Raw genomic sequence first — 112,995 nt, 5'->3', positions numbered from 1 at the left:
GCGGACGGCGGTGCCCGGCGAGACCCGTTTGGAGAGGTTCTCTGGCGCGAACGTCGCGGCGGTCATGCGGACGCCCCTTCCTTCTTGTCGGCGTCGGCGAGTTCGCCTGCCTCGGCGTCGATGTCGTCGGTGTGGTGGCCGGTGAGGGCGAAGAAGACCTCGTCCAGGCTGGACTTGCGCAGGGACAGCTCGCCCACGGTGACGCCCGCGTCGTCGAGGCGGCGGACGACGGCGGGCATGAGCTGCGGGTCGGTGATCGGCGCGCTGACGAGCCCGTCGCGGACCTCGGGGACGGCCTCGGCCAGTTCGCCGACGATCCGCGAGACGGTGTCGAGGTCGGCGGCGCTGACCGGGGTGACCTCCAGAACCTGCCCGCCGACCTGCGCCTTCAGCACGTCGGACGTGCCGTGCGCGATGATCTGGCCGCGGTCGATGACGACGATGTCGTCGGCGAGCTGGTCGGCCTCCTCCAGGTACTGCGTGGTGAGGAGGACGGTGACGCCGTCGTCGGTGAGGCCGCGGACGATGTCCCACAGGCCGTTGCGGCTGCGCGGGTCGAGGCCGGTGGTCGGCTCGTCCAGGAAGAGGATCTGCGGGCGGCCGACCAGGCTCGCCGCGAGGTCGAGGCGGCGGCGCATCCCGCCGGAGTAGGTCTTGGCGGCGCGTTCGGCGGCCTCGGTGAGCTGGAACCGCTCCAGCAGCTCGGCGGCCCGCGCCTTGGCGTCCTTCCGCGAGATCCCGAGGAGGCGTCCGATGAGGACGAGGTTCTCGGTGCCGGTGAGCATCTCGTCGACCCCGGCGTACTGCCCGGTCAGCCCGATGAGCTGGCGCACCTTGTGGGCGTCCTTCACCACGTCGAACCCGCCGACCTCGGCGCTGCCCGCGGTCGGCTCGATCAGCGTGGCGAGGATGCGGGTCATGGTGGTCTTCCCGGCGCCGTTCGGCCCGAGCACGCCGAGGACCGTTCCGGCGTCGGCGGTGAGCGAGACGCCGGCCAGCGCCTGGGTCTCACCGAACCGCTTCTCCAGACCCTCGGCCTGGATGGCGTAAGTCATGTGATCTCCTAGGTGGGTCGTTCGCCGGACGTCTCCCCCTCGGGGGAGGGAGCCAGTCAAAATATGCGGTGTCCGGGATGGTGCGCATCCGGTTTTCCCGCCGCCTCGGACGCGGTTCCGTCAGCGGCGTTCAAACGCCCTCCCAACATCGCATGCGCCACTGACAGAACGCTGACACGCCCGCCGCGATGCCTCAGGCCCGGCGATTTCGCGCCTGGCGTGAGAACGGGAGGCCGCCTCCGGCGTTCTAGACTCGCTGTGTGACGTCGGTGCGGTGCGGTCACGACCTGGACGGTGAGGACGACGAGAACGGCGGGGGCGGCGGGGGAGCGCGCCCGCCGCGGCTGAGGCCGCCCGAGAACCGGGTGTCGCCGCGCGCCGTCGCGCACTGGGCGATCGAGTACCTGCTGCTCTGGGGCCTGGCGTTCGGCCTCGCGCTGGGCGTCGCGGCCTGGGTCGGCGACTCCGGATGGGACGGCGTGCCCGGCTGGCTGACCGGGCGCGTCGGCTGGCTGCCCTACATCATCGGCGCGGCGGGCCTGCTCATGGTGACGGTCGCGCCCGTGTGGCGCTACCGCGTCCACCGGTGGGAGGTCAGCGCGGACGTCGTCTACACCAGGACGGGGTGGTTCAGCCGTGAATGGCTGCTGGTCCCCGTGAGCCGCATCCAGACCGTCGACACCGAGCAGGGCTGGATCGAGCGGATGCTGGGGCTCGCGACCATCGAGGTCAACACCGCCTCGCACACCGGGTCGTCGGAGGTCTCCGGCCTTCCCGTGGACGTGGCGACCCGCCTGGCCGAGGACCTCGCCCACCGCGCCCACGACCTCCGCGACGACGCCACGTGAACCTGCGAGACGGCGACCCCGTCCCCGTGGGCGTGCCCGGTCGCACGTTCGACGTCGGGGACGCGCAGCGGCTGCACCCGTTCACGTTCGTCGTCGGCGCCGTCCGGGAGCTGGTCGCGCTGATCGCCGCCGGGGCGACGGGGCTGCTGGTCGGGGGCCTGTCCACGGCGTTCTACTTCACGCTCGTCGGGCTCGCGTTCGGGCTCGCCTTCCACGTCGCCGACTGGGTGACGTTCACCTACGTCCTGTACGGCGACCGCATCGAGCTGCGCCGCGCGCTCATCGGACGGTCGGTCAAGAGCATCCCGCGCGACCGCATCCGCGGCGTGGACATCAGCGCGTCCCTGCCGCACCGCCTCCTCGGCCTGGCGGTCGTCGACATCGACGCGGGCGCGGACGGCGGCGAGGGCACGCTGAACGCGGTGTCCCGGCACGAGGCGGACCGGCTGCGGCGCGTCCTGCTGGCCCGTGACGCGCCCGCGCCGCCGCGCCGCGTCCTGGCCCGGATGCGGCGCCGCTGGTACGTGTACGCCCCGCTCAGCGGCGCGTACCTGTTCACGCCGTTCGCGCTGGCCGGGAGCCTGCTCGGCACCCTCTACAACCTGGGCGACGACCTCGGGCTCATCACGCGGGAACGGGTGGAGGGCGTGGGCCACGACGTGGTCGGCCTGCCCACGGCGCTCGTCGTGGCGCTCGCCATCCTCGTGCTGATCGCGATGCCGGTCATGTCGGTGATCGTCTTCACGTTGTTCAACTGGGACTTCACCGTCCACGAGCGGGACGGGTCGCTCGTCGCCGAGCGCGGCCTGCTCACCCGCCGCAGCGTGTCGCTGGAGCGGCGCAGGCTGCGCGGCGTCGAGCTGGCCGACAACCCCTTCGAGCGCGCGGCCGGGGTGACCAGGCTCGGGGCCCTGATCACCGGCCTCGGGGACGCCGCGCACCGCGGGCGGCTGCTGCCCGCCGCGCCGCGCCCGGTGGCGGAGGCGCTGGCGGCGCGGGTCGTCGGGAACGTCCCCGGCCCGCTGACCATGCACCCGCCCGCCGCGCGGGGACGCCGCGTGGCGCGGGCGGTGGCGCTCCCGCTGGGCCTCGCCGCGCTGGCCCTGGCCGCCGGGCAGCCGTGGGTCGCGGCCGTGTTCGCCGCGTCCGCCGGGCCCGCCGTCCTGCTCGGGCTCGACCGGTACCGGCAGCTCGGGCACGTCACGGACGGGGAGCGCCTCAGCGTCCGGTCGGGCTCGCTGCGGCGGCGGCAGGTGGTCGTCGAGCACGGCGCGGTCGTCGGCTGGCGGATCCGCCGCACGCTCTTCCAGCGCAGGCTGGGCCTCGCGACGCTGTTCGCGGCGGTCGGCGCGGGCGACGGCGGCTACTCCGCCGCGGACATGTCCGAGGCGGACGCCGTGTCCCTCGCCGCGGGGATCACCCCGGCGTGGGTGACCCCGTTCCTGGAACCGCCGCCGGACCGCTAGTCGGGACGCCGCGCGCCGAACATGATCTCGTCCCACGACGGGACGGACGCGCGCTTGCCCTTGGCCTTGCGGCGCCGCGCCGGGCGCTGCGCGGCGGCCGAGTCGCCGCCGCTCGCCGCCGCCGCGGCGGCGGGCGACCCGGTGGCGGGCTTGTCCTGCGCGGCGGGCATGGCGGGACGCGCGGCGGGCTTCTTCTTCGCGGGCGCCCTGGCCGGCTGCCGCTGCGCCGGACGCTGCGCCGCCGCGGGCTTCTTCTCCGGCGCGGGCTCGTCCTGCTCCCGCTCCGGCTCCGGCGCGGGTTCCGGCCTCGCCGCGACGGGCTCGGCCTCCGGGGCCTTCGCGGCGGCGGGCTCCGGCTCGGCGACGTCCGCCTCCTCGGGCTCGGCGACCGCCTCCGGCTCGGGCTCCGGCTCCGGTTCGTCGGCTGGGCGCTCCTCGTCGGCTCCGCTCGACTCGTCCGCTTCGCCGGTGTCGGAGGTCTCCTCCGCGACGGGCTCGGCGTGCTGCTCCGCCTCGTCGGTCTCGGGTTCCTCGGTCGCTTGTTCGGTGGCGTCCGCGCGCTCGTCGGCGACGGCTTCGGGGCGCTCGTCCGTCTCGGCGGCGGGCTCGTCGTCCGGCGGCGCGGCCTCCCGGACGGCCTCCCGGACGGCCTCGGGCGGCGTCGCGGGCTCCTCGGCGACGCGCGGACGGAGCGGCGCGGGCGCGGGCGCGGCGCTCGGGCGCGCGGCGGGCTCGGCCCGCTCGTCCGCCTCGCGGGGCCGGGCGGCCTCGTGCAGCGCGGCGGCCTCGCCGGGCTCGCGGACGGACGGGCGCGGCTCGACCATCCGCCCGCGCTCGATGGCGTACTCGCGGGGCTCGGCGGCGCGGAGCGGCTCGGGCCTGCCGGACGGCGCGGGCCGCGCGGCCGGACGGGCCTGCGCGGGCTCGGCGGGCACCTCCGCCGGGAACTCGGCGGGCAGCCCGCGCGGCGCCGGGTCGCGCTCGCGCCCCCGGTCGAGGTCGAGGTCGCGGTCAAGGTCACGATCGCGGTCGTTGGACACGACCTTCATGGCGGGACGGCGCGGCACGAGCGGCGTCACCGTGTCGGACAGCGCCTCGTCGTCCCACTCGACGGCGGTGAGGCGGGCGGCGACCTCGTCCAGCGGGGAGACGTGCCGGCGGCGCGGGTCGAACGTCCACTCGGCGGCGTGCGGGCGGCCGTTGTCGAAGAACGACAGCCGGACGCGCCAGGTGTTGTCCTCGCACTTCCAGGAGTCCCATTCGGCCTCTTCGAGGTCGACGCCGCCGCGGCCGAGGCGTTCCTCGACGGTCTCGCCGAGCGGCGGGCCGGGGGCCGACTCGCCGGGTCGGCGCACCGCCACGCGCTGCGCCTGCTGGGCCATGTACTCGCGTTCCTGCAGGACCGGGCCCTCGAACCAGCGGACGCGTTCGACCGGGATTCCCGCCGACTCGGCGATCTCCTCCGCGGTCTCGCCGGACCGGATGCGGGCCTGGATCTCCTTGGGGCGCAAGGGACTCTCCACTTCGATCTCGAACTGGCCGAGGCGGGAGAAGTGCCCACGGACCGCGGCGCGGAGCCGGTCGTCGACGGGCAGGGTGAACCGGGTGCCTCGGCCCGCGGTGGCCAGGACGAGGTACGTACCGTCCTCGCTGACCGCGACGAGGCGCAGCTCCTGCATGCGTGTCCTTCCTGCCCTGTCCTTACGGCACGGAGGACGCCGGTGCGGCGGACCGTGCTCGACGGTCGGCCGCCCGATGCCCACCGAGGGCGCATGCGTGCCCTTCCCCCGGGTTCCCGAGTCTCTCTTTCGGACACACCTGCTGCCAGCACCGTACCCGGCATGTCCGAACATCGCCGCTCTCGAAGCCCCCTTCACGAGGTCGAAGAGGGCACCTGACCAAGCTTGCCGTCGCCGAGTACGGCGGGGGTCCGTCCCGCTCGATTCTTGTCCATCTTTTTCCTCACCGTGCCTGACCGGCGGGTGCGGCGCCACCGGTTCGGAGTTGCGAGCGTCACGTCCGCGGCAGGAACACCGACTTGTCCCGGTTAGTTTCTTTTCGGGGGTTTTGACGTCAACGGAACAGGGGTGAGCCGGGGCATGCCGCGCAAGCTGCCGGACCTGAGCACGACGCAGTTGATCGCGAGTGCGGCGGCGACGGGAGTGGCCGCGCTCGGGGCGTCCTACCTGGGCGTCTACGGGACGATCATCGGCGCGGCGCTGATGAGCGTGATCTCGACGGCCGGGTCGGCCATCGGGAAGCACTACCTCGACCAGGGCCGGGAGCAGCTCAAGGAACTGTCGCACGTCCAGGTGGCGGTCCGGCGGCGGGACGCGGCGGACCACGCCGCCGAGGCCGCCACCAGCGCGGACCCGACGCGCACCGTCGCCTGGCCGCACGGCGCCGCCGGTCTCGGCGTCCAGGGCGGCGGAGACCCCAACGCGACCCGGCGGGCGTTCCAAGGCGGTGACCCCAACGCGACCCGCCTTGACCCGTCGTTCGGCGGCGGAGACCCTAACGCGACCCGGCTCGACCCCATGTTCGGCGGCGGCGACCCCAACGCCACCAGGCTGGACCCGGTGGCCGCCGTGGCCGGATCGCTCGCCGAGGAGGCCGGAGAGGACGCGGTCCGCGAGGTCGTCCGGCGGTCGGCGTGGCAGAGCACCGCCGAGTGGGCCAAGGCGCACTGGGTCAAGCTCGTGGTGTCCTCCGCCGTGGTGTTCGCGATCGTCATCGGCGGGATCACGCTCTACGAGGCGACCACCGGGAAGCCCATCGGCAAGAGCGACAAGGGCCTGACCGTGACCAACGTGCTGGGCGGCGACGGCGGTGGGAAGCAGGACGACACCCCGGCGCCGACCCGGACGGACGACACGACGGAGCCCAGCGGGACGCCGACCGGGACGCCGACCGGGGAGGCCCCGTCCACGCAGCAGACCGCGCCGGGCGGGCAGCAGCCGACCGGTCCGACCGAGACGCCGACGCAGCAGGAGCCGACCGGCCGTCCGACGACGCCCACGCCGACGGCGCCGAGCACCCCGGCGCCCACCGAGAACCCGCAGGACGGCGGCAAGCCGCCGGGCGGAGCCGAGCAGCAGCGCTCCACCCCGGGCAACTGAGGCCCTCTTTCGACGTCTACTCGCCGAAGACCTGGTTCGTGTACGGGTTGGCGAAGCGGCGCTCTGGGTCGAGTTCGTCGCGCAGGGCGCGGAAGTCCCTGAACCGGGGATAGACCTTCTCCAAGTACGCGGCGTCGCGTGTGTGGAGTTTGCCCCAGTGCGGACGGCCGTTCAGGGACGTCATCAGGTCTTCGACCCCCTTGAAGTAGTCCTCGTGGGGGTCGCGGTGGTAGACGTGCACGGCGATGAACGCGCTCCGCCGTCCGTGGGCCATGGACAGCCAGGCGTCCTCCTCGGGGAGCAGCCGCACCTCGATGGGGAAGCTGATCCGCCAGTCCTTCCTGGCGAAAAGGGAACGGAGTTCGCGCAGGGCGGGGACGAGCTCCTCGCGCGGGATCGCGTACTCCTGCTCCTTGAACCGGACGGTCCGCGGGCTGGTGAAGACCTTGTACGAGGTGTCGCTGTAGGTGCGGGCCCCGAGGGCCTTGGCGGAAATGCCGTTCACGAAGGTCGTCGTAGAGGGCACCCGGTGCGTGAGCCTGTTGACGGCCCCGAACACGGTGTTGGACAGGAACTCGTCGTCCAGCCAGTACTTGACCTTGGACAGCGGCTCCGCCGGGCCCTCCACGCGGTTGTTGCGCTTGGTCAGGCACCCCTCGGTGTGCGGGAACCAGTAGAACTCGAAGTGCTCGTTGGCCGCGTCGAACTCGTCTATGCGCGCGAGCACCTCGTCCCACTTCATGGGCTGCTCCTGTGCGCGCAGCAGGAAGGCCGGGACGGTCTGCCAGGTGATGGCGGTGACGATGCCGAGCGCGCCCAGGCCCGCCCGTGCCGCGTCGAACAGCTCCGGCCGTTCCTCCCGCGAACAGGTGACGACGCTGCCGTCCGCCAGGACGAGTTCGAGTGCGGCGACCTGGGAGGCGAGGCCCGCGCTGTCGCGTCCCGTGCCGTGGGTGGCGGTCTGGAGGGCTCCGGCGACGGTCTGCTCCTGGATGTCCCCCATGTTGGCCAGCGCGAGACCGTGCTCGTCGAGGACGCGGTTGAACGTGTGCAGCGGAAGACCCGCCTCGACGGTGACGAGCCCGGTCGCCGTATCCACGGACCGGACCGCCCTCAGCGCGTCGGGCCGCAGCAGCACGCCCTCCGCGACGGCGGCACCGGTGAACGAGTGCCCGGAGCCCGCCATGCGGACCGTGAGCCCGTCGTCGGCGGCCGTCCGGACCGCCTCGGCGACCTCGGCGCCGGTGCCCGGCGCCACGACGCGCAGGGGCGCGGCCTGCTGGTTTCCGGCCCAGTTCTGCCAGGCGCGGTCGTTCGCGGGGGACTTCACGGGGGACATGGCGTGACTCTACTCGGCGATTGTTCGCGAGAAAAGTTCACATTTCTGTCCGGTCTGAGGCGATACGATCCGATCCGTCCCTCGGGACCGGACGCCGGTCGGCACCGGTTCGGCCGCCGCCGACCTCATGATCCTCATGATCCCGTTCCGTGGGGGAAAGAAGCGAACGCCGGGTAACCGTCAGTAGCGACTCTCGTTGGGGAATGTTGTGGCTCCTCCTTCAGCACCGCACGGGTCAGCACCGCACGGGTCCATGGGCGACGCCGCCGCCGAGGAGGCCGGTCCCGGCGGGAACGGGACGTCCGCCACACGCCCGCGCGGCCCGCAGCCGGTGACGAGGCGCTCCGCCCCTCCCCGGCGCCCGCGCGGCCGGGCCCTGCCGATCACGGTCGCCGCGATCGCCCTCCTCGCCCTCGCCACCGGATCCGGCGGCGTGTTCGCCGCGCTGACCGCCGACGACGCCGAGCCGGCCGCGGCGCGGGACGAGCAGCCGCCGAGCGCGCCGCCGGGCGACCCGGTGAACGTGGTCAGCGGCGGGCAGGTCGCGCCGCTGCGCCGGGTCGTCCCGCCGGACGTGCTGGCCGTCGGCGGCGGGTCGATCCCCGCCGCGCGGATCAGGAAGGTCGCGAAGCTCGGCAAGGTCAGGGACGTCGTCGCCGTCGACGGCGGCGCCGTCCAGCTCCAGGGGCGCCAGGTCAACGCGTTCGCCGTCGACCCGTCGTCCTTCCGGTCCTGGACGCCGCCCGGGACGGCCAAGCGCACCGACCTGTGGGAGGCCCTCGCCGCCGACCACTTCGTCGTCTCCCCGGCCGCCGCCGAGCAGCTCAGGCTCAACCGCGGCATGCGCTACCCGGTGGTCGGACGGACGATGCCGAACCTCACCATGGGCGGCTCCGGCGCGTTCGGCCTGCCCGGCATCGACATGCTCGTGAGCCGGTCGTCCGGCGGACGGATGGGCCTCGTCCCGAACATCGCGCTGCTCGTCAACGCGCCGGGGGTGAGCCCGGCGAAGGTCGTCCAGGCGGTCGCGAAGGCGCTCGGGCCGGGCGCGAACGTCGTGAACCTGCACGAGCGGCGGTTCCAGACGCCCGGCGAGAGCGGTCGCCCCGGCGGCTACCTCGACCTCTACAAGCAGGCGGCGCGGTCGTGCCCTGGCCTGTCCTGGACGGTCCTCGCCGCGATCGGCCAGGTCGAGAGCGACCACGGGCGCAACGCGGGCCCGTCCAGTGCGGGCGCGCTCGGCCCGATGCAGTTCATGCCCGCCACCTGGCGGACCTACGGCGTGGACGGCGACCGCGACGGCAAGGCCGACATCATGAATCCTTACGACGCCGTCCCCGCCGCCGCGAAGTACCTGTGCGCGAGCGGCGCGGGACGGGGCGGGCAGCAGCTCTACCGGGCGGTGTGGCAGTACAACCACGCGGACTGGTACGTCCAGAAGGTCCTCAACCTGGCCAAGGCGTACCAGGCGCGGTTCGACTGACCCGGCCCGCGACCCGGCCCGCGACCCGGCCCGCGACCCGGCCCGTGAGACGGCCCGCACGGGGCACGCGCGATGGCCTGGTTGGATGGAGACATGACGTCGTCGTACGACGCGTTGCTCCTGCTGTCCTTCGGCGGCCCCGAAGGACCGGACGACGTGATCCCCTTCCTGGAGAACGTGACCCGCGGGCGCGACATCCCCCGCGAACGGCTGGAGGCGGTGGGCGAGCACTACTTCCTGTTCGGCGGGGTCAGCCCCATCAACCAGCTCTGCCGCGACCTCAAGAGCGCCATCGAGGCTGACTTCGCCTCCCACGGCGTGGACCTCCCCGTCTACTGGGGCAACCGGAACTGGACGCCCTACCTGGCCGACACCGTCCGGCAGATGAAGGCGGACGGCGTCCGGCGCGCGGCGGCGTTCGTCACGTCCGCCTACAGCGGCTACTCGACGAACGACCAGTACCTCGCCGACATCGCCCGCGCACGCGAGGAGGTCGAGGACGCGCCGGTCATCGACAAGCTCCCCGTCTACTGCGACCGGCCCGGCTTCATCGACCCGTTCGTGGACGCGACCAAGGACGCGCTGAGCGGCCTCCCGGCCGACGCCCGCCTGATCTTCACCGCGCACAGCGTCCCGCTCTCCCAGCCCAACCGCGAGCTGTACGTGGACGAGTTGGAGGCCGCCTCCCGGACGGTCGCCGAGAAGGCGGCCCCCGGCACGCCCTGGGACCTCGTCTACCAGAGCCGCAGCGGGCCGCCGACGCAGCCGTGGCTCGAACCGCAGATCACCGACCACCTGGAGAAACTGCACGGCGAGGGCGTCCGCGCGGTCGCGGTCGTGCCGATCGGGTTCGTCTCCGACCACATGGAGGTCAAGTACGACCTCGACGTGGAGGCCGCCGGGCGCGCGGAGGAACTCGGCATCGCGTTCGCCCGCGCCGCCACCCCCGGCGCCGACCCCCGCTTCGCCGCCCTGCCCCGCCTCCTCCTGGACGAGGCCCGATGACCGCGGCGAAGCGGGGATCATCGGGCCTCCGGCCCGGGGGCCTGGGGGTCGCCCCCCAGAAAGGAGAAGCGCGATGAGCCTGCCCGAAGACCTGCTGGAACTGGCCGCCGAGACCGCGCGGGAGGCCGGGCGGATGCTGGTCGACAAGCGCCCGGCGGACGGCCCGGACGTCGTGCAGACCAAGTCGTCCCCGACCGACGTCGTCACCCAGATGGACCGGGCGGCCGAGCAGCTCATCGTCGAGCGGATCCGCGCGGCCCGTCCGGACGACGCCTTCCTCGGCGAGGAGGGCGGGACCCAGGCGGGCGGCAGCGGCGTCCGCTGGGTGATCGACCCGATCGACGGCACCGTCAACTACCTCTACGACCTGCCCGACTGGGCGGTCAGCATCGCCGCCGAGGTGGACGGCACGGCCGTCGCCGGGGCCGTGGAGATGCCGCGCCGCGGCGAGTCCTGCACGGCCGTGCGCGGCGGGGGAGCGCTGCTGCACACCTCGTCCGGCTCACGTGAACTTCGCGTGAACTCTCATGTCCCACTCGACCGCGCCCTGGTCGCCACGGGCTTCGGATACTCGGCGGAACGGCGCGCCGGGCAGGCCCGCGTCCTCACCGGGGTGCTGCCGAACGTCCGCGACATCCGCCGGGGCGGCTCCTGCTGCGTCGACCTGTGCTCGCTGGCCGCCGGACGGGTCGACGCCTACTACGAGCGGGGCGTCCAGGCGTGGGACGTCGCGGCCGGGGCGCTGATCGTCCAGGAGGCGGGCGGACGGGTCGGGGGCCTGCACGGCGCGCCCGCGGGCCCCGAGCTGACCGTCGCCGCCGGGCCGGGCACGTTCGAGGCCCTGCACGCGCTCCTCGCGCCGCTGGACCCGCTCACCGACTGAGGGACCCCGTCCTACGGGGACGGGGAGCCCGGGACCGGCGGCGGTCCCGGGCTCCCCGTCTCGGTTCGCGTGTCCTCAGTCGCAGCGGGGTGGCTCAACTCCGATGTCGTTGTTCGCTGCGATCCGGCGCAGGTCGTTGATCTCCTCCTGGCGGATGTCCGCCAGGTAGGTGTCTCCCTCTGCGTGGGCGCTCCGCAGCGACGCGTACGCGTCGTCTAGCCGCTGCTGGATCATGCGTGACAACTCGCCCATTGGCCTCCTCCCGGATCGTGCCCATGCGTACCCAGACCTAGGCTGGAGGTAAACCTGTACGCCAATGCAATTTTCGCGGATTGTTGCGTCCGGCGAATCACGGCCGGTCGGGCGATCGCGTGAACAGGTGCTTACGGGCTTCTTACGGCCCGCGTGGGATATCTGGAACCCGGGGCGCCCCGCGCCCCGGCCATGGAGGGGGAACCGTGCGTGTTCTAGTCGTCGAGGACGAGCGGGTGCTCGCCGACGCCATCGCCACCGGTCTGCGCAGGGAGACGCTGGCCGTGGACGTGGCCTACGACGGCGCGGGCGCGCTGGAGCGGGCGGGCGTCAACGAGTACGACGTCATCGTCCTCGACCGCGACCTCCCGAAGGTCCACGGCGACGACGTCTGCAAGCAGCTCGTCGCGCAGCGCTACCCGGCGCGGATCATCATGCTGACCGCGGCGGGCGAGCTCGGCGACCGGGTCGAGGGCCTGTCCATCGGCGCCGACGACTACCTCGCCAAGCCGTTCGCGTTCGCCGAGCTGATCGCGCGGGTGCGGGCGCTCGGGCGGCGCGCCGCCGCGCCGCTGCCGCCCGTCCTGGAGCGCGCCGGGATCAGCCTCGACCCGGCCCGCCGCGAGGTCGCGAGGGACGGCCGCCCGGTCGAGCTGACCCGCAAGGAGTTCGCCGTCCTGGAGGTCCTGCTCAGCGCGGACGGCGCCGTCGTCAGCTCCGAGCAGCTCCTGGAGAAGGCGTGGGACGAGCACATCGACCCGTTCACGAACGTGGTCCGCGTGACGATGATGACGCTGCGCAAGAAGCTCGGTGAACCTCCGGTGATCGAGACCGTCCCGGGAGTGGGATACCGACTGTGACCGCCGATCCCGCACCCCGAACCGGCTCCGAGGAGCCCCGTCCGGACGCCCTGCCCGGCGCGACCGCCGCGTCCGCCCAGCCCGGCGGCGGCGGGACGTACTACGAGGACGCCACGGCCCAGGGCGGGCGGCGCGGCGGACGGTGGCGCCGCCCCGGCCCGCAGCAGGTCCCCGAGCCGCCCCCGGCGCCGAAGGGCATGTGGCGCGGCGAGAACGCCGGGTCGTTCGCCGAGCTGAAGGCGCTGCCCGGCCGGATGAGCGTCCGGCTGCGCCTCACCCTCCTCTACGGGCTGCTGTTCTTCCTGGCCGGGGCCCTGCTGCTGTTCGTCATGTCGGTGCTGATGGCCGACATCCTCGGCAACGTGAAGGTGCTCGGCTACGGCATCACCACCGACGAGCAGGCCGCCGCGCTGCAGCGCCAGTTCGTCGACCAGACGATGAAGCAGCTCGTCGGACGGTCCCTGCTCGCGCTCGGCGGCGTCGGGATCATCACGCTGGTGCTCGGCTGGTTCGTCGCCGACCGGGCGCTCAGCCCGCTGCAGCGGGTCACCACCACGGCCCGCCGCCTGTCCGAGAGCACCCTGCACGAGCGCATCGCGCTGGAGGGCCCGGACGACGAGATCAAGGAGCTTGCCGACACGTTCGACGCGATGCTGGAGCGGCTCGGCCACGCGTTCGACTCGCAGCGCCGGTTCGTCGCGAACGCCTCGCACGAGCTGCGCACCCCGCTCGCGATCAACCGGACGCTGCTGGAGGTCGCGCTCGGCGACCCGGACGTGTCCGACGACCTGCGCGCCGTCGGCCGGACGCTGCTCGCGACCAACGCCCGGCACGAGCGCCTGATCGAGGGCCTGCTGCTGCTCGCCCGCAGCGAGCGGGAGCTGACCACCCGCACCCCCGTCGACCTCGCGGAGGTCGCGGCGACGGTGCTGGAGCACTCGGCGCGCCGCGACCACGACAACGACGTGTCCGTCCACCCGGAGCTGACGTCGGGGAAGGCGCTCGGCGACCCGGTGCTGCTGGAGCACCTCGTGTCCAACCTCGTCGAGAACGCGATCAAGCACAACGAGGAGGCGGGCGGCGAGCTGTGGATCCGCACCGGCCTGCTGGACGGCTACGCCACCGTGCAGGTCGAGAACACCGGGCCCGCCGTCCCCGCCTACGAGGTGGAGCGGCTGTTCGAGCCGTTCCGGCGGCTGAACGCCGACCGGGTCGAGTCGTCCAAGGGCGCCGGGCTCGGGCTGTCGATCGTGCGGTCGGTGGTGCTGGCGCACCGCGGCGCGGTGTACGCGGCGCCGCGTCCCGGCGGCGGGCTGATCGTCACCGTCCGGCTGCCGTCCGGCTGAGCGCCCCCCGCGTGTCCCGCGCTACTTGAGCCTGGCGGCCACGAGGACCGGGTCGCCGTCGTAGTCGAGGCTCAGATCCGTGACCTTCGTCTTGCGGACGAGCGCCGCCCGGCGGCCGGACGTCAGCGGGATGAGCGCCAGGTCGTCCAGCGCGATCTTCTCGGCCTCCTTGTAGAGGGACGTGCGGGTCTCGGCGGAGGTGCTGCGCAGCGCCCTGGACACCAGCTCGTCGAACTTCGCGTTGCTCCAGCCGTTGTAGTTGGCGTACCCGTTGCTCTCGGTGGCGGCGGCCGTGCTTCCGAGCAGCGGCCACAGGACCGTGTACGGCGTGGGGTAGTCGGGTCCCCACGAGGACAGCGCGAGGCCGGAGGCGTCCTTCCCCGCGAGGGTCTTGCGGAGGTCGACGAACTCGGTCGGACGAAGCTCGACCTGCCATCCGAGCGCGGAACTGAGCTGCTGGGACACCGTGTCCGCGATAGGCCGGTAGGTCTGGACGTTCGGGTGGTAGAGCCGGATCTTCGTGCCGGGCCCGAGCTTCGCCCGCGTCGCCAGCTCCTTGGCCTTCGCCACGTCGGGCGTGTCGCAGGACGGGCAGGGGCCGGGCCGTCCGAAGCCGCCGGGCACCGCCGCCGGGACGATGCCGTGCGCCGCCTCGTAGAACCCCGGCGCCGCCGCGGCGATCCTCGTCCGGTCCAGCGCGTAGGAGACCGCGAGCCGCGCGTCCCGGCTCTTCAGCGGGCCGCGCCGGGTCAGCGGGACGACCATCCGCGTGAACGGCGTCGGACGCGCCACCCCGTCCGAGCCGAGGGCCTGCGTGGGCCCCGTACTGGACCCGAGCATGGCCAGGTCGACCTCGCCCCCGGTGAACGCGGCGCGCCCGACCGCCGAGTCGGACGTGAGCCGGATGTTCACCCTGTCGAGCTGGGTCTTGCCGAACGCCCACTTGTCGTTGCGGACGAGCACGGCGCTGCGGTTCCCGGTGAAGCTCTCCAGCTTGAACGGCCCGTTCCCGACCGGACGGGTGTTGTAGGTCGAGTTGTTCGCGTCGCCCGCCGCCTTGGGGACGGGCGCGAACACGGGGTTGGCGAGGCGCGTCGGGAACTCGCAGTTGGGGGAGGTCAGCCTGACGCTGAGGTCGGCCGGACCCGCCACCTTGACGCCGGACAGCCCGCCCGGCGATCCCGTGGACGCCCCCTGGAACCCGTCGATGTCGTTCATCAGGTACGACGCGGACCCGCCGCTGACGGCGGCGGCGCGCGCCCAGCCGCGGGCGAACGCCTCCGCGTCGACCGGCTCGCCGTCGCTGAACGTCGTCCCCTGCCGGACGATGATCCGCCAGGTCTGGCAGGACGCGTCCGGCGTGATCGTCGTGGCGAGCCGGTTCTGCGCCACGCCCTCCCCGTCCAGCGCGGTCAGCCCGGTGAACAGCTGCTTGGCGAGGAACTGCTGGGTGCTGCTGGAGGCGTGCCCCGGGTCGAGCAGCCCGTCGCTGGTCGTGTCGTCGGACAGCATCTCCAGCGTGCCGCCGAGCCGTACGGCGGTCGTCGTGGACTTGTCATGGTCGCGGTTCGCGATCAGCGCGGCGACCGCCGTCCCGGCGAGGATCAGCGCGACCAGCGCGGCGCCGCCCACGCCCGCCAGCACGCCGATCCCGCGCTTGCGGCCGCCGGGCGGCTGCGGGCCGGCGCCCACCTGCCCGGCGGACGGCCAGGTGGTGAACCCCTGCGCGTCCGGCGGCGGGGGAGGCGGCGGCCACGTCGCGCCGGGCAGTTGCGGCGGTCCTGTCGTCGGGGGCGGCGCCGTGGCGTGCAGCCGGGCCGACTCGGTCGCCGCCGTCGCCGCGCCCTGGGTGAGCATCACGGCGGCCTCGCCGTTGCCCGTGTCGCGCGGCGCGCCCGCCTGCGGCAGGCTCCCCGCCAGGTCGAGCAGGTGCGCCAGGACGTGCTGCGACGCGGGCCGCAGCGACGGGTCCTTGCTGAGGCAGTCCGCGACGATCTGGCGCAGCGGCTCGTGCAGGTCGCCGAGGTCGGGCGCCAGGTTGAGGATGCGGTGCATGACCGCCGGGATGGAGTCCTGCCCGAAGGCGGGCCGCCCGTTCGCCGCGTACGCCATCGTCGCGCCCCAGGCGAACACGTCCGCCTCCGGACCGACCCGCGCCCCCGAGATCTGCTCGGGGGCCATGTACGCGGGCGTCCCGACGGCCGTGCTGGACATCGTGCCGGTGGCGTCCAGCGCCCGCGCGATGCCGAAGTCGATCACTCGCGGACCGTCCGGGGCGAGCAGGACGTTCGCGGGCTTGAAGTCGCGGTGGACGACACCCGCCTGGTGGATGGCGGCGAGCGCGGTCATCGTCCCGATCGCGAGCCGGTCCAGCGCCGCGCCGCGGCGCGGGCCCTCCGCCGCCAGCACCTCCGACAGCGACGGGCCGTCGATGTACTCCGAGACGATGTACGGCCGGTCGCCCTCGACGTCGGAGTCGAGGACGCGGGCCGTGCAGAACGCCGAGACCCGCTTCGCCACCGCCACCTCGGCCGCGAACCGCGACCTGGCCTTCGGGTCGCCGCTGAACCGCGCGTGCAGCAGCTTCACGGCGACCCGGTGGCCCGGCTCGTCCTCGCCGAGGTAGACGGTGCCCTGGCCGCCCTCCCCGAGCAGCCCGGACAGCCGGTAGGCGCCCAGCCGGGCCGGATCACCCGCGCGGAGCGGGGCGACCTCCCTGGTCACCCCGACTCCGCCGGCGTCGCCTGGACCCCGCCGCCCCCGGGCCGGGCCGTCACTTGGAGACGGTTCCGTAGGCGGCGGCCGTCGGATCGCTCCGGTTCTGCCGCCACTCCCACCTCAGGGTGCTCCCGCCCGAGGACGGGATGAACGTGATGTACCCGGAGGCGCACTCCTTCGGGTCCATCCCCGCCATCGGGGTCTCCTGGTACTCGACCTTCTCGCTGCTCTGGTCGCCCGACAGCAGCGACAGCCGCGTGTAGCAGTTGTCCTGCGAACCGGACGGGTAGGTGTAGCGCGCCGTGCCGCTCGTGTACAGCAGCGCGAACCGGACCTGGAAGGTCGTGTGGCCCGAGCCCGCGGCGGGCTGGTTGCCGTCGCCGTCGAACACGCCGAGCAGCCCGCCGGACGTCACCCGCGACGACGGCGTCTCGCTCGGCGTGTACGTGCTCGGTGGCAGGTACGTGGGCGTCGGGTCGGGGTCGTCCTTGTTCGCCGCGACCACCGCGATCGCCACGATCGCGATGATCACGATCAGCGCGAGCGCGCCGCAGCCGATCGCGATGATCGGCCCGGCCGAGCTGGACTGCTTCGGCGGCGCGAACCCCGGCCCCGGCGGGACGGGGTGCCGCATCGGCCCGCCCGGCGACGTCGGCGGCGGCGGGGGCGGCATCCCCCCGCCCTGGTACATCGGCATGGGCGGCGGGGTGATCGGCTGCGGCGGCGGCGTGTGCGGCCCCTGCATCCCGCCGCCCTGCATCCCCGCCTGCGGGCCGCCCGGCATGCCGCCCTGCGGAAGCCCGGCCTGGTGCATCGGCATCGGCGGCGGCGTGATCTGGTGCTGCGGCTGCGGCGGCTGCGGCGGCTGGGGACGCGGCGCGGGCGGCACCGGGGGCGGCGGCGCGAGCTGCGACGCGATCCGGGTGCCCTGGTTGAGCAGGTCCTCCTGGTCGCCGCCCTGGCCGGCCGGCGCGGCGCCGACGTGCCCGAGCAGGTTCAGCAGGAGCTGCGGCGCGGGCGGACGCAGCCCGGCGTCCTTGGACAGGCAGCGTCCGATCAGGTCGCGCACCGGCCCGGCGGGCAGCGCGGACAGGTCCGGCTCCTCGTTCAGGATCCGGTTGATGATCACGGGCAGCGTGTCGGCCTCGAACGGCGACTGGCCGGTCGCGGCGAACACCATCGTCGCGCCCCAGGCGAAGATGTCGACGGCCGGGGTGAGCGGCGCGCCGGTGAGCTGCTCGGGCGCCAGGTAGCCGGGGGTGCCGACGACCATGCCGGTGGCGGTGACCGCGCTCTCCTGCGAGTTGACCGTCCGCGCGATGCCGAAGTCGACGACGCGCGGGCCGTCGGCGGCCAGCATGACGTTGTTCGGCTTGAAGTCGCGGTGCACGATCCCGGCCTCGTGGATCGCGGCGAGGGCGGTGACCGTCCCGATCGCGAGCCGTTCCAGCTCGGCGGCGCTCCGCGGGCCGTCGTGCGCGACCACGTCGTGCAGCGAGGGACCGTCGATGAACTCGCTGACGACGTAGGGCTGGTCGCCGTGGACGTCGGCCTCGAGCACGCGGGCGGTGCAGAAGGGCTCCACCTTCTGCGCGGCGCTCACCTCGCGCGTGAACCGGGCCCGCGCCGCCGGATCGTTCGCCATCTGCGCGTGCAGCAGCTTGACCGCGACGTACTCGCCTCCCGGCGCCCGGCCGAGGAAGACGGCGCCCTGCCCCCCGGCGCCGAGCCGTCCGACGACCTCGTACTGTCCCAGTGCCCTAGGATCGCCTGGCTCCAGCGGAGCGGCATCCGGCATCTGACCCTCCAGTGACCCGCAGTGATGTCCCGCGATAGCGTGCGCCGGACCCCGCAGCGGGGCCTTCGGCCGGCGAATGCCGGACGGACCCCGCAGGGGACCCGCCCCCAACCTCAGGCGGGCACGATATCGCGTTAGTTCAGACGTTTCACCGAAGTGTGCGGTTCGATGGACGACCAGGCCGATCGGGCCGATCCGCCACGCCGGGGAGGTCGGCGCGCGGAACGCCGCCGGGACCGATATGATCCCCGCCGCCGCGGGATACCCCGGCGGGGCGCCCCGGTCCCGGACCAGACCGTGGCCGCCGCCGGGCGTGTGACGGAAGACACATCGCGAGGAAGAGAACCGGGTGATGGGTGTCACTCGTGGGAACGGTCGCGCCTCGTGTGTCGCAGGTCACCAACCGTGACAGAATTTCCCGCCCGGATCGGGCACAAGAACGGCCCCCCGTGCGTTAGTTCCGCGCGACGGGGCGCATAAAGCACTGAGGGGGATGGAGATAGAAGATGGCGACCGACTACGACAGCCCACGCAAGACCGACGACGATCTCAGCGAGGACAGCCTCCAGGAGCTCCAGGCCCGGCGCGCCGACAAGGCCGCCAGCATCATCGATGAGGACCTGGACGCCGGCGAGGTCGCCGAGCTGCCCGGCGCCGACCTGTCCAACGAGGAGCTCACCTTCCGGGTGGTTCCGCGGCAGGCCGACGAGTTCACCTGCACGCGCTGCTTCCTGGTGCACCACCGCAGCCAGCTGGCCACCGAGAAGAACGGCCAGCCGATCTGCCGCGAGTGCGCCGCCTGACCGGGAGTGGCCGCGGGTGACGGGAGAGATCGAACGACGCCGGGACGACCTGGAGCCGCCGCCCGGCGACGGCTCCGCCGAGGTCGGTGAGCTGATAGGGCGGCTCACCGGCGACGAGGACATGGACCGCGAGACCCGCGGACGGCTGCTCGGGCGGCTGGCCGCGCTTCTCGGCCAGAGCGCCCGGAGGGCGGGCGCCGCGGGTCTCGCGCGCGGACGGTGGTTGGGCGACCTGCTGGTCGAGGTGGGTCCCCACATTCCGATCCGCGACATCGGGACGCTGCAGGCGCACCACCGCGGGCTGATGGGCGAGGAGCTCGCCGACCGGCTGGTGAAGACGGCGGGGAACGCGACCACCGCCGTCGGCGCGGCCGGCGGCGCGCTCGCCGCGGTGCAGTTCGCCGCCCCGCCGCTGCTGCTCACCGCGCCCGCGCAGCTCGCCGCCGAGACGCTGGTCGTCGCGGCGATCGAGGTCAAGATGATCGCCGAGCTGCACGAGGTGTACGGCGTCCAGGTGCACGGCACCGGGACGGCGCGCGGAGCGGCGTTCGTCACGTCCTGGGCGCGGCAGCGCGGCATCAACCCCCTGGAGGCCGGCTCCCTCACCAGCGCGCTCGGCACGGCCGCCAAGACGGCCCTGCGCAAACGCATGCTCCGCACGTTCGGCCGCACCATGGGCACGATGGGCCCGCTGCTCACCGGCGCGGCGGCGGGCGCCGCCCTCAACCGCTCGGCGACGCGGGCGCTCGGCACCAAGATCCGCAACGACCTGCGCGCGAGCACCGGCGGCCCGCCGCCGCTGCCGCGCGGCTGACCCCGAGGGCCCCGGGCTCATACCTCGATCTTGAGGTGGGAAGGCAGCTCGCCGGTGCCCTTGGCCCACTGCCGGGCGGCGACCCGGGTGGCGAGGAGGCGGGCGAGCTCCATCCCCACGCCCATCACCACCGCCCAGCCGATCGCCTCGGCCAGCGCCACGTCCGGGGACTCGGGGTTCGTCGGCGGCTCCTTGCCGGTGCTCTTCTTCCAGGCCAGCGTGATCGCCTTCTTCGCGACGAAGCCGCCCACGAAGGCCGCGCCGCCGGCGACGACCCGCCAGCCGATGTCGCCCTTGTCCGCCATGTTCGTCCTTTCAGTCGTCCTGTGGTCTCCGACGCTACCGGAACGGCCCGCCGGTGATCGCCGCGTCCGGGCCGATAACCGGAGTGCGATCGGCGCGGATGTCAATACCATTGGCGCATGACAGAGCAGCCGCGTATTCCGCACGTCCCCGCCAAGCCCTCCCTGGACGGCCTGGAGGAGAAGTGGGTACGCGTCTGGGACGACGAGGGCCTCTACCGCTTCGACCGCACGAGGCCGCGCGGCGAGGTCTTCTCGATCGACACCCCGCCGCCCACCGTGAGCGGTTCCCTGCACGTCGGCCACGTCTTCTCCTACACCCACACCGACACCGTCGCCCGATACCACCGGATGCGCGGTCGCGCGGTCTTCTACCCGATGGGCTGGGACGATAACGGCCTGCCCACCGAGCGCCGCGTCCAGAACCATTTCGGCGTGCGATGCGACCCGTCGCTGCCCTACGACCCCGACTTCGAGCCGCCCGCCAAGCCGGACGCCAAACGGCAGATCCCCGTTTCGCGCCGCAATTTCATCGAATTGTGCGAACGGCTGACCGAGGTGGACGAGAAGGCGTTCGAGGACATCTGGCGCCGCGTCGGCCTCTCGGTCGACTGGAGCAGCCTCTACACGACGATCGGCGCCGTCTCCCGGACGGCGTCGCAGCGCGCGTTCCTGCGCAACCTGGCGCGCGGCGAGGCGTACGTGTCGGAGGCGCCGACGCTCTGGGACGTCACGTTCCGCACCGCCGTCGCCCAGGCCGAACTGGAGGACCGCGACCAGCCCGGCGCGTTCCACCGGATCCGTTTCCACGGCGACGAGCGCCCGGTCTACATCGAGACGACACGTCCCGAACTGCTGCCCGCGTGCGTGGCGCTGGTCGCGCACCCGGACGACGAGCGTTACCAGGAGCTGTTCGGACGGACCGTCCGGACGCCCCTGTTCGGCGTCGAGGTCCCGGTCGTGGCGCACCGCCTCGCCGAGCCCGACAAGGGCTCCGGCATCGCGATGGTCTGCACGTTCGGCGACGTCACCGACGTCGTCTGGTGGCGCGAGCTGAACCTGCCCACCCGCGCGGTCGTCGGCTGGGACGGGCGGCTCGCCGCCGACCCGCCGCCCGGCGTCCCCGCGCGGCCCTACGACGAGCTTGCGGGCAAGACGGTCTTCTCCGCGAAGGAGCGGGTGGTCGAGTTGCTCCGCGCGTCCGGCGACCTGGACGGCGAGCCCCGCCGGATCACGCGGCCGGTGAAGTTCTACGAGAAGGGGTCGAAGCCGCTGGAGATCGTCACGACCCGGCAGTGGTACATCCGCAACGGCGGGCGCGACGAGGGCGTCCGGGCGGAGCTCCTCGCCCGCGGGCGCGAGCTGGCCTGGCATCCGGCCTACATGCGCGCCCGCTACGAGAACTGGGTCGAGGGGCTGTCCGGTGACTGGCTGATCTCGCGGCAGCGGTTCTTCGGCGTCCCGATCCCGGTCTGGTACCCGCTGGACGACGCGGGCGAGCCGCGCTACGACGAGCCGATCGTCCCGCCGGAGAGCGCGCTGCCCGTCGACCCGTCCTCGGACGTCCCGCCCGGGTACGCCGAGGAGCAGCGCGGCGCGCCCGGCGGCTTCGCGGGCGACCCCGACGTGATGGACACGTGGGCCACGTCGTCGCTCACGCCGCAGATCGCGGGCGGCTGGGAGCGCGACGCCGACCTGTTCGGCCGCGTCTTCCCGTACGACCTGCGTCCGCAGGCGCACGACATCATCCGGACGTGGCTGTTCTCCACGGTCGTCCGCGCGCATCTGGAGCACGGGTCGCTGCCGTGGAAGGGGACGGCGCTGTCCGGCTGGATCCTCGACCCGGACCGCAAGAAGATGTCCAAGTCGAAGGGCAACGTCGTCACGCCGATCGACCTGCTGGTCCAGTACGGGTCGGACGCCGTCCGGTACTGGGCGGCCGGGGGGCGGCCGGGCACCGACACCGCGTTCGACACCGGGCAGATCAAGGTCGGGCGGCGCCTCGCGATCAAGATCCTCAACGCCTCGAAGTTCGTGCTCGGGCTCGGCGAGGTCGAGCCGGACGCGCCGGTGACCGAGCCGCTCGACCGGGCGATGCTGGCCGCGCTGTCGGCCGTCGTCGAGGACGCGACGGCCGCGTTCGACGGCTACGACTACGCGCGGGCCCTGGAGCGGACCGAGCGGTTCTTCTGGGAGTTCTGCGACGACTACCTGGAGCTGGTCAAGACCCGCGCGTACGGGGAGGGCGCGGAGGCGCGGTCGGCGCGGGCCGCGCTGCGCACCGCGCTGTCGGTCCTGCTGCGCCTGTTCGCGCCCGTCCTGCCGTTCGTGACGGAGGAGGTCTGGTCGTGGTGGCGCGACGGGTCGGTGCACACCGCGTCCTGGCCGTCGCCCGCCGAGCTGCCGCCGGGCGGCGACCCGGCCGTCCTCGCGGCGACGGGGGAGGCGCTGCGGCAGGTCCGCAAGGCGAAGTCGGAGGCGAAGGCGTCGATGCGGGCGGACGTGTCCCGCGCGGTCGTGCGCGGCGCGGAGGCGGCCCGGATCGCGCGGCCGGACCTGGCCGCGGCCGGGCGCATCGCCGAGCTGACGCTGGAGGACGCGCCCGCCGACCTCACCGTGGACGTCGTCCTCGCGCCCGTCACCTAGATCACCCCGGGCGGCCGCGCGGACGTGAGCGCGGTCAGAGGTGAGCGCGGCCGGGGTCAGCTTGGTCAGAATTCGCAGGGCAGGTGCTTGATGCCGTTGATGAAGTTCGAATAGAGCATCCGCGGCTCGCCGGTCGCGCGGATGTCCGGGAGGTGGGTGAGTAGTTCCCGGAACATCACCGTGATCTCCCGCCGGGCCAGGTTCGCGCCGAGGCAGAAATGCGGGCCGGGGCCGCCGAACCCGACATGCGGATTGGGGGAGCGGGTGATGTCGAAGGCGTCCGGGTCCTCGAACACGGCGGCGTCGCGATTGGCGGAGTTGTAGAACAGCAGGACCTTGTCGCCTCGCTGGTATCGCTGGCCGTTCATCTCGTATTCGCGGGTGACGGTCCGGCGGAACTGGATGACCGGCGTCGCCATCCGGACGATCTCCTCCACCGCGCCCGGCGCGCGGGCGTCGAAGTCCTCCATCAGCAGGGCGCGCTGCTCGGGATTGTCGGTGAGCAGTTTGAGGCCGTGCGACATGGCGTTCCGGGTCGTCTCGTTCCCGGCGACGACGAGCAGGATGAAGAACGAGCCGATCTCCTGGTCGGTCAGGTACTCGCCGTCCACGTTGGCGGACACGAGCCGCGACACCAGGTCGTCGCCCGGGTGCCTGCGCCGCCGCCGGGCGAGCTTCATCGCCAGGTGGTTCAGCTCGTACCCGGCCGTCATGGCCTTGAGTAGCCCGTACAGGACGCCGATCCGGGTGATGCCGTCGCGGTTGAAGTCCTTGCCGCCGGTGTACTCGGGGTCGCCGAGGCCGAGGATGGTGTTCGTCCGGTCGTAGACCATCGGGCGCAGCCGGTGCGGGATGCCCGTCATGTCGCAGATGACCTGGAGGGGGAGCCGGGCGGCGACCTCGGTGACGAAGTCGGCCGAGCCCCGGCCGCGCAGGTCGTCCACGATCCGCGTCGCGGTCGCCTGGAGGTCGGCCTCCAGCTTGGCGAGGACGCGCGGGGTGAACGCCCGCGACACGATCCGGCGGATCTTGGCGTGCCGCGGGTCGTCCATGTTGATCATCGAGCCGAAGTAGCGGGCCATGTACCGGGGCAGGTCGGCGACGCTGTTGGAGCACGGCTCGCTGCTGAACACCTCGGGCGTCCGGCTGGCCTCGACGACGTCGGCGTGCCTGGTTAGCGCGTAGTAGCCGGGGCCGGTCCGGATGAACGGCAGCTTCAGCTCGGGGAAGAACGCGGGACGCTCCCGCTCCCGCAGCCGCGCGAACGCGGCGAGCCGCCGCTCCGGCGGCAGCGACCAGAACGCGAGGTCGGAGAGGTCGATCCCGCCGATGTCCCGTACCGTCGCCGCCACCGCGCACCGCCCGTCCCGAGTCAGAACGTCATTCGGTTTCCATCGAACCGACCGCCCGGACCTCCGTCAAGCCCCCGCGAGGACGGCCCCGCGCCGCAGCACCGCGCGCTCCGCCGCCGTCCACGCCCCGGACGTCAGCAGGTACAGCCCCGCCGCCGGCGGGACGAACGCCGCGACGACGATCGTCCCGAACGGCGGCGCCCGCGCCACGAGGCCCATGGGCCCTTCGGCGGTGACGCGCCGGGACGTCTGCACGGCCACCGCGCCCAGCAGGGCGAACAGCCCGAGGAAGACCAGCGACGGCGGCGCGAGCAGCCCGCCGCCCACGACGCCGATCCAGTTCTGGCCGAGCGGCGCGGCGAGCAGCGCCAGCCGCACCAGGGACGTGAACAGGACGATCGCCAGCGCGGTGGCGAGTTCGCCGACGGTCGGCGCAGGACGTCGGCCAGCCCGCCGACGAGGACGGCCGCGATCGAAACGGGAACGTCGAAAATGCCGAACATGGGAAACCTTCCGGAACAAGGGGAGATCGGTGGCGTTTCCGGCCGCGCTCAGGCGGCCGCGATCCCCGTTCCGGGTGCGCGCGGACGTGGGCGTCCCGCCGCGTCCGGGTCCCGCTGCGGCAGGAAGGCGGTGCGCAGGGTGCGTTCGCGCAGCGTCGTCCGGACCGTGGCCAGGGCGACCCGGTGCCCGCGGCGCGCGGCACTGAGGCGCACGGCCGCCAGCACCAGCAGCCCGGCCACGGTCAGCGTGCCCATCAGCACGAGCAGCGACTGGCCTGGGCCCGTCCACTCGGCCATGGCGAAGCCCCGCAGCACCACGGAGATCACCAGCGACCAGAGCACGGACACGACCCCTCCTCTTCCGTGATCAACTCTGCCACCTCAGGCGAGCAGCAGGAGAGCGAGTGCCGTGAGCGCGGTCAGCGCGGTGGCGTTCCGCACCGGAGGCATCCGCGCGGCGATGGCGGCGTCGCGACGCGCGTCCCGGGACAGGTAGGTGAGGGCGGCGCTCAGTGCGCGTCCCGCGCCGAACGCGGCGCCCGTCAGAAGGGCGGTGCGAAGCGGGCCGTGGCTGAGGAAAAGCGCCAAGGCCAGCACATAGGGCGCGCTGGACGAGACATAAGTGCGGACCCCGGTGCCCAACTCGAAGCCGAATTGCAAGGCGCCCCGGCGCAAATGGGCTTGCAGGACGTCCGGCGGGATCTGGCGCGCGTTCTGGGGGAGCGGAAGGCGCACCAAGCCCATTTCCCGAGCCGCGCCGAGAACGGCCACGGCAAGGATCGCGCCCACCCGGACGGACGGCGGCAACGGCGCCGAAAGGCCGGAGAGCAGCCAGATCACCGCCGCGCTGAGCGTCCCTCCGAGCAGGAGCCCGAAGGCGAAGACGGCCAGGACCTCGTCCTGCCGTACGGGGGCCCGCCAACCTGGCGAGAACAGCACGGATTCGCTGTTCCGCGTTCAAACGCTCCCGGAAAGGGAGAACCCGGCGAGCGCGCCGACCGAGGCCCAGCAGAGGACGGCGGCGTCCAATGCGGCGGCGGAAAGCGCGATCAAAGTGAGGGCGGCGACGGGCAGAAGGGGATCGGTCAGACCGCGCCGGGTTCGTCCGGCGGTCAGTTCTTGCACGCCGTCGCCTTGCGGCAGATGGTCTTGTACCAGACGCCTTTCTGGGACTTCTTCCACCCGTCGTGGCAGCGCCAGGTGACGCCCTTCTTGCAGGACCCGCAGCTTTTCGCGTAGGCCCAGATCCACCCGTCGTAACCGCCGCCGTAGCACTGGTTCGGACGCAGCTTGTACCAGCCGGGATTCGACGCCCCGGATTTGTGGAAGCCCTTGTACTTGCCGCTCGTCCGGCAGCACCAGCTGCACACGTAGCTCGGCCCGCAGCCGGGCGAGCAGTTGTGGTCCGACGCGTACGAGGGGCAGCGCGGATAGATGTCGTAGTAGCCGACCAGCTGGAACCCGGACTCCAGCGCCTCCCGCGCGGGCGGGAACACGCCGAGCGCCTTGAGGCCCGCCGTGGCCCCGGCCGCCGCGAGCCCCGCGAGGACGCTGCGCCGCGCCGGGCGCAGCCGCGGCGCGTCCGCCGGGACGGGCCGCCGCCTGACCCGCTGCGCGCCCGCCGGACGCGGCCCGCGCAGCGGCGGGATGTCCTCCAGTTCGATCATCGTGTCCCGCCCATCCGCGCGTCCTCCAAGGTCAGCTCGTGGAGGGCCGCCGGGGAGCCCACGGGCTCGGCGGCCCGCACCCGCCCGTCCGGGTCGACGACGACGGCGAACGGCGTGGCCGGGACGCGGTAGTCGGCGAACAGGCCGTCCCGCTCGTTCGCCAGCACGGTCAGCCCCGGACGGGCCGCCGCCTCGTCCGCCGCCTCCCCGGCGAAGACCGCGTGCAGCGGCCGGTCCGACCCGCCCGCCGCGGCGAGCACGTCGGCGCAGACGCCGCAGTCGCGGTCCAGGAACAGCAGCAGTCCGGGCCCGAGCCGGTCGAACGCGGGCGCGGGACGTCCCGGCGGCAGTCCCAGCTCGGCGGGGCGGGGCGCGCCGCGCGACAGCGCGTGCACCTGCCGGACGAGACCGGCGACCACCAGGGCGAGCAGCAGGATCGCCGCCCACGACAGCAGCAGGGCGCTGGCTTGGAAGCTCATCCGGCCGACCTCCTCTCGATCATTGCGTGCGGGAGCATCCAGAGGATCACCGCGAACCCCAGCCCCGCCGTCCCGGCGACGGACGCTTCGTACGCGGACAGGCCGGTGGGCAGGCCGCGCAGGGCCCCGGCGAGCGCGAGCGCGGCGAGGGCGGCGGCGCGCCCGGCGACCCAGCCGGTCATCGGCGTGTCCGCGCCCGCGCACCCGCACGGGACGCCGCGCCGCGTCCGTGACACGTGCGCCGCGTACACCGCGTACAGGCCGAGCAGCACGGCGGCGGCGCCGGACGCCGCGCGCATCGCCCCGTCCAGCCCGAGGACGAGCGCCGCCGCGCCGGCGAGGCCGGCGGCGGCCTCCGCCGCGATCGCGGCCGCGGCCGCCGGTCCGGCGAGCGCACGGGGCACGACGCCCTGCGCCCGCACCGCCGACACCAGCACGCCGGGCCGTCTGACCTGCCCGAACACCGAACCCAGAAGGACGAGCGGGAGCGCGACCGCCGCGATCCCCGCGAGCAGGGCCGTCACCGGACCGCCTCGACCGCCAGCCCGGCGAGCCGCCGGGGGACGTCCCGCACCCGGTCCTCCTCCGGCAGCACGGTCACCAGCAGTGCCTTCAGCGCGAGCAGGAAGTAGGGCCCCTGGCCCTCGACCGTGTCCCGGAACAGCTCGCCGCCCGCGACGGACGCGCCGCGCCACGGCGGCAGCCGGCGCCGCGTCCCCGTCGTCAGCGCGGTGATCTCCAGGAGGCCGAGCCCGGGGACCTCCTTCACCAGCTCCGCCGGGTCGGGACGGCGGGCCCGCCCGCGCGGCACGGCGACGATCCCGTCGTCGTGCTCGGTGAGTCGGAGCGTTCCGAAGAACGCCACGGCGTCGGCCGGGCGGGCGTGGTAGAGGTGCGTGAACACGGCGTGGCGGCGGCCCTCCCACACGGCGGCGAGGACGGGTTCGCGCTGCCCGGTGTCGGGGTCGCGGGTCTCGGTCCGGCCGACGCGGAGCCGCCCGTCCTGGATGCGGAACTCCTCGTCGAACCGTTCGACGCCGATGTCGTCGGCCCAGGACAGCGCGTCCGCGCGCGTCCCGCTGGAGATCTCGTGGAGCCGCCCGCGGTCGGCGATCCGCGCCACCGACGTGCAGGGCCGGTCGAGGTCGTGCGGGCCGGCGAGCCGGACGCGCACGCCGTCCAGGGAGCGATGTGTGACGCGGTAGTCAGCGTCGCGTTCGGGTCTGCCCATGCCGTCCCCTTCCTGCGGGACGCATGTCCCACAGAAGCACCGCGGGTAACAGAGGTAACGCTACGGGTGATCCTTCGCTTAGGGGCCAAACCTTCCGGAAGTGGTCATCCGCGGGAGCGGGTAGGGTCAACTGCCGGACCCGCGCGGCGGCGGCGTTCCAGCCCCGGCGTTTCAGCCCCGGCCGCGCCCCGCGACCCGGATAGGGTCGTGTGGTTCTCCGGCAGGTGATCATGAGGTGAGACCGTGAGCAAGGTCGAGGTGCTGATCCGTCGGCTGGACCCCGAGCTGCCCCTCCCGCGCTACGCGCACGCGGGCGACGCGGGCGCCGATCTGGTCGCGGCCGTGGACGTCGAGCTGCCGCCCGGGGAGCGGGCCGTCGTCCCCACCGGGATGGCGATCGCGCTGCCCGACGGCTACGCCGCGTTCGTTCACCCGAGGTCCGGTTTGGGCGCTAGGTTGGGGGTGACCATTGTCAACGCACCCGGTACGGTCGACGCCGGCTATCGGGGTGAGATCCAGGTGACCCTGCTGAACACCGACCCGCGCGCCACCGTGACGCTGCGGCGCGGCGACCGCATCGCGCAACTGGTCGTGCAGCGGGTGGAGCACGCGGTGTTCCACGAGGTCGCCGAGCTGCCCGGGTCGGCGCGCGGAACCGACGGCTTCGGCTCCACCGGCGGATTCGGCTCCACGCGCGTTTTCGGGAACAATGAGCACAGTCGAGAAGGAGCGTGAGTCGTGGCTTTTGGACGTCGCCGGCAGGCCGAGGAGCCCGCTGAGGGTCCCGAGGTGACCGAGGAGCCGGCGGAGGACACCGAGGAGGAGGCTCCCGCCGTGGCGGAGCGGGCCGACAGCGCCGCGGGCGGGCCGTGGGACTCGGAGGACTCCTACCCCGATATCCAGCGGCTCGACTTCGGCTCCATGCTGGTCCCGGTCGCGCAGGGGCTCGGCTTCCAGGTGAACTTCGAGGCCACCCAGGTCGACGAGGAGGGCAACCCGCTCGACGGGCGCCCGGTCGCGGTCCTGGTGCAGTACGAGCAGAGCGTGATGCAGCTCCAGGCGTTCGCCGCGCCGAAGCGCTCCGGCATCTGGGACGACGTGCGCCGCGAGACCGCCAAGGACATCCAGGAAGAGGCGCAGGGCCAGATCCAGGAGGGCGAGGGGCCGTTCGGCACCGAGCTGCTCGCGATGATCCCGACGCCGCTCACCGAGGAGGTCCTCGCGGAGATGCCCGCGGAGGCCCGCGAGCAGATCCCGGCGGAGTTCGTCGAGCAGGGCTGGGCCCCGCAGATCATCCGCTTCCTCGGCGTGGACGGCCCCCGCTGGTTCCTCCAGGCCGTGGTGCAGGGCGCCGCGATCGAGGACGAGGAGCAGTGGCAGGTCCTCGAAGACGTCCTGAACGGCGTGGTCGTCGTCCGCGGCGACGCCCCGATGCCGCCGCGCGACCTGCTGGAGCTCCAGATCCCGAAGGAGTTCAGCGAGGGCGGCGAGGAGGAGGGCGAGGAGGCCGTCGAGACCTTCAACCCCTTCGAGCGCGGCCCCGAGATCACCGAGGTCCGCTGACCCGTCCGGGTCCGGCACCGCCCGAGTTCTCCGACCCGCCGGCCGCACGCCGTTTCGGACGTGCGGCACGGCGGGTTTTTCCGTGCGGCGCGCGGGCCGTCCCTTGCCAGGGACGCCCCCCGGGTGCTGAATCAGGACATGTCGAAGAAGACGCGCAAGCGACGGGCCCGTAAACGCGGCAAGTGCAACAAGGGAAAGCGGCCCAACGCCCGCCACTGACGGCGGGACCGGGACGGCGGGAACCGGGCCCGCTCAGGCGATCATCTCGAACGTCATCGCGTGCTCGACCCCGGCGGCGCGCCCGCCCTCCTCGGCGATGCCGGTGAGGAAGCCCGCCGCGTCGAAGTCCGCGCCGAGGTTCGAGAAGTACACGCGGTGCGCGAGCAGCGAGTCGATGCCCGCCTGGAGATGTCCGGTCACGTCCACGTAGTGCGCCGCCTCCGGCGACCCGCCGAGCAGCGCGAAGCGGACGCCCTGCCACGCTTCGAGGCCGAGGTCGCGGAACACCCAGCGGTTCGCGGCGTCCCTGATCGCGTCCACGGCGGCGAGGCCGAGCGCCCGGTGGTCGGCCATGTTGAACCCGCCGCCGGGGAAGCGCTCCCGGTGGCTCACCGACAGCACCACCTCGGGGCGGTGCCGCCGGATCGCCGCCGCGATCGCCTTCCGCAGCGGCAGGCCGTACTCCAGCACGCCGTCCGCGAAGTCGAGGAACTCGACGGTCTCGACCCCGACCCGGCGCGCCGCCTCGACCTGCTCCTCGGTGCGGACGCGGCGGACCTCGTCCGGGTCCATCGAGTCGATCCCGGCCTCGCCGCGGGTCGCGAGCACCTGCGTCACCGTCTTGCCCTGGGCGGTCCATTTGGCGACGGCGGTCGAGCCCCCGTACTCCAGGTCGTCGGGGTGCGCCACGACGGCGAGCGCGCGGTCCCAGTCCTCAGGTACCTCGTCCATCTCCTCATCCTGGCGCATCGCTACAGGTAGCGGAGCCACAGGTAGGGCGTGGCGAGCGCGACGGTGACGAAGGTGACGACGAGGCCGTGGCGGGTGAACCGCCAGAAGCTGATCGGCGTGCCGTTGCGGGCCGCGATCCCGAGGACGACGACGTTCGCGCTGGCGCCGATCGCGGTGGCGTTGCCGCCGAGGTCCGCGCCGAGCGCGAGCGACCACCACAGCACGTGGCCGTCCGTCCCCGGGTGCTGCCGGACGAGGTCCGACACGATCGGGCTCATCGTCGCCACGTAGGGGATGTTGTCCACGATCGCCGACAGCCCGGCGGACGCCCACAGCAGCAGCATGGACGCGGCGCCGAGCCGGTCGCCGGTCGCGTCGGCCGCCGCCCTGGAGACGTCGCCGATGACGCCGGTCTCGACCAGCCCGCCGACCATGACGAACAGCCCGGCGAAGAACACGAGGGTCGGCCACTCGACCTCGCTGAGCGCCTCCTCGGTGGTCACCTTCGTCGCGGCGACGAGCAGCCCTGCCCCGAGCAGCGCCACGACGGACGGCTCGTAGTGCAGGACGGGATGCAGCACGAACGCGACCACCACGATCCCGAGGACGGTCAGCCCCTGGAGCAGGAGGCCCCGGTCGGTGATGGCCTTGCGCTCGTCCAGCTCCATGACCTGGGCGGCGAGCGCCGGGTCGTGCTCGAACGCCGAGCGGAACAGCCACCGGCACAGCACGCAGAACACCGCGACCAGCAGGACGATCAGCGGGGCGAGGTGCACCAGGAAGTCGTTGAACGACAGCCCGCCGCGGCTCGCGATGATGATGTTGGGCGGGTCCCCGACGAGCGTGGCGGTGCCGCCGATGTTGGACGCCATCACCTCCGCGATCAGGTACGGCTCGGGCCGCAGCCCGAGCCGGTCGCAGACGAGGAACGTCACGGGCGCGATCAGCAGCACCGTGGTGACGTTGTCGAGCAGCGCCGACGCCGCCGCCGTGAGGACGACCAGCATCACCATCAGCCGGTAGGGCCGTCCCCGCGCGCGCTTGGCCGCCCAGATCGCCACGAACTCGAACACGCCGGTCCGCCGCAGCACCGAGACGATCACCATCATGCCGAGGAGCAGGAAGATGACGTTCCAGTCGATGCCGGACTCGGCGGAGAAGAACGCGGCGTCGCCGTCGGTGATGCGCAGGAGCAGCATCAGGCCCGCGCCGCCGAGCGCGACGGCCGTCCGATGGACCCGCTCCGACGCGATCAGGACGTAGGCGCCGATGAAGACGACGATCGCGGCGACGGCCAACAGTGACTCCCGATCGGCATGCGGACGACGGACCTGCCGACCAGACTTCCCGGCGCACCGCGTCCGACCCTAGTGGGAACGGGCCGCGCCGGGTCGGACCGGGGCCGGCCGGCGCCGGGCGATGGTGGGGTTTTGCCTACCCCGATCGGCGTGCTGGGCCCATCCTCCGGCGCGTCCGCCGTCCGTAGCTTCTTTCTCGGAGGCGCCCGGCGAGGGCGCCCGGGCTGGAGGTAAGGACGATGTTCGGACGCAAGGGACCGGACCCCGCGGGCCAGGCGACCGGTGAGGCGCTTCGGCTGGAGGGCGTCCGGAAGGTGTACGGGACGGACGGCAACCAGGTGGTCGCGCTCGACGGCGTGTCGCTGTCGCTGCCCGCCGGGTCGTTCACGGCGGTGATGGGCCCGTCCGGGTCGGGCAAGAGCACGCTGCTGCAGTGCGCGGCGGGGCTGGACAGCCCGACCGAGGGCCGGGTCCTGGTGGACGGCGCCGAGCTGACCGGCGAGAACGAGACGGAGCTGACGAAGTTCCGCCGGCAGCGGATCGGCTTCGTGTTCCAGCAGTTCAACCTGCTGCCCACGCTGAACGTGATGCAGAACGTGGTGCTCCCGCTCAAGCTCGCCGGACGCAAGGTCGACCGGGAGCTGGCGCGGGAGGTCCTCGGACGGGTCGGCCTGGCCGAGCGGCTCGGGCACCTGCCCGCGGAGCTGTCCGGCGGCCAGCAGCAGCGGGTGGCGATCGCCCGCGCGCTGGTCACCCGTCCGCACGTGCTGTTCGCGGACGAGCCGACCGGCGCGCTCGACACGCGCAGCGCCCGGGACGTGCTGGGCCTGCTGCAGGAGTCGGTGCACATGTCCGGGCAGACGGTGGTCATGGTCACCCACGACCCGGTCGCCGCGTCGTTCGCGAACGCGGTGCTGTACCTGGCCGACGGCCGGATCGTCGGCCACCAGAGCGCGCCGACCGCCGAGGCCGTCGCGGAGCGGATGACGCACCTGGCCGAAGAGGTCGAGCGTCAGCGGACGATGGCGGAGGCGTGACGATGTTCGGACTGGCCGTTCGCTCGCTGCGCCACCGCACCGGCGCGTTCGCGGCGAGCTTCCTCGCGATGTTCCTCGGCTCGGCGATCATCATGGCGTTCGCCTCGATGCTCGACACGGCGCGGGCCAGCGGCGCGACCGGGACGGCCCGGGAGACGCTGTCGATCATGGCGAACGTGGTCGGCGGCTGGGGGCTGCTGCTGTCGGTCTTCGCGGTCGCCTCGACGCTGACGCTGGCCGTCCGGCAGCGGGCCGCGGAGATCGCGCTGCTGAAGAGCGTCGGCGCGACCCCGGCGCAGCTCCGCCGGATGATCACCGGTGAGGCCGCGGGCCTCGCCGTGGTGGCGGCGCTGCTCGGGATCGTCCCGGCGATGCTGCTCGGCCGCGGCCTGCTCGGCCTGCTGCACGGCACCGACCAGGTCCCGTCCGACATCGGGTACAGCTTCGGCCCGGTCGCGCTGTCGATGGGGATCGGGATCACGCTCGTGTCCGCGGTCGCCGCCGCGATGATCACGGCGCGCCGGACCACCCGCGTCCGGGTGGCCGAGTCGATGACGGACGCCGCGATCGGCGACGGGCGGCTGAGCCGCAAGCGGATCGTGTTCGCGGTGCTGTTCCTCGCGGCCGCCGTCTGGGAGGGGCTCATCACCGTCACCGTGATGGACGGCAAGGGCAGCGACGCGATGGCGACGTCCGGCCAGGCCGACATCCTCGCCGCGATCGGGCTGGCGCTGCTCAGCCCGGTGATCATGCGCGGGGCGACGGCGGCGGCGGCCGGGCCGCTGCGGGCGTTCGGCTCGGCGGGCGAGCTCGCCGCGGCGACGATGCGCCGCCGGACGTCCGCGCTGGCGTCCGCGGTCACCCCGGTCATCCTGTTCGTCGGGACGGCCGTCGGCACCCTGTTCCTCCAGGCGACCGAGAACGCCGCGATGGACGACGCCGGGCTCGCCAAGACGGCCGAGCAGAAGAGCATCGAGACGCTGAACTTCGTCGTCATCGGCATGGTGGTCCTGTTCACCGCGATCATGCTGGTCAACACGCTGATCGCGGCGATCGCGCACCGGCGCCGCGAGTTCGGCCAGACCCGGCTCGCGGGCGCCACGCCCGGCCAGGTGCTCGCCGCGGTGGGCCTGGAGTCGGCGGTGCTGACGGTCACCGGCGTGCTGTGCGGGACGGTCGCGTCCGTCTTCACGATCGTCCCGTTCGGGCTGGCCCGGCGCGACTCGGCCACCCCGGACGGCAGCGTCTGGACCTACGTCGCGGTGGTCGCGCTCGCCGCCGTCCTCACCGGGGTCACGGCGCACGGCGCGGCGCGGCGCGCGGTGCGGGTCCCGGCGGTCGAGGCGGCGCTCCGCTGACCCGGACGGGCGGGCGGCCCGGTTTGTGCTCCGCGTGGGTGCTCATCCATACTGGGTGAGCACTCACTCATTTCGGGAGGGGACATGGCCGGTTCGGTGGACGCCCCACGCGGCCTGCCGGTGGCGGACGCGCTCCGCGGCCTGCGGTCGGCCTGGACCGGCGGACGCCGGGTCGAGCGCGCCGCCTACGTCGTCGGGGCCGCGCTCCTCCTCTCCGGCCTGCTGCACCTGGTCGTCTTCGCCGTGGACGGCGGCCCCTGGACGGGCCCCGTCTCCTGGCGCAAGCCCGTCACGTTCGGGCTCTCGTTCGGGCTGACGCTCGTCACGATCGCCTGGGTCGGATCCTTCGTCCGGCTCGGCGATCGGGCGCGCACCGTGCTGCTCGGGGTGTTCGCGGCCGACTGCGTCGTCGAGGTCGCGCTGATCACCGTGCAGGCGTGGCGGCGGGTGCCGTCCCACTTCAACATGGAGACGACGCTCGACACGGTGATCACGCGGATGCTGGCCGTCGGCGGCGGCGTCCTCATCGTGACGCTGGTGACGTTCACGGTCGCCGCGTTCAAGGCGAACCCAGAGACCGCGCCGAGCATGCGGCTCGCCGTGCGGTCCGGGTTCGCGGCGCTGATGCTCGCGCTGGCGTCCGGCGCCGCGATGATCGCGCGCGGGGTGGCGAAGGTCGAGTCGGGCGACCAGCAGGCGGCGTACCACGTCGTCGCGGCGCTGAAGCCCGCGCACTTCGTGACGATGCACGCGATCCTCGTCCTGCCGCTGCTGGCCTGGCTCCTCACGTTCACCGCGCTGCCCGAGCCGCGGCGCGTGCGGGTCGTCGCCGTGGCGGCGGGTGCGTACTGGGCCGTGGCGGGCGTAGTGATCGCCGTGTCCGCCGTCCGTTTCATGATCACCTGAAACCGCCCGCCGCGCGGGGCCCGCGGGCATACTGGCGCCCCTGGGGGTGGTGCCGATGACCGAGGGCGAGCCTGACACGGAGCCCGCGCCGCCGGACGGCGGGGCGGACGCGCGCGAGCCGGGCGCCGAGCGGGGCAGGGGACGTCCCCTCATGCCGGGGGTCTTCGACGAGGCGGAGCGCGCCGAGCCGCCCGGCGAGCCGGAGCCCGGCCTCGTCCCGGTCCGCGACCCGGACGGCGTCGGCGACCCCGGTCCCGCCGTCCGGCCCGGCTCCGAGGGCGCCGAGCTCGGCGGCGCCGGGCAGGCCGCGCCGCGGGGCGTCGCGCGCTCCAGCGCCGTCATGGCGATCGCGACGTTCTTCTCCCGCCTCACCGGGTTCATGCGCACGGTCGTGATCGGCGCGGCGCTCGGCACCGCGCTGCTCGGCGACGCCTACAAGGCCGCCGAGATGGTCCCCTACACCGTCTACGAGCTGCTCCTCGGCGGGCTGCTGGCCAGCGTGTTCGTCCCGTTCCTGGTCAGGCGGCGGCTCGCGGACGCCGACGGCGGCGCGGCCACCGAGCGGCGGCTGCTCGGCGTCGTGCTGCTCGCGCTCGCCGTGCTGACGGTCGTCGCCGTCCTCGCCGCGGGCCTGCTGGTCTCCCTCTACGCGGGCGCGTACACCGGGCGGCAGCGCGAGGTCACCGTCCTGCTCACCCGCCTGCTGCTGGTGCAGATCTTCTTCATCGGCGTCAGCGGGCTGGCGAGCACGATGCTGAACGTCCGGCAGCGGTTCGGCGCGCCGATGTGGGCGCCGGTCGTCAACAACGTGATCACGATGGGCGCGGGCCTGCTGTTCCTCTGGGTCGCCGGACGCGGCCGGACCCCCGCCACCGTCACCGACGCGCAGCTCACGCTCATGGGCCTCGGATCGGCGTTCGGGACGGTCGCGCAGAGCGCCGTCCTCGCCTGGACGCTGCGCCGCGCCGGGTTCCGCTGGCGGCCGCGCCTGGACCTGCGCGGGTCCGGCCTCGGCGAGGCGGCCCGCACCGCGATCTGGATGCTGGTCTACGTCGTGGTCGTGCAGGTCGGCGTCCTCATCACCGCGAACGTCGCGACCCGGGCCGGGCACCGGGCGCCGGGCGGCGGCAACGGCATCGCCACCTACTCGTTCGCGCTCGTCGTGTTCCAGCTCCCGTACGCGATCGTCGCGGTGTCGGTGATCACGGCGCTGCTGCCGCGGATGAGCGCGCACGTCGCCACGGGGCGGCGCGACCTCGTCCGCGACGACTTCTCGCGCGGGCTGCGGCTGGCGTGCGCGCTGCTCGTCCCGCTGTGGCTCGGCATGCTGGTGTTCGCCGTCCCCGGATCGGTGGTGCTGTTCGCGCACGGCAGCCTGTCCGAGGCCGGGGCGCACCGCATCGGGACCGTCCTCACGGTGTTCGCGTTCGTGGTGCTGCCGTTCACGCTGCACCAGCTCCTCATGCGCGTGTTCTACGCGCTCGGCGACACGCGGACGCCGGGGCTGATCGCCGTCCCCGGCGGGATCGCGCAGGCCGTCACCGCGCTCGCGCTGCTGGAGTTCCTCCCGGCCCGGCGGGTCGTCGTCTGGCTGCCCGCCGCGTACGGGCTGTTCTACGTGGTCGGCGGCGCCGGGGCCGTGCTGGTGCTGCGCCGCCGCCTCGGCGGGCTGGACGGGCGCCGGATCGGCCGCGCGCTCGTCCGGCTGCACGCGGCCGCGCTGCCCGCGCTCGCGTTCGCCGCCGCGGCCGTGTGGAGCTTCGGGCGGATGCCGGGCGGACGGCTGTCCGACCTGCTCGCGGTCGTCGTCGGCGGGCTCGGCGGCGGCGCGCTCTACGTGGTCACGGCGCGGGTGATGCGCGTCCCGGAGATCGGCTACTTCACCTCGATCGTGGCCGCCCGCCTGCGCCGCTGATCAGCGGAAACCGCGCGGGCCCGCCGCCCCGTGAGGGACGGCGGGCCCGCGCGGCAGGGAGAGGATCAGGAGGTCTCGCGGGCCCGGCGGGGGAGGAGGAACGCCACCGGGAACGCGACGGCGGTGAGGAGGAGCGTCAGCTCCGCGACCCGCTTCGCGGCGTCCAGCGCGGCGGCGGGGTCGAAGTGCCCGGCGACCGGGGCGCCGACCGCGCCGAAGAACACCGTGCCGAGGACGGCGATCCCGAGCGACGCGCCGAGCTGCTGGATCGACTCCAGCGCCGCCGACGCCGAACCGACCTCGTGGTCGGCGATGCCCGCGACGATGATGTCGAACAGCGGGACGAAGATCATGCCCATCCCGGCGCCGAAGACCAGCAGCGGGGCGGCGAGGTGCCAGCCGGTCAGGCCCGTCCCGGCCGTCTCGAACACCGCGTACAGCCCGCCGAGCCCGGCGGCCATCATGACCAGGCCGATGTGCAGGATCGTCCGGCCGAGCCGGGTCATCGTCATGCCGCTGAACGCCGACCCGGCGAACGCGCCGATCGCCCAGGACGACATCGCGAGGCTCGCGGACAGCGGCGTGTAGCCGAGGCCGAGCTGCAGGAACAGGCCGACGGCGAGGGAGAAGCCGGTGATCGTCCCGAAGAAGACGACGACGAACAGGACGCCGGAGGAGTAGGACCGGTTCGCGAACACCGACAGGCGGAGCAGCGGCGTCCCGCCGCGGCGGGAGCGGCGGAGCTGGTGCAGCGCGAACAGGGCGAGGACGGGAACCGAACCGGCGAGCACGGCGAGCGTCCAGGCGGGCCAGCCCAGCTCGCGTCCCTGGACGAGCGGGTACACGAGCATGCTCATGCCGAGCCCGCCGAGCAGCATGCCGGTGACGTCGATTCCGCCGGAGCGGTCGGCGGCGGCCGGGGCGGGCAGCACGCGGGCGCCGACGACCAGCGCGTACGCGCCGACCGGCATGTTGATGAGGAAGATCGCGCGCCAGCCGGAGCCGAGCAGGTCGGCGTCCACCAGCACCCCGGCGACCACCGGGCCGAGGATCGTGGCGAGCCCGATCACCGGGCCGAACAGCGCGAACGCCTTGCCCATGTCCTTCGCGCCGAACAGGTCGCGGATGAGCCCGAAGCACTGCGGCACCATCACCGCCGCGCACAGCCCCTGCGCGACCCGGGCGGCGATGAGGCTCTCCGGCGACCAGGCGAGCGCGCAGAGCGCCGAGGTGGCGAGGAACCCGGCCGCGCCGGCCAGCAGGACGGGCTTGCGGCCGAACATGTCGCCGAGCCGCCCACCGGTGAGCAGCGCGACGGCGAGCGCGAGCGTGTACCCGGCGGCCATCCACTGGAGCGCGGAGAAGGACCCGCCGAGGTCCGCGCGGATCGCGGGCGCGGCCACGTTCACCACGGTCGAGTCGAGGAGGTTCAGCAGGGTCGCGGCCAGGATCGCCGAGAGGCCGAGCCAGCGGCGCGGGTGCGGCCGCGGGCCGCTGTCCGGACGGGTCCCGGACGCGACGGCCGGGGTGTCGAGGGTGGCGGTCATGGCTCTTCCTTCCGTCTGGAGCGGAATGCTCTGTTCCGATAGTACCAGAACGGAATGCTCCATTCCAATACCTGACCGGGAAGCCATGCCGGGATGGCGGCAAGGGGGTCCGATTCGTCCGGTCATGCCATACGCTTCGAACCATGGACGAGGTTTCCGCCGGCACGCCCCAGGGCGCCGGGCCCGGACGGCGCGGCCGCGGCGGCCGGCCCCCGGCCAAGGGCGGCGGCCTGCGGCGGTTCCTGCGCCGCATGGCGTCGAGCACCGCCGAGCTGGAGGCCGAGGAGCTGCAGCGGACGTCCGGTGACGAGGGCGCGACCCCGATCACCGAGTGCGGCGAGCGCACGCGGCACTGCGTGGCCGGTACGCTGCGTACGGTGACGCTCCGGCCGCGGGGCGGCGCCCCGGCGCTGGAGGCCGAGCTGTACGACGGCACCGACGTGATCAGCCTGGTGTGGCTCGGCCGCCGCAAGATCGCCGGCATCGACCCCGGCCGCATGCTGCGCGCCGAGGGGCTGGTGAGCGTCCAGGACGGGCGCAAGGTGATGTTCAATCCGCGATACGAGCTGCGCGGCGGGTCCTGATGCCGCTGCCGGCGGCCGGGAGTGGCGACGTGAACGAAGTGGAGGCGGGCGCCGAGCCCGCGACGGACGGCCCGGAGCCCGCTCCGGAGGCCGGCCCGAAACCCGGCCCGGAGCCGGGCGGCGCCACGCCCGCTTCGGGGGCCGCGGCGCACGACACCGTCGAGGCGGCCGTCCGCGCCCAGTTGAACAAGGCGCTCGGCGGCGTCCGCGGCATGGTCGAGGCCGCCGTCCCGACGATCGCGTTCACCGCCACCTACGTCGCGGCCAAGGACATCAAGCTCGCCGTCGCCCTCGGGGTGGGCGCGGCGGTGGTGCTGCTGCTCGTCCGGATCGTCCAGCGCTCCAGCCCGCAGTTCGTGCTGAACAGCCTCGTCGGCATCGCGATCGCCGCGTTCTTCGCGCTGCGCTCCGGCAAGGCCGAGAATGCGTTCCTGCCCGGCATCATGCTGAACGCCGGGTACGCGGCCGCCATGATCTTCTCGATCGCGGTGCGCTGGCCGGTCGTCGGGTTCATCATCGGCTCGGTCACCGGCGACCCGACCGCCTGGCGCCGCGACCCCGGGATCGTGAAGCTGTGCTCCCGGCTGACCTGGCTGCTGGTGCTGCCGTGCGTCGCGCGGGTCGCCGTCCAGTACCCGATCTACCTCGCCGACGGCGACCAGAGCGGCCTGCTCGGCGCCGCCAAGATCGTCATGGGCTGGCCGCTGCAGGTGGCCGCGCTCGCCGCCATGGTCGGCCTCCTCGCCCGCGGCCGGACGCCGATCGACCGCGAGGGCCCCGCCTGACCGCCTTTGCTCGACCGTCCCGTCCACGGGACGCGAAGAACCCGCCGGGCCGACGTCGGCCCGGCGGGTTCCGCCGTCTTCGGGTCAGTGGCCGCCGAGGAGTTCCGCCAGCTCGTCCTCGACGTCCTGGCTGGCCACGAACATCAGCTCGTCGCCCGGCTCCAGGGTGTCGTCGGACGTCGGGACGAGCACCCGTCCCTCCCGCAGGATCGCCACCAGGGCCGTGTCGCGCGGCCAGCTCACCGAGCCGACCCGCTCCCCGCCGAGCGGCGCGTCGTCCGGCAGCGTCAGCTCGACGAGGTTCGCCTCGCCCTGCCGGAACGTCATCAGCCGGACGAGGTCGCCGACGCTGACGGCCTCCTCCACGAGCGCCGACAGCAGCCGCGGCGTGGACACGGCGACGTCCACCCCCCACGACTCGTTGAACAGCCACTCGTTGTTCGGGTGGTTGATCCGGGCCACCACGCGCGGCACCCCGTACTCGGTCTTGGCGAGCAGCGACACCACCAGGTTGACCTTGTCGTCCCCGGACGAGGCGACCACGACCTGGCAGCGCTCCAGCGCGGCGTCGTCCAGCGCGGAGATCTCGCAGGCGTCCGCGAGCAGCCACTCGGCGCGCGGGACCATCTCCACCTTGATGGCCTTCGGGCTCTTGTCGATCAGGAGCACCTCGTGCCCGTTCTCCAGCAGCTCCGCGGCGATGGACCGGCCCACCGCGCCCGCCCCGGCGATCGCGACCCGCATCAGGACTCCTCCCCGCTCCGCGCCGCGACGGCGGCGTTGACGCGCTCGAGGTCGTCGGCGCCCGCCATGATGTGGACGATGTCGCCGTCCTGGATGACCGTGTCCCGGTCGGGGACGAGGGCCTCACCCATCCGCGACAGGAATGCCACCCGCGTGCCCCCGTGCTCCTCCAGCGCGCCGACCTTCTCGCCCACCCACAGGTGCCCCGAGTCCAGCTCGGCGAGGACGACCGCGCCGGTCGGGTCGCGCCACAGCGGCTCGGCGCCCTCGGGAAGCAGGCGGCGCAGGATCTGGTCGGCGGTCCACCGGACGGTCGCGACCGTGGGGATGCCGAGGCGCTGGTACACCTCCGCCCGGCGCGGGTCGTAGATCCGGGCCACCACGTTGTCGACGCCGAACGTCTCGCGCGCCACCCGGGCCGAGATGATGTTCGAGTTGTCGCCGCTGCTGACCGCGACGAACGCGGACGCGCGCTCGATCCCGGCCTCGGCGATCACGTCGCGGTCGAATCCGAACCCGGTGATGCGGCGGCCCCGGAACCCGCTGCGCAGGCGCCGGAACGCCTCCGGGTTCTGGTCGATGATGGCCACGGAGTGACCCTTGTCCTCCAGTATGTGGGCGAGCGTCGAGCCGACCCGCCCGCATCCCATGATCACGATATGCACGGCCGTTCCCTCTATCCGTCCAGGGGGGACGTTCCCCCTGTACCCCCCGCGCCGTGCACGGCATTCATCGCCCACAGCCATGCCGTGCTGCACCCGAGGATCGTTTCCTGTGAATGATCCCTACCGGGCTGCAAACCTACACATCCCCCCAGGGGAGTACTACCCGGCGCTACGGGCACGGGGGCGGGGCTGAGGCGTCGTTTCCACGGGCTAGAGTCTCCTCTCGTGTCAAAGGTTCCGGACCTTGCGAAGCGGCTGCTGCTCGGACGCGCGCTCAGCAGCGCTCAGCAGCACGAACAGCTCCTGAAGAAGCGCATCGCGCTGCCGGTCTTCGCCAGCGACGCGCTGTCGTCGGTCGCCTACGCTCCGCAGGAGATCCTGCTCGCCCTCGGCGCGGGCGGCCTCGTCATGTACCACTACACGCCGTGGGTCGCGGCGGCGGTCGTGGTCATCCTGCTGACGGTCGTCGCCTCGTACCGGCAGAACGTCCGGGCCTACCAGAGCGGCGGCGGCGACTTCGAGGTCGCCACCGAGAACCTCGGGAGCAACTGGGGCGTCGTCGTCGCGAGCGCCCTGCTGGTCGACTACGTCCTCACGGTCGCGGTGTCGGTGTCGTCCGGCGTGGAGAACCTCGGCGCGCTGCTCAAGTTCATGCAGCCGCACGAGGTCATCGTCGCGATCGCTATCGTGATCCTGCTGACCATCGGCAACCTGCGGGGCATCAAGGAGGCCGGGGTCGCGTTCGCGGTCCCCACCTACCTGTTCATGTTCGCCGTGATGAGCATGCTGCTGTGGGGCGGCGTCCGGCTGATCGCGGGCACCGACCTGCAGGCCGAGACCGCGCACTACGAGGTCCGCGGCGACGAGGTCGACGTCGCCGGGTTCGCGCTCGTCTTCCTGCTGCTGCGGGCGTTCTCGTCCGGCTGCGCGGCGCTGACCGGCGTCGAGGCGATCAGCAACGGGGTGCCGGCGTTCCGCAAGCCGAAGGGCGAGAACGCCGCGAAGACCCTGCTCGCGCTCGGGATCGTCGCGATGACGATGTTCGGCGGCGTCACCGCGTTCGCCTACATCACCGACGCCAAGTTCGCCGAGCCCGACCAGGGCAGCCAGCTCGTCAACCCCGACACCGGGCGCGCGGTCGTGGACGCCGACCCCGTCATCGCCCAGGTCGCGCACACCGTGTTCAGCAACTTCGAGCTCGGGTTCGCGCTCGTCACCGCGATGACCGCGCTGATCCTGTTCCTCGCCGCCAACACCGCCTTCAACGGGTTCCCGGTGCTCGGCTCGGTGCTCGCGCAGAACCGGTTCCTGCCCCGGCAGCTCCACACGCGCGGCGACCGGCTTGCGTTCAGCAACGGCATCATCATCCTCGCCACCATGGCCGGGCTGCTGATCTACGCCTACGACGCCTCCGTCAGCAGGCTGATCCCGCTCTACACCGTCGGCGTGTTCGTGTCGTTCACGGTCAGCCAGGTCGGCATGGTCCGGCACTGGAACCGGCTGCTCGCCACCGAGACCGACGCGGCGCAGCGCCGCCGGATGAAGACCTCCCGGGGCATCAACGCCTTCGGCGCCACGCTCACCGGCATCGTCCTCGTCGTCGTGCTGATCACCAAGTTCGCGCTCGGCGCCTACATCGTGTGCATCGCGATGCCGGTGCTGTTCCTGCTGATGAAGGCGATCAGGCGGCACTACGACCGGATCGCGGCGGAGCTCGTCCCGTCCGGCGAGGACGTCGCGCTGCCCGCCCGCAACCACGGCATCGTGCTCGTCTCCAAGATCCACAAGCCGACGCTGCGGGCGCTGGCGTACGCGCGGGCGACCCGTCCGTCCACGCTGGAGGCGGTGACGGTCGCGGTCGACGCGGCGGAGTCGCAGCGCCTCCAGGACGAGTGGGACGCACTCGACATCCCCGTCCCGCTGAAGATCCTCGACTCGCCGTACCGGGAGATCACCCGGCCCGTCCTGTCGTACGTGAAGGGCATCCGGCGCAAGAGCCCGCGCGACGTCGTCACGGTGTTCATCCCCGAGTACGTCGTCGGGCACTGGTGGGAGCAGCTCCTCCACAACCAGAGCGCGCTGCGGCTCAAGGGGCGGCTGCTGTTCCAGCCGGGCGTCATGGTGACCAGCGTGGCGTGGCAGCTCCAGTCGTCCGACCGGCTCAAGGGACGGGTCGAGCCGCCCGGTCCCGGCGCCTCCCGGCGTCCGCCGCGGACCGGTTCGCGCCCCGGTGCCGGTAGTGTTTCAGAACGTGACTGATGTGGAGCCCGACGTCCTTGAACTGCAGGTCGGCAACGTCGCGAACGGTGGTTTCTGCGTCGCCCGGCACGAGGGACGGGTCGTCTTCGTCCGGCACGCGCTGCCCGGCGAGCGGGTCCGAGCCCGCGTCACCGAGAGCGCCCGGAACTTCCTCCGCGCCGACGCCGTGGAGATCCTCGAAGCGTCCCCCGACCGGGTCGAGCCGCCCTGCCCGTTCGCCGGTCCCGGCCGCTGCGGCGGCTGCGACTGGCAGCACGCCTCCCTCCCCGCGCAGCGCGCCCTGAAGGCCGCCGTCGTCGAGGAGCAGCTCCAGCGGCTCGCCGGGATCACCAGGACTGTCACCGTCGAGGAGGTCCCCTACCCGGTCGACGGCGACACGGTGCCGCCGCCCGGCCTCGGCTGGCGCACCCGCGTCCAGTTCGCCGTGTCGTCCGGGGCCGTCGGGCTGCGGCGGCACCGCTCGCACGACATCGAGCCGATCGACGAGTGCCTGATCGCGCACCCCGGCGTCGAGCTGATGGGCATCGAGCGCAAGCGCTGGCCGGGCGCGTCCGGCGTCGAGGGCATCGTGTCCGCGACGACCGGCGACCGCCTCGTGGTGCTGCGCGGCCGCGACCGCCGCAAGATCCGGGTGCCGCGGCTGGACGTGCCGGTCCGGCTCGTCCGCGGCAAGCCCGAGCCGGGCGCCGCGCTCCCGTACGTCCGCGAAGAAGTGGCCGGACGGCTCTACCAGGTCAGCGGCAGCGGCTTCTGGCAGGTCCACCCGGGCGCCGCACGCCTCCTGGCGGACGCCGTCCTCGACGCGCTCGAACCGAAGCCCGGCGACATCGCCCTCGACCTGTACTGCGGAGTCGGCCTGTTCGCGGGCGTCCTCGCCGACCGGGTCGGCCGCGACGGCCTCGTCGTCGGCGTCGAGTCCGACGGGCAGGCCGTCCGCGACGCCCGCTTCAACCTGCGCGACCTGCCGAACGTGTCAATTGAGCGCGGCCCGGTCGAGGAGGTCGTCGCCGACCTGGAGTTCGGCCGCGCGGACGGCACGTCGCGCTCGCAGAACAAGCGGACCGGTACCCACCACCGCGGCGAGCGCGTCCGCCGAGCGGACGTCGTCGTCCTGGACCCGCCCCGCGCGGGCGCCGGCCGCGAGGTCGTCGACCACATCACCCGCCTCGCCGGCCGCAAGATCGCCTACGTCTCCTGCGACCCCGCCACCCTGGCCCGCGACCTCTCCTACTTCAGCGACCGAGGCTGGACCCTGGAGACCCTCCGCGCCTTCGACGCCTTCCCCATGACCCAACACGTAGAACTCCTGGCAACCCTGATCAAAGGCTGACCACCACCCTGATTCGCGCATTCGTCGGCCTGCCATGGGCGCGGAGCCCTGACGGGTGAAGGCCCTGCGCCATAGCCTGGGAGTGTCGAGGTCCCAGGAGGTGCAGGGCCCGTGCGTGAGGACACCTCAGAAGGCGTTGGGCCCCGTCTCGCCCGCGCCCGGAAACTGCGCGGCCTGACGCAGCAGCAGCTCGCCGAGCGCGTCCCCTGCTCCAAGAGCCTCATCGCCCAGGTCGAGCGCGGGCACAAGCCCGCCTCGCAGGCCCTCATCGCGGGCGCGGCGAGGGCCCTGCGCGTGGAGGTCGGCGAGCTGACCGGGCAGCCCTACCACGACGGCACGCCCCGCGAGGACCTCGTGCACGCCGCGATCCCCGGCCTTCGGCGCGCCCTCCTCGGCTGGGACCTGCCGGACGAGGACGTGCGCCCCAGGCCGGTCGCCGCGCTGCGCGCAGACGTCGAGCGCGCGTCCAAGCTCGGCCGAGACGCCCACTACGGGCGGCTCGGTGAGATGCTGCCCGGCCTGCTGGAGGAGCTGACCACCGCCGTGTACGAGGCTCCGTCCGCGGACGCGGACCGGGCGGCGCTGTTCGCGCTGCTGTCCGAGGCGTACACGGGCGTGACCGCGCTCGCCTACACGCTCGGGTACTTCGACCTGCGAAGCTTGGCGATGGAGCGGGTGGAGTGGGCGGCGCGGCAGTCCGGCGATCCCCTGCGCGTGGCCCGCACGCAGTGGCAGCGTTCCACCCTGTTCCTGGTGAGCGCGTCGTACGAGCGTGGCGCGCGGCTGCTGAACCGGATCCGGCGTGACCTGGGTGAGGACGTCGGCCACATGGACCCGGCGACGCTGAGCGTGTACGGCGCGACGCACCTCCGCTCGGCGATCTTCGCGGCGCGGAAGCCGAACCCCGGAGAGGCGTGGGCGCACATCGACGAGGCCCGGGACGCGGCCCGCCTCCTCGACGCCGACGCCGACCATTACGGGCTGGAGTTCGGGCCGAGCAACGTCGCGATCCACGAAGTCGGAGTGGCCGTCGAGATGTACGACGGCACCGAGGCCGTGAAGCGCGCCGCGCGGACTCGGCTACCGCCGACCGTCGCGCCGGTCCGCGTCGGTCACTATTACATCGACCTCGCGCGCGGCTGGCTTTACCACGGCAACCGGGCCAGGGCACTGGAGACCCTGTACGCCGCGCGGCAGGCCGCGCCGCAGCAGACCCGCCATCACCCGCAGGTCCGGGAGACAGTGCGGATGCTGACCGACTTGGAGCGGCGACGACCGAAAAGCCTGAGCGGGTTCGCGTCGTGGCTGGGCATCCCCTGAATTTCCGGGTTTCACCGACCTGTGTAACTTCGGAGTGCGCTCGCCGCGGCACGCTGGGCACATGACTGCCACCACAGCGGGACACCCCGACGCGGAGACCGCCAAGGCTCAGCTCAAGGCCGAGTTCCCCGCCTGGTCCATCATCCGGACCGCCACCGGCACATGGTGGGCGACCCGTGGGCCTCTCACCCGGGAAGAGCTCAGCGGTGTCGCGGACGTCTCGGCTGACACGCCCGAGGGGCTCGCCGAGAAGATCCGGAAGGTCATCCGCAGTGACCGGTGACGCGGCGAGACCCGTCCTCGCGAGCACGCCAGACGGATACGAGGTCTACGGCGGGAAGTGCGACGGGGTGTACGTCATCGCCGAACGGGGCGGGCCGGTCGTGGGCGCTTTCTATTCTGTGCCCGGTTCGGCGGCATGGGCGCGGGCCCCGGCGTGGGCCCGGAGGTGATCGTCGTGACGGCTGGGTCGTGGGGCGGGTTTTCTTTAGGCGATGGTTGCCTATGTGTTTCGCCAATTGCGACTTGGTGGGGGCTGTGGTTTGCGGTGTCCTCGGTACGGTGCCTTGCGAGCTGCAAAATGTGGCTTTGGGGGTTTGGCCCCACAAAAGGATCGCAGTCGATGGTCCCGCGAAATGTGCGGAAGACAGCCCGGTGGCGGACGTCGGCTGCGGCGAGACCTTGGGGGAAGGTCGGTCATGCTTGGCGTCGACGTCGCGCTTCGTGAACGGGTCCGGACGCAGGTAAGGGCGGCGAATCAGCTTCCCCTGTGGCCGTTGTTGCTCGGCGCGGGCTGGCTTTCACAGGTGTTGTTGCGGGTGGCGCTCGGGAGCGGGCGGAACGTCCCGCTCTACGTTCCCGACGAGGTCGGATATCTGCTGGGCGGACGGTTGTTCGCCGGGGGAGCGGTCGGCGACCTGACTGGGCGGCCGCTGTACTACAGCGGTTATTCGCTGCTCCTGACCCCGGCGAGCTGGCTCAGCGACAATCCCACGACGGTGTATCACCTCGTCCTGGTGATAAACGCGTTGCTGAGTTCGGCGGTGCTGCCCCTGGCCTACCTCGCGCTCCGTCGGGTCGGAATGGCCCAGGTTCCCGCGTACGTCGCCGCGACGTTGGCCGCATTGGTGCCGTCGAACGTCCACTACAGCCAGTTCGCGCTGACCGATGCGGTATTGCCGGTGATCGTGCTGGCCTGGCTGCTGGCGGTGCATTCCTGGCTCACGTCCCAGAAGCAGACGCCCGGCGTGCTCGCCGGCGTGCTCGCCGCCTATCTTTCCTGGATCCACGTTCGCGGCTTCATCTTCGTCGTCGCGTTCGCGGGCCTGCTGGGCGTGGCGTGGTGGCGGCGCTGGGCCGACCGTCGCGGCGTCACCGTCATGGCGTGGCTGCTCGTCGCGACCACCATCGTGGGGATTCAGCTCAACGACTGGGTGCGCTCGCAGCTCTACCCCCGAGGCGCGTATGCGCTGGACGGTCTGCTGGTCGACCGGCTCACCAGCCTTTCCGGACTGGGATGGACGCTGTCGCTGACCGCCGGGAAATTGTGGTATCTGATCGTCTCGACCTGGGGCATCGCCGGATTGGGACTCGTCGCCCTGGTCATCGTCACGGTGCGCGACCACGCGCCTTTCGGCACCCGCGTCACGGCGGCGCTGACCCTCATCTGCACGGCCGGTCTCGCATTCGCCACTTCTGCCGCCACACCGGACGAGAACACCGTTTCCAATTTCGTCTACGGCCGGTATTTGACCTGCCTGGTGCCGATCCTCTTCATGGCCGCCGCCGTACTGGCGGTGCGCGCACCGGTCGTCACCGCGCTCCAGGCCGCGCCCATCACCACGGCGGTCACCCTGGCCGCCGGAGCCATCGTCTGGCTGAGCGCTGGGAGCCGCCTCACCCGTGGCTTCTTCCTTTCCACCGACTTCGCCGAGACCGGTTTCCTCACCTGGAAATGGGACGCATTCCGGCTGTGGCCCGCCACCATCGCCGCCTTGCTGCTCCTCGTCGGAGCGGCCGCGTTGATCGCCTACGGCGGCGGACGCGCCATCATGGCCACCGCGGGAATGATCGCCGCCCTCAACGTGGCCGCCGCGGTGGCCGCCACGAACCACATCGTGAACCCCTGGGACCACCGATACGCGGTCGCCGCCAGCCTGAAGGAGGAACTTCGGCCCGACGACAAGGTCGGGGTGAACTTCCCCGGGCTCGATTGGCGGATCTGGGTGTTGCAGGCGTTTCAGTCTCGTCATGGGCTCGTCCCGATCGACAGGACCGGCCGCTTCGTGCTTCCAAGGGACTTGACGCTCGTCGTCGTCCCGTGGGCGAGGGGCACGGCGATGACGCACAGTTGGCCCGCAGCTCCGCCGAACTGGCACGTCGTCTCGGCACGTCTGCCGGGCGCGGGCGGCTGGGTGGCGTGGCGCCGCACCAAGTGACCCGGCTTTGAGACGGCCGGACGGGACCTCCCCGGCCGCCCGCACAATTCGGTTGCCATCGTGAAATCAACGGCGAATGTGGTGGCGGATAACGGATGTTCCTCGCATCACCCCGCATTCCCCTGTTCGGGGATGAAGAAGGATGATGGCCGGATCTTCGACATGTCCCGTCCGATGCGGGTGTTGCAACGAAACACGTCCTAAGCAGGTAAATGCCAAATCCGTAACCGGCGGGTGCGGCCGATCGGGACGTTGCTGATCAAGCGGCCATCCATATCTACGGTCTTGATCATGTGCCCGCTTGGTTTTTAAATGCACTCCAATAAAACACGCAAACGCGCGGCAAAAGACGGCGCGCGCCCTCATGTGCGATCGGACCGAGGGAACGTCCGGCCCTAGTTCCGGCCTTTGCCGCATGCGGTAGGCGGCTCTTGCCTGGAGCGCTCATCGAACGGTGGGGCGCGCCGAAGACGTCATTAGGCGTGCCGGTGATCATGAGGGAGTCACCGCGTGTTGTGCTTGTTCCTGCAACGAAGGCGCATGGTCAAAAAAGCCTTGATCATGGGTGCCTTCGTCTCGGCCGCCATGGTGCAGCCGCTGGCGACCGGTCGCGCCTCCGCCTCGACGGCCGATGACCCGCGAAAACTCGTCAGCGACGAGAAGGCGCAAGACCGGCGGCTGACCACTGACGAGATCGCTTGTGGAAAGCACAAGAAGCAGTGCTGCCAAGAGGGCAAATGCTGCCACAAAGGCAAATGGTGCAAGCACGGTCCCACCGGCCCGACCGGCCCAACGGGCCCCACTGGCCCGGAGGGCGAGAACGGCGCCACGGGTCCGACGGGCCCGGCGGGGACCACCGGCCCGACCGGTCCAGCGGGCGCTAATGGCATGGACGGCGCGACGGGCCCGACAGGTCCGACAGGTATAGGGACGACTGGGCCGACCGGTCCGACAGGTGCCGAGGGCGCGACTGGCCCGACTGGCGCGGAAGGCGTGACGGGCCCAACGGGTCCGACCGGAGCCGGGACCACCGGTCCGACAGGGCCGACGGGTGTGGGTGTGACCGGCCCGACTGGTCCGACGGGCGCTGAGGGGGTGACCGGCCCAACCGGTCCCGCAGGCGCGGACGGCATGGACGGTGCGACAGGTCCGACAGGTCCGACCGGTGTAGGCGTAACAGGCCCGACCGGCCCGACGGGTGCCGAGGGTATGGAGGGCGCCACGGGTCCGACAGGCCCGGCTGGCTTGGAGGGCGCGACAGGTCCGACGGGTCCGGAAGGCGCGACCGGTCCGACCGGGTTCGGTGCCACTGGTCCTACGGGACCGGCTGGAGCCGAGGGTGCGACCGGCCCGACGGGCGCTGAGGGGCCGACAGGTCCGACTGGCCTGGAGGGCGCGCCCGGTCCGACCGGCGCGACGGGCCCGACAGGTGCCGACGGCCTGGACGGCGCCACCGGCCCGGAGGGCCCGACCGGCCCCACGGGCTTGGAAGGAGCCACCGGTCCGACTGGCCCGACCGGTGCCGAGGGTATCGGCGGTGCCACCGGCCCGACCGGCCCGACCGGAGTGGGCGTCACCGGTCCCACAGGTCCGACGGGCGCCGAGGGTATGGAGGGTCCGACGGGTCCAACCGGCCTAGAGGGCGCGACCGGTCCCACAGGTCCAGAAGGCGCGACCGGCCCGACTGGTCCGACCGGGTTGGGCGTCACCGGTCCCACGGGGCCGACGGGTGCCGAGGGCGCGACGGGTCCTGCGGGCGTTGAAGGAGCGACAGGTCCGACCGGCCCTGCGGGTACCGAAGGCGCGACTGGACCAACTGGGCCGACTGGGGTCGGTACCACTGGCCCGACGGGGCCGACCGGAGCCGAGGGCGCGACCGGTCCGACGGGCGCCGAGGGACCGACGGGCCCAACTGGCCTGGAGGGTGCCACCGGCCCGACGGGTGCTGAGGGCGCGACGGGTCCGACAGGAGTTGAAGGTGCCACGGGCCCGACGGGTGCCGAGGGTCCGACGGGCCCGACCGGAATTGGCGTGACTGGTCCGACAGGTCCGACTGGTGCTGAGGGCATTGGCGGTCCGACCGGCCCAACGGGTCCCAGCGGGTTGGGCGCCACCGGTCCCACGGGACCAACTGGCCCGACGGGCGCCGAGGGTCTGGAAGGTGCTACCGGTCCCGAGGGCCCGGCTGGCCCGACCGGCCCGACGGGCGCCGAGGGGTTGGCCGGGGCAACGGGGCCGACGGGTCCGGAGGGTGTGACTGGCCCGACGGGCGCTGAGGGCGCGACCGGTCCGACAGGAGCCGAAGGTGCCACGGGTCCGACGGGTGCCGAAGGTGCCACCGGCCCGACGGGTGCCGAAGGTGCCACCGGCCCGACGGGGGTTGAGGGTCCGACGGGTCCGACTGGGTTCGGTGCTACTGGTCCGACCGGCCCGACGGGACCTGCGGGTGTCGACGGTGCGACGGGTCCGACCGGTCCGGCCGGCCTGGAGGGCGCGACCGGTCCTACAGGTCCGGAGGGTGCCACGGGCCCGACGGGTGCCGAAGGCGCCACCGGCCCGACAGGCGTCGAGGGCGCGACCGGCCCGACGGGTGCGGAGGGCGGGACGGGGCCGACTGGCGTTGAGGGGGCGACTGGCCCGACGGGTCCTGCAGGTGTCGAAGGTGCGACGGGTCCGACGGGTCCGACTGGGCTGGAGGGCGCGACTGGTCCTACGGGTCCGGAGGGTGCGACGGGTCCGACGGGGGCGGAAGGTGCCACCGGTCCGACAGGCGCAGAGGGGGCGACGGGTCCGACAGGTGTTGAGGGCCCGACCGGTCCGACTGGGTTCGGTGCCACCGGTCCGACCGGTCCCACGGGGGTTGAGGGTCCGACGGGTCCGACTGGGTTCGGTGCGACCGGTTCGACTGGTCCCACGGGTCCGGAAGGTGTGACGGGTCCAACCGGTGCGGAGGGCGCGACTGGCCCGACGGGCGCTGAGGGTGCCACGGGTCCGACGGGGGCGGAAGGCGCGACTGGTCCGACAGGCGCAGAGGGGGCGACGGGTCCGACGGGGGTTGAGGGTCCGACGGGTCCGACTGGGTTCGGTGCCACTGGTCCCACTGGTCCGACGGGTGCCGAGGGTTTGGCCGGTGCGACGGGGCCGACCGGTCCGGCTGGCTTGGAGGGCGCGACTGGTCCCACGGGTCCGGAAGGTGCGACCGGTCCGACCGGCGCTGAAGGCGCGACTGGCCCGACGGGTGCTGAGGGTGCTACGGGTCCGACCGGCGCTGAAGGCGCCACCGGTCCGACAGGCGCAGAGGGTGCCACAGGGCCGACGGGGTTTGGCGCCACAGGTCCGACTGGTCCGACGGGTGTCGAAGGTGCGACCGGTCCTACTGGTCCGACTGGCCTGGAGGGTGCGACCGGTCCTACAGGTCCGGAGGGCGCGACCGGCCCGACGGGTGCCGAGGGGGCGACGGGTCCGACGGGGGTTGAGGGTCCGACCGGCCCGACTGGGTTTGGTGCCACAGGTCCTACCGGTCCGACGGGCGCCGAAGGTGCGACCGGTCCTGCGGGTGTCGAAGGTGCGACCGGTCCTACTGGTCCGACAGGTCTTGAGGGCGCGACCGGTCCGACAGGGCCGACCGGAGTCGGGGCGACGGGGCCGACTGGTCCGACTGGGTTTGGTGCCACTGGCCCGACCGGACCTACCGGCGCTGAAGGTACGACCGGTCCTACGGGTGCCGAGGGTCCGACGGGGCCGACTGGGTTCGGTGCGACCGGTCCGACCGGGCCGACCGGCGCTGAGGGTGCGACGGGTCCTGCGGGTGTCGAGGGTGCTACTGGTCCGACCGGTCCCACCGGGCTGGGAGCTACTGGGCCGACGGGACCTGCTGGAGTCGAGGGTGCGACCGGTCCTACGGGTGCCGAGGGCCCGACCGGCCCGACCGGGATTGGTGCCACGGGTCCGACGGGACCGACAGGTATCGCAGGGGCGACGGGGCCGACTGGGCTGGTTGGTGCGACCGGGCCCACAGGGCCCGAGGGCGTGACTGGTCCGACGGGCGTGGAAGGTGCGACCGGTCCCACCGGGGCCGCGGGGGCCACCGGTCCGACAGGCGTTGCGGGCGCGACGGGTCCGACGGGGCCCACCGGACTCGGGGCCACCGGGCCGACCGGTCCGACCGGAATCGGTGCGACCGGGCCGACCGGCCCCACCGGAATCGGGGCGACGGGGCCGACCGGGCCGACCGGGGTCGGGTCTACGGGGCCGACCGGACCGGCGGGTGCCGTGGGGGCGACCGGACCGACCGGGCCTACGGGTGTGGGCGCGACCGGGCCTACAGGTGCGGCCGGTGCCGCCGGGGCGACCGGGCCCGCGGGCGCCACCGGTCCGACGGGGCCGACCGGACTCGGGGCCACCGGGCCGACCGGACCGACCGGTACCGCCGGTGCGACCGGACCCGCCGGGGCGACCGGGCCCACGGGGGCGGGGTCCACCGGTCCGACCGGGCCCACGGGGCCCACTGGTCCCGCGAGTCAGGGAGTGACCCAGACCGTCCGCGTCTCGTCCCTGGTCAACATCCCCGCTGGGAACCTGGCGGTCCAGGGCACCGCCTACTGCCCGGCGGGCTACACCGTCACCGGGGGAGGGGCGACCATGGGGAACACCAACGACGGGACGCTCGCGTCCACCGAGCCGTTCCCCAACGTCCAGGCGTGGAACGCCTGGGGCCGGTCGACGTCCGCCACGACGATGACGGTTTACGCGATCTGCATGAGGATGACCTGATGGCCGCTTGAGAGCCCAGTACGGGCCGGTGCGGGGAGACGATCGCTCTTCGGTTCCGTCGGCGCCCATCGTCGGCGGAACCGGAGGGCGATCGTTCTCGTCCGACCTCCCACGCCGGAGACTCCGCCGATCTTGTGATGGCAGGATCGGGGGATCTGCGGCGGAAACGGGAGTGGCTGTGAGCGATCTGGTGGAGTTCCTGCGGGCCCGGCTCTTCGAGGACGAGGAGACCGCGCGGTGGGCGGCGGACTACCGGTCGCGTCCGAACGGGGGCGCCGACCTGTCCGGCGAGGAGCGGTGGCAGTGGGTCGACCCGAGGGACGGCGAACGCCTCAGGCTCGGCCGGCGTCCCATGGACCACCTGCAGAGACCGGTCGCGCTGCGGAGCGTCAACGAGTACCCATGGCAGAGCCGTCCGGGCTTCGGCCCGCACCATGTCCTGGACGTGCCGTTCGTCAAGGAGGGAGTGGCGCTGCACGTCGCGCGGCACTCGCCCGCGCGGGTCGTGGCCGAGACGTACCTCAAGCGCCGCCTGCTCGACCTGCATTCGCGCATGAACGGGACGGGCGTCTGCCAGACATGCGGGGAGCGCGTCCGGGACGGCGGGTGCACGACACTCCGGCTGCTCGCGATGCCCTACGCCGACCATCCGGCGTACCGTCCGAACTGGCGGGCCTGACCAGCCCGGGTACCGCTACTTCCAGAAGAAGACCTTGGCGCTGCCCGCCGTGACGCTGGCCGGGGCCGCGCCGTGGTGGAGCAGCTGGAAGCGCACCCGGTACCCCGTCCCGACGGTGTCGGCGGCGAGCCCGTACACAAGGTTCGTCTGGTCGCCGACGGAGAGGAAGTCCTGGACGGGCCCGGCCGCGAACTTGGTGGTGTCCTCGATCTCGACCTCCACCGCGCGGGCCTGGATGAGGGTGCCCGCCGGGACGCCCGTGATCGTCGCCGCGACGGACAGGCTGTAGCGCGCCGAACCGGTCAGCAGGCTCGGCCCGCCCTTGTCCCAGTGCTGGTGCTCGCTGTCGGCGTACTCCTTGTTCCAGCTGACGCTCGTCCACTTGCCGGGCGGAATGGGCTGCTCGGTGCCGGTGGTCACGGACACGTAGTCGGGCATCTCGTCTCCCTCGGCAGAGACGCCGACGCGCCACTGCCCGTAGTCGCTCTTCATGGCGCGGTCGTAGTCGACGCCGACGCCGTTGATCTCGTGGTCGTTGGAGTACTGCTGGAGCTGGGCGCGGGCGTCCCAGTCGCCGCCCGACCAGGCGTACGTCTGCCAGCCGTAGGCGATCTTCCCCGCGTCGAAGGAACGCTTGATCGGGCCGTATCCGGCGTACAGGCCGACCCGGTCGCGGCCGAGGACGGACGCGGCGCCGTCGAGATAGGCGTTGATCTCGTCCTGGGCGCCCGCGGGCGCGTCCCAGTCGGCGGCGAAGTAGATCGGACGGTCGTCCGGCATGCCGCACGCCTTGGCCTGGGCGGCGGCGTCCGCGGCGTCGGCGGCACCCGCCGACCGGCCGTCCAGCGGACGTTTCGCGGCGGACTCCCAGACGACCACCAGCCAGATGCCCGCCGCGGACAGCTCGTCCGCCTCGGCGCGGGTCAGGTTCTTGCCGGACGTGTCATGCGAGAGGTACCGGCAGGCGAACTTCACCCCGGCGCGTTTCAGCGTGGACGCGCCGGGGCGGCCCCAGGCGTAGTCGACACCGAAGACAGCCATGTGAACTCCGTAGGTCGGGTGTTCGAGTCCGTCCGATTCAACAGGGTGTGTCCGGGACTCGCATCTCTTTCGGGGCGTTGGAGGACGAAGACGCACCTCCGCGGCATGAGTCACTCTCTGTGACGACACGCTGACGTAGCGCTAGAAGGATGGTCCCGCGCTCGCTACAACGGATGTGTCCGCATGAAGGAAACGCAGGCCACGGGGGTTCATTGTGATCCGGACATGGAAGGAACGCGGTCTCGTCCTGGTGGCCGCCGCGCCGCTGCTGGGGCTCGTCCCGATGGCGGCCGTGGCCCGAGCCGACGCTTCCGGCCCGCCGCCCCGGCCGAGGACGCACGCCGCACCGTCCAAGCCGAAGGCCCAACCGAAATCCAAGCCGAAGACGAAGGCGAAGCCCAACGCGAAGCCCAAAACGAAACACGCGCAACACGCGAAGCCGAAGTCCAAGGCCAGCGCCAAGCCGAAGGCCGTCAAGGCGAAGAAGGACGCGGCGCACGTTCAGCACGCGCGGGCCGTCCGGCTTCAGATGAGCGCGCCCAAGCAGGACGTCGTCCCGGGCCGCACCTACGAGTGGACGTACCGCGTCGTCGCGAACGGTCCGGCGCGGCCGGGCAAGGCGGTGTTCCGGACGAGGCTGCCGAAGTCGCTCGCGTTCGTGTCGGGCGAGCGGAACTGCGCGTCGTCCCGCGAACGGGCGGTCGTCTGCCGCCTCGGCACGATCGGACGCGGCCAGGAGATCGCGGGCTCGATCAGGGCCCGGGTGTCCAAGCGGGCGCGACCAGACCGGGAGATAAGCCCGCGCGCAGACGTGACCTGGGCGGGTACCCGCGTCACCAGGCGGTTCCCGGCGGTGCGGGTCGCGCCGACCGCAGATCTCGCGCTCAGCCAGTCCGCGCCGTCGCGGGCCCGGGCGGGCGCGGCGATCCCGTACGCGATGAAGGTCCGCAACCTCGGCCCGGGGACGGCGGCGAACGTGACCGTCTGGTCGGCGGGGCCCGTGAAGATCGTCGGACGGGACACCGCGTGCATGCCCTACGGCCGCGGCAACCTCTGCTCGATCGGCACGCTGAAGCCCGGCCGGTCGCGGACGGTGCACGTCAAGGCGGTGCCGCGGCGCGACGTCCGGGCGGGGACGGTGCTGGAGTCGTCGTGGCGGGCGTCCTCGCCGACGGCCGACCCGGACCCGGCGAACAACTCCATGGCCGTCCGCACCAAGATCACCCGCCGCTGAACCGGCCGCCGTCGAACGTGTCGGCCGTGGCCGGTGTCGGACCCGGGACGCGGGGGTAGCAAGATGTGATCATGCGACTCAGGATCTTCGTCGAGCCCCAGCAGGGGGCGAGCTACGACACGCAACTGGCCGTCGCCAAGGCGGCCGAGGACCTCGGCTTCGACGCGTTCTTCCGCTCGGACCACTTCGTCAAGATGGGGGACGTGACCGGCGAGCCGGGTCCGACCGACTCCTGGATCACCCTCGGCGCGCTCGCCAGGGAGACCAGCCGGATCAGGCTGGGCACGCTGGTCACGGCCGCGACGTTCCGGTATCCGGGGCCGCTCGCGATCGCGGTCGCGCAGGTCGACCAGATGAGCGGCGGGCGCGTCGACCTCGGCCTCGGCACCGGCTGGTTCGAGGAGGAGCACACCGCGTACGGCATCCCGTTCCCGAGCCTGGGCGAGCGGTTCGCCCGCCTCGAAGAGCAACTGGAGATCGTGACGGGCCTCTGGCGGACGCCGCCCGGCGAGACGTACTCGTTCAGCGGCGAGCACTACTCGCTGGCCGACTCGCCCGCACTGCCGAAGCCCGTCCGGCCGGAGGGCCCGCCGATCATCATCGGCGGGACCGGCGCGCAGCGGACGCCGCGCATCGCGGCCCGCTTCGCCGACGAGTACAACGTCCCGTTCAACCAGGTGAAGGAGACCGGCGAGGCGTTCGAGCGGGTCCGCGCGGAGGTGGCGCGGACGGGCCGGGCGAAGCCGCTGACGTACTCGGTGGCGCAGGTCGTCTGCTGCGGCCGGGACGAGGCCGAGGTGCGCCGCCGCGCCGACGCGATCGGACGAAAGGTGCCCGAGCTGCGCGACAACGGCCTCACCGGCACCCCCGCCGAACTCGTCGAGAAGATCGGGAAGTTCGCGGACCTGGGCGCCGAGCGCGCGTACCTCCAGGTCCTCGACATGCACGACCTGGACCACCTGGAACTCCTGGCCTCGGAAGTCCTCAGCAAGGTCTGACCGGCCGCCGGCGTCCAACCGAACCGGAGCACGGAAAGGCCCGCGGAGGGAAACCCCCGCGGGCCTATCGCGTGTATCAGGCGGTCTCTTCCTCAGGACGCGCGTGCATCGGCAACAGGAACGTCACCAGGAAGGTGAGCCCGAGGAGCCCGACCTCCACCCACAGGGTGAGCTTCATGGCGTTGCTGAACCCGGTCTTGGCCGAGTGCTCACCGGCTTGCGCCACCGCCTTCTGGACGGCGGGCGCCGACTGCGGCGCGGCGGCGATCACGGCCCTGACCTCTCCCTCCAGCCGGGCGCAGGACGCGGGCACGGCGGCGGCGTCCTTGGCGGTCGCCCGGTCGTGGCCGCAGTCGCGCACCCCGGCCGCGATCCGCTCCTGGTGCGCGGCCGGGACGGACACGGCGGCGAGGTCCTTGCGCAGGGCCGCCGCGCCGTCGTCGGCGGCTGAGGCGACGTGCCCGCCCAGCAGGCCGAAGAAGATCGTGCCGAGGACGGCCGCGCCGAGCGCGCTGCCGAGCTGCTGGACGGCGGTGAGCGTGCCGCCCGCCGACCCGGTCTCCGCCGGCTCGACGCCCGCGAGGACGATGTCGAAGAACGGCCCCATCAGCAGGCCCATGCCGAGCCCGGTGACGGCCAGCGCCGGGATGAGCTGCCACGGCGTGACGTCCACCCCGGCGTGCTGGAGGGTGGCGTAGGTCGCGACGATGCCGCCGGCCATGATGAGCGCCCCCGCGTGGATCACCGTCCGGCCGAAGCGCTGCACCGCCTGCATGAGCCCGAAGCCGAGGACGATGCCGACCGACCAGGGGATCTGCGCGAGACCGGCCTTGAGCGGCGAGAAGCCGAGGCCCATCTGGAAGAACAGCGACAGCACCAGGCCGAGGCCCGCCATGCCGGAGAAGAACACGATGCCGACGACGAGCCCGCCGGTGAAGCCGCGCTTGCGGAACAGGCTCGGGACGATCAGCGGGTCGCCGCCCGCGCGCTGCTTGCGCAGCTCGTACCAGGCGAAGACGCCCCAGACGGCCACGGACGCGGCCATCATCAGGAACGTCCAGACGGGCCAGTCGTGCTCGCGGCCCTGGACGAGCGGGTAGATCAGCAGGGCGGCGCCGAGGGACGCGAGCGCCGCGCCGGCGAGGTCCAGCCGGGACGCCCGCTCGGCGCGTCCGGCGGGCAGGAAGCGCAGCCCGGCGAGCACGGCCGCGGCGCCGAGCGGCAGGTTGATCAGGAAGATCATCCGCCAGCCGGTGCCGAAGTAGTCGGCGTTGACGAGCCATCCGGCGAGGACCGGGCCGCCGACCGCGGACAGGCCCATGACCGGCCCGAACATGGCGAACGCGGCGCCCATCTCCTTGGCGGAGAACATCTGCTTGATCATGCCGATGCCCTGCGGCAGCATCAGCGCGCCGAACAGGCCCTGCACGACGCGGGCGCCGATCAGCATGCCGGGGGAGACGGCGACGCCGCAGAGCAGCGAGCCGACGGTGAACCCGGCCGCGCCGACGAGGAACATCCGGCGGCGCCCGTACAGGTCGCCGAGGCGGCCGCCGGTGATCAGGCCGACCGCCATGGCCAGGGTGTAGCCGGCGGCGAGCCACTGGATGGTGGCGGCGGAGCCGCCCAGGTCACCGCGGATGGTGGGGGCCGCGATGTTGGTGATCAGGGCGTCCAGCATGTCCATGACCTCGCCGGCGAGGATCACGAAGAGGGCCGCCCAGCGCCAGCGGTACGCGGTCTCCGCCGCGCCTCTGGCGGGGTCCGTCAGGGTCTCGGTCATCGAAGCCTCCGAGTGGGGGAACAGTGTTCGTTAGTCGCGAACACTGTTCTAAGGGAGAACGCCGTTCGCGTCAAGTACGCTGTTCGTGCCGGATCGATTCTTCTCTCGCTTAGAGAAGATATATCGCGTCTCGGCCATGTCAAGATGTATCGCGAGATTGCGAGGTCCAGAGGTGGCGGACGAACGCCCGGACATGCCCACCCCGCCCGGCCGCAAGCCACGTAGGGCCGCGCCGCCGCGGCAGCCGCTCACGCAGGACGCGATCGTCGAGACCGCCATCCGCGTCCTGGACTCCGAGGGCCTGGACGCGGTCACGATGCGCCGCGTCGCCCAGGAGCTCGGCACCGGCCCGGCCTCGCTGTACGCGCACGTCTCGGGCAAGCAGGAGCTGCGCGAGCTGATGCTCGACCGCGTCGCGGGGGAGATCCGGCTGCCCGACGCGGTCGACCCGGCGCGCTGGCAGGAGCAGCTCAAGGAACTGGCCAACGAGACCCGCCGCGTCTACACCGCGCACCGCGACATCTCCAGGGTGTCGATGGGGCTCATCCCGACGCTGCCGAACGTGCTCGCCATCGGCGAGACGCAGCTCGCCCTCATGCGCGCGGGCGGCGTGCCCCCGAAGATCGCGGCGCTCGCCGTCGACGCCCTCGGCATGTTCATCGACGCCGACGCCTACGAGGACGTCGTCTACACCGCGAACCTCCCCGCCGGGGAAGACCCGTGGGAGCATTTCCACCGTTACATCGGGGAGGTGCGGGAGTATTTCAGGGCGCTGCCGGTCGACCGTTACCCGAACATCGTCGCGATGGTGGACGAGCTGACGGTCGAGGGCGGCGACACGCGCTTCGAATTCGGCATCGACATCCTGATCCGCGGCATCGCGTCCTACGTCGGGCGCCCGACCTCCTGACGCTTAGGAGGGCGAGCCGAACGCATTAACCGAAGACGTCTTAACCGAAGACGTCGCGGAACGCGGCGTGCCTTGGGGAGCCCTGGGCGGTGTCCCAGACGGCGAAGACGACGTGCTCGAAACGGCCGTCGAATTCCCCGGCCGGACGGAGCAGATCGGCGAAGACCTCGGCGACCTCCACCGGATCGTTGCCGAAGACGCCGCAGCCCCAGGCGCCGAGCACAAGCCGCTGATGGTCATTCGCCACCGCCACGGCGAGGACTTTGCGCGCCCGCCGGTGGAGCACCTCGCGGATGAGCGCCGCTTTGGCCTCGTCCCTTATGGCGCCGCGATTGGGGGCCGGGGACGTGAGGAACGCGACCTCGTAGGGCTGTTCCAAGAGGCGGCCTTCATCGTCCCTGAAGACCGGCACGCTGGGCGAATAGATCATGTGGTCGCTGTAGAGGAGATCTCCCTGGGCGCGGTGAAAGTCGTAGTACTCCCTGGCCGAACGCAGTGACGCGTACAGTCCCGACGACCGGGCGAGCCCTTCCTCCTGCGCGTGCGCGCCTTTCAGGAATCCGCCGCCCGGGTTCTTCGCGGAGGCGAAGTTGAGCGCGAACGGGACCGTCCCTTGCGCGCGCAATCGGTGCGCTGCGGCGAGGGTGGTTTCGCCGGTGACTTCGATGCGCGTCTCAGTGCCGGGGTCGGCGGCGGGGAGTCGTCGCAGTAGGTCGTCGAGTTCGTCCGGGCGGTACAGGACGGTTCCCCGCACGGCCTCGGCCAGAGCGTCCGCGATCGGCACGGTACGGCCGGACGGGCTCGCGTAGCCGCCGCGTTCGATGATGGACACGGTCTCCTGCGCGATCTGCCGCCGCGGATGTCTGCTCATAACGCTCCGGATTCTGACGGCAACGGGAAGCGCGCGGCAAATCCTTTTCGCGGGTGCTCGAACGGCGGGGCCGTTCCGAAAATCGATGTGGCGGCGCGATGCCGTCCGTCACACTTGTCGTCGTGCTTCTGACGATCACCACCACAATGGACCCGGCGACCGACCTGGGTTATCTCCTCTACAAGCATCCCGATCGCGTCCAGCGGTTCGAGCAGTCGTTCGGCACGGCGCACGTCTTCTACCCGGGCGCGGAGCCACGGCGGTGCACCGCCGCCCTCCTCCTGGACGTCGACCCGGTCAAGCTCGTGCGCACGCGCGGCAGAGGCACACCGGACTTCTCCCTCGGCCAGTACGTGAACGACCGCCCGTACGCGGCGTCGTCGCTGCTGGCGTCCGCCATGGCGGGCGTCTTCCGCACGGCCATGCGCGGACGGTGCGAACCGCGTCCCGACCTGGCGGAGACGCCGATCCCGCTGGAGATCGTCCTGCCGGCACTGCCGTGCAGGGGCGGGCCGGACCAGGCCGAGCGGTTCTTCGCGCCGCTCGGCTGGAACGTGTCCGCCGTGCCCGTCCCGCTCGATCCGGAGTTTCCCGCTTGGGGCGACTCCCGGTACGTGACGCTCACGCTCACCGGGACCCTGCGTCTCGCCGATGCGCTCAACCAGCTCTACGTCCTGCTGCCTGTCCTAGACGACGCCAAGCACTACTGGATGGCACCCGACGAGGTGGACAAACTCATCCGCGCAGGGGAGGGCTGGCTCGCCACGCACCCCGACCGCGGGACCATCACCCGCCGCTATCTCGCCAACCGGCGTGGGCTCGTCCGTACCGCGCTGGGCCGCCTGGCCGACGCGGACGAGTCCTCCGAAGAGACGCTCGACCCCGCGCAGGTGGAGGAGGAGCCGACGTCCGAGGACGGCGAGGAGCAGCACGTCTCGCTGGCGGAACACCGGCTCCAGTCGGTCGTCCAGGCGTTGCGTGACGAGGACGCCCGCCGCGTCATCGACCTTGGCTGCGGCTCAGGGAAACTGCTCGCGCAACTGGCGAAAGACGATTTCTTCAGCGAGGTATCCGGCACGGACGTGTCGCATCGCGCCCTCACCCATGCGTGGCGGCGTCTGCGCTGGGACGAGGGACGGCGTCCCGCGAACGACCGCGTCCGCGACGTCTTCCAGGGTGCGCTGACCTACGCCGACGAACGGTTCCGCGGTTATGAGGCGGCCGTTCTCATGGAGGTCATCGAGCACATCGACCCGCCGCGTCTAAGCGCGGTCGAACGGGTCGTGTTCGCCCACGCCAAACCCCGCGTGGTGGTGGTGACGACCCCCAACGCCGAGCACAACGTCCGGTACGAGGGCATGGCGCCGGGGTCGATGCGCCACCCCGACCACCGCTTCGAATGGACACGGGACGAGTTCCGCGCATGGGCCGGCAGGGTCGCCGACGCGCACGGTTACCGCGTCCGGCACGTGCCAGTAGGCGACGACGATCCCGACGTGGGCGCGCCCACGCAGATGGGGGTGTTCACCCGATGACCGAGCTCCGGATTCCCGACATGGGGCTGGTCGTGCTGGTCGGCGTGACCGGATCGGGCAAGTCGCACTTCGCGCGCAAGCACTTCAAGCCCACGCAGGTGGTCTCGTCCGACTTCTGCCGCGGGGTCGTGTCGGACGACGAGAACGACCAGTCCGCGACCGGCGACGCGTTCGACCTCCTGCACTACATCGTCGGCGTGCGGCTGCGGCGCGGCCTGCTCACCGTCGTCGACGCCACCAACGTGCAGAGCCACGCCCGGCAGTCGCTGCTGCGGCTCGCCGCCGAGCACGACGTGCGGGCCGTCGCGATCGTGCTGGACGTCCCTGAGAGCGTCGCTGCCGAGCGGAACGCCGTCCGGCCCGACCGGGACCTGCCCCCGCACGTGATCCCGCGGCAGCGGCGCGAGCTGCGGCGCGGGATGCGGTCGCTGGCCCGCGAGTTCCGCCGCTTCCACGTCCTCGACGGCGTCGAGGAGATCGACGCCGCGACGATCGTGTACGAGCGGGCGTGGAACGACCGCCGCGACCTGACCGGCCCGTTCGACGTCATCGGCGACGTGCACGGCTGCCGCGCCGAACTGGAGGACCTCCTCGCCGGCCTCGGCTACGAGATCGACCGCGACGCGCAGGGACGCGCCGTGGGCGCGAACCACCCCGGCGGCCGCACGGTCGTGTTCGTCGGCGACCTCGTCGACCGCGGGCCCGACACACCGGGCGTGCTGCGCCTGGTGATGGGCATGGTGGACGCGGGCAACGCGCTGTGCGTCTCGGGCAACCACGAGGCGAAACTCGTCCGTGCCCTGCGCGGACGCAAGGTCCGCATCGCCCACGGGCTGGCCGAGTCGATGGAGCAGCTCTCCGCCGAACCGGACGAGTTCCGCGACGAAGCACTGCGCTTCATGGACGGCCTCATCAGCCACTACGTCCTGGACGACGGCCGCCTGGTCGTCGCCCACGCCGGGCTCAAGGAGGCGTACCACGGTCGTGCGTCCGGACGTGTCCGCTCCTTCGCGCTCTATGGCGACACCACAGGGGAGACCGACGAATACGGGCTGCCCGTCCGGTACCCGTGGGCGCGTGACTATCGCGGCAAGGCGACGGTCGTGTACGGGCACACGCCCGTCCCCGAAGCGGAATGGATCAACAACACCATCTGCCTGGACACCGGAGCCGTGTTCGGCGGGAAACTGACCGCGCTGCGCTATCCGGAGCGTGAGCTGGCGTCCGTCCCGGCGCAGCAGGTCTGGTACGAGCCCACGCGGCCGCTGGACGCGCCGTCGTCCACCGGACACCGGGAGGACGAAGTCCTCAAAATCGAGGACGTGATGGGCGCGAGCGGGGTCGAGACCCGCCTGATGGGCCGGGTCTCCGTCCGAGAGGAGAACGCTCTCGCCGCGCTGGAGGTGATGAGCCGGTTCGCCGTGGATCCGCGCTGGCTCGTCTACCTCCCTCCCACCATGGCCCCCGCCGAGACGTCGCCGCTGCCCGGCTATCTGGAGCACCCCGCCGAAGCCCTCGCCGCGTACAGGGACAAGGGAGTCGACCGTGTGGTGTGCGAAGAAAAGCACATGGGCTCCAGGGCCGTGGTCGTCGTCTGCAGGGACGAGTCCGTCGCCGCCACCCGTTTCGGTGTCGCCGACGGGACGACCGGAGCCGTCTACACCCGCACGGGACGTTCCTTCTTCCGCGACCCGTCCCGCACGACCGAGGTACTGGACCGAGTCCGCGGCGCGGTAGACGCGGCCGGACTCTGGGACGAGCTGGAAACGGGCTGGCTCGTCATCGACAGCGAACTGCTGCCCTGGTCGGCCAAAGCGATGGACCTCATCCGCACGCAGTACGCCGCGACCGGCGCGGCAGCCGGAGCCGCCCTGCCGATGGCGTCCGACGCCCTCGCCCGCGCGGCCGGACGCGGCCTCGACGTCGGCGCGCTCCGCGAGCACATCGACCGGCGGGCCGCGAACGCGTCCCTCTTCCGCGACGCCTACGCGCGCTACTGCTGGACGGTCGACGGCCTGTCCGGGCTGCGGCTCGCGCCGTTCCAGGTCCTCGCCGGTGAAGGCCGCTCCTGGGCCGTGGCACGCGACCACGAATGGCACATGGCCGTGGCCGGACGCCTCGCGGACGCCGACACCGGCGACCTGCTGAAACGGACGTCGTCGATGACCGTCGACCTGAACTCGCCCGAGTCGGAGGCGGCCGTCACCAAATGGTGGGAGGAACTCACCTCGGCGGGAGGTGAGGGCATGGTCGTCAAGCCGCTCGGCCCGCCACCGGACGACAGGCGCGTCCAGCCGGGCGTGAAATGCCGGGGACCGGAATACCTCCGCATCATCTACGGCCCGGACTACCGCGAGCCGGACAACCTCGAACGGCTGCGCCGCAGGTCGCTCGGACGCAAGCGGTCGCTCGCGATGCGGGAGCACGCGCTCGGCGTGGAGGCGCTCGACCGGCTCACCGGAGGCGAGCCGCTGTGGCGCGTCCACCAGGCGGTGTTCGCCGTGCTCGCGCTGGAGTCCGAGCCCGTCGACCCGCGCCTCTGACCCCGTTCAGTAACGCACGGGCCCGCCCTCTGGGACGTTGAGTCTCCAAGGGGGCGGGCCGCCGACGTGCATCGCCCCGGACGGTGCCGGGAAAGCGGATCAGGTCGAGAAGAGCATGTTGAAGACGCTCCCGTGGTGGGGGCGGTGGTGCCCGTGGTGGTGGTGATGCACCGCCGGGCCCGCTCCCCATCCCGGCGCGGCGGCGGGCGGCGGAGCGGCCCGATACTGCGCTTCCATCTGGCTCAGGGCCTCAAGCTCGCCGTAGTCGAGGAAGATGCCCCGGCAGCTGTCACATTGCTCGATGTGGACGCCGCTGCGGGTGTAGGTCCGCATCACGCCACGACACTTAGGGCAGTGCATCGCCTTGTCATCCTTCCGGTATGGATCCCCAGGTAGAGGCTAAATGTAGGGCAGGTTTCGCGCCACGTCATGCCGCGTCCCCCGCCGCCGATATTCTCCCGCAGGCGTCGACCATCGCCTGCTCCGCTCCGTCCAGCGGCCGATCTTCCCTCCCCGCCGTTTTGACGCACGTGGCGGCGATCTGGATCGCCAGAGTTCGGGCGGGTATGTCCAGAGTCGTCCACGGGTCGGCGTCCGCGCGGACGGCGGGACCGCCCGCTTCCGTGTAAGCGCCCAGGAAACGGCCCCATTCGTCAGGGGAGAGGACACCCGCCGAGTAGAGCGCGGCGGGTCGCGCCAAGTCCCACGCGGGGTCGCCCCTACCGAGGTCTTCGATGTCGATGAGGCGCCATTGCCCGTCCTGCGCGCGGACCATTTGCCCTAGGTGCCAGTCACCGTGAATAAGGCATGTGTTTTCTTTGGACGGTTCCGCCGCCTCCCCGCGTATCCAGGCGGGCAATGTGGCGAAAGCCCGTCGCACTTCGTCCGCCGCTGGCCAGTGACCCAGTTCGGACACCAGGCGCGCCACCCGAGTGGGACGTCCCCAGGACGGTGCGTCTGCCGGGACCGTCGCGGAATGGAGCGCGGCCAAGAGGCGCGCACCGTCCTCCCAAGGGAGTTCCTGGCGCGGGTCCACCGGGACGCCGAACGGGTAGACCGAGACCATCCGGCCGTCCACATCGAGGGGTGGGCCCAGAGGGCCGACTAGAATTCCGGGCTGCGTGCCCGCCAGCCTGGCGCGCTCGACGAATCCCTGTCCACGGTCGGCCTGATGCGCCTTGACCGCCACGTCGCCGACGCGCACGACAAGGACGCCGTGCCGGTCATACAGCGTCTCCGGCTCCGCTTCCCCGCCGGTCGGCGACGCGGCGCGCCCGATCTCCACGAGGCGGGCGAACAGCCCCGGGCGGACGGTCTCGGTGTGCACCAGCCCAGTCAACCACCCGCCGCCGTCAAAGCGAGCCCCCCGCGGCCTGCGCGGGTGAGTTGACAGCCTCGTCCCGCAACCGCTGCCGGACGACCTTCCCCAGGATGTTGCGGGGCAGTTCCGTCCGCGGAATGAATTCCGCCGGGACCTTGTAGTGCGACAGATAGCGCTCGCAATGCCGCCGCAACTCGTACGCCGAAAAAGGGTAGGCGGGATGCTCCACGACGTGCGCGATGATGCGCTCCCCGCGCCGGGCGTCGGGCACGCCGACCACCGCGCAGTCGTGCACCGCGGGATGGCGGTGCAGCACTTTCTCGACCTCTGTCGGGAACACGCTGAAACCGCTCACCTTGATCATGTCGCGAAGCCGATCGAGGATGGTGAAGAAACCGTCCTCGTCCATTACGGCGATGTCACCCGTGCGGAGCCAGCCCTTCGACAGGGTCTGCGCGGTGGCCAGCGGCGCGTTCCAATACCCGGCGAACACCTGCGGCCCGCGCACGACCAGTTCGCCGGGCTCGCCCGGTTGCAGGACCCTCGTCGGCTCGTCCTGGTCCACGATGACGGCATCGGTCATAGGGAGAGGCAACCCCACGGTCAGGTTCCGGGCCCCGCCCCCAAGCGGGTTGCCCGTGACGGCAGGGGACGCCTCGGTGAGCCCATAACAGTTGATGAGCCCTTTCGCGCCGACCTGGGTGAGCCGGTCGATCGTGCTCTGCGCCAACCCCATCGCACCGGAGATGAGGATGCGCAGCGAGCCCAGGTCGGACGGCGTGAACCGCGGGTTGTCCATCACCTGCTCGTACAGCGTCGGCACCCCGGGGAAGATCGTTGGCCGGTGCCGGCGGATCGCGCTGAGCACCTGGTCGGCGTCGAAGCGGGGCAGCAGGACCACCGCCCCGGCCGTCATCACCGGCGCGACCAGGCAGCTCATCAGCCCGAACGAGTGGAACAGCGGCAGCACCGCGAGCGTCACGTCCGTCCCCGGACGGCCCGCCGTGTCCCACGCGTGCTGCTGGCAGGCGTTCGCGACGAGGTTGCGGTGCGTCAGCATCGCGCCCTTCGGACGTCCCTCCGTCCCGCCCGTGTACTGGATGGCCGCGAGGTGCCGGGACGGCTCCACGTCGAGCTGCCGCACCGGCCGTCTCGGCGGCCGCTGCAGTTCGCGAAAAGGGAGGACGTCCGGGTCGTGCGGAACGTCCGCCGTGATCTCCGCCCGCCGCCGCTGCGCCTGCACCAGCGGGAGCCGCAGCGCGACCCGCTTCGCCAGCGGCAGGAAGTCGGTCAGCGACGTCACCACGATGTGCTCGAGCCGGAGCTTGGCGCGGACCGCGCGCACCGTCGCGTAGGAACGATCCAGCACGACCGCGACGCGGGCCCCGCAGTCGGCGAGCTGGTGGAGCATCTCCTCCTCGGTGTACAGCGGGTTGTGCTGCACCGCGACGGCGCCCCTGCGCAGGACGCCGTAGAACGCGATGACCTGCTGCGGGCAGTTCGGCAGGATCAGCGCGACCCGGTCGCCCGGCTGCACCCCGAGGCGGCGCAGGCCGTCGGCGAACCGGTCCACGGCGTCGCGCAGGTCCCGGTAGGAGATCTGGCGGCCGAAGAAGTACAGCGCGGGACGGCGCGGATGCGTCTCGGCGGCGTCGTCGAGGAGCCGGGTCACGGGGACGTCGGGGATGTCCACTTCCTGGGGAACACCGGGCGGATACCGCCGCCGCCACGGGGAAGATCGTTGTGACACGTGCCACATAGGACGCGATTCAATCATTCGCCGGGCGTCCGCGTCTGCGCTTCCCGATCTTCCCCCTGGCGGCGCGCCACCGGTGCGCCGCGGCGTTTCAGAGGGCCGCGTAAGGCGCGGCGTGGCGCGCGTTTCGCAGTGCGGCGGCCCACCAGCGGAGCTGGTCCAGCAGCGCCTTCGCGGCGGCGTCGGGACCGTCCGCGTCGATCAGCTCGCCGTCGTCGCCGATCCGTCCCCAGTGCTGGTCGAAGCTGACCTGGTCGCGGACCGGCACGGAGTGCAGCTCCACGAACACCTGGCGCAGATGCTCGACCGCCCGCAGGCCGCCGCCCATCCCTCCGTAGGAGACGAAGCCCACCGGCTTCGCGCTCCACTGCGACGTGTGCCAGTCCAGGAGGTGCTTGAGCGCCGCCGGGTAGCTGTGGTTGTACTCCGGTGTCACGACGACGAAGCCGTCCGCCTCGTCCAGCCGCCGGGCGAGGTCCGCCAGCGCGGGAGGACGGTCGCCGATCGCGAGAAGCTCCTGCGGGTTCGCCGGGAGCGCGGCCGGGAGCGCGACGTCGGCGAGGTCGACGACGTCCACGTCGAACGCGCCGTGCCGCCGTGCGTGCTCCGCGATCCAGTTCGCGAAGTGGGGGCCGTACCGTCCGTCCCGGACGCTGCCGATGACGACCGCGAGTCTCAATGCCATGCGTGGTGCTCCTTCGTGGTTGGTGTGCTCACCACGCTGTCCGTCCGGACATACACCAGGGAGACCGCGTTGAGACGGGCCCTGTCAGGGCCAGGCTGCGGACACACGACCCTTGGTACTTTCCGGGGGTGACCGACAACCAGCTAGGAGCGTTTCTGCGCGCGCGCCGCGAGGCCGTCTCGCCGTCCCAGGCGGGGCTGTCCGGCGGCGGGCGACGCCGGACGCCGGGCCTGCGCCGGTCCGAGCTCGCCACGCTCGCGGGCGTCAGCGTCGAGTACCTGGCCCGGCTGGAGCAGGGACGCGACCGGCACCCGTCGCCCGCCGTCCTCGGCGCGCTCGCCGACGCGCTCCAGATGTCGCCCGACGAGCGCCTCCACCTGCGCATCATGTCCAAGTCGGGGGACGGTGAGCTGTGCACGCGGGCCCCGGCCGACTCCGTCCGGCCGACCGTGCGCGCGCTCCTCGCGAGCCTCGACCCGACCCCGGCGATCCTGGTCAACCGGCTCGCCGACGTCCTGGCCTGGACGGACGGCTACGACCGCCTGGTCCGCCCCCTCGGCCTCCTCGACGCCGATCCGCCGAACCTCGTCCGCTACGTCTTCACCGACCCGCGGGCGAAGTCCGCCTACCCCGACTGGGACGAGGTCGCCGACGAGCGCGTCGCGTCCCTGCGCGCCGCGTTCCCGGAGAGCGACCCGCACCTCGGCGGGTTCGTCGACGAGATGGTCGTCACCGCCGGGGCGCCGTTCGCCGAGCGGGGTCGGACCCCGCCGCGCCTGCCGCGCCGCTTCGGCGTGGAACGGCTCGTCCACCCGGACGCGGGCGAGCTGCGCCTCGCCTACGAGACCCTCGACCTGCCGATCGGCGACGACCAGACCCTCATCGCCTACCTGCCCGCCGACGACGCCGCGTCCGAGGCCCTGGCGCGCCTGCGCCCGGTCGGGCTGCGGGCGGTCGCGGGCGACCGGCACGGCTGAGGTCGCGCGGCCCGAACCGTCGGCGGAGGGTCAGATGCGGCCGGTGCCCCGGCACACGGGGCACTTGTCGCCGGTGGCGGTGCTCGTGCCGGTCCCGTTGCAGCCAGGGCAGGAGCGCGTCGCCGGCTTGTTGTGCTTGCCCACGGTCCACCACCCCCGGCGCTCATCCTAAGCGCTGAACCCGCGGCCGGGACGTCTCCGTGCTTGAAGGAAGGGGCACTGAACCCATATGGAGGCAGGGGCATGATCGACGCGGCCGGAACGGCCGCCGCCCGGGTGCGGGGGGCCGCGGACGGCGCGGCGCGGCGGCTCAGGCTGGCGGCGGACTTCTACGTCGGCGACCGGAGCCGCTACGGCCGTGCCGAACTCAGCTTCCTGCGCTGGGAGATCGCCCGCGGCGTGCTGAACCCGCCCGCGCACCGCCCGCCGGGCAGCCCCTGGTGGCGGGCCGTCAACGACCGCCTCCTGCGCGACAAGGCCGAGGCCGCCCTGCTCGCGGACGGGTACCGCGGCGAGCCGTCCGCGCGGGCCGTCCTGCTCTGGACGGAGTTCATCCGCCGCCCGTCGCCCGCCGCCTGGTACCGGGCCCACAACGCCAGCGTCGTCACCGGATACCTGGAGAACGAGACCCTCGCCCTCCAGGAACTGCCCGCCGAGCGCTTCATGATGAACGTCGCGCTGGTCCGCGTCCTGTACGCGCACGCGCTGGTGGCGCGCCCCCGCCTCGCCCTGGGCGTGTTCGCGCCCCTCGGCGCCCCGCTCGGCGACCCGCGCGGCGGCTCGGTCGGCTTCTTCCTCGACCTGCGCCGCGCGTTCCCCGAGCGCTACCCCCTCCGCGGCCTCCGCGTCGAGGACCTCGTCGCGATGGAGGGGCCGCTGCCCCGCGCCCTCGACTACGGCGTCATCGTCCCGCGCCTCGTCCACCTGTTCGAGTTCGCGTCCGGCTCCCTCGGCGTCCCCGGAATGGACGCTCTGACCAGCGGCGGCGTCCCCTGCTACGCCCGCCCGCCCAGCCGCGCCGACTGGCACGGCCGCACCGCCCTGCGCCTCTCGACCCGCCTGACCGCCTACGCCCTCAAAACCCGCGCCTGACGCCCCCGAATCCCACCCTCAACACTTCCTTAACGCGGGCATAAGTGCGGGGTCGGGTAGGGGGTGGGGTGCGAGGTTCTAGGCGTGGCAGTGCGAATGGGTAGGAGCGCCGGTTCGTCGGCCCCCGGAGTGGCGGGGGAGCGGACACGCCGTGCGGTGGTCGCCCGGGCCTTCCAGGCGTTGCCGTCCGCACATCGCGAGATCCTCGCGGAGACCGTGTTCAGGGACCGTTCGGTCAACGAGGCCGCGGCCTCGCTGGGCGTCCCGGTGGACGTGGTGAAGCTTCGCGTCTACCAGGCGCTCCGGGCGCTGAGCACGGCGATGGACGCCCCGCACGCCGGCCGCTGAGGGCCATTTCCTCCGTCCGGACGCCATAGGGCGGCTCATCGCCGATCGAGGCGGAGAGCGGCGGCCTGCTCTTGCAGGGCCGTCACCATCGCCTGCGCTTGGGCGGACGGGCGCGGGCGGGTCACGGCGATGGTCGCGCGTCCCGTCCAATGGCTGTCGGTGACGGTCACGGCCCGCACGCCCCTCGGCAGAGCCGGGGCGGCCTGTTCGGGGACGACCGTGATACCCAGCCCGGCGGCGACCAGTCCGAGGCGGGTCGACCAGCTTCGCGCGGTGTGGACGATGTGCGGGTCGGTCAGCGTGGGCCAGGCCCCGAACTGCGGTTCGTCCGCCGCGCCGTCTCCGGCGATCCAGTGCTCCTGGGCCAGGTCCGCCACGGTGACGGCGTTGCCCGCGAACCGGTGCGATTCCGGGACGGCCACCAGCAGGTTGCCCTGGAGCACGGTCGTCTGCCTGAGTTCGCTCAGGTCGTAGTCGGGCAGGCCGTGGCCGACCCCGATGACCGCCAGGTCCAGTCGCCCGGCCCGGAGCCGCCGCAGCAGGACGGGTGTCGACGCTTCTTCCAGGACGACGGCGAGACCCGGATGGCCCGACGTCATCCGCGCCATCGCGCGCGGGACCAGCGCCATGGCGGCGGACGGATACGCGCCGATCGCCAGGCGGCCCGCGAGCCGGTCGCGCAGCCCGGCCAGCTCCAGCTCGGCCGCCGCCAGGTCGGCGAGGATCTCGGTCGCGCGCCGGACGAGCACCCGGCCGGCCGGGGTGAGGGCCGCGCCGCGCCGCCCCCGGTCGAAGATCGGCGCTCCGGCCGCCGTCTCCATCGCGGCGACCTGACGCGAGACGGCCGACTGGGTGTAGCCGAGCTTCTCGGCGGCCCCGGTGAACGACCCGGTGGCGGCGACCTGCTGGACGACGCGGAGCCCGGTGAGGGTGAACTCCGCCATGCCCCGAAAGTAGCATGCGTTCTACTCATGGAAACGATGCCAAAGCATCGTTGGACTGCATGGCTGGCGGCGGGCAGGCTGGAGCCATGACACAGCGATTCACCCGGGACGAACTCGTGACCCGCCTCATCCGCGCCGGTGAGCTGGAGGTGTCGGGTGAGGACCTCGACGCCGTCGCGGCGTACTTCGACACCGACACGTTCCGCTTCCACGGCCCGGACGGCTTCGAGTCCGACTTCGACGGCCTCAACGACTACTTCGCGGCGGTGCGCGCCGCGTTCGACGACCGGACGATCCGGCGCGGCATCGTGGTGGCCGAAGGCGACCACCTCGCCTGCCAGACATGGATCGAGGGGACGTTCGTCCGCGAGTTCACCCACTCGCCGGCCGGTCCGCTGCCGCCGAACGGCCGCCGCGTCGTGTTCGACCTGATCAACATCTTCCGGTTCGACGACCGGGGCCGCCTCGTCGAGGAATGGGTGCGCACCGACAACCGCGCGTTCCTGCGCCAGTTGGGCGCGGAGGGACGCTAGCCGCGCGGGACCGAATCAGAGCAGGTCACCGTGGCCGCGCGGAGTCTCCTCCCAGACGGATGCGGCAGGTGAGGGGCGCCCGGCGGACGCGCGAAGCGCGAGTTGGTTGAAAATTGTTCATTGCGCCCGCCCCTTTGATCCCTCCGGGCTCCATGTGAATCGGCTATCGAACACGGCGAGTGATCAATGATCACGTGTCATGCGGTAGCGGATCTCGATCAGCTCCTCCGGTATGCGGAAAGGCGGCGCTGATCTCTGCGGGACGTCCCGGCGGCGCCGAGGCGGTCATCTCGGCCGAAAGGGAAATGGCACGTCAAACTGTTCGAGCCGCGCGACTGCGGCCCTCATCTCTCGGCTAGATTGTCCATGCTTGCCGCTGGCGACCGGGTTGGTGAGGTGGACCATGGGTGACTCTGGTGTGCTGTCCTCCGCCGGAGGTCAGGAAGGGCGCGACCGTTTCGCGGAGCGGCTCCGCCGGTTACGAGCCGAGGCTGGAAACCCCTCCTTCCGGGTCATGGCGAGCAAGTCGCGGTCGGTCAGCCACGCCACCCTCCACGAGGCGGCGCGGGGCACGAGGTTCCCGAGCTGGACGACGACGCAGGCGTTCGTCGAAGCGTGCGGGGGCGACGTCGAGGAGTGGCGGGAGTACTGGTGCGCCGCGCTCGACGCGGACGGCTCCGCCGAACGCGCCGAGCGCGCCGACCAGGCCGAACCCGCCGACCAGGCCGAACCCGCCGACCAGGCCGAACCCGCCCCGCTCGCCATGGTGCCCGCGGGCGACGTGGACGAGCTCTCGGCGGAGGACGCGGACGAGCGGGCTGCGGTCACCACGCTGGTGCCCGGGTCCCCGCCACGGCGGACGCGGCGGCGCCGCGTCCTCGCGATCGTGCTGGGCGGAGCGGCGGTGGGCGGCGCGGTGGCGGGCGCGTCCATGATCCGCGATTACGGCGGACGGCCGGGACGGCCCGAGGAGGCCACCGTCAAGTCCGGGCAGGCGACGGTCGCGAGGGCCCCGGTGATCGCCGGCGACAGGAGCGCGTTCATCGGCGACGTGACCATTCCCGATGGCACGGTGGTGAAGACCGGGCAGCAGTTCATCAAGACCTGGGAACTCGCCAACGCGGGCACGGTCCCGTGGCACGGCCGGTTCCTGGCGCGCGCGACGCTGCCCGCCGACAACGGCACCTGTTCCACTCCGGGAAAGGTCCCTATTCGCGATACCAAACCCGGCGCGCATGTCCGGGTCAGCGTTCACGTCACCGCTCCGGCCACTCCGGGATCGTGCTGGGTCGGCTGGAAGATGGTCGACGGAGAGGGAAGGCAACTCCTGCCCGGCGCGCGTCCCGTCTACTTCGTGGTGAACGTCGCCCCGTAGCCGCGCGGTAGTCGCCAGGTCGGCGGGCCCGCCGTGTAAGAGCATGTCAGAACCTGTCACGGGGGGTACCTGACACGTCGACGCCCTCGGCAAGGTGGTCATTGCCCGCACCGCGGCGGGCAGCGACACAAGGGGGCTTCGACGAAGATGAGATTCGCCAAGGGGACATTGGCCGCGCTTCTCGCGGTACCGGCGATGGCAGCGGTTCCGACCGTCGCGTACGCCGAGTCCGCACCCGGCTGTAGCAGCACCGTCCAGATCGGCTCGACCGCCCATGTCAATTCGGGCGGGCAGACGTTCGCGTCGGTGAAGCAGTTCAAGGGCTGCGGAAAGAACTGGGCATATCTCTACGTCTGGGCCGGCTACCGCAATTCGCACCGCACCTGGGACGCCTGTGTGGCGGTCGGCGACAATTCCGACCGGAGCCTTGAGGGCACCCAGTGCCGGACCAAGAAGGCGGAGATCTGGTCGCTCGGGAGCAACACGCTGGCGCACTGCACGCAGGCGATCGGCTGGATCCCGGACGGGCCCAGCGCCAAGACGAGCGAACGCTGCTGACAGGCGTCGCCCACTGACACCGGGCCCGCACGTGACCGGCCCGACCCCTCACCGGCCGCACGGTCAACGGTCTGAACGACCGCGTCCGAGCTGACCGGACAAGTCCCCGCGAAGGGACCGCCTTCACACGGCGACGCACGCAGGACGTCTGGACCGTCCCGCCGTAGCGACCCGTTCACCGGAACCCACCCGTCAGGGCGCGCATGCCCCTGCCGGGAGTCTGGCGAGCGGTCCGACGGCGCCGACCTTCCCCTTCCGTCCCTGTGTGCGAGCCGTGACGGCCTGTTGCGCCGTGGCCATCCGCCCCTGCGCTCGCAATTAGGAGAACCGATGAAACTGCTTCCATACGCCGGCGCCCTCGCGGCGGCGGCCCTGCTCGCCGCCCTGCCGGGGGCGCCCCAGGCGTCGGCGGCGCAGCCGCCCGGCGCCCGGGCCCTGCCGAGCGTGAACATGGAGGCCCTGGTCAAGGCCGCGCAGATCGACCCGCGGCGGCCGGACGACACGCTGACTCCCGGCGCCAAGGCCAGCGTCCTCCTCGTCGAGCAGGCCCTGCTCGACCGGAAGCTGCTCGACAAGAAGTGGGTGGACGGCTACTTCGGCACCACCACGGTCACCGCCTACGCGAAGTACCAGAAGTCGCTCGGATACACCGGCCTGGCCGCAAACGGCATGCCGGGCAAGACCTCCCTCGCCAAACTCGGCACCGGCCGGTTCACGGTCACCCACGTCATCACGCCGGGGGCGAAGGTGTCCGCGGGCGGCGGGTTCGTCGTCAACACCCGCACGCGGAGCATGCTCGCCGAGGCGGGACGCCTCCTCGGCCGCACCCTCGTCCTGGACCAGGGCTCGTACAACCCCGGCGGCGACCCCACGTCCGCGGGCACCCACGACGGCGGGGGCGTGGTCGACGTCTCGGTGAAGGGGATGAGCTCCGCCACCCGCGTGTCGGTCGCCCGCGCGCTGCGCCGCGTCGGCTTCGCGGCCTGGGTGCGCAGCCCCCGGCAGGGCGACTGGCCGTGGCACATCCACGCCGCCGCGATCAGCGACACCGATCTCTCCGGCCAGGCGCAGCACCAGATCGGCGACTACTACCTCGGCCAGAACGGGCTCGCCGACCGCGGCCCGGACGACGGGCCGAAGGTCGCCATCCGCACCTGGGAGGAGTACCGGCGCGGCTGACCGGCCGCCGATCCAGACCCCGCTGAACAAAGCACGAAAAAGGCACGAGAAAAGGAGAACGGAATGGCAACGCTCAACAAGGCCCTCGCCGTGGCGGCCGCCGCGGTGGCGATCGGCGGGACGACGCTCGCGACCGCGTCGACCGCTTCGGCGGCGACCCGCAACGGAACCTGCGAAAGCGGCGAGTTCTGCTACTACTTCAACAGCAACAACGCGGGATCGGTCTCGGACTTCACCGGTTCGGTCGCCGACTACGGCGCCGAGCAGCCCTCCTGCTACGACTTCAAGGGCCCCGGCAACGGCAAGGGCAAATGCGTCAAGAATGCCGCCGCCTCGGTCTGGAACCGGAGCAGCAAGACCGTCCGGGTGTACTACAACAGCAACTACGGCGGCACGTACCAGGACTTCAAGGCGGGCGCGAAGGGCAACCTGAACTCCAGCCTGAAGAACCAGAACGCCTCGCACCAGTTCTCGCCCGCGTCGCGCACGAACCTGTCGTACGGGTTGTACAAGGCCAGCGGCGGCCGCATCACCTGCGGCTTCGACGGCTACACCAGCACCCCCGGACGGCACGAGGGCATCGACATCGCCCGCGGCGTCGGCTCGGACGTCCGCGCCCTGGTCAGCGGCAAGATCATCTACCTCGCGCGCGGCCGCACGGGCAGCTCGGGCCTCTCCACCATCTCCATCTACAACGCCTCGGCGAACAAGACCGTGATCTACCTGCACTCCGCGCCGCGGTCGTCGCTGGCCGTGGGCCAGACGATCAGCCGCGGCCAGATCATCGCGGACGAGTCGTGGCACGGGGTGTCCTCCAGCTCCGGCGCGCACACCCACGTCGAGATGCGCCTCGGACGCCAGACCCACGCGGCCAAGAGCGTCAACGACCCGCACCTGGACAACCCGAACCCGACCTCCTTCTGGCAGTCGCAGGGCTACAACGTCCGATAACGCGGTCCGTACCGCGACGGGGAGAAAAGGACGACCGTGTCAACACGAACCGCACGGCTGATCTCGCGACTCAGCGCGATGACCGCCGCGATGGCGCTCGGCGCGGCGGCGCTGGCCGCCGTGGCGTCGCCCGCCTCGGCGGCGACCCGCAACGGAACCTGCGAGAGCGGCGAGTTCTGCTACTACTTCAACAGCGGCAACCAGGGTTCGCTTTCGGACTTCACCGGTTCGGTCGCGGACTACGGCGCCGAGCAGCCCTCCTGCTACGACTTCAAGAGCGCGGGGAACGGCAAGGGCAAGTGCGTCAAGAATGCCGCCGCCTCGGTCTGGAATCGCAGTGGCAAGACCGTCCGGGTGTACTACAACAGCAACTACGGGGGTAAATACCAAGACTTCAAGGCGGGCGCGAAGGGCAATCTGAACTCCAGCCTGAAGAACCAGAACGCCTCGCACAAGTTCCTGCCGTCCGGGCCGACCGGATGCAAGACCGACGGCACGCAGACCAAGCCGCCCACGACGATCCTCGTCTACCGGGTCTCCCTCGGGCGCGTGGAGCGGGTGGCGTTCAAGACCTACGTCAAGAACGTCCTGCCCAACGAATGGGTGTCGAGTTGGCCGAAGGAGTCGCTCCGGTCCGGGGCGATGGCCGTGAAGAACTTCGGCTGGTACTGGGCGCTGCACTCGACGAACAAGACGTCCTGGGGCGAGTGCTTCGACGTCTACGACACCACGTCGAGCCAGGTCTACAAGCCGGGCTCGGCGAAGGCGTCGACGAGCGCCGCGGTGGACGCGACGTGGGGCACCCGCATGACCCGCGGCGGGAAGATCCTCCAGGCCCACTACTGCTCCACGACGACGGCGTGCGGCGGATGGGGCGACGGCGACTGGCTGTCGCAGTACGGCTCCCGCGACAAGGCCGGCGCGGGCTGGAGCTACTCCAGAATCCTGAAGTACTACTACAGCGGGATCGCTCTCGGGTCCTGACCTGGGGAGTCCTGACCCGGAAACCGTGCGGCCCAGCGCCACACCGCGACCGGTGAGGAGAAGGGGTGTCTAGGGTCGGCGTGGTCGCAGTGCCCGCCGCTCTAGGCACCCTCTCCATTTGCCCTTTACAGCCAGCCGCTCTCCTCGGCCACCCGCAGCGCCTCCATCCGGTTGCGTGTGCCGGTCTTGGTGGTGGCCCCGGACAGGTAGTTCCGCACGGTGCCCTCGGCGAGGTACAGCCGGGCCGCGATCTCCGCGACGGTGGCGCCGGAGCGGGCCGCGATGAGCACGTCGCGCTCGCGGGCGGTGAGCGGCGACTCGCCCGCCGCCAGCGTGGCCGCAGCCAAAGCCGGGTCGACCACTCGCTCGCCCGCCTTCACCCGCCGGATGGCGTCGGCGAGCGCGTCGGCCGGGGCGTCCTTCACGACGAACCCGACGGCGCCCGCCTCCATGGCCCGGCGCAGGTAGCCGGTGCGGCCGAAGGTGGTGAGGATGACCACGCGGCAGCCGGGCACCTGCGCGGCGAGCACGGCCGCCGCGGCGAGGCCGTCCAGGCCGGGCATGTCGATGTCCAGCAGCGCGACGTCCGGACGGCGCTCCAGCGCCGCGGCCGCGACCTCGTCGCCGCGCCCGACCGAGGCCACCACCTCGAAGTCCGGTTCGAGGTCGAGCAGCGCGCCGAGGGCCTGCCGGATCATCTCCTGGTCGTCGGCGAGCAGCAGCCGGATCGTCACGCCGGCGCCTCCACCCGCAGCGACCACCCGCGCGGGCGCGCCGGACCGGCGGTCAGCACGCCGCCCGCCGCGGCGACCCTGGCGCGCAGGCCGTCCAGCCCCGAGCCCGCGCCCGCCGGGCCGCCGATCCCGTCATCGCGCACCTCCACGGAGGACGCGGTCAGCTCGACCGTGCACCGTCCCGCCCGCGCGTGCCGGACGACGTTGGTCAGCCCTTCCCGCACGACCCAGCCGAACAGCTCCTGCCGCTCCGGCGGGACCCCGTCGTAGGCGGTCGGCAGGTCGGCGGCGACGCCCGCGGCCCGCAGCAGCTCCCGGCCGCGGGCGAGCTCGCCCGCGAGCGTGACGTCCCGGTATCCGGACACGGCGGCCCGCACGTCGGCCAGCGCCTGCCGGGACAACCGCTCCACCGACTCCATCTCCGCCAGCGCGGCGGCGGGCGCGCCGGCGGCCAGCCGCCTGGCGAGGGTGCTCTTCACGGTGATGGCGGTGAGCGAGTGGCCGAGCAGGTCGTGCAGGTCGCGCGCGATCCGGTTGCGCTCGGCCTCCGAGGCCAGCCTGGCGACCTCCGCCCTGGCCTCGCGCAACTCCCGGTTCGCCGTCGCGGTGCGGCTGAACGTGTGCACGAGCAGCGCGGTGAACACGACGGCCACCGCGAAGTACCAGCCCGGCCCGGTGCTCCAGCCGGGCACGAGCCTCGGCACCCCGACGCACGCCGCCGCGCCGAGGACCACCAGGACGGGCGCCGCCTGGCCGTCCACCCGTGCCACCGCCGCCGGGACGATCACCGCGACGAGGATCAGCGCGTTCTCGTGGGCGAGCGGCGCGACCAGGACGGCCAGCGCCGTCATCCCCGCCAGCAGCCACCAGTAGGCCCGCCACCTCGCTCGCATCGAGGCCACCACGATCGCCAGGTAGCAGGCGGAGACGGCCACCAGCAGCAGGTATCCGGCGACGAGGCCCGCGCCGCTCGCGTGCTGGGCGACGCCCGCCCCCGTCAGGAACGGGTAGCAGAGCATGCCCAGCGAGAGCAGCAGCCGGCGCCGCTCGTCCGGGCCGCGCGAATCCTGAGACTCCACGTCGGTGACCGTACCTCCGCCCGGCCGGACGTGTCCCGAGCCCATGATCATCGGGCCGCGAAGGCGGCGCGCACGGTCCGCGCGAGGGTCAGCAGGACGACGATGGCCAGCAGCGTCCCGCACACCCCGTTCTCGACCTTGAACCAGACCGGGAAGGAGCCGGGGATCGACTCGATCACGACGATCGCCGCCACCTGGGCCAGCGCGATGATCCGCACCCTGCGGTAGGCGCTCCGCGAGCCCCTCGCCATCGACACCCCGAGCGCGAAGGTGATCAGCGAGGCGGCGGCGAGGATGGTGCCGCGGACCCACACCGGGCCGGTGACGAGGTCGGGGTCGCCGCTGAGCGCTGCGATCGCCAGCAGGGTCAGCACGCTCACCGCCGCGTAGCCGCCGAGCAGCGCCTTGGCGATGCGCAGTTTCTCGCGGGCGTCGGGATCGGTCACCGCCGTGCTCGTTCGCTTCGTCATGCCGTCGATGCTGTTCGTCCGGCTTTCCCGCTGGTAGCGACGTTCTCCACCGCCTCGCCGTGACATCTGTCAGAAACCGGACACCCGGCGCCGCGGGGCGTGGGCGGGGCGGGTTCCGTCCGGCGGGCTGGGGTAGGTGCGGGTTCTGACGAATCGGTCGGGGGAGATCGTGGATTCGGATGAGCATTCTCGGGATGGCCATCGCCGTGGCGGCGGCGTTCTTCATCGGGCTCGGCTTCGTGGCACAGCAGCACGCGGCGTACCGGGAACCGCTGTCGGAGATCCTGCACCCGCGGCTGCTGCTGGAACTGCTGCGGAGCAGGCTGTGGCTGACCGGCATCGCCTCGATGATCATCGGCCAGCTCATCTTCGCGTTCGCGCTGAACATCGCGGACGTCGCCGAGGTCACGCCGGTGCTCACGGTCAACCTGATCTTCGCGCTGCTAGCCGCGCACGTGATCTACCGCGAGCGGCTCGGCCCCCGCGAATGGTGGGGGGCGCTGCTGCTGACCGGCGGCGTCGCGCTGTTCCTCGGGGTGGGGCTGCCGCACGGCGGCGCCCTGCCCGGGGTGCACTCGCCGCGCTGGCTGGCCGGGGCCGTCGTGCTCGCCCTCGTCACGCTGTGCGCGTTCGGCAGCCTGCACCGCGACCTGCGGGTCCGCGCGATGCTGCTGGCGTGCGGCGCCGGGCTGCTCTACGGGCTCATGGACACGCTGACCCGCAGCGTCCTGCTGGTGAGCGACGCGGGCTTCGTCCACGCGCTGGTGACCTGGCAGCCGTACGCGCTGGTGGCGATGGGCGCGCTCGGGCTGCTGTTCGCGCAGAGCGCGTTCGACGCGGCGCCGCTGCGGATCTCGCTGCCCGCCACCACGGCGGCCGAGCCGCTCACCGGCATCGCGCTCAGCATCGTGATCTTCGGGGAGCGGGTGCAGCTGTCCGCCGGCGACCTCGCCCTGGAGTCCCTCGGGCTCGCGGCGATGGTCGCGGGCATCGTCATCCTCAGCCGGTCGCCCCACCTGGGCAAGCCGGGCGAGCACCCGTCGGCGTCGGCTGACGAGGTGGGGTGCCGATGATCCCCGTCGTCTTCGGGATCCTCGCCGGGGCCTCGAACGCCCTCGCCTCCGTCCTCCAGCGGCGGGCCGCCAAGACCGCGCCGGAGTCGGACGCGTTCAAGCCCGCGCTCATCCTGGACATGCTGCGCAACCGGATGTGGCTCGGCGGCATCGGCGCGCTCATCGCCGCGTTCCTGTTCCAGGCGGTGGCGCTGTCGACGGGCGGCATGTCGCTCGTCCAGCCGCTGCTGGCCGTCGAGCTGCCGTTCACGATGGTCCTGATCGGGTGGCTGCCGCCGCGCGGGCTGAAACAGGTGCCGTGGACGGCGGTCGGCCTGCTCACCGTCGGCCTCGCCGCGCTGCTGTTCGCCCTCGCGCCCGACGAGAGCTACCACGTGCCGCACGCCGTCGCGTGGATCATCGCGACGGCCGCGTCGGTCGGCTGCGTCGCCGGGCTCGTCGCGCTGGCGTGGGTCATCCGGGGGCCGGTCCGCGCCGTCCTGCTCGGCGTCGGCACCTCGGTGTCGTTCGCGCTGACCGCCGCGTTCATGAACGAGGCCACGCACGACTTCGAGCGCGGCGTCGACGCCGTCCTGACCTCCTGGCAGCTCTACGCCATGGCCGTGGCCGGGCTCGCCAGCGTCTACCTGCTGCAGAACGCGCTGCACAGCGGCACGCTCGTCGCGGTCCAGCCCGCGCTGACCGTGTCCGATCCGGTCGCCAGCATCATCCTCGGGGTCGGCCTGTTCGGCGAGAACGTCCGCGACGGGCCGTGGACGATCGTCCAGGTGGGCGGCATGGCGCTGATCCTCCTCGGCAGCGTCGGCATCGCCCGGTCGCCGCTGCTCCACGAGGAGCACGGCGTCACCCCAGCGCGGACCGGATGACCCGCTCGGCCGGGACGGTGTCGAACAGCGCGGCCACCCGGAGCGCCCGGGTGCCGCGCAGCGCCGCGCCGCCCAGCCGGTCGAGCGCGTCGACCAGCTCTTCGGGCGACCGGGCGAAGAAGCTCAGGCCGTCGCGCGCCATGGCCTCGGCGCCCTCCCGCCCGTGCCCGGGGATGGGCCGGTAGGAGACCACCGGCAGCCCGCACGCGAACGCCTCCCGGCAGGTCAGCCCCGCCGCGTTGTCGATCAGCGCGTACGCGCCCGCCATCAGCTCGGCCAGGTCGTCGCGCCAGCCGAGGGCGGGCACGTCGCGGATCCGCTCGCGCAGCCGCGCGTTCCGCCCGCACAGCACCACGGGCAGGTACCGGCCGGACGCGGCGAGGCCGCGCGCCGTGTCCACCACCGCCCCGACGCCCCACGCGCCCGCGGAGATCAGCACGATCCGCTCGTCCGGGCCCGCTCCGGCCAGGCGCCTCAGCCGGTCGCCATCGCCGGGCGGGCGGCGGAACTCCGGCCGGACGACGGGCGCGTGCCCGGTCGCGGGACGGCCGGTCCGCCGCGTCACCGCCCGCGCCGCCCGCTCGTCCGGGCACAGGTAGCGGTCGTTGCCCGCGTGCAGCCACATCCGGTGCACCGCGAAATCGGTGACCAGCACCAGCGAGGGGACGGTGAGCCGCCCGGTGTGCCGCAGGCGCCCGGCGGCCTGCGCGGCGAGGTGGAACGTCGACACGACCGCGTCCGGCGGCAGCTCCCGGATCCGCCGCTCCAGCCGCGCCGCGATCACCGCCGTCAGCGGGGACGAGCGCGCCGGACGCCCGGAGGCGAAGAACACCCGGTAGATGCCCGCGTACGTCCACGGCGCGGACCTGATCATGGCCTCGTACGCGCGCCGCAGCCCGTCCCCGAGCCGCAGCGGGACGAGTTCCAGCACGTCGACCACCGACGTCTCGACGTCCGCCGACGCCAGCCGGCGCGCCAGTTCCCCCGCGACCGCGTCGTGCCCGGCTCCCATGCCCGCCGTCAGAATTAGGAGTCGCTTGCCCATGACTTGAGCTCCCCCCGGTGACAATTCCGGCATGTCGCGCCGTGTCCTCGCCGCCGTGGCCGCCGTCCTCGCGGGCCACGCCCTGCCCGCGGCGACCTGGCTGCGCCCGGTCCGGCGCCTGACCCCCCGCGTCGCCGGGCGCGGCGGGCCCCGCCACGTCGCGCTCACCTTCGACGACGGCCCGGACGCCCGCTCGACGCCCCTGTTCCTGGACGAACTCGCGCGCCTCGGCTGCCACGCGACGTTCTTCGTCCTCGGCGCGATGCTGCGGCGCGACCCCGCGCTGGGCCGCCGCATCGTCGCGGACGGCCACGAGATCGCCGTCCACGGGTGGGAGCACGGCAACGCGCTCACGTCGCGTCCCGGCCGGGTTCTTGGTGAAGTGCGGGGGACCGTTCGATTGATCGAGGACGTGTGCGGCGTGTCCCCGTCCTGGTACCGGCCCCCGTACGGGGCGCTGAGCGCCGAGGCTCTCCTCGCCGCGCGCCGCCACGGCCTGCGTCCCGTCCTCTGGACGGCCTGGGGCAGGGACTGGACGGCCGCCGCCACCCCGGAATCGGTGCTGGCGGCCCTCGCGCCGGAACTCGTCGGCGGCGCGACGCTCCTCCTGCACGACAGCGACGTCACCTCGGCGCCCGGCGCCTGGACGTCGTCCCTCGCGGCGCTGCCCGGCGTCGTCGCGCGCTGCCGCGCCGCCGGACTGGCCGTCGGCCCCCTGCGCGACCACGCTCTCTGACCACCGCTTTCACAGGGCTCTCCTCCCCGCTCACCCGCCCTCTATGTGGCGGAGTGCCCGTCCCCGCGGACGCGCGCGGCGAGATCGTCGTCGAGCTTGACCCTGACCAGCGCGTCGGCGAGCGCCGCCAGCCGGTCGGCGGGGACGAGGTCCGCCAGCGCGCGCGGGTCGGCGGGCAGGCCGAGGCGCGCGGCGCCCGCGAGGACGCGGTCGTCCAGGGCGGGACGCAGGAACGGCCACACCGCCTGCGCGTCGCGGCAGAACGCGGCGGCGCCCGCCGGGCCGATCCCGGGGAACTCTTGAAGCAGTTCGGCGACCCGGCCGGGACGCTCGTCGGCCTCGTCGGCCAGCCGCCGCAGGTCTCCGCCGTATCGGGACTGCGCCAGCTCCGCCGTCGCGCCCAGGCGGGTCGCGGTGCCGTTCGCGAGGTGGTGGTAGCGGCCGTCCAGCAGGGCGTCCTTGCGCTGCCGCCAGGTGAGCGTCGCCATTCCCTCGGCGGTCCCGCCGCCCGCCGCGAACAGCGCGCGGCTGCCGGTCACGGCGATCCCGGACTGGATCCGCGCCGACACCAGGTCGCTGAACACCAGGAGCCGCCACAGCGGGCCCGGCTCGTCCGCCAACTGGATCCCGGCCTGCTCGGCATAGGTCGTGCCCGCCTCGGACAAGAGCGAGTCGATCCGCTCCCGATGCGTGGTCCTCTTCGTCGCGTGGCTCATAACAGTCCGCTTGCTCCCCGCTCGGGTGATGTATCCGGGAGGGGGCAATTACGGGACGAACAATGACGAAAGCGTTGGCTCCGCTTCGATGCCCCTTGGTTGGACGGTCGAAATAGGGCAAACCTCGGATTTCCGTGCTTGACCAAACGTTGGCGATCAAGGGTTTTTGCGCTCCGGCCTCCGGGGAACCGTGCTGGAAGCCGTCACCACAGGAACCGCCGCCGGGCGCCATGTGGCCGTCGCTCCTGATGGGAGAGCATCCATGGACACGCCGCCGACATCACCGGACGCCTCCGGCGAGCCTTCGCGCCCGTCCACGGAGCGCGTCAGGGAAGGGATTCTGGCGATCCCGCGCGGCGTGGCGCAGGTCGATTTCCAGCCCGGCTATTGGACCGGCCTCATCTTCCTCATCGCCCTTTTCGTCGGCGGCTGGGAATTCGGCGTCTTCGGGCTGCTGGGCTGCGTCACGGCCACCCTCACCGCCTGGTCGTTCGGAGTTCCCTGGGAGCGGATCTCGGCGGGTCTCGAAGGGTTCTCCGGGACGCTCGTCGGCGTCGGCCTGGTCCTCTACCTCGGGACGCACTGGGTGACGGTCCTCGTGGTGATCGGCGCGTCGATCGGGGCCAGCATGGTCAACTCGGCGCTGGTCGTCCTGCTCAAGCAGTACGACCTCCCGGCCCTGACGGCGCCGTTCTGCGTCGTCACGCTGATGATGCTGATCGCGGCGCCGTCCTTCCACCGGGTGTGGATCCACCATCCGCTCAATCCGCCGCCGTCGGCCGGTCACCCGGGCACCGAGGTCTCGTTCAGCGACGTCTGGCACGGCTTCTTCAACGGGTTCGGGCAGGTGTTCTTCCAGGACAAGTGGTACGTGGGGCTGATCTTCCTGGTCGGGCTGGCGGTGTCGAGCCGGACGGTCGCGGCGGCGGCGTCGGCGGGGAGCATCATCGGGCTGCTGATGGGCTGGTGGCTCGGCGCGCAGGCGGCGGATCTCGACGCGGGCCTGTACGGCTACAACTCGGTGCTGACCGGGATCGCGCTGGCCGGGACGTTCGTCGTCCTGGGCCCCGCCGGGATCGGCTACGCCGCGATCGGCGCGGCGACCGCCGCGGTCGCGACCCCGGCGATCACCAACACGTTCAACATCGTCGGCGGGCATGCGCTGACCTGGCCGTTCGTCCTGACGACCTGGATCTTCCTGGCCGCCGTCCCGACCCTTTCCATGCTCCGGCGGACCCCGTGACGGGGGACCGCGCCGTGCTGGCGGTCGGGGGGCACGAGAGCCTCGCGGGGCCGAACGTCCCGCCGGACGGCGTCCTCCCGCCCGGCACCGGCGGGATTCACGACCCCGGCCGGGGGCTGCGCACGGCTTTGGGCGGGCACGCGCGGGCCGTCGTGGTGCCGATGACGCTGGGACGCGACCCCGGCGTCACGCGGTCGGCCGCGCAGACGCTGGCCTGGGCGGCGCGCGACCGGCGGCCGGGGGACCTGCTGCTCGCCCCGCCGCTCGGCACCGTCACACACCTGGTCGGGTGGATCCGCGCGGCGGTCGTGCGGACGGTCCCCGGCGCGGGCTTGCACGGCGCGGGCTTCCACGGCGCGGGCTTCCGGGGTGCGGTGCTGCTGGTGGCGCGGGCGGCGGACCCGGAGGCCGACGCGGAGCTGTTCAAGGTCGCGCGGCTGGTCAGGCAGTATCTGCCCGTCCGCTGGGTAGAGGTCGCGTTGGCGGACGGCGAACCGGACGTGGCCGAGGGCGTGGAGCGCTGCCACCGGCTGGGAGCCGGGGAGGTCGTGCTCGTGCCCGCCTCGCTCGTCCCGCTCCGACCGGATTACTCAACCGGTGCGGACCGCGTCGCGGGGCCGCTGCTCGGCGGGGCGGCGCTCGCGGCGCTGGTCCGCGAACGCGCGGCCGAGGCGGAGCGCCGGTGGAGCCGGGACCACGACGACGGCCTCGCCGCGGCCGCAGACCACGGCCACGGTCATGGTCACGGTCACGGGCACGGCGGCGCTCACCAGGCACGTCATCACGACGATCTTTCTGAACTCATCGGCATGGAACCAGGGGAGGGGGCCGCACATGGGCGGCTACATGTTCGCGGAGGGTGACATCGAGCTCAACGCCGGTCAGCGCAGGGAGACGCTGAGCGTGCAGAACACCGGTGACCGGGCCGTGCAGATCGGCTCGCATTTCCATTTCTTCGAGGTCAACCGGGCGCTGAGCTTCGACCGCGACAAGAGCTTCGGGATGCGGCTGGACATCCCGGCGGGCACCGCCGTCCGGTTCGAGGCAGGCGACACCAAGGAGGTGAAGCTCGTCGAGTACGGCGGCGGGATGCGGATCGTCGGGTTCGGCGGCCTGCTCGACGGGAGCATCCGCTCCTCGTCCGCGCGCAAGAAGGCGCTGCACCGGCTGCACGTGCGGGGATACAAGGACACCGGGGCGCACGACGGATCGTCGGGTGGGCACGGATCGTCGGGTGGGCACGGATCGTCCGGTGGGCACTGATCCTCCGGCGGGCGCTGCCGGGCTGGGGGCGCTGCTGGCGCAGTTGCAGCTCACCGACTCGGCGTTCCCGAGCGGCCTCTACACGCTGTCGCACGGGCTGGAGGGCCACTTCCAGCTCCGCGCCGTCGACGCGGACGACCTGGCCGACCTGGTTCGCGACCTGGTGCGGGCGGCGGGCACCGCGGACGCGGCCGCGCTGGCGCTCGCGCACCGCGCCGTGACCGGCGACGACTGGGACGCGCTGGTCGAGACCGACCGCAGGCTCCACGCGATCAAGCTGAACCGGGAGCAGCGGACGGCCTCCGTCCGCACCGGACGGCAGGTCCTGGACACGGCCGCCCCCGCGTTCGACTCGGCTCCGGCGGCCCGGCTGTCCCGGCTCGTCGCGACCGGCGCGACGCCGGGCAACCACGCGGTCGTCGTCGGCGCGGTGCACGCGGGGCTCGGGGTGCCCGTCCGGGACGCCGTGGCCGGTGACCTGTACGCCTTTGCGGCGAGCTGCGCCACGGCGGCGGTGCGGCTCGGCCGGATCGACTTCCGGCGGGCGCAGGCGCTGCTGCGCGAGGTCCGGCCGGAGCTGGTCGCGGCGGCGGACACGGCGCTGGCCGTCCGGGACCCGCGCGACCTGCACGCCTCGGCCCCGGCCGCGGACGCCGTCGCGGCCCTGCACGAACGCGCGGAGGCGCGCCTGTTCGTCACGTGACCCGGCCTGGCCGCGCCTGACCGCGCGTGACCGATCGACATCCGGAGGGACGACATGGAACTGGAAGAGGTGTACAAGATCGGTGTCGGCGGGCCGGTGGGGTCCGGCAAGACCGCCCTCATCGAGGCGCTGGTCCCGATCCTGATCGAGCGGGGGCACCGCCCCGGCGTCATCACCAACGACATCTACACGCAGGAGGACGCCGAGCACGTCCGCCGCACCCTGGCCGGGACGCTGGACGCCGACCGGGTCGTCGGCGTGGAGACGGGCTCCTGCCCGCACACCGCCGTCCGGGACGACCCGACGATGAACCTCGCCGCGGCCGCCGAACTGCTCGACCGATTCCCCGACATCGATGTCCTGCTGTTCGAGAGCGGCGGCGACAACCTGACGCTCACGTTCAGCCCCGTCCTGGCCGACACGTACATGTTCGTCCTGGACACGGCCGAGGGGGAGAAGATGCCGCGCAAGCGCGGCCCCGGCACCACCGACTCCGACCTCCTCGTCATCAACAAGATCGACATCGCTGAGTACGTGCGCACCGACCTGTCGGTGATGGAGCGCGACGCCCGCGCGGTGCGGGGCGCGGGGCCCGTCATCCTGACCGACTGCCTCACCGGGACCGGCGTCCCCGAGGTCGCCGACCTCGTCCTGGAGCGCATGGAGGCGATGTGCTCACCGGCGGGGTGACCACCGCCGGGGCGTCGGCGGACCCGTCCGGGCCGGAGCGGCCCGACCGGATGAGCGCGGCCTACTGCGCTCCGGAGCGGGTCCCGCCCGCCGTGGCGCGGCACGCCGCCGTCCCCGACACCCTGCCCGTCGGCGCGCCCGGCAAGGTCGGCGTGCTGGAGCTCGGGTTCGACCTGGTCGGCGGCCGGACCGAGCTGACCCGCCGGTTCCAGAAGGCGCCCATGCACATCGCCCGCCCCCTGTTCCAGGACGCGGCGCTGCCCGACATGGCGTACGTGATGTTCCTGACGTCCGGCGGCGGGGTGCTGCAGGGCGACCGCTACCGCATCGGCCTGGAGTGCGGGCGGGGGACGTCCGCGCACTTCACGACCCAGACCGCCACCCGCCTCTACCGGATGGAACACGACTACGCCACCCAGGTCGTCGAGCTGGACGCCGGGCCCGACAGCTACGTCGAGTACCTGCCCGCGACCACGATCCCGTTCCGGGACTCGCGGTTCTACCAGCACATGAGCGTCTCCGTCGGAGACCGCGCGACCGTCGTCCTGGGCGAGAAGCTGATGGCGGGACGGCTCGCCCGCGGCGAACGCCATGCCTACGCCGCCTACTGCACCGACCTGGAGGTCCGGGACGGGAAGGGCCGCCCGCTGTTCGCCGACCCGCTCCGGCTCGTGCCCGAGGAGCGGGCGGTGACCGGGCCCGCCGTGCTGGACGGCTTCGGCGTCATGGCCACCCTGCACGTCGTCACCGGGGCGGCGTCGGCGGGCGAGGTCGCCGACGCCATGCACGCCGCGATCGCCGCCACGGGCCTGCGCGGCGGCGCGAGCATCCTGCCGGGCGACTGCGGCGCATGGGCCCGGATCCTCGGCGACCGGTCCCCGGAGGTCGACGCGGCCTTCTTCCGGACCTGGGACGCGGTACGCCGCCTGCTCCTCCACGTACCCGCCCCCGACCACCACGGAGGCCGCTGACCACGGCCGAGCCGGTCGCGGGCGAGGCGGTCACGGGCGCAGTGGTCACGGGCGCGGCATCGCCGAGACCGCGCCGACCAGGTCGTCGACGTCGTCGATGAGGCCGTCGAGGGTCCGCCGGGTGGCGGCCAGGCCGCGCACCGTCCGGTCCGGGAGGGCGTGCGCCGGACGGCGGCGGTGGGCCTCCCGCGCCAGCCGTTCGTCCAGGTCGTCCAGCGGTCCGCTCACCTCGAAGCCGCCGGACGGCGCGGCGGCGTTGTCGATGGCGTCGGCCGTCCGGTCCAGGACGCGGGCGACGGGGTTCCGCGGACCGGACGTCACGCCGGTGGTGCCCGCCACCGCGATGAGACGGTCGCGGATGCGCCCGCAGGCTTCGACGAGCGTCGTCAGCCGTTCGATCTGCCCGGGGTCGTGGTCGGGCTCGTTCTCCATCCGGGTCCGCAGGTCCGCCAGGCCGTCGATGGCCTTCCGGGTCGCGGCGAGCGGGCCGTCCGGCAGCCGGGACGCCTCGCCCTCGGCCACCGCCGCCGCGGCCCGGGTCAGGTCCGCGCACGCGGACAGGACTTCGTCCACCCGGCCGGGGACCTCCCGCGCCGCCTGCCGCGGCCACAGCACCCGCGTCCCCACGAGGGCGATCGCGCCGCCCGCCGCGATGAGCAGGATGCGCCGCAGCGCGATGGACCAGTCCGCCAGGAACGAGAGGTCCATCAGCATCAGGCTCAGCGGGGTGACGAAGACGTTCCAGTACGTGTATCCGAGCGGCCGCAGCGTGAACGCCACGACCGCGAACAGCGTCATCGCGAGCGCGGCGTGCGGACGGCTGGGCGTCAACGCCAGCACCACCGCCGCGATCAGGCAGCCCACGGCACTGCCCGCGACCCGCTGACCGACCCGCGACATCGTCTCCCCGTACGTGGCGTGCAGCGTGACGAGGACGGTCATCGCCATCCACTGCCCATGCCGGATCCGGAACGCGGTGGAGATCGTCATCGCGAGGCCGACCATGAGGGCGACGCGCATGGCCTGCTGGAACAGCGCCGACCGGTGCCGGACCTCGGCGACGGCGTCCGCCGCCCGCGCCACCGGGCGCACCCGGACGGCGGGCCCCGGCGGCGACCGGTCGGCGAACGCGCCCCTGGCCGACTCCAGCGTGCTGTGGAGGCGGTCGACGGTCCGGGTGATCTCATCGGTGAGCGCCGCGTTGAGCAGGCCGTCCCGGTCGTCCCCGGCGGCCCGCCAGACGTCCTCCGCCTGGTCGGCGAGGTCCGGCGACATCGGCGCGGACCCGCCGCCGGACGGCGGCCGCGCCCCCTCCAGGTCGGCGGAGAGCCGCCGCGCCTCGGCCGCCAGCGCGCCGATCGCCGCCACCGTCTCCGACCGCCATGCGTCCGGCACGGATTCCGGCAATGCTCCACCGGCGGTCAGGGCCCGTATCTGCGCCTCCAGGCCGACCGTCCGGTGGATCATCCGCCGGAACCCGTCGAGGAGCCGCTGCGGACGGGCGTTCGGCGCATCCGGCTGCCCGCTCAGAAAGAGGCTGTAGGTGGTGGCGGCCTTCCGCATGGCCGCCGCCGCCTTCCTGCGCCGGTCCTCCCAGCCGGCGGCGCCGGTGGCGGGCTCGCGGAGTCCGGCCGCCGCCGCGTCCAGCATCGCGGCGACCGCGCCGGCCACCGCCCCGAGCGCCTCGCCCAGCGGGCGCAGCCGCCGGAAGGGCCAGGGGCTCAGCAGGATCGCGGCGACCCACAGCCCGCCGAGGGCCATGAGCGCCATGTTCTCCAGCGGATGCGTGGGAGGCGGGCGGACCGCGGTGAACAGGACGGCGAACTCCGGGACCGGTTTCACCTGGCCCAGCAGCACCGCGCCCGCCACGGTCGCGGTGATCACGGCGACGACCGCCCAGGGGAAGGGGGCGAGCAGCCCGCCGAGCCCCCCGCCCACCGCGACGACCACGATGAACTCGGCCATGGACCGGGCCCGCGCCTCGTAGGGGCCGGTGGGCGCGGCCACGGCGATCAGGTAGGCCCCGATGGCCGCGAGCGTCCCCCGGTCGGGCCGTCCGCTCAGCAGGCCCAGCAGCAGGGGCAGCCCGACGCCGAGCCCGGCCGCGAGGCCGTGGAACGGCGTGGCGCGGCGCGCGGCCCGGCCCGGCCGCTCCCATCCCTCCCACCGGGCCGATCGGGCGGAAAACGGCGCAATCTTGATCATTGATGAGTCATGGAGCGCTCTTGGCTTTCCCGCGCGGGAGAACGGAGATCAGGCTAACAGTCGCCTTCCGGCCGACTCGCTGCCCAGAACTCACGGGGTCCGGGCCAATTCGTGGCGGTGTGCCGCTTTTGGTCGTCCCGTCAATGGTCGTCGAAAGGATCGCCCATGAATCTCACACCACGGGAGATGGACCGACTGGTCATATTCACCGTAGCGCAGATGGCCATCAGACGCCGGGACCGCGGCCTGAAGCTGAACTACAGCGAGTCGGTGGCGCTGATCACGCACGAGATCGTGGAGGCGGCCCGCGACGGCAAGTCCGTCGCCGACTGCATGGAGCTGGGAAAACAGGTTCTGGGGCCCGACAAGGTGCTGCCCGGCGTCCGCGAGATGCTGCCGCTCCTCCAGGTCGAGGCCGTCTTCAACGACGGCACCAAACTCGTCTCCTGCCACGACCCCATCGGAGCCGGTTAGCCGCGACCTCCCCGCCGCGTCCGACGCCGGATCGCGAGGCCCGCCGGAGCAATGAACGAGCGAGACGAAAATCGCCAGGAAGGTGAAATTGAATGACGTCCATCAGTCGCCAGAAGTACGCGTCCATGTACGGCCCGACGGTGGGGGACCGCTTCCACCTGGGGGACACGAATCTGATCGTCGAAGTGGAAAAGGACCACACCGAGGGGCACTACGGCGACGAGACCCAGTACGGCGGCGGAAAGACCGCCCGTGACGGCATGGCGGCCGACCCCGCGTCGTCCAGCACCGTCGCCCTGGACGTCGTGATCACCAACGCCGTCGTCATGGACCCGATCATCGGCATCGTCAAGGGCGACATCGGCATCAAGGACGGCCGGATCGTCGGGATCGGCAAGTCCGGCAACCCGCACACCCAGAACGGCGTGGACCGGCGGCTCATCATCAGCGCGGACACCGAGGTGATCTCCGGGGAGAACCTCGTGGCCACGCCCGGCGCGATCGACACCCACGTGCACTTCCTCGCGCCGGAGCAGGCGCAGCACGCGCTGAGCAACGGGATCACCACCCTGGTCGGCGGCGGCACCGGCCCCGCGGACGGCAGCCGGGGCGTGACGTCCACGCCCGGCCCGTGGAACCTCGCCCGCATCCTCCAGGCGTACGAGGACATCCCCATCAACGTCGCGGTGTACGGGAAGGGCAACAGCAGCCTTCCCGCGGCGCTGGAGGAGCAGATCCGCGCCGGCGCGTCCGGGCTGAAGGTCCACGAGGACTGGGGGACCACCCCCGCCGTCATCGACACCGCGCTCTCGGTCGCCGACGTCTACGACATCCAGATCGCCATCCACACAGACACCCTCAACGAGGCGGGCTTCGTCGAGGACACCATCAACACGATCAACGGCCGCGCCGTCCACACCTACCACTCCGAGGGCGCGGGCGGCGGGCACGCCCCCGACATCCTGCGCGTGACCGGCGAGCCCAACGTACTGCCCGCGTCCACGAACCCGACGCTGCCCTACACGACCAACTCGGTCGACGAGCTGCTCGACATGACGATGGTCTGCCACCACCTCAGCTACGACGTGCCCGAGGACGTCGCGTTCGCCGACAGCCGGGTCCGCGCCGAGACGATCTCCGGCGAGACCGTGCTGCACGACCTCGGCATCATCAGCATCATCGGGTCGGACTCCCAGGCGATGGGCCGGGTCGGCGAGTCGGTCACCCGCGCCTTCCAGATCGCTCACCACAACAAGGACAAGCGAGGGCCCCTTCCGGAGGACTCGTCCCGCAACGACAACTTCCGCGTCCTGCGCTACCTGGCGAAGCTCACCATCAACCCGGCGCGGGCCAGCGGCATGGCGGACGAGATCGGCTCCCTGGAGGACGGCAAGCTCGCCGACGTGGTGCTGTGGCAGCCGCACTCGTTCGGCGCCAAGCCCTTCATGGTGATCAAGGGCGGCCTGATCAGCTGGTTCCAGATGGGCGACCCGAACGCGTCCCTGCCGACCCCGCAGCCCGTCTACTACCGGCCCACGTTCGGCGCGCACGCCACCGCGCTGTCGAACACCTGCGTGACCTTCATGTCCCAGGCCGGGATCGAGGCCGGGGTGCCCGAGCGGCTCGGCCTGCAACGGCTCATCCGCCCGATCCGCCAGTGCCGGACGGTCGACAAGCGCCACATGGTGCGCAACTCGACGCTCGCCGACATCGCGGTCGACCCGGAGACCTACAAGGTCTCGGTGAACGGCGAGCCCGCCCACATCGAACCGGCCACCGAACTGCCCCTCAACCGCCTGTTCTTCCTCACCTGAACGCTCACCGCCGCCCGCTGGACGCCCCGCCGGCTCAGGAGAAGTGGGCGGTGAGGGCGTGCAGGGCGATGAACGCGAGGAAGCCGAGGGCGAGGCTGCCGACCGCGTTCGCGGCGACCCGGCCGTACTCGCGGTCCTGGATCAGGTGGACGGTGTCGAGTTCGAAGGTGCTGAACGTGGTCAGCGCGCCGCACAGGCCGGTGCCGAGCAGCGCCTCGATGTCGGTGCCGGTTCCCGCGCCGTGCAGGGCGCCGAGGAACGCGGCGCCGATGACGTTGACGGTGAGCGTCCCCCACGGAAAGGACGTGCCGGCGAGGGATTTGACGTAGCCGTCCATGACGTAGCGGAGCACCGCGCCCACGGCCCCGCCCGCGAAGACCAGGAGGACCGCCACGAAGGTGGTCATGCCGAATCCGGGTGGCGGTGCGGGATCCTGCGTCCGAGGACGAGGCCCACGGCGACCGCGATCCAGCCGGCGACGACGCTCATGGCCGCGTAGCCGATCCCGAGGCCCGGCCTCCCGTGGTCGCCAAGGGTGTAGACGCCGTCGATGAGGTGCGAGAACGTGGTGAAGCCGCCGAGGTAGCCGGTGACCGCGAACGGCCGGGCCAGCGGGTGCGGCCCGCCGGTGAGCAGGTACGTCGTCAGCAGGCCCATGGCGAGGCAGCCGAGGATGTTCACGGTGAACGTGTTCCAGGGGATCCCCGACGCGGACGCGGGGATCGCCTTCGTGAGCAGGTACCTCGCGACCGCGCCGACCGCGCCGCCGCCGGCGACCTCCACCAGGACGCGCGGGGCGAGCGCCGGCGGCGCGGGCTTGGCCCTGCGCGACCGGAGCGCGGCGGCCTCGGCGCGCTCGCGCCGGTAGAAATGGTGAAGGCGCTGCGCGGGCGGCTCGTTCATGCGTTCCCGCGTTTCCGCGCCATGTTGAGCCGGGCACGCGCCGACAACGCTCGTCGCGTCATGATCCCCCCTGTCAGCCTTCGGTGAAGCGGGCGTCGGTGCCGAGGGCCTGTTCCTCGTCGGTCATGCGCATCCGGGTGAGGCGGTCGACGACCGTGCCGATGACGTAGGTGGCGGTGAAGGCGTACGCGCCCACGGCCAGGACGCCCACGGCCTGCTTGCCGAGGACGCTGACCGAGCCGCCGTAGAAGAGGCCCGCCGAGCCCTGGTCCCAGCCGGTGGCGAAGAACCCGAGCGACAGGATGCCGACGATGCCGCCCGCGCCGTGGATGCCGGTGACGTCGAGGGTGTCGTCGTATCCGGCGACGAGTTTCAGTTCGACGGCGTAGGTGCAGACGGCGGCGGCGATGACGCCGATGGCGAAGGCCCCCTCGACGCTGACGAAGGCGCAGGACGGCGTGATCGCGACCAGCCCGGCCAGGGCGCCGGACGCGGAGCCGAGCCGGGTCAGGTGCCGGACGCGGAGCCATTCGACGAGCCGCCAGGTGAGCATGCCCGCGCAACCGGCGATCATGGTGGAGACGAAGGCGCGGGTGGCGAGGGCGCCGTCGCTGAGCGCGGACCCGGCGTTGAACCCGAACCAGCCGAACCACAGCAGCCCGAGGCCGAGCAGGACGAACGGGACGTTCCCCGGCCGCGGCCCGTGCCCGCGCCGGAACTCCACGCCGCGTCCGAGGACGAGCGCCAGCGCGAGGCCGGAGATGCCGGAGTTGAGCTCGACGACCAGGCCGCCCGCGAAGTCCATGACGCCCCACTTGTTGAGCCAGCCGGTGGAGGCGAACACCCAGTGCGCGATGGGCAGGTAGACGATCGTGGTCCACAGGGTGGCGAACAGCATCCACGGGCCGAACCGGGCGCGGCCCGCGATGGAGCCGCTGATGAGGGCGACGGTGATGATGGCGAAGGTGAGCTGGAAGCAGGCGTAGAGCTGCTTCGGGATCATGCCCTGCAGGGCCTCCGGCCCGACGTGGCCGAGCCGCCAGTCGCCCCAGCCGATCAGCCCGAGCCCGCCCGCGTCGCGGCCGAAGGCGATGCCGTACCCGTAGAGGAACCACACGACGGTGACCAGGCTGATGCAGATGAAGCTCATGTAGAGCATGGTGAGGAGGTTCTTCGCGCGGACCATTCCGCCGTAGAAGAAGGCCAGACCGGGGGTCATCAGCAGCACCATGGCGGTGCTGGTCATCAGCCACGCTGAGGCGCCCGTGTTCAAGCCCGTGGACATTCCAGACCTTCCGGTCGCCGCTCCCTCCGGTCCCCCCGATGGGTTCCAGCCGCCGGGGCGGAGCATTCCAGCCGACTATGTTCACTCGCGCCGGACGAAGAAACGCCGCGCTCCGCAATCTTGACTTTCTCATTGCGCGGTGATGATCCCGTCGGGACGGCACGGCATGCGGAGCAGATTATTACCCGCATTTTGGCGCTCGGCGGTATGGCCATATCAAGGGCGTCGCGATGATCAGTGGATGGTGAACCTGTCGGCCGAGCGGCGTCCCGCGCGCGTTCTCACGGCCCGGATCCCGGCCGGCCCCCGGAGCGGCCCGTGAGCACGCTCGAGCAGCGGTCGCCGGCTCCGCGGATCGTCCGCCCGAGGACGTCCAAGGGGCGCATCATCGCGTCCTGGCTCTCGTCCACCGACCACAAGGTGATCGGGTACATGTACCTGATCAGCTCGTTCTGCTTCTTCATGTTCGGCGGGCTGCTCGCGCTGGCGATCCGCGCGGAGCTGCTGCGGCCCGGCCTCCAGCTGATGAGCAACGAGCAGTTCAACCAGATGTTCACCATGCACGGCACGATCATGCTGCTGCTGTTCGCGACGCCGCTGTTCGCCGGGTTCGCCAACGCGATCATGCCGTTGCAGCTCGGCGCGCCGGACGTGGCGTTCCCGCGGCTGAACATGATCTCGTACTGGCTCTACCTGTTCGGCGGGCTCGTCGCCGTCAGCGGTTTCCTCACCCCGAACGGCGCGGCCAGTTTCGGCTGGACGGCCTACGCCACGCTTTCCGACCCGGTCAGGTCGCCCGGCATCGGCGGCGACCTATGGGTGACGGGCCTGGTGCTCTCGGGCGTCGGCACCATTCTCGGCGCGGTCAACTTCATCACCACCATCCTGTGCATGCGCGCACCCGGGATGACGATGTTCCGGATGTCGCTGTTCACCTGGAACGTGCTCCTGACCTCGATTCTGATCCTGCTGGCGTTCCCGGTGCTCGCGGGCGCGCTCGCGGCGCTGGAGGCCGACCGGAAACTCGGCGCGCACATCTTCGACGGCGCGAACGGCGGCACGCTGCTGTGGCAGCACCTGTTCTGGTTCTTCGGCCATCCCGAGGTCTACATCATCGCGCTGCCGTTCTTCGGCATCATCAGCGAGATCATTCCGGTGTTCAGCCGGAAACCGCTCTTCGGCTATGTCGGCCTGGTGTTCGCGACGATCGCGATCGCCGGGCTGTCGATCACCGTGTGGGCGCACCACATGTTCGTGACCGGCCAGGTGCTGCTGCCGTTCTTCTCCTTCATGTCGTTCCTCATCGCGGTTCCGACCGGGGTGAAGTTCTTCAACTGGGTGGGGACGATGTGGCGCGGGCAGCTCACCTTCGAGGCGCCGATGCTCTTCGCCGTGGGCTTCCTCGTGACGTTCCTCTTCGGCGGGCTGACCGGCGTCATCCTGGCGTCCCCGCCCATGGACTTCCAGCTCTCCGACACCTACTTCGTCGTCGCGCACTTCCACTACGTGGTCTTCGGGACCGTGGTGTTCAGCATGTACGCGGGCTTCTACTTCTGGTGGCCGAAGTTCACCGGGAAAATGCTCGACGAGGGGCTGGCGAAGATCCATTTCTGGCTGCTGTTCATCGGCTTCCACGGCACGTTCCTCGTCCAGCACTGGCTCGGCGCCTGGGGCATGCCCCGGCGGTACGCCGACTACGCCGACGTCTTCGAGCCGCTGAACCACGTGTCCTCGATTTTCTCCTTCGTCCTCGGCGCCTCCACGCTGCCGTTCCTTCTCAACGTCTACGTGACGTGGAGAAGGGGGAGGAGAGTGGAGTCGGACGACCCGTGGGGGACCGGGAACTCCCTGGAATGGGCGACGTCCTGCCCGCCGCCCCGGCACAACTTCAACTCCATTCCGGCGATCCGGTCGGAGCGTCCCGCGTTCGACCTGCACCATCCGCATCTCGGCACCGAGTTGGCCGACGCCTATCTCACCCAGGGCGGTTCGCGGGCCAGGAGGGACTGACCGATGCGCCGCCCGCCGCCGCTGTTCTGGCTGTGCGCGGCCGTCCTGACGGGCGCGCAGATCCTCTACCGGCTGGGCGCCGGGGACTGGGCGGGCGGCATCGTCCTGGTCCCGGCGGCGTGCCTGGTCGGGCCGGTGGCGGGCGGCGTCCGGGGCGCCGCCCTCCGGGCACGGCGGACCGGCGGGGGAGCGGCTCCGGAGGCGGGAGCCCCCGCCGTCCGGACCTGGCTGCCGCTGCTGGCCGCCGCATCGATCGCCGTCGCCGTCCTCTGCATCGCCGTCATCTGATGTGTGAAAGGACCGGCACGATGGCGGACGGCGACGCCGTCCCTCCGGGGGCTCGGTGAACTACAAGATCAGCCTTCTGTTCCGCGCGATACCCGTGGTCATGGGCGCCGTCTCGGCCGCGCTGGGGGGATACGTCCTCGGGCGTTCCTCCGGGCCGAGCGCACGTGTCGCCGGACTGGTGCTCATTTTCCTCGCGGCGATCTGCCTCTGCCTGTTCGCCACCGCCGCCACGATCATCAGGCAGCTCATCGGCCGCTACACCGCACTGGACCGGGTGCTCTATCCCGTTTTCGGATTCGCGGTCAGCGGCGTCCCCACCGGGTACGGGCTCTACCTGCTCGCCAGGACCCCGCGATCGCCGCCCGATTTCATCGCCGGACATGTGATCTTCGGTGTCGGCATGGTCTGCGTGTGCGTCTCGTGCGTCGCCACGGCCTCCACGCGGTTCCTTCTCATCAGCGCGAATTCGGCGCTGCCGGAAGGGTCGCCGCCGCTTTCACCGGCGCCGTTCGGCCCGTCCACCGTGCGGGTCCTGCTGACGCTCCCGGTCCTCGCGGCCATGGCCACCTGGGCGTGGGCCCTTCTCCTGCTGGCGGGCGGGGGCGGCGGGGCCGCGGCGGGACGCTTCACCGCCGCGCACGTGATGATCGGCCTCGCGCTCGTCTGCACCTGCCTCATCGGGCTGGTGGCCAGCATTCTGCGGCAGATCCAGAACACCTACACGCCGCGGGAGCGCCTCCTCTGGCCCGGCGCGGCCGCCGCCCTGGGGGCGATCGGGATCGCGTGGGCTCTGATCGTCCTCTCCGTGCACACCCGCTCGTCCCAACTGGCCGCCCTCTACGTGCTGATCGGGCTGGGGCTCATCTGCTGGAGCATTCTGAGCAAGGTGCTGCTGCTCGCGCTCGTCTGGCGGCGGGAAACTCCTCTTGCGAATCGGGTTCCGCTGATCCCGGTCGGTACGGCCTTGCTGTGCCTGTACCTTTCGGCGTTCCTCTTCGAGTCGGCGGATTCCGCGGTGCTCGTCGCGGCCCGCGTCCTGGTGGGGCTCGGCAGCATCTGCTTCTCGCTCTTCTCCATCGTCTCCATCCTGGAGAGCGGAACCAGCGGCTAGAGGGGCCGGACGCGCGTTCAGGCGAGGGCCAGGAACAGCTTCTCCAGTTGGGCGCGGTCGATCTCGGCCTGCTCGGTGCCCGCGTTCTCCCGCGAGACGCACTGCTCCAGCCCGGTCGCGATGATCTTGAAACCGGCGCGGTCGAGTGCGCGGGAGACCGCGGCGAGCTGCGTGATCACGTCGGCGCAGTCCCGGCCCTCCTCGATCATCTTGACGATGCCGCCGATCTGCCCCTGGGCGCGGCGCAGCCGCACCGCGACGTCGGCCAGCGCGTCCTTGTCCAACTGCATGTCCGCTCTCCTCCTCGGGGCGCTCGGCCGCGCCGTCCACATATACCCCTACGGGTATCCAGACGCACGGCGGACGGCTGATATTCCCACGTCCAGCCAGTGCCGCCAACACCGTCTCGGCGCAGCGGCGCGAAGGGGCGCCTTGCACGGCCGACCGCCCAGCACCGCCACCGCGCCGACCACCAGCGTGGTCACGGCGAGCGCCACGCCGGTGCCGGGGATCGCGGTCAGGGCGTGCCGGGCCTCGGGCGGCGCCTGCCCGGCGAGCACGAACGCGGCCATGACCAGGACGAACCAGCCGAAGGCGCGGCGCAGCCGCGCGGGGTCGACCCGTCCGGCGAGCCGCGACCCCGGGACGCCGCCGAGGACGGCCGCGGCGGTGACCGCCAGGGTGAGCCTCCAGTCCAGCTGGACGCCGTGCAGGTACCCGGCCAGGCCAGCGAACGACTTCATCGCGATGACCAGCAGCGATGTGCCGACGGCCGTGGGCATGGAGAGGCCGCCGAGCAGCACCAGGGCGGGCACGACGAGGAACCCGCCGCCCGCCCCGACCAGCCCGGTGACCAGCCCGACCGAGACGCCTTCGAGGACGATCCGGGCGACCGGCCGACCGGCCGGCCGGTCCGCCGGGGCGTCGTCCCGGTCGCGGCGGCGCAGCATCGCGGCGGCGGTGACGGCCATCATGACGGCGAACGCGGCCAGCAGCGCCCCGGCCGGGAGGTAGGCGGCCAGCCGTCCGCCGCCGTAGGCGCCGGCCATCCCGGCGGCGCCGAACAGCAGCCCGGTGCGCCAGCGGACCCGTCCGGCGCGGGCGTGCGGGAGCACCCCGGCCAGCGCGGTCGCGCCGACGACGAACAGCGACATGGCGATGGCCTGCTTCGTGTCCACGCCCGCCACGTACACGAGGAGCGGGACGGTGAGGATGGAGCCCCCGCCGCCGAGCAGGCCGAGCGAGACGCCGATCGCCAGCGCGGCGGCCAGGGTGAGCGCGAGCGTCATCGCGGCGCCCGGTCCCGCAGCAGGGCGGCCAGTCCGGCGGCGTCGCAGCCGGGCGCGCGGTTGAACGGCAGGCGGGCCAGCAGCGTCCCCATCAGGCAGGTGCCGGTCAGCGCGGCCACGGTCAGCCCGGCGCCGATGGCGGCGGCCAGCCACACCAGCGGGGGGACGGCCAGCGCGCCGAGCACACCCACCAGCACGAGGACTCCGGCGACCAGGCGGACCTGCCGCTCCAGGTCCCAGCGGGCGCGGCCCCGGTCGAGCGGCGCGCCCGCCGCCTCCCAGGCGAGGATTCCGCCGGTCAGGACGTGCGCGCCGGTCGCCCCGTCCGCGGCGAGGACGCGCTCGGCCCGCGCCGCGCGGTTGCCGGTCCGGCAGACCAGGACGATCTCGTCCAGATGGGCGCGCAGGTCGGCGCGATGCTCGCGGAGCGTGTCGAGCGGGACGTTGTAGGAGCCGGGGATGTGCGCCGCGGCGAACTCGCCGGGCGTGCGGACGTCCAGGATCCGCGGGGCGTCCGGCGCGGCGAGGCGCTCGCGCAGGTCCGCGGCCTCGACGGTGGCGGGGAGGGTGGTCATCTGGATTTCACCTCGAACGGGGTGTCGGTGGTCGGACCGGTCCCGGGCCCGGTGCGGGCCGGGTCCGGGACCGGGGCGGGCGGGGCCGCGCGGGTCACGCTGGTGCGCGGGTCACGCGGCCGGGACGAGGGCCAGTCCGGTCCGGGCGGCGGAGCCGTACTCGTCGTCGACGACCACGACGCGGCGCCCGGCGGCGGCCAGCAGTGAGGCGGCGATGGACGCCCGGTATCCGGTGCCGCAGTGCACCCAGACCTCGCCGGGCGGAACCCGGTCGAGGCGGGCGGGCAGGTCGTGCAGCGGGACGTGGACGGCGCCTTCGACGTGCGACTCGTCCCATTCCGCATCACGGCGGACGTCCAGCACCGTGACCGGGCGGTGGTGCCGCACGGCGGCCAGGTCGGCGAACGAGGCGACCTGGTGGCTCGCGAGCTCCTCGCCGCCCGCCCACTGCTCGGGGCCGCCGGTGGCGGACGCGGCGGGCCGGTCGATGCCGATGCGCACCAGCTCCCGCTGGGCGGCCGCCACGTCGTCGGACGTCCGGCCGAGCAGGGTCAGCGGCGTCCCCCACGGGATGAGCCAGCCGAGGTAGGTGGCGAGGCTCCCGTCCTGCCCGAAGTTGAGCGTTCCGGCCATGTGGCCGGCGGCGAACGCCGTCCGGGAGCGCAGGTCGACCACCCATTCGCCGTCCTGGATGCGGCGGCGCAGCTCGGCCGCGTCGGCGCGGCGCGGCGGCGACAGGTCGGGCGCCCGCGGCCCGGCGGTGTTGATCGGCTCCATGTGGGCGTAGTAGGCGGGGTAGGCGTCGAGCCCGGCGAGGAGCGACTCCACGTACGCCGCCTCGTCCAGGGTGAGGACCGGGTTGCCGCGCCGTTCCCGTCCGATGGTCGAGGACGCGGCCTGGGACTGGGTGGCCGAGCAGAAGCTGCCGAACCCGTGGGTCGGGTAGATCTCGGCTTCGTCGGGCAGTTCGTCCGCCAGCCGGTGCGCCGAGCCGTACTGCGCCGCCGCCAGCTCGGAGGCGTGCTCCGCGCCCAGCAGGTCGGGCCGTCCGGACGTTCCGTACAGCAGCGACCCGCCGGTGAACACGGCGGGCGGCCGTCCGGGAGCGTCCAGCGCGTAGGACAGGTGCGTGAACGTGTGGCCCGGCGTGGCGAGGGCCCGCACGCGCATCTGCGCGCCGACCTCGATCACGTCGCCGTCGCCGACCGGGTCGTGCGCGAAGGCCACCGGATCGGCGGCGTTGAGGTGGTACGCGGCGCCGGTGGCGCGGGCGAGCGCCAGGCCGCCGGTCACGTAGTCGTTGTGGACGTGGGTCTCGAACACGTCCACGATCTCCACGCCCCGCTCGCGGGCCGCCGCCAGCATGCGGTCGATGTCGCGCTGCGGGTCGACGACGAACGCGACCGTCCCGTCCGTCACCAGGTAGCTGCGGTCGCCGAGCGACGGCGTGTCCATCGCAACGATCTCGATCACTGGACCTCCTCCGTCGGATACCCCAGGGGGTATGTTCGCCACGGTAGCCGAGGGGCGGCGGGGATGGCAAATACCCCCTGGGGTATCCCGGAGCGCGGGTCGGTGGCGGGACGGCCCCCCGCGTCCCCGTCCATCGGGGGGCGGCCGGTAAATGGTTTGCCGGGGCCGAGCCGGGCCCGGCAGAATGAGGGACGTAGCCGAAACGGGATCGGAAGGGACAGGGGATATGCGGCGTCATCGAATGCAGAGTCGTCGTTCCGATCTCGGGTGCCGTCGAGGGACGTGAATCGCGCGTCCCGCCGCCGACCGCCCGCTGATCGCGGGCGGTTTTCGTTTTCCCGGAGAGTTGGCCGAGCGGGAAGGCAGCGGCGTGCTGAGCCGTGGTCAGGGTCGTCCCCTGCGCGAGTTCGAATCTCGCACTCTCCGCGCTGAGCAGGGACGCTGGTGCGTCCAGCGGTCTCATAAGCCGCGGCAGGCAGGTTCGATTCCTGCGCTCAGCACGCAGGTCTCCGTGGCGCAGTGGAGAGCGCGCCGGGTTGCGGACCCGGAGGACGCAGGTTCGAATCCTGCCGGAGACGCGGCCTTCGTGGTGTAGTGGTCTGCACGCCGGGTTGTGGTCCTGGAGGTGTCGGTTCGATCCCGATCGGGGGCCCTTTCGGGGATAGATATTGCCCAAGGGCTGGAATCCGGTTGCATTGTTTTTGATCGGCGCTGGGAAAAGTCGGTTGTATGCGTGGTTCCGCCGTGAAGGCTCTGCTGGCGTCCGGGCTCGCGGCGGTGGTCGCCTTGGCCGTCGGCGGCGGGCCCGCGCGGGCGGAGCCCGGCCCCGCGCCGTATCTCGATCCGCGGCTCCCGATCGCCGACCGGGTCAGGGACCTGCTGGCCCGGATGAGCCTGGACGACAAGCTCGGCCAGATGACGCAGCCCGAGCGCAAGTACGTCACGCCCGACGACGTCACGCGGTACCGGATCGGCGCGGTGCTGTCGAGCGGCGGGTCGGCGCCGTCCCCGAACACGCCGCCGAGCTGGGCGGACATGGTCGACGGGTACCAGCGGGCCGCGCTCGCCGCGCCGCTGCGCGTCCCGATCCTCTACGGGGTGGACGCGGTCCACGGCCACAACACGCTCCAGGACGCGACGATCTTCCCGCACGACATCGGGCTCGGCGCGTCCCGCGACCCGGAGCTGGTCCGCGGGATCGGCGCGGCGACCGCCGAGGAGCTGGCGGGCACGGGCGTGAACTGGGACTTCGCGCCCTGCGTGTGCGTGGCCCGGGACGACCGCTGGGGCCGGACCTACGAGTCGTTCGGCGAGGTGCCGGAACTGCCCTCGATGATGACGACGCTGGTCGACGGGCTGCAGGGCGGGCCCGCGCGCGTCCTCGCGACGGCGAAGCACTTCGTGGCGGACGGCGGGACGGCGGGCGGCGAGGACCGGGGCGACGCGCTCATCACGGAGGCGGAGCTGCGCGCCGTCCACCTGCCGCCGTTCCGGGAGGCGGTGCGGCGCGGGGTCGGCTCGGTGATGGTCTCCTACAGTTCGTGGAACGGCCTGAAAATGCACCGGAACCGGTACCTGATCACTGATGTGCTGAAAGGCGAGCTGGGATTCGGCGGGTTCGTCGTCTCCGACTACAACGGCCTCGACCGGCTCGACGACACGCCCGGTTTCACCGAGGACGACGTCGTCGCGGCCGTCAACGCCGGGATCGACATGGTCATGATGTCGACGGAATGGCGCGGGTTCATCGACCATCTGCGGGACGCCGTGAACGGCGGCAGGGTCCCGATGTCCCGCATCGACGACGCCAACCGCCGGATCCTCACGAAGAAATTCGAGCTGGGACTGTTCGAGCACCCGATGGCGAACCGGTCGTACATGAAGACGGTCGGCAGCGCCGCGCATCGCGCGCTGGCGCGGCAGGCGGTCGCGAAGTCGCAGGTGGTGCTGAAGAACCAGAACAACACCTTGCCCTTGGACGACGACGACAAGGTGTTCGTGGCCGGGCGGAGCGCGAACGACATCGGCATGCAGTCCGGCGGATGGACGATCACCTGGCAGGGCAAACCGGGCCCGATCACCAAGGGGACGACGATCCTCGACGGAATCCGCCAGGTCGCCCAATCGCCGGACAACATCACCTACGAAAAGGACGGCGCCGGTGTCGACGGGTCCTATGACGCGGCGATCGCCGTCGTGGGGGAGAAGCCGTACGCCGAATACCACGGCGACCGTCCGGACGGCCTCCGCCTGGACCCGGAGGACCTGAAGACCATCGACCGGCTCCGCGCCGCCGAGACCCCGGTGATCGTCGTGCTCGTGTCGGGACGTCCGCTGGACGTCGCCGCCCGGCTTCCGGGATGGGACGCCCTGGTCGCGGCCTGGCTCCCAGGCACGGAGGGGGCGGGCGTCGCCGACGTCCTGTACGGCGAGACCGCGCCGACCGGGCGCCTCCCCGTGACGTGGATGCGCGACAACGGCCAGCAGCCGATCAACAAGGGCGACGGGAAGAAGCCCCTGTTCCCCTTCGGCTACGGCCTCAACTACTGATCGGTTCGCTCAGGCGAGCGGTCGCCTCGACGACCCTGCGCAGCCGGCTCGGCGGCGCGTTTCGCTGTGACGAGTGCGTCGATCCCGTCCAGGATCAGGTCGAGCCCGAAGGTCACGTCATCGTCGGCGACGTCGTCGGTGTAGTCGTTGCCGTCCATCATGGACGCCAGGACCGAGTGACCGCGTTCGCGCAGCCGGGGCAGGAGGAACCTGGTCACGGTGTCAGACTGCGTCGGGGGCGCGGTGCTGTACCGCAGGTCGCGACGCATGCCGCCGATCTGCCGCGCGTAGCCGTCCAGCACGAACGCGCACCCCAGGGCCTCGGCGGGGGGCAGCCCGGCGCCGGTCAGCACTTCCAGGATCGCCTCCGTCCAGTCCAGCAGGTTCGGCGTCACCGGGGCCCCGCGGACGGGGAGGTCGCACAGCCAGGGATGGACGTCGAACCGGTCGATCATCGCCCGCGTCCACACGTTCGCCGCGTCGCGCCAGTCTCCCGTCCCGGCCGCCAGGTCCGGCGCCGGACCCCAGGCGGCCTCGGCGACCAGGACCAGCAACTCGTCCCGGGACCTCACGTACCGGTAGATCGCGTTGGCGGTCAGCCCGAGCCGCTGGGCGATCTTGGGCATCGACAGGGCGCCGAACCCGTCCGCGTCGGCCAGGTCGACGGCCGCGCCGACGATCTGCTCGATGCTCTGCGACGGCTTGCGCCCGAGCTTGGTCGACTTGGCGGGCAGGCCCCACGCCAAGGCCAGCCCCGGCGGCAGCTCGGAGTCCTCCGCGATCGGCATCCGGTGGCCTCCTCCGCTCGACCGGGGATCCCTGTCCGGCCGACTCTACCTTGACTTCGTGTATGCCTCACACTTAAATTAGTGTGGCCCACACACAAATAATCAGGGGAGCACGCCATGGAACTGCTGGATCGACACCACGCGCCGGGCCGGCGCACCCGACGGCTCGGCGGTGTGGTGGTGCTGCTGACCGCGGCGTTGCTCTCGAGCTCGATCGTCGGCGGAGGGGCGGCCGGGGCGCTGTCACCGGATCGCGGCGACACCGTGGTTCAGACCGATGCCGGCGCTGTCCGCGGCAGGGTCGATTCGACGGCCAGGGTGTTCCAGGGGATTCCGTACGCCGCGCCACCGGAGGGCGACCTGCGCTGGGCCTCGCCGCAACCGGCCGAGCCGTGGCGGGGCGTGCGGGACGCCACCAAGCCCGGCAACCGCTGCGCCCAGGCCGGCGGGGTGATCGATGAGCCCAGCACGGCGGAGGACTGCCTGTTCCTCAACGTCACCACGCCGCGCGCCACCGGGAAACGCAAACTGCCGGTGATGGTGTGGATCCACGGCAACGGGTTCATCAACGGCGCCGCCAGCCTGTACGGCGCGCGGCGGTTGGCCGCCGAAGGCGACGTGATCGTGGTCAGCCCGAACTACCGGCTCGGAATCTTCGGATTCCTGACCCACCCGGCGCTCGACCACGGCAAGGCCCGGAACCTGTCGGGGAACTTCGGCCTCGAAGACCAGCAGGCTGCGCTGCGCTGGGTGCGGCGCAACGCCGCGGCGTTCGGCGGCGACCCCGGCAACGTCACGATCTTCGGCGAGTCCGCGGGCGGGACCAGCGTCTGCGCCCAGCTCGCCGCGCCGACATCGGCGGGGCTGTTCCACCGCGCGATCGTGCAGAGCGCGCAGTGCACCGGTGACAAGTGGTCGCCGGGCCCTCCGACCTGGTTCCCGCTGCCCCGCGCCGTCCGTGAGGAGAACGGTCTCAAGGCGGCGGCCGAACTCGGCTGCGCCGACCCGGCGACCGCGGCGGCCTGCCTGCGCGACAAGAAGGACGTCAGCGAACTGGCCAAGTTGTCCGACGTCGGTGTCGGGTCGGGTCCCACCGTCGGCGGGGGCTTCCTGCCGCTCAGCCCCGAGCGCGCATTCGCGACCGGTCGCTTCAACCGCGTCCCCGTCATGCAGGGAACCACCCGGGACGAACACCACCTGTTCACCGCGGCGATCGAGGTCGCCACCGAACAGGTCACCACTCCGGAGAGCTACCGCGAGCAACTCGCCGCCTTGTTCAGCCCGGCTGATCTGCGGCGCGTTCTGGCCCGGTACCCGGTCGCCGACTTCCACTCCGCGGGCGAGGCACTGTCCACGGTCGTGACCGACTGGGCCTGGGGATGCCCCGCCCAAGGCCGGGACCGCGCACTCGCCGCGCACACTCCGGTCTACGCCTACGAGTTCGCGGACGAGACGGCGCCGTGGTTCAGCACCCTGCCCGAACCCAACTTCCCCACCGGCGCGTTCCACGGAGCCGAACTGCAGTACCTGTTCGAGGACGAGCAACTCCCCGGCCCGCAGACGCCCGCCCAGCAACGGCTCTCCGCGACCATGATCGGCTACTGGACCCGGTTCGCCGCCACCGGAAACCCCAACGGCAGCGGACAGCCCCGCTGGACGCCCTTCCAGGGCGACGGTTGGGTGCAATCACTCGGAACCACCACGATCGGCCGGACCGACCGCGGCGCGGAACACCGGTGCGCCTTCTGGAAGACCATCGGCTCGCCGTCGTAGACGCTCACCTGGTCAGGGCGGAGAGGGCGTGCTGGAGCTCGGCCGATGCCTGGTCGACCGTTCTCTTGCCGGTGATGGCGTCGGTGACGTGCTTCTGGACGGCGGTACTCACCTCGTTGTAGCGAACCACCACCGGACGGGGCTTCGCCTTCTCCATGCCCTGCCTCAGAGTGGGCAGGTACGGATACAGCTTGACCATTTCGGGGTCGTGGTAGAGCGCGGCCAGGGACAGCGGGAACGACTGGGCGCGTGCGTACTGCCGCTGCACCGGAGCGCTGACGATGTAGGCGATGAAGTCGCGGGCGGTGGCCTGGTGCTCGGAGAACGCCGAGACCGCGAGGTTGTCGCCGCCCAGCGTCCCGGAGCCCGGGCCGTCCTCTCCCGGAACGGGCGCGACGCCGAACCTGCCCGCCACCCTGGAATCCGCGGACGCGAGCGCGTACACGTACGCCCAGTTGCGGTGGAAGACGAGGTGGCCCTCCTGGAATGCGCGGCGGCCCTCTTCCTCCTTGAACGTGAGCGCCTTCTTGGGGATCGTGCCGTTCTCGAAGCCGTCCACGAGGAATCGGAGACCGGCCTTGGCCTCCGGGGTGGTCACCTGCGGCCTGCCGGACGAGTCGAACACCTCGCCGCCCGCCGACTGGACGGCCTCGGCGTAATTCACCGTCAGTCCCTCGTATTCGCTGAATTGGCCCGCGTAACAGTCGACGCCTTTCGCCTTCCGCTGGACTCTCGCGCAGGCGGCGCGCAGTTCGTCCCAGGTCGTCGGCGGGTTCGGGATCCCGGCTCCGGCGAGCAGGTCTTTCCGGTAGTACAGGACGCCTGTGCCCGTCAGCCACGGAGCCGCATAGAGCCTGCCCCGGTACCGGCCGGTAGCGAGCGCGGCGGGGACGAGCGAGGCGGTGTCCAGGAGACCGTCCGGCAGGGGCGGGATCCAGCGGTGCGCGGCGAACTCCGCCGTCCAGACCGCGTCGAGCCGGACGACGTCGTACGCATGCGACTTGATCCGCATGTTCTGGACGAGCTGCCGCCGCGCCTGGTCGCCGTCCTCCGGCAGTTCGACGAGCCTGACCCTCTCCTTCGGATGCGCGCGGTTCCAGGCGTCGACCAGCTTCGGGACGGTCCGCGTCAGGTCCTTGCCGGTGGCGACCGTGATCGTGCCGCGCCCGCCGGCCCCCGCCGGGGAGCCGGACGAGCCGCCGCAGCCGCTCAGCAGCAGCCCGAGGGACAGCGCGGCGGCGCCGCCCCGCAGGGACCGGGTCGTCATGACGGCATCGCGCCTTTCGCAGGGAATTCTCCGGATTGATCCGGGCTTGAGCCCCGATGACCGTACCGTTCCAACATGCCGGCGGACGCGCGTTCGCCGGGGACGGCGGCGGCGTCCCCGGCCTCGATATCCTGGCCGGACGCCGCCCGGCCGTCGGCGCATAATTATGCAAGTGTCTTTCATAAGTGGCCTTGGAATAATGGGCGTCGTCCGCCGGATCGCTGTCCAAGAGGTGCCGTGACGCCACACTCCCTGCACGGGGGCGACCCCTCGATGCTCCGCCGCCTCAACTCCGCCGCGACGCTGCGCGAGCTCCGCGACGGCGGCGAGGGCACGCTGTCCGAGCTGGCCGCGCGGGTCGGGCTGTCCAGGCCCACCACCGAGGGCGTGCTCGGCGAGCTGATGGAGCGCGCCCTCGTCGCGGAGGACGCGCCGCGTCCCGGCGCGGGGCTCGGCCGCCCCGCCCGCCGCTACCGCTTCCGCGCGCGCGCCGGGCACGCGCTCGGCGTCGACATCGACGCGCGCCGCGCGCGGGTCGTCGTCGCCGACCTGACCGGCGCGGTCGTCGGCGGCCACGTCGCCGGGCTGGCGGAGCAGGCCCCGCCGCGCGAGCGGATCGCCGCCGTCCGCGCCGCGGTGAAGGCCGGGCTGCGGGACGCGTCCGTCGAACGGCGGTCGCTGTGGGCGGTCGCCGCCGGGACGCCGGGCGTCGTCGCGCCGGACGGGACGGTCACGTCCTGCACCGTCATCCCCGGCTGGACGGGCGTGCGCCTCGCCCGCGAGCTCGGCCGCTCGTTCCCCTGCCCGGTCCTCGTGGAGAACGACGCCAACCTCGCCGCGCTGGCCGAACGCTGGCGCGGCGCCGCCCGCGACGCCGACGACGTCGTCTGCGTCCACGCCGCGCTGCACACCGGCATGGGCGCGCTCCTCGGCGGGCGCCTGCACCGGGGCCGCTGGGGCGCGGCCGGGGAGATCGGCATGCTGCCCGAGCTCGGCCTGCGCGACACCACCGCCGCGCTCGTCCCGGACGCCGACCCGGGCCCGCTGTTCGAGCAGGCCGAGCGCGTGCTGGCGGACGCGGCCCGCGGCGTCCCCGCCGCCCGGGACGCGGTCCAGCGGCTCGCCGCCCGGATGGCGCGCGGGATCGCCGCGATGGCGCTCGTCCTCGACCCGGAGATGGTGGTCCTCGGCGGGCCGCTGATCAGGACCGGGGACGCGCTGGTCGCCGAACTGCGCAGGCGGGTCGCGCCGCTGTGCCCGAGCCCGGTCCGGATCGAGGCGTCCGAGCTGGGGGACGAGTCGGTGGGCCTCGGCGCCGTCCGGCTCGCCCTGGACCGCATCGACGAGGACCTGTTCCGCCTGGACCGCCCGGCCGACACCGCTTCCTCGGCCGCCGACGAGCACGAGGCAGCCCAGTGACCGTCGCCCTGATCACGGCTTCATCCCAGGGGGGTGGTGAAGGGCCAGGCTTTGGAGAGGAGGGCTTCGGTGGCCGTGATGGCGGCTGCCAAGCGTTGATCGTGGGGGCCCTTCACCTTGATGTGGGGGAGGGAGCGTTGTCCGAGTTCTTCCTCGAAGCGGGCTGACATCCAGGAGCGGATGGATGCGCCGTCCCGCCAGCCGTCCTGTTCGAAGGGGACGCCGTCCGGGGAGGTGAGGATCCACAGGTGGTGCGGGTTCCGCTCGTGGACGGCCTCCACCGCGGCCGAGGGACCGCCCAGGTAGCGCTCGTGCCAGAGGGCCGTGGCGAACGCGTCGGTGTCGCAGACGAGCAGCGGGGAACCCGAGCGGGCGGCGGCGTCCTCCATGACCGCGTGGTGTTCGGCGATGCGGACGAAGTCGGCCGGTTCCCAGGTCAGGTCGTCCAGCCACAGGGACGGGTCGCGCGCTTCGCGGCGGGCGGCGGCGAGCTTCTCCTCGGTGAACGTCCGGCCGTACTCCGGCACCCAGCGGGTCGCCGCCCAGACCCCGCCCCGGCTCGCGTAGTGCGCGGCGAGGGCGCGGGCGAGCGTCGTCGTCCCGGTCGACTCGGCGCCCACCACGACGACCCGGCGCGCCAGGTACGCGCGGACGGGCGGCGCGAGGAACTCCCAGTGCGCCACGGGATCGTCCCGGACGGCGGTGCCGCTCACCGGGAACCGGCTCCGCGCCGGATCGACCGGGACGTGCCGGGCCGAGAGCCGTTTCGCCAGCTCGGGGCCGTACTCCTCGGAGCTGAACACCGCGTCCACGGGCGGGACGGACACGCCGAGGCCCGACCGCGTCGCGACGCCCGACCGGAACGCCGCGACGTGCGCCGACCAGATCTCGTCCGACCCGTAGTCGATCTCCGTGTCGTCCACCACCGGGACGATCTCCACGTGCGGCTGCGGGTGCGCCTCGCGCAGCCAGGCCGTCCGCAGCGGCAGCGGGACGCTCTCCACGCTCGACGCCGCGACGACCACGGTCACCCGGTCGCACGCCGCGGCGGCCGTGTCGATCAGATGGCGGTGCCCGGCGTGCGGCGGGTAGAACTTGCCGATCACCAGCCCGTGCGCGTACCTCACGCGGGCTGGACCGCCGGGCCCGCGACGCCCCCGGAGCGCAGGTCGCGCCGCCACGCCAGCAGGCCGGACACGCACAGCGTCAGGAACACGAGGTACAACGCGCTGGTCAGTTTCAGGTCCTTGTAGAAGTAGAGGGGGATGTAGACGAGGTCGGCGGCGATCCACAGCCACCACGACTCCAGCAGCTTGCGCGACTGCCCGTACGTCGCCGCCAGCGAGATCGCGGTGGTGAGGGCGTCCCAGAAGGGGACGGTCGAGTCGGTCCAGGCGGAGAGGGCCCAGGTCAGCAGGGCCGTCCCGGCGGCGCCCGCGACGGCGAGCGCGGCCCATTCGGCCGCCCGGGTGCGCCGCACCGGGAGCCGGTCGCGGCCCTCACCGCCGTACAGCCACACCCACCAGCCGTAGAGCTGGAGCGCGACGTAGACGATCTGGAGCCCGGAGTCGGCGTACAGGCCGCCGTCCAGGAACACGAGGCCGAGCAGGATCACGTTCGCGATCCCGACCGGCCAGTTCCAGATGTTCTGCCGGACGACGAGCCATACGTTGACCGCGCCCGTCGCGAAGCCGAGCAGCTCCGCCCAGGTCGTCGGGACATCGCCGAGGTGGAAGGCGGGATCGAGCAGCGGACCGAGCGGAACGTTCACCGACACGGCCCCTATGATCACATCTCGTCAGAGCGACGACAAGGGGGCGGACGGCGACGCGCCGCTCACCCGAGCCTGATCCGACGGGTCAGGCGGGCAGGAGGAGGACCAGCGGCGTTGAGGTCGGTTGGGCCGAGCCGCCCGCCGGTTCGACGGTGAGGCCGACCCTGTCGGTCGGGCGCCAGTTCCCGGCGACGACGGGGCGGCTTCGGTCGGCGGGCAGGAGCCCGGCCGAGCGGGGGCCGTCCACGCCGATCAGCCAGAGCTGGTACGTCCGGGAGGGCGGCAGCGGCCGGAGTCCGGAGGACGCGACGACGGCCCGTCCGCGCGCCGCGGAGGCGACGACGGTGACCGTCCCGCCGCCGGCGGCGCGTCCGGTCGCGGCGCGGGCGTCGGGCGCGGACAGCACGGACGCGACGTCCCGGTACGCGGCCTCGGCACGCTCCACCCGCTGCCTTTCCCGGACGACCTGCGTGACGGACGCCGCCGTGACCAGGCACGCGGCGGCGGCCAGCCCGGCGGCGACCGCGCGCCGCCACCGCCGCGGGCGCGGACGCGGACGCGGGTCCGCCCGCCGCCCCGGCACCCGGCCCGCCGCGCCGCCCGCCGGGAAGGGGGCCACCCGTCCGGGCACCGCGCCGCCTGCCTGGGCGGGGGACGCCCGTCCGGGCC

General features: G+C 72.5%; 107 protein-coding genes and 4 tRNA genes (2 of these 111 only partly in view). 62 read left to right on the top strand and 49 right to left on the bottom strand.

Translation table 11 applies throughout. From position 1 onward, the window contains the following. Both FXF68_RS28630 and FXF68_RS28625 read right to left on the bottom strand, forming a co-directional pair. Window positions 1-66: the 5' end (the start) of an ABC transporter permease gene (locus FXF68_RS28630; protein ID WP_148764499.1), read on the bottom strand. The gene continues 744 nt to the left of window position 1, outside the view; the window shows 66 of its 810 coding nt (coding positions 1-66); its start codon is at window positions 64-66; the stop codon falls past the left edge of the window. Further along, on the bottom strand, window positions 63-1,055 hold the full coding sequence (locus tag FXF68_RS28625; RefSeq protein ID WP_148764497.1) for an ATP-binding cassette domain-containing protein: 993 nt from the start codon (window positions 1,053-1,055) through the stop codon (window positions 63-65). The genes FXF68_RS28630 and FXF68_RS28625 overlap by 4 nt, the downstream gene beginning before the upstream one ends. Before the next feature lie 260 nt (window positions 1,056-1,315). Between FXF68_RS28625 and FXF68_RS28620 the strand changes: the two genes are divergently transcribed. Together FXF68_RS28620 and FXF68_RS28615 are read left to right on the top strand one after the other, a co-directional pair. Then, window positions 1,316-1,903 carry a PH domain-containing protein gene (locus FXF68_RS28620; protein WP_246178992.1) on the top strand — a complete coding sequence of 196 codons (588 nt, stop codon included), beginning with the start codon at window positions 1,316-1,318 and terminating at the stop codon, window positions 1,901-1,903. After that, window positions 1,900-3,369 carry a PH domain-containing protein gene (locus FXF68_RS28615; protein WP_148764495.1) on the top strand — a complete coding sequence of 490 codons (1,470 nt, stop codon included), beginning with the start codon at window positions 1,900-1,902 and terminating at the stop codon, window positions 3,367-3,369. Before FXF68_RS28620 ends, FXF68_RS28615 begins: the two co-directional genes overlap by 4 nt. Here the strand turns inward: FXF68_RS28615 and sepH are convergent. Then, window positions 3,366-5,048, bottom strand: a complete 1,683-nt coding sequence (sepH, locus tag FXF68_RS28610; protein WP_148764493.1) for a septation protein SepH — start codon at window positions 5,046-5,048, stop codon at window positions 3,366-3,368. The genes FXF68_RS28615 and sepH overlap by 4 nt on opposite strands. A 420-nt stretch (window positions 5,049-5,468) precedes the next feature. Between sepH and FXF68_RS28605 the strand changes: the two genes are divergently transcribed. Next, complete coding sequence (locus FXF68_RS28605; protein WP_148764491.1) at window positions 5,469-6,488, top strand: hypothetical protein; 1,020 nt, start codon at window positions 5,469-5,471, stop codon at window positions 6,486-6,488. Between the two features lie 16 nt (window positions 6,489-6,504). On the opposite strand, the gene FXF68_RS28600 is transcribed toward FXF68_RS28605, so the two are convergent. Next, complete coding sequence (locus FXF68_RS28600; protein WP_148764490.1) at window positions 6,505-7,827, bottom strand: D-arabinono-1,4-lactone oxidase; 1,323 nt, start codon at window positions 7,825-7,827, stop codon at window positions 6,505-6,507. A gap of 253 nt (window positions 7,828-8,080) precedes the next feature. Here FXF68_RS28600 and FXF68_RS28595 point away from each other — a divergent pair, with 253 nt between their 5' ends. From FXF68_RS28595 to FXF68_RS28585, 3 genes are all read left to right on the top strand, one after another. After that, window positions 8,081-9,310, top strand: coding sequence for a lytic transglycosylase domain-containing protein (locus FXF68_RS28595; RefSeq protein ID WP_148764488.1), 1,230 nt, complete (start codon window positions 8,081-8,083; stop codon window positions 9,308-9,310). A gap of 93 nt (window positions 9,311-9,403) precedes the next feature. Then, a complete protein-coding gene (locus tag FXF68_RS28590) occupies window positions 9,404-10,315 on the top strand; it encodes a ferrochelatase (protein ID WP_148764486.1) in 912 nt (303 codons plus the stop codon). 73 nt (window positions 10,316-10,388) lie between these two features. After that, window positions 10,389-11,198: an inositol monophosphatase family protein gene (locus tag FXF68_RS28585; protein WP_148764484.1), complete on the top strand. Its 810-nt coding sequence runs from the start codon at window positions 10,389-10,391 to the stop codon at window positions 11,196-11,198. Window positions 11,199-11,273: 75 nt separating this feature from the next. On the opposite strand, the gene FXF68_RS42615 is transcribed toward FXF68_RS28585, so the two are convergent. Then, complete coding sequence (locus FXF68_RS42615) at window positions 11,274-11,450, bottom strand: hypothetical protein (RefSeq protein WP_165964506.1); 177 nt, start codon at window positions 11,448-11,450, stop codon at window positions 11,274-11,276. 206 nt (window positions 11,451-11,656) lie between these two features. On the opposite strand from FXF68_RS42615, the gene FXF68_RS28580 reads away from it, so the two are divergent. After that, window positions 11,657-12,310 (top strand): response regulator transcription factor, encoded by a 654-nt coding sequence (locus tag FXF68_RS28580; protein ID WP_067893068.1) that lies wholly within the window; start codon window positions 11,657-11,659, stop codon window positions 12,308-12,310. Then, window positions 12,307-13,656, top strand: coding sequence for a sensor histidine kinase (locus tag FXF68_RS28575; protein ID WP_246178991.1), 1,350 nt, complete (start codon window positions 12,307-12,309; stop codon window positions 13,654-13,656). Before FXF68_RS28580 ends, FXF68_RS28575 begins: the two co-directional genes overlap by 4 nt. A 21-nt stretch (window positions 13,657-13,677) precedes the next feature. Here FXF68_RS28575 and FXF68_RS44130 read toward each other — a convergent pair whose 3' ends face one another. Further along, complete coding sequence (locus FXF68_RS44130; protein WP_148764482.1) at window positions 13,678-16,380, bottom strand: ABC transporter substrate-binding protein; 2,703 nt, start codon at window positions 16,378-16,380, stop codon at window positions 13,678-13,680. A 49-nt stretch (window positions 16,381-16,429) separates the two neighbouring features. Continuing rightward, window positions 16,430-18,172, bottom strand: coding sequence for a serine/threonine-protein kinase (locus tag FXF68_RS28565; RefSeq protein WP_148764480.1), 1,743 nt, complete (start codon window positions 18,170-18,172; stop codon window positions 16,430-16,432). Between the two features lie 506 nt (window positions 18,173-18,678). Between FXF68_RS28565 and FXF68_RS28560 the strand changes: the two genes are divergently transcribed. Further along, entirely contained in the window at window positions 18,679-18,975 is a 297-nt protein-coding gene (locus FXF68_RS28560; protein WP_067893074.1) for a DUF4193 domain-containing protein, read from the top strand. Between the two features lie 16 nt (window positions 18,976-18,991). After that, window positions 18,992-19,789 carry a hypothetical protein gene (locus tag FXF68_RS28555; protein ID WP_342787188.1) on the top strand — a complete coding sequence of 266 codons (798 nt, stop codon included), beginning with the start codon at window positions 18,992-18,994 and terminating at the stop codon, window positions 19,787-19,789. A gap of 17 nt (window positions 19,790-19,806) precedes the next feature. Here the strand turns inward: FXF68_RS28555 and FXF68_RS28550 are convergent, their stop codons facing one another. Then, the gene (locus FXF68_RS28550) at window positions 19,807-20,094 is read right to left on the bottom strand and encodes a DUF4235 domain-containing protein (protein ID WP_148764478.1); all 288 of its coding nucleotides are present in this window, start codon (window positions 20,092-20,094) and stop codon (window positions 19,807-19,809) included. A 117-nt stretch (window positions 20,095-20,211) separates the two neighbouring features. Here FXF68_RS28550 and valS point away from each other — a divergent pair, with 117 nt between their 5' ends. Continuing rightward, entirely contained in the window at window positions 20,212-22,737 is a 2,526-nt protein-coding gene (valS, locus tag FXF68_RS28545; protein ID WP_148764475.1) for a valine--tRNA ligase, read from the top strand. A gap of 65 nt (window positions 22,738-22,802) precedes the next feature. Here valS and FXF68_RS28540 read toward each other — a convergent pair whose 3' ends face one another. The 9 genes from FXF68_RS28540 to FXF68_RS28510 form a co-directional block, all read right to left on the bottom strand. Further along, window positions 22,803-24,089 carry a cytochrome P450 gene (locus tag FXF68_RS28540; protein WP_148764473.1) on the bottom strand — a complete coding sequence of 429 codons (1,287 nt, stop codon included), beginning with the start codon at window positions 24,087-24,089 and terminating at the stop codon, window positions 22,803-22,805. Between the two features lie 66 nt (window positions 24,090-24,155). Beyond that, window positions 24,156-24,467 carry a hypothetical protein gene (locus tag FXF68_RS28535; protein ID WP_148764471.1) on the bottom strand — a complete coding sequence of 104 codons (312 nt, stop codon included), beginning with the start codon at window positions 24,465-24,467 and terminating at the stop codon, window positions 24,156-24,158. A 173-nt stretch (window positions 24,468-24,640) separates the two neighbouring features. Further along, entirely contained in the window at window positions 24,641-24,940 is a 300-nt protein-coding gene (locus FXF68_RS43220) for a DUF6412 domain-containing protein (RefSeq protein WP_222870124.1), read from the bottom strand. 33 nt (window positions 24,941-24,973) lie between these two features. Next, window positions 24,974-25,531, bottom strand: a complete 558-nt coding sequence (locus FXF68_RS28530; protein WP_222870123.1) for a hypothetical protein — start codon at window positions 25,529-25,531, stop codon at window positions 24,974-24,976. An 18-nt stretch (window positions 25,532-25,549) separates the two neighbouring features. Next, window positions 25,550-25,717 carry a hypothetical protein gene (locus tag FXF68_RS42605; RefSeq protein ID WP_187438148.1) on the bottom strand — a complete coding sequence of 56 codons (168 nt, stop codon included), beginning with the start codon at window positions 25,715-25,717 and terminating at the stop codon, window positions 25,550-25,552. Then, window positions 25,705-26,259 (bottom strand): hypothetical protein, encoded by a 555-nt coding sequence (locus FXF68_RS28525; protein ID WP_148764469.1) that lies wholly within the window; start codon window positions 26,257-26,259, stop codon window positions 25,705-25,707. Before FXF68_RS28525 ends, FXF68_RS42605 begins: the two co-directional genes overlap by 13 nt. Further along, on the bottom strand, window positions 26,256-26,738 hold the full coding sequence (locus FXF68_RS28520) for a thioredoxin domain-containing protein (protein WP_148764467.1): 483 nt from the start codon (window positions 26,736-26,738) through the stop codon (window positions 26,256-26,258). The genes FXF68_RS28525 and FXF68_RS28520 overlap by 4 nt, the downstream gene beginning before the upstream one ends. Further along, entirely contained in the window at window positions 26,735-27,262 is a 528-nt protein-coding gene (locus tag FXF68_RS28515; protein WP_148764465.1) for a MauE/DoxX family redox-associated membrane protein, read from the bottom strand. Before FXF68_RS28515 ends, FXF68_RS28520 begins: the two co-directional genes overlap by 4 nt. Continuing rightward, on the bottom strand, window positions 27,259-27,969 hold the full coding sequence (locus tag FXF68_RS28510; protein ID WP_148764463.1) for a hypothetical protein: 711 nt from the start codon (window positions 27,967-27,969) through the stop codon (window positions 27,259-27,261). The genes FXF68_RS28515 and FXF68_RS28510 overlap by 4 nt, the downstream gene beginning before the upstream one ends. Window positions 27,970-28,212: 243 nt before the next feature. Here FXF68_RS28510 and dut point away from each other — a divergent pair, with 243 nt between their 5' ends. The 3 genes from dut (at window position 28,213) to FXF68_RS44915 (ending at window position 29,751) form a co-directional block, all read left to right on the top strand. After that, window positions 28,213-28,704 (top strand): dUTP diphosphatase, encoded by a 492-nt coding sequence (dut, locus tag FXF68_RS28505; protein ID WP_067893097.1) that lies wholly within the window; start codon window positions 28,213-28,215, stop codon window positions 28,702-28,704. A gap of 54 nt (window positions 28,705-28,758) precedes the next feature. Continuing rightward, window positions 28,759-29,532, top strand: a complete 774-nt coding sequence (locus tag FXF68_RS28500) for a DUF3710 domain-containing protein (RefSeq protein WP_246178990.1) — start codon at window positions 28,759-28,761, stop codon at window positions 29,530-29,532. Window positions 29,533-29,670: 138 nt separating this feature from the next. Further along, window positions 29,671-29,751, top strand: a complete 81-nt coding sequence (locus FXF68_RS44915; RefSeq protein ID WP_483902918.1) for a 50S ribosomal protein bL37 — start codon at window positions 29,671-29,673, stop codon at window positions 29,749-29,751. Window positions 29,752-29,784: 33 nt separating this feature from the next. Here the strand turns inward: FXF68_RS44915 and FXF68_RS28495 are convergent, their stop codons facing one another. Then, the gene (locus FXF68_RS28495; protein WP_246178989.1) at window positions 29,785-30,483 is read right to left on the bottom strand and encodes a PIG-L deacetylase family protein; all 699 of its coding nucleotides are present in this window, start codon (window positions 30,481-30,483) and stop codon (window positions 29,785-29,787) included. A gap of 20 nt (window positions 30,484-30,503) precedes the next feature. After that, window positions 30,504-31,781 carry an ArsB/NhaD family transporter gene (locus tag FXF68_RS28490; RefSeq protein WP_425458621.1) on the bottom strand — a complete coding sequence of 426 codons (1,278 nt, stop codon included), beginning with the start codon at window positions 31,779-31,781 and terminating at the stop codon, window positions 30,504-30,506. A 239-nt stretch (window positions 31,782-32,020) separates the two neighbouring features. On the opposite strand from FXF68_RS28490, the gene FXF68_RS28485 reads away from it, so the two are divergent. From FXF68_RS28485 to murJ, 4 genes are all read left to right on the top strand, one after another. Further along, the gene (locus tag FXF68_RS28485; RefSeq protein ID WP_148764455.1) at window positions 32,021-32,818 is read left to right on the top strand and encodes an ABC transporter ATP-binding protein; all 798 of its coding nucleotides are present in this window, start codon (window positions 32,021-32,023) and stop codon (window positions 32,816-32,818) included. 2 nt (window positions 32,819-32,820) lie between these two features. Beyond that, window positions 32,821-34,176, top strand: a complete 1,356-nt coding sequence (locus FXF68_RS28480) for an FtsX-like permease family protein (RefSeq protein WP_148764916.1) — start codon at window positions 32,821-32,823, stop codon at window positions 34,174-34,176. A gap of 84 nt (window positions 34,177-34,260) precedes the next feature. Beyond that, on the top strand, window positions 34,261-35,082 hold the full coding sequence (locus FXF68_RS28475) for a hypothetical protein (protein WP_148764453.1): 822 nt from the start codon (window positions 34,261-34,263) through the stop codon (window positions 35,080-35,082). Window positions 35,083-35,137: 55 nt separating this feature from the next. Beyond that, on the top strand, window positions 35,138-36,997 hold the full coding sequence (murJ, locus tag FXF68_RS28470; protein ID WP_246178988.1) for a murein biosynthesis integral membrane protein MurJ: 1,860 nt from the start codon (window positions 35,138-35,140) through the stop codon (window positions 36,995-36,997). 65 nt (window positions 36,998-37,062) lie between these two features. Here murJ and FXF68_RS28465 read toward each other — a convergent pair whose 3' ends face one another. Next, window positions 37,063-38,544 (bottom strand): MFS transporter, encoded by a 1,482-nt coding sequence (locus FXF68_RS28465; protein ID WP_148764451.1) that lies wholly within the window; start codon window positions 38,542-38,544, stop codon window positions 37,063-37,065. Window positions 38,545-38,687: 143 nt separating this feature from the next. On the opposite strand from FXF68_RS28465, the gene FXF68_RS28460 reads away from it, so the two are divergent. After that, the gene (locus tag FXF68_RS28460) at window positions 38,688-39,128 is read left to right on the top strand and encodes an OB-fold nucleic acid binding domain-containing protein (protein ID WP_148352498.1); all 441 of its coding nucleotides are present in this window, start codon (window positions 38,688-38,690) and stop codon (window positions 39,126-39,128) included. Then, window positions 39,128-39,913 carry a DUF3159 domain-containing protein gene (locus FXF68_RS28455; RefSeq protein WP_148764449.1) on the top strand — a complete coding sequence of 262 codons (786 nt, stop codon included), beginning with the start codon at window positions 39,128-39,130 and terminating at the stop codon, window positions 39,911-39,913. Before FXF68_RS28460 ends, FXF68_RS28455 begins: the two co-directional genes overlap by 1 nt. A gap of 84 nt (window positions 39,914-39,997) precedes the next feature. On the opposite strand, the gene FXF68_RS28450 is transcribed toward FXF68_RS28455, so the two are convergent. Both FXF68_RS28450 and FXF68_RS28445 read right to left on the bottom strand, forming a co-directional pair. Next, on the bottom strand, window positions 39,998-40,657 hold the full coding sequence (locus tag FXF68_RS28450) for a potassium channel family protein (protein WP_148352497.1): 660 nt from the start codon (window positions 40,655-40,657) through the stop codon (window positions 39,998-40,000). Next, on the bottom strand, window positions 40,657-41,322 hold the full coding sequence (locus FXF68_RS28445) for a potassium channel family protein (protein ID WP_067893111.1): 666 nt from the start codon (window positions 41,320-41,322) through the stop codon (window positions 40,657-40,659). The genes FXF68_RS28450 and FXF68_RS28445 overlap by 1 nt, the downstream gene beginning before the upstream one ends. Before the next feature lie 225 nt (window positions 41,323-41,547). On the opposite strand from FXF68_RS28445, the gene FXF68_RS28440 reads away from it, so the two are divergent. From FXF68_RS28440 to FXF68_RS28420, 5 genes are all read left to right on the top strand, one after another. Beyond that, window positions 41,548-43,581 carry an APC family permease gene (locus FXF68_RS28440; RefSeq protein WP_148764447.1) on the top strand — a complete coding sequence of 678 codons (2,034 nt, stop codon included), beginning with the start codon at window positions 41,548-41,550 and terminating at the stop codon, window positions 43,579-43,581. Then, the gene (locus tag FXF68_RS28435; protein ID WP_148764445.1) at window positions 43,574-44,911 is read left to right on the top strand and encodes a class I SAM-dependent RNA methyltransferase; all 1,338 of its coding nucleotides are present in this window, start codon (window positions 43,574-43,576) and stop codon (window positions 44,909-44,911) included. The genes FXF68_RS28440 and FXF68_RS28435 overlap by 8 nt, the downstream gene beginning before the upstream one ends. A 111-nt stretch (window positions 44,912-45,022) precedes the next feature. Continuing rightward, window positions 45,023-46,231, top strand: a complete 1,209-nt coding sequence (locus FXF68_RS28430) for a helix-turn-helix domain-containing protein (protein WP_148764443.1) — start codon at window positions 45,023-45,025, stop codon at window positions 46,229-46,231. A 61-nt stretch (window positions 46,232-46,292) separates the two neighbouring features. Beyond that, window positions 46,293-46,514, top strand: a complete 222-nt coding sequence (locus tag FXF68_RS28425; RefSeq protein ID WP_148764441.1) for a hypothetical protein — start codon at window positions 46,293-46,295, stop codon at window positions 46,512-46,514. A gap of 415 nt (window positions 46,515-46,929) precedes the next feature. After that, window positions 46,930-48,669: a phospholipid carrier-dependent glycosyltransferase gene (locus tag FXF68_RS28420; RefSeq protein WP_187438147.1), complete on the top strand. Its 1,740-nt coding sequence runs from the start codon at window positions 46,930-46,932 to the stop codon at window positions 48,667-48,669. A gap of 492 nt (window positions 48,670-49,161) precedes the next feature. Here FXF68_RS28420 and FXF68_RS43215 read toward each other — a convergent pair whose 3' ends face one another. Beyond that, the gene (locus tag FXF68_RS43215; protein ID WP_222870122.1) at window positions 49,162-49,416 is read right to left on the bottom strand and encodes a hypothetical protein; all 255 of its coding nucleotides are present in this window, start codon (window positions 49,414-49,416) and stop codon (window positions 49,162-49,164) included. A gap of 3,780 nt (window positions 49,417-53,196) precedes the next feature. Between FXF68_RS43215 and FXF68_RS43200 the strand changes: the two genes are divergently transcribed. Further along, window positions 53,197-53,442 carry a hypothetical protein gene (locus FXF68_RS43200; RefSeq protein ID WP_222870146.1) on the top strand — a complete coding sequence of 82 codons (246 nt, stop codon included), beginning with the start codon at window positions 53,197-53,199 and terminating at the stop codon, window positions 53,440-53,442. A gap of 178 nt (window positions 53,443-53,620) precedes the next feature. Beyond that, window positions 53,621-54,121, top strand: coding sequence for a DUF6221 family protein (locus FXF68_RS28410; RefSeq protein ID WP_148764437.1), 501 nt, complete (start codon window positions 53,621-53,623; stop codon window positions 54,119-54,121). Window positions 54,122-54,136: 15 nt separating this feature from the next. Here the strand turns inward: FXF68_RS28410 and FXF68_RS28405 are convergent, their stop codons facing one another. Beyond that, window positions 54,137-55,162 carry a glycoside hydrolase domain-containing protein gene (locus tag FXF68_RS28405; protein ID WP_148764435.1) on the bottom strand — a complete coding sequence of 342 codons (1,026 nt, stop codon included), beginning with the start codon at window positions 55,160-55,162 and terminating at the stop codon, window positions 54,137-54,139. Window positions 55,163-55,376: 214 nt separating this feature from the next. Between FXF68_RS28405 and FXF68_RS28400 the strand changes: the two genes are divergently transcribed. Next, window positions 55,377-56,396 carry a DUF11 domain-containing protein gene (locus FXF68_RS28400; protein WP_148764433.1) on the top strand — a complete coding sequence of 340 codons (1,020 nt, stop codon included), beginning with the start codon at window positions 55,377-55,379 and terminating at the stop codon, window positions 56,394-56,396. Between the two features lie 71 nt (window positions 56,397-56,467). Then, complete coding sequence (locus FXF68_RS28395) at window positions 56,468-57,394, top strand: LLM class F420-dependent oxidoreductase (RefSeq protein ID WP_148764431.1); 927 nt, start codon at window positions 56,468-56,470, stop codon at window positions 57,392-57,394. A gap of 76 nt (window positions 57,395-57,470) precedes the next feature. On the opposite strand, the gene FXF68_RS28390 is transcribed toward FXF68_RS28395, so the two are convergent. Next, window positions 57,471-59,177 carry an MFS transporter gene (locus FXF68_RS28390; protein ID WP_148764429.1) on the bottom strand — a complete coding sequence of 569 codons (1,707 nt, stop codon included), beginning with the start codon at window positions 59,175-59,177 and terminating at the stop codon, window positions 57,471-57,473. 172 nt (window positions 59,178-59,349) lie between these two features. Between FXF68_RS28390 and FXF68_RS28385 the strand changes: the two genes are divergently transcribed. Then, a complete protein-coding gene (locus FXF68_RS28385; protein WP_246178987.1) occupies window positions 59,350-60,087 on the top strand; it encodes a TetR/AcrR family transcriptional regulator in 738 nt (245 codons plus the stop codon). Window positions 60,088-60,127: 40 nt separating this feature from the next. Here FXF68_RS28385 and FXF68_RS28380 read toward each other — a convergent pair whose 3' ends face one another. After that, complete coding sequence (locus tag FXF68_RS28380) at window positions 60,128-60,958, bottom strand: TIGR02452 family protein (protein ID WP_148764427.1); 831 nt, start codon at window positions 60,956-60,958, stop codon at window positions 60,128-60,130. A gap of 122 nt (window positions 60,959-61,080) precedes the next feature. On the opposite strand from FXF68_RS28380, the gene FXF68_RS28375 reads away from it, so the two are divergent. Further along, complete coding sequence (locus FXF68_RS28375) at window positions 61,081-62,493, top strand: 3' terminal RNA ribose 2'-O-methyltransferase Hen1 (RefSeq protein WP_148764425.1); 1,413 nt, start codon at window positions 61,081-61,083, stop codon at window positions 62,491-62,493. Then, window positions 62,490-65,036, top strand: a complete 2,547-nt coding sequence (locus tag FXF68_RS28370; RefSeq protein ID WP_148764423.1) for a polynucleotide kinase-phosphatase — start codon at window positions 62,490-62,492, stop codon at window positions 65,034-65,036. Before FXF68_RS28375 ends, FXF68_RS28370 begins: the two co-directional genes overlap by 4 nt. A 99-nt stretch (window positions 65,037-65,135) precedes the next feature. On the opposite strand, the gene FXF68_RS28365 is transcribed toward FXF68_RS28370, so the two are convergent. From FXF68_RS28365 to FXF68_RS28350, 4 genes are all read right to left on the bottom strand, one after another. Then, window positions 65,136-65,396 carry a TFIIB-type zinc ribbon-containing protein gene (locus tag FXF68_RS28365; RefSeq protein ID WP_148764421.1) on the bottom strand — a complete coding sequence of 87 codons (261 nt, stop codon included), beginning with the start codon at window positions 65,394-65,396 and terminating at the stop codon, window positions 65,136-65,138. Between the two features lie 67 nt (window positions 65,397-65,463). After that, window positions 65,464-66,363, bottom strand: a complete 900-nt coding sequence (locus FXF68_RS28360) for a phosphotransferase family protein (protein WP_148764419.1) — start codon at window positions 66,361-66,363, stop codon at window positions 65,464-65,466. A gap of 25 nt (window positions 66,364-66,388) precedes the next feature. Then, on the bottom strand, window positions 66,389-68,050 hold the full coding sequence (locus FXF68_RS28355) for an AMP-binding protein (RefSeq protein ID WP_246178985.1): 1,662 nt from the start codon (window positions 68,048-68,050) through the stop codon (window positions 66,389-66,391). A 154-nt stretch (window positions 68,051-68,204) separates the two neighbouring features. Then, the gene (locus FXF68_RS28350; protein WP_148764415.1) at window positions 68,205-68,798 is read right to left on the bottom strand and encodes an NADPH-dependent FMN reductase; all 594 of its coding nucleotides are present in this window, start codon (window positions 68,796-68,798) and stop codon (window positions 68,205-68,207) included. Window positions 68,799-68,926: 128 nt separating this feature from the next. On the opposite strand from FXF68_RS28350, the gene FXF68_RS28345 reads away from it, so the two are divergent. The 3 genes from FXF68_RS28345 to FXF68_RS28335 all read left to right on the top strand — a co-directional run bounded on the left by FXF68_RS28345 (window position 68,927) and on the right by FXF68_RS28335 (window position 71,215). Next, the gene (locus FXF68_RS28345) at window positions 68,927-69,775 is read left to right on the top strand and encodes a helix-turn-helix domain-containing protein (protein WP_148764413.1); all 849 of its coding nucleotides are present in this window, start codon (window positions 68,927-68,929) and stop codon (window positions 69,773-69,775) included. A 243-nt stretch (window positions 69,776-70,018) separates the two neighbouring features. After that, window positions 70,019-70,867 carry a hypothetical protein gene (locus FXF68_RS28340; RefSeq protein WP_148764411.1) on the top strand — a complete coding sequence of 283 codons (849 nt, stop codon included), beginning with the start codon at window positions 70,019-70,021 and terminating at the stop codon, window positions 70,865-70,867. A gap of 156 nt (window positions 70,868-71,023) precedes the next feature. Beyond that, window positions 71,024-71,215 carry a sigma factor-like helix-turn-helix DNA-binding protein gene (locus FXF68_RS28335; protein WP_246178984.1) on the top strand — a complete coding sequence of 64 codons (192 nt, stop codon included), beginning with the start codon at window positions 71,024-71,026 and terminating at the stop codon, window positions 71,213-71,215. A gap of 35 nt (window positions 71,216-71,250) precedes the next feature. Here FXF68_RS28335 and FXF68_RS28330 read toward each other — a convergent pair whose 3' ends face one another. Next, the gene (locus FXF68_RS28330) at window positions 71,251-72,159 is read right to left on the bottom strand and encodes a LysR family transcriptional regulator (protein ID WP_148764409.1); all 909 of its coding nucleotides are present in this window, start codon (window positions 72,157-72,159) and stop codon (window positions 71,251-71,253) included. Between the two features lie 86 nt (window positions 72,160-72,245). Between FXF68_RS28330 and FXF68_RS28325 the strand changes: the two genes are divergently transcribed. From FXF68_RS28325 to FXF68_RS28300, 6 genes are all read left to right on the top strand, one after another. Next, on the top strand, window positions 72,246-72,692 hold the full coding sequence (locus tag FXF68_RS28325; protein ID WP_222870121.1) for an ester cyclase: 447 nt from the start codon (window positions 72,246-72,248) through the stop codon (window positions 72,690-72,692). Window positions 72,693-73,095: 403 nt separating this feature from the next. Next, window positions 73,096-74,067, top strand: coding sequence for an NBR1-Ig-like domain-containing protein (locus FXF68_RS28320; protein ID WP_187438146.1), 972 nt, complete (start codon window positions 73,096-73,098; stop codon window positions 74,065-74,067). 195 nt (window positions 74,068-74,262) lie between these two features. After that, on the top strand, window positions 74,263-74,625 hold the full coding sequence (locus FXF68_RS28315; protein ID WP_148764403.1) for a hypothetical protein: 363 nt from the start codon (window positions 74,263-74,265) through the stop codon (window positions 74,623-74,625). Between the two features lie 330 nt (window positions 74,626-74,955). After that, a complete protein-coding gene (locus tag FXF68_RS28310; RefSeq protein WP_148764401.1) occupies window positions 74,956-75,804 on the top strand; it encodes a peptidoglycan-binding domain-containing protein in 849 nt (282 codons plus the stop codon). A gap of 63 nt (window positions 75,805-75,867) precedes the next feature. Continuing rightward, a complete protein-coding gene (locus tag FXF68_RS28305; protein ID WP_148764399.1) occupies window positions 75,868-76,755 on the top strand; it encodes a peptidase inhibitor family I36 protein in 888 nt (295 codons plus the stop codon). A gap of 36 nt (window positions 76,756-76,791) precedes the next feature. Next, window positions 76,792-77,739, top strand: coding sequence for a peptidase inhibitor family I36 protein (locus FXF68_RS28300; RefSeq protein ID WP_148764397.1), 948 nt, complete (start codon window positions 76,792-76,794; stop codon window positions 77,737-77,739). A 125-nt stretch (window positions 77,740-77,864) separates the two neighbouring features. Here the strand turns inward: FXF68_RS28300 and FXF68_RS28295 are convergent, their stop codons facing one another. The 3 genes from FXF68_RS28295 to FXF68_RS28285 are packed head-to-tail and all read right to left on the bottom strand — an operon-like array spanning window position 77,865 to window position 80,022. Then, window positions 77,865-78,473, bottom strand: a complete 609-nt coding sequence (locus FXF68_RS28295) for a response regulator transcription factor (protein WP_148764395.1) — start codon at window positions 78,471-78,473, stop codon at window positions 77,865-77,867. Then, entirely contained in the window at window positions 78,470-79,552 is a 1,083-nt protein-coding gene (locus FXF68_RS28290; protein WP_246178983.1) for a sensor histidine kinase, read from the bottom strand. The genes FXF68_RS28295 and FXF68_RS28290 overlap by 4 nt, the downstream gene beginning before the upstream one ends. A gap of 47 nt (window positions 79,553-79,599) precedes the next feature. Beyond that, window positions 79,600-80,022, bottom strand: coding sequence for a hypothetical protein (locus tag FXF68_RS28285; protein ID WP_148764393.1), 423 nt, complete (start codon window positions 80,020-80,022; stop codon window positions 79,600-79,602). 179 nt (window positions 80,023-80,201) lie between these two features. Between FXF68_RS28285 and FXF68_RS28280 the strand changes: the two genes are divergently transcribed. Then, a complete protein-coding gene (locus tag FXF68_RS28280; protein WP_148764391.1) occupies window positions 80,202-81,095 on the top strand; it encodes a DMT family transporter in 894 nt (297 codons plus the stop codon). After that, window positions 81,092-81,961, top strand: coding sequence for a DMT family transporter (locus FXF68_RS28275; RefSeq protein WP_148764389.1), 870 nt, complete (start codon window positions 81,092-81,094; stop codon window positions 81,959-81,961). The genes FXF68_RS28280 and FXF68_RS28275 overlap by 4 nt, the downstream gene beginning before the upstream one ends. On the opposite strand, the gene FXF68_RS28270 is transcribed toward FXF68_RS28275, so the two are convergent. Further along, window positions 81,939-83,006 carry an MGDG synthase family glycosyltransferase gene (locus FXF68_RS28270; protein ID WP_148764387.1) on the bottom strand — a complete coding sequence of 356 codons (1,068 nt, stop codon included), beginning with the start codon at window positions 83,004-83,006 and terminating at the stop codon, window positions 81,939-81,941. The genes FXF68_RS28275 and FXF68_RS28270 overlap by 23 nt on opposite strands. A 31-nt stretch (window positions 83,007-83,037) precedes the next feature. Here FXF68_RS28270 and FXF68_RS28265 point away from each other — a divergent pair, with 31 nt between their 5' ends. Next, a complete protein-coding gene (locus FXF68_RS28265; RefSeq protein ID WP_148764385.1) occupies window positions 83,038-83,742 on the top strand; it encodes a polysaccharide deacetylase family protein in 705 nt (234 codons plus the stop codon). A gap of 41 nt (window positions 83,743-83,783) precedes the next feature. On the opposite strand, the gene FXF68_RS28260 is transcribed toward FXF68_RS28265, so the two are convergent. Next, entirely contained in the window at window positions 83,784-84,458 is a 675-nt protein-coding gene (locus FXF68_RS28260) for an HhH-GDP family DNA glycosylase (RefSeq protein ID WP_148764383.1), read from the bottom strand. A 262-nt stretch (window positions 84,459-84,720) separates the two neighbouring features. On the opposite strand from FXF68_RS28260, the gene FXF68_RS28255 reads away from it, so the two are divergent. The 6 genes from FXF68_RS28255 to FXF68_RS28230 are packed head-to-tail and all read left to right on the top strand — an operon-like array spanning window position 84,721 to window position 89,328. After that, entirely contained in the window at window positions 84,721-85,701 is a 981-nt protein-coding gene (locus tag FXF68_RS28255; protein WP_148764381.1) for an urea transporter, read from the top strand. Further along, window positions 85,698-86,564 (top strand): CbiX/SirB N-terminal domain-containing protein, encoded by an 867-nt coding sequence (locus FXF68_RS28250; protein ID WP_187438145.1) that lies wholly within the window; start codon window positions 85,698-85,700, stop codon window positions 86,562-86,564. The genes FXF68_RS28255 and FXF68_RS28250 overlap by 4 nt, the downstream gene beginning before the upstream one ends. Further along, window positions 86,536-86,964: an urease subunit beta gene (ureB, locus tag FXF68_RS44550; RefSeq protein ID WP_148764377.1), complete on the top strand. Its 429-nt coding sequence runs from the start codon at window positions 86,536-86,538 to the stop codon at window positions 86,962-86,964. The genes FXF68_RS28250 and ureB overlap by 29 nt, the downstream gene beginning before the upstream one ends. Further along, window positions 86,954-87,667 (top strand): urease accessory protein UreF, encoded by a 714-nt coding sequence (locus FXF68_RS28240; protein WP_187438144.1) that lies wholly within the window; start codon window positions 86,954-86,956, stop codon window positions 87,665-87,667. Before ureB ends, FXF68_RS28240 begins: the two co-directional genes overlap by 11 nt. Before the next feature lie 54 nt (window positions 87,668-87,721). Continuing rightward, window positions 87,722-88,357: an urease accessory protein UreG gene (ureG, locus tag FXF68_RS28235; protein WP_148764373.1), complete on the top strand. Its 636-nt coding sequence runs from the start codon at window positions 87,722-87,724 to the stop codon at window positions 88,355-88,357. After that, entirely contained in the window at window positions 88,339-89,328 is a 990-nt protein-coding gene (locus FXF68_RS28230) for an urease accessory protein UreD (protein WP_246178982.1), read from the top strand. The genes ureG and FXF68_RS28230 overlap by 19 nt, the downstream gene beginning before the upstream one ends. 45 nt (window positions 89,329-89,373) lie before the next feature. On the opposite strand, the gene FXF68_RS28225 is transcribed toward FXF68_RS28230, so the two are convergent. Beyond that, on the bottom strand, window positions 89,374-91,533 hold the full coding sequence (locus FXF68_RS28225) for an FUSC family protein (RefSeq protein WP_148764371.1): 2,160 nt from the start codon (window positions 91,531-91,533) through the stop codon (window positions 89,374-89,376). Between the two features lie 165 nt (window positions 91,534-91,698). Between FXF68_RS28225 and FXF68_RS28220 the strand changes: the two genes are divergently transcribed. Together FXF68_RS28220 and ureC are read left to right on the top strand one after the other, a co-directional pair. Further along, window positions 91,699-92,007: an urease subunit gamma gene (locus tag FXF68_RS28220; RefSeq protein ID WP_148764369.1), complete on the top strand. Its 309-nt coding sequence runs from the start codon at window positions 91,699-91,701 to the stop codon at window positions 92,005-92,007. Between the two features lie 92 nt (window positions 92,008-92,099). Continuing rightward, a complete protein-coding gene (ureC, locus tag FXF68_RS28215; RefSeq protein ID WP_148764367.1) occupies window positions 92,100-93,821 on the top strand; it encodes an urease subunit alpha in 1,722 nt (573 codons plus the stop codon). Window positions 93,822-93,855: 34 nt separating this feature from the next. On the opposite strand, the gene crcB is transcribed toward ureC, so the two are convergent. The 3 genes from crcB to FXF68_RS28200 form a co-directional block, all read right to left on the bottom strand. Next, window positions 93,856-94,227: a fluoride efflux transporter CrcB gene (gene crcB, locus FXF68_RS28210; protein ID WP_246178981.1), complete on the bottom strand. Its 372-nt coding sequence runs from the start codon at window positions 94,225-94,227 to the stop codon at window positions 93,856-93,858. Beyond that, a complete protein-coding gene (locus tag FXF68_RS28205) occupies window positions 94,224-94,724 on the bottom strand; it encodes a fluoride efflux transporter FluC (RefSeq protein ID WP_148764365.1) in 501 nt (166 codons plus the stop codon). Before FXF68_RS28205 ends, crcB begins: the two co-directional genes overlap by 4 nt. A gap of 73 nt (window positions 94,725-94,797) precedes the next feature. Then, window positions 94,798-96,009, bottom strand: a complete 1,212-nt coding sequence (locus FXF68_RS28200; RefSeq protein WP_148764363.1) for an ammonium transporter — start codon at window positions 96,007-96,009, stop codon at window positions 94,798-94,800. A 318-nt stretch (window positions 96,010-96,327) separates the two neighbouring features. Between FXF68_RS28200 and ctaD the strand changes: the two genes are divergently transcribed. Genes ctaD through FXF68_RS28185 form a run of 3 tightly spaced genes read left to right on the top strand, consistent with a single transcriptional unit; the run spans window position 96,328 to window position 99,418 of the window. Next, window positions 96,328-98,019 (top strand): aa3-type cytochrome oxidase subunit I, encoded by a 1,692-nt coding sequence (ctaD, locus tag FXF68_RS28195; protein WP_148764361.1) that lies wholly within the window; start codon window positions 96,328-96,330, stop codon window positions 98,017-98,019. A gap of 3 nt (window positions 98,020-98,022) precedes the next feature. Then, window positions 98,023-98,307, top strand: coding sequence for a hypothetical protein (locus FXF68_RS28190; protein ID WP_148764359.1), 285 nt, complete (start codon window positions 98,023-98,025; stop codon window positions 98,305-98,307). Between the two features lie 55 nt (window positions 98,308-98,362). Continuing rightward, complete coding sequence (locus tag FXF68_RS28185) at window positions 98,363-99,418, top strand: DUF2776 family protein (RefSeq protein ID WP_148764357.1); 1,056 nt, start codon at window positions 98,363-98,365, stop codon at window positions 99,416-99,418. A 17-nt stretch (window positions 99,419-99,435) separates the two neighbouring features. On the opposite strand, the gene FXF68_RS28180 is transcribed toward FXF68_RS28185, so the two are convergent. The 4 genes from FXF68_RS28180 to FXF68_RS28165 form a co-directional block, all read right to left on the bottom strand. Beyond that, a complete protein-coding gene (locus tag FXF68_RS28180; protein WP_148764355.1) occupies window positions 99,436-99,708 on the bottom strand; it encodes a metal-sensitive transcriptional regulator in 273 nt (90 codons plus the stop codon). Window positions 99,709-99,756: 48 nt separating this feature from the next. Then, window positions 99,757-100,707 carry a sulfite exporter TauE/SafE family protein gene (locus tag FXF68_RS28175; protein WP_148764353.1) on the bottom strand — a complete coding sequence of 317 codons (951 nt, stop codon included), beginning with the start codon at window positions 100,705-100,707 and terminating at the stop codon, window positions 99,757-99,759. After that, a complete protein-coding gene (locus FXF68_RS28170; RefSeq protein ID WP_148764351.1) occupies window positions 100,704-101,282 on the bottom strand; it encodes a rhodanese-like domain-containing protein in 579 nt (192 codons plus the stop codon). The genes FXF68_RS28175 and FXF68_RS28170 overlap by 4 nt, the downstream gene beginning before the upstream one ends. A 111-nt stretch (window positions 101,283-101,393) precedes the next feature. Continuing rightward, on the bottom strand, window positions 101,394-102,755 hold the full coding sequence (locus FXF68_RS28165) for an MBL fold metallo-hydrolase (protein ID WP_148764349.1): 1,362 nt from the start codon (window positions 102,753-102,755) through the stop codon (window positions 101,394-101,396). Window positions 102,756-103,095: 340 nt separating this feature from the next. On the opposite strand from FXF68_RS28165, the gene FXF68_RS28160 reads away from it, so the two are divergent. The 5 genes from FXF68_RS28160 to FXF68_RS28140 all read left to right on the top strand — a co-directional run bounded on the left by FXF68_RS28160 (window position 103,096) and on the right by FXF68_RS28140 (window position 105,305). Continuing rightward, window positions 103,096-103,181: transfer RNA gene (locus tag FXF68_RS28160), tRNA-Ser, on the top strand. 1 nt (window position 103,182) lies between these two features. Next, window positions 103,183-103,255: transfer RNA gene (locus FXF68_RS28155), tRNA-Met, on the top strand. Window positions 103,256-103,260: 5 nt separating this feature from the next. Then, a tRNA-Arg gene (locus tag FXF68_RS28150) sits at window positions 103,261-103,333 on the top strand. Between the two features lie 2 nt (window positions 103,334-103,335). Continuing rightward, window positions 103,336-103,407, top strand: a tRNA-His gene (locus FXF68_RS28145). A 77-nt stretch (window positions 103,408-103,484) separates the two neighbouring features. Then, window positions 103,485-105,305, top strand: a complete 1,821-nt coding sequence (locus tag FXF68_RS28140; RefSeq protein WP_148764347.1) for a glycoside hydrolase family 3 protein — start codon at window positions 103,485-103,487, stop codon at window positions 105,303-105,305. Here FXF68_RS28140 and FXF68_RS28135 read toward each other — a convergent pair. Then, complete coding sequence (locus FXF68_RS28135; protein WP_148764345.1) at window positions 105,299-106,093, bottom strand: TetR/AcrR family transcriptional regulator; 795 nt, start codon at window positions 106,091-106,093, stop codon at window positions 105,299-105,301. The two genes, FXF68_RS28140 and FXF68_RS28135, sit on opposite strands and share 7 nt — an antisense overlap. 117 nt (window positions 106,094-106,210) lie before the next feature. Between FXF68_RS28135 and FXF68_RS28130 the strand changes: the two genes are divergently transcribed. Then, window positions 106,211-107,866 (top strand): carboxylesterase/lipase family protein, encoded by a 1,656-nt coding sequence (locus FXF68_RS28130; protein WP_148764343.1) that lies wholly within the window; start codon window positions 106,211-106,213, stop codon window positions 107,864-107,866. A 4-nt stretch (window positions 107,867-107,870) separates the two neighbouring features. Here FXF68_RS28130 and FXF68_RS28125 read toward each other — a convergent pair whose 3' ends face one another. After that, window positions 107,871-109,133: an ABC transporter substrate-binding protein gene (locus FXF68_RS28125; protein WP_148764341.1), complete on the bottom strand. Its 1,263-nt coding sequence runs from the start codon at window positions 109,131-109,133 to the stop codon at window positions 107,871-107,873. A 237-nt stretch (window positions 109,134-109,370) separates the two neighbouring features. Between FXF68_RS28125 and FXF68_RS28120 the strand changes: the two genes are divergently transcribed. Further along, on the top strand, window positions 109,371-110,552 hold the full coding sequence (locus tag FXF68_RS28120) for an ROK family protein (RefSeq protein ID WP_222870120.1): 1,182 nt from the start codon (window positions 109,371-109,373) through the stop codon (window positions 110,550-110,552). Window positions 110,553-110,572: 20 nt separating this feature from the next. Here the strand turns inward: FXF68_RS28120 and FXF68_RS28115 are convergent, their stop codons facing one another. The 3 genes from FXF68_RS28115 to FXF68_RS28105 form a co-directional block, all read right to left on the bottom strand. Next, window positions 110,573-111,679 (bottom strand): AAA family ATPase, encoded by a 1,107-nt coding sequence (locus FXF68_RS28115; RefSeq protein ID WP_148764339.1) that lies wholly within the window; start codon window positions 111,677-111,679, stop codon window positions 110,573-110,575. After that, entirely contained in the window at window positions 111,676-112,329 is a 654-nt protein-coding gene (pnuC, locus tag FXF68_RS28110; protein ID WP_148764337.1) for a nicotinamide riboside transporter PnuC, read from the bottom strand. The genes FXF68_RS28115 and pnuC overlap by 4 nt, the downstream gene beginning before the upstream one ends. Before the next feature lie 82 nt (window positions 112,330-112,411). Continuing rightward, window positions 112,412-112,995, bottom strand: the 3' portion of a protein-coding gene (locus tag FXF68_RS28105; RefSeq protein WP_148764335.1) for an anti-sigma factor. The gene runs 253 nt beyond the window's last position; 584 of the gene's 837 nt are visible here — the last part of the coding sequence; its start codon lies beyond the right edge, outside the window — the gene reads right to left on this strand; its stop codon occupies window positions 112,412-112,414.

It is taken from the genome of Actinomadura decatromicini, assembly GCF_008121305.1.
Lineage (GTDB): Bacteria > Actinomycetota > Actinomycetes > Streptosporangiales > Streptosporangiaceae > Spirillospora > Spirillospora syzygii.
This window is presented reverse-complemented; position numbering and strand designations above follow the sequence as displayed.

Excerpts from the sequence above, each read along its gene's own strand:
- FXF68_RS28625 (WP_148764497.1), bottom strand. The coding sequence starts at position 1,055 with ATGACTTACGCCATCCAGGCCGAGGGTCTGGAGAAGCGGTTCGGTGAG.
- sepH (WP_148764493.1), bottom strand. The coding sequence starts at position 5,048 with ATGCAGGAGCTGCGCCTCGTCGCGGTCAGCGAGGACGGTACGTACCTC.
- FXF68_RS28605 (WP_148764491.1), top strand. The coding sequence starts at position 5,469 with ATGCCGCGCAAGCTGCCGGACCTGAGCACGACGCAGTTGATCGCGAGT.
- FXF68_RS28600 (WP_148764490.1), bottom strand. The coding sequence starts at position 7,827 with ATGTCCCCCGTGAAGTCCCCCGCGAACGACCGCGCCTGGCAGAACTGG.
- FXF68_RS28595 (WP_148764488.1), top strand. The coding sequence starts at position 8,081 with ATGGGCGACGCCGCCGCCGAGGAGGCCGGTCCCGGCGGGAACGGGACG.
- FXF68_RS28590 (WP_148764486.1), top strand. The coding sequence starts at position 9,404 with ATGACGTCGTCGTACGACGCGTTGCTCCTGCTGTCCTTCGGCGGCCCC.
- FXF68_RS28585 (WP_148764484.1), top strand. The coding sequence starts at position 10,389 with ATGAGCCTGCCCGAAGACCTGCTGGAACTGGCCGCCGAGACCGCGCGG.
- FXF68_RS42615 (WP_165964506.1), bottom strand. The coding sequence starts at position 11,450 with ATGGGCGAGTTGTCACGCATGATCCAGCAGCGGCTAGACGACGCGTAC.
- FXF68_RS28565 (WP_148764480.1), bottom strand. The coding sequence starts at position 18,172 with ATGCCGGATGCCGCTCCGCTGGAGCCAGGCGATCCTAGGGCACTGGGA.
- FXF68_RS28560 (WP_067893074.1), top strand. The coding sequence starts at position 18,679 with ATGGCGACCGACTACGACAGCCCACGCAAGACCGACGACGATCTCAGC.
- FXF68_RS28550 (WP_148764478.1), bottom strand. The coding sequence starts at position 20,094 with ATGGCGGACAAGGGCGACATCGGCTGGCGGGTCGTCGCCGGCGGCGCG.
- valS (WP_148764475.1), top strand. The coding sequence starts at position 20,212 with ATGACAGAGCAGCCGCGTATTCCGCACGTCCCCGCCAAGCCCTCCCTG.
- FXF68_RS28525 (WP_148764469.1), bottom strand. The coding sequence starts at position 26,259 with ATGATCGAACTGGAGGACATCCCGCCGCTGCGCGGGCCGCGTCCGGCG.
- FXF68_RS28520 (WP_148764467.1), bottom strand. The coding sequence starts at position 26,738 with ATGAGCTTCCAAGCCAGCGCCCTGCTGCTGTCGTGGGCGGCGATCCTG.
- FXF68_RS28510 (WP_148764463.1), bottom strand. The coding sequence starts at position 27,969 with ATGGGCAGACCCGAACGCGACGCTGACTACCGCGTCACACATCGCTCC.
- FXF68_RS44915 (WP_483902918.1), top strand. The coding sequence starts at position 29,671 with ATGTCGAAGAAGACGCGCAAGCGACGGGCCCGTAAACGCGGCAAGTGC.
- FXF68_RS28495 (WP_246178989.1), bottom strand. The coding sequence starts at position 30,483 with ATGGACGAGGTACCTGAGGACTGGGACCGCGCGCTCGCCGTCGTGGCG.
- FXF68_RS28485 (WP_148764455.1), top strand. The coding sequence starts at position 32,021 with ATGTTCGGACGCAAGGGACCGGACCCCGCGGGCCAGGCGACCGGTGAG.
- FXF68_RS28480 (WP_148764916.1), top strand. The coding sequence starts at position 32,821 with ATGTTCGGACTGGCCGTTCGCTCGCTGCGCCACCGCACCGGCGCGTTC.
- FXF68_RS28475 (WP_148764453.1), top strand. The coding sequence starts at position 34,261 with ATGGCCGGTTCGGTGGACGCCCCACGCGGCCTGCCGGTGGCGGACGCG.
- murJ (WP_246178988.1), top strand. The coding sequence starts at position 35,138 with ATGACCGAGGGCGAGCCTGACACGGAGCCCGCGCCGCCGGACGGCGGG.
- FXF68_RS28465 (WP_148764451.1), bottom strand. The coding sequence starts at position 38,544 with ATGACCGCCACCCTCGACACCCCGGCCGTCGCGTCCGGGACCCGTCCG.
- FXF68_RS28460 (WP_148352498.1), top strand. The coding sequence starts at position 38,688 with ATGGACGAGGTTTCCGCCGGCACGCCCCAGGGCGCCGGGCCCGGACGG.
- FXF68_RS28455 (WP_148764449.1), top strand. The coding sequence starts at position 39,128 with ATGCCGCTGCCGGCGGCCGGGAGTGGCGACGTGAACGAAGTGGAGGCG.
- FXF68_RS28450 (WP_148352497.1), bottom strand. The coding sequence starts at position 40,657 with ATGCGGGTCGCGATCGCCGGGGCGGGCGCGGTGGGCCGGTCCATCGCC.
- FXF68_RS28425 (WP_148764441.1), top strand. The coding sequence starts at position 46,293 with ATGACTGCCACCACAGCGGGACACCCCGACGCGGAGACCGCCAAGGCT.
- FXF68_RS28420 (WP_187438147.1), top strand. The coding sequence starts at position 46,930 with ATGCTTGGCGTCGACGTCGCGCTTCGTGAACGGGTCCGGACGCAGGTA.
- FXF68_RS28405 (WP_148764435.1), bottom strand. The coding sequence starts at position 55,162 with ATGGCTGTCTTCGGTGTCGACTACGCCTGGGGCCGCCCCGGCGCGTCC.
- FXF68_RS28395 (WP_148764431.1), top strand. The coding sequence starts at position 56,468 with ATGCGACTCAGGATCTTCGTCGAGCCCCAGCAGGGGGCGAGCTACGAC.
- FXF68_RS28390 (WP_148764429.1), bottom strand. The coding sequence starts at position 59,177 with ATGACCGAGACCCTGACGGACCCCGCCAGAGGCGCGGCGGAGACCGCG.
- FXF68_RS28380 (WP_148764427.1), bottom strand. The coding sequence starts at position 60,958 with ATGAGCAGACATCCGCGGCGGCAGATCGCGCAGGAGACCGTGTCCATC.
- FXF68_RS28370 (WP_148764423.1), top strand. The coding sequence starts at position 62,490 with ATGACCGAGCTCCGGATTCCCGACATGGGGCTGGTCGTGCTGGTCGGC.
- FXF68_RS28365 (WP_148764421.1), bottom strand. The coding sequence starts at position 65,396 with ATGCACTGCCCTAAGTGTCGTGGCGTGATGCGGACCTACACCCGCAGC.
- FXF68_RS28350 (WP_148764415.1), bottom strand. The coding sequence starts at position 68,798 with ATGGCATTGAGACTCGCGGTCGTCATCGGCAGCGTCCGGGACGGACGG.
- FXF68_RS28340 (WP_148764411.1), top strand. The coding sequence starts at position 70,019 with ATGATCGACGCGGCCGGAACGGCCGCCGCCCGGGTGCGGGGGGCCGCG.
- FXF68_RS28330 (WP_148764409.1), bottom strand. The coding sequence starts at position 72,159 with ATGGCGGAGTTCACCCTCACCGGGCTCCGCGTCGTCCAGCAGGTCGCC.
- FXF68_RS28325 (WP_222870121.1), top strand. The coding sequence starts at position 72,246 with ATGACACAGCGATTCACCCGGGACGAACTCGTGACCCGCCTCATCCGC.
- FXF68_RS28320 (WP_187438146.1), top strand. The coding sequence starts at position 73,096 with ATGGGTGACTCTGGTGTGCTGTCCTCCGCCGGAGGTCAGGAAGGGCGC.
- FXF68_RS28315 (WP_148764403.1), top strand. The coding sequence starts at position 74,263 with ATGGCAGCGGTTCCGACCGTCGCGTACGCCGAGTCCGCACCCGGCTGT.
- FXF68_RS28310 (WP_148764401.1), top strand. The coding sequence starts at position 74,956 with ATGAAACTGCTTCCATACGCCGGCGCCCTCGCGGCGGCGGCCCTGCTC.
- FXF68_RS28305 (WP_148764399.1), top strand. The coding sequence starts at position 75,868 with ATGGCAACGCTCAACAAGGCCCTCGCCGTGGCGGCCGCCGCGGTGGCG.
- FXF68_RS28285 (WP_148764393.1), bottom strand. The coding sequence starts at position 80,022 with ATGACGAAGCGAACGAGCACGGCGGTGACCGATCCCGACGCCCGCGAG.
- FXF68_RS28280 (WP_148764391.1), top strand. The coding sequence starts at position 80,202 with ATGAGCATTCTCGGGATGGCCATCGCCGTGGCGGCGGCGTTCTTCATC.
- FXF68_RS28275 (WP_148764389.1), top strand. The coding sequence starts at position 81,092 with ATGATCCCCGTCGTCTTCGGGATCCTCGCCGGGGCCTCGAACGCCCTC.
- FXF68_RS28270 (WP_148764387.1), bottom strand. The coding sequence starts at position 83,006 with ATGGGCAAGCGACTCCTAATTCTGACGGCGGGCATGGGAGCCGGGCAC.
- FXF68_RS28265 (WP_148764385.1), top strand. The coding sequence starts at position 83,038 with ATGTCGCGCCGTGTCCTCGCCGCCGTGGCCGCCGTCCTCGCGGGCCAC.
- FXF68_RS28260 (WP_148764383.1), bottom strand. The coding sequence starts at position 84,458 with ATGAGCCACGCGACGAAGAGGACCACGCATCGGGAGCGGATCGACTCG.
- FXF68_RS28255 (WP_148764381.1), top strand. The coding sequence starts at position 84,721 with ATGGACACGCCGCCGACATCACCGGACGCCTCCGGCGAGCCTTCGCGC.
- ureB (WP_148764377.1), top strand. The coding sequence starts at position 86,536 with ATGGGCGGCTACATGTTCGCGGAGGGTGACATCGAGCTCAACGCCGGT.
- ureG (WP_148764373.1), top strand. The coding sequence starts at position 87,722 with ATGGAACTGGAAGAGGTGTACAAGATCGGTGTCGGCGGGCCGGTGGGG.
- FXF68_RS28225 (WP_148764371.1), bottom strand. The coding sequence starts at position 91,533 with ATGATCAAGATTGCGCCGTTTTCCGCCCGATCGGCCCGGTGGGAGGGA.
- FXF68_RS28220 (WP_148764369.1), top strand. The coding sequence starts at position 91,699 with ATGAATCTCACACCACGGGAGATGGACCGACTGGTCATATTCACCGTA.
- ureC (WP_148764367.1), top strand. The coding sequence starts at position 92,100 with ATGACGTCCATCAGTCGCCAGAAGTACGCGTCCATGTACGGCCCGACG.
- crcB (WP_246178981.1), bottom strand. The coding sequence starts at position 94,227 with ATGACCACCTTCGTGGCGGTCCTCCTGGTCTTCGCGGGCGGGGCCGTG.
- FXF68_RS28205 (WP_148764365.1), bottom strand. The coding sequence starts at position 94,724 with ATGAACGAGCCGCCCGCGCAGCGCCTTCACCATTTCTACCGGCGCGAG.
- FXF68_RS28200 (WP_148764363.1), bottom strand. The coding sequence starts at position 96,009 with ATGTCCACGGGCTTGAACACGGGCGCCTCAGCGTGGCTGATGACCAGC.
- FXF68_RS28190 (WP_148764359.1), top strand. The coding sequence starts at position 98,023 with ATGCGCCGCCCGCCGCCGCTGTTCTGGCTGTGCGCGGCCGTCCTGACG.
- FXF68_RS28180 (WP_148764355.1), bottom strand. The coding sequence starts at position 99,708 with ATGCAGTTGGACAAGGACGCGCTGGCCGACGTCGCGGTGCGGCTGCGC.
- FXF68_RS28175 (WP_148764353.1), bottom strand. The coding sequence starts at position 100,707 with ATGACGCTCGCGCTCACCCTGGCCGCCGCGCTGGCGATCGGCGTCTCG.
- FXF68_RS28170 (WP_148764351.1), bottom strand. The coding sequence starts at position 101,282 with ATGACCACCCTCCCCGCCACCGTCGAGGCCGCGGACCTGCGCGAGCGC.
- FXF68_RS28140 (WP_148764347.1), top strand. The coding sequence starts at position 103,485 with ATGCGTGGTTCCGCCGTGAAGGCTCTGCTGGCGTCCGGGCTCGCGGCG.
- FXF68_RS28135 (WP_148764345.1), bottom strand. The coding sequence starts at position 106,093 with ATGCCGATCGCGGAGGACTCCGAGCTGCCGCCGGGGCTGGCCTTGGCG.
- FXF68_RS28130 (WP_148764343.1), top strand. The coding sequence starts at position 106,211 with ATGGAACTGCTGGATCGACACCACGCGCCGGGCCGGCGCACCCGACGG.
- FXF68_RS28125 (WP_148764341.1), bottom strand. The coding sequence starts at position 109,133 with ATGACGACCCGGTCCCTGCGGGGCGGCGCCGCCGCGCTGTCCCTCGGG.